The 88,816-nt window shown below is 70.3% G+C and carries 80 protein-coding genes, 1 pseudogene and 2 riboswitches; of the genes and pseudogenes, 53 read left to right on the top strand and 28 right to left on the bottom strand.

Annotation, left to right across the window (positions count from 1 at the left end; genetic code table 11):
- Positions 1-6: 6 nt before the first annotated feature.
- Complete coding sequence (locus RR1_RS02180) at positions 7-1,617, top strand: hypothetical protein (protein WP_010836772.1); 1,611 nt, start codon at positions 7-9, stop codon at positions 1,615-1,617.
- Positions 1,618-1,631: 14 nt separating this feature from the next.
- Here RR1_RS02180 and RR1_RS02175 read toward each other — a convergent pair whose 3' ends face one another.
- Positions 1,632-2,384, bottom strand: a complete 753-nt coding sequence (locus RR1_RS02175) for an amidohydrolase family protein (RefSeq protein ID WP_010836771.1) — start codon at positions 2,382-2,384, stop codon at positions 1,632-1,634.
- Between the two features lie 171 nt (positions 2,385-2,555).
- Between RR1_RS02175 and RR1_RS02170 the strand changes: the two genes are divergently transcribed.
- From RR1_RS02170 to cobU, 9 genes are all read left to right on the top strand, one after another.
- On the top strand, positions 2,556-3,413 hold the full coding sequence (locus RR1_RS02170) for a TauD/TfdA family dioxygenase (protein WP_010836770.1): 858 nt from the start codon (positions 2,556-2,558) through the stop codon (positions 3,411-3,413).
- Positions 3,410-4,246: an ABC transporter ATP-binding protein gene (locus RR1_RS02165; protein WP_010836769.1), complete on the top strand. Its 837-nt coding sequence runs from the start codon at positions 3,410-3,412 to the stop codon at positions 4,244-4,246. The genes RR1_RS02170 and RR1_RS02165 overlap by 4 nt, the downstream gene beginning before the upstream one ends.
- Complete coding sequence (locus RR1_RS02160; protein ID WP_010836768.1) at positions 4,243-5,016, top strand: ABC transporter permease; 774 nt, start codon at positions 4,243-4,245, stop codon at positions 5,014-5,016. Before RR1_RS02165 ends, RR1_RS02160 begins: the two co-directional genes overlap by 4 nt.
- The gene (locus RR1_RS02155) at positions 5,013-5,768 is read left to right on the top strand and encodes an ABC transporter permease (protein ID WP_010836767.1); all 756 of its coding nucleotides are present in this window, start codon (positions 5,013-5,015) and stop codon (positions 5,766-5,768) included. Before RR1_RS02160 ends, RR1_RS02155 begins: the two co-directional genes overlap by 4 nt.
- Positions 5,769-5,802: 34 nt before the next feature.
- Complete coding sequence (locus tag RR1_RS02150; RefSeq protein ID WP_010836766.1) at positions 5,803-6,840, top strand: ABC transporter substrate-binding protein; 1,038 nt, start codon at positions 5,803-5,805, stop codon at positions 6,838-6,840.
- Between the two features lie 53 nt (positions 6,841-6,893).
- A riboswitch (cobalamin riboswitch) is annotated at positions 6,894-7,020 on the top strand.
- A 90-nt stretch (positions 7,021-7,110) separates the two neighbouring features.
- Positions 7,111-8,070 (top strand): ABC transporter substrate-binding protein, encoded by a 960-nt coding sequence (locus tag RR1_RS02145; RefSeq protein WP_010836764.1) that lies wholly within the window; start codon positions 7,111-7,113, stop codon positions 8,068-8,070.
- 10 nt (positions 8,071-8,080) lie between these two features.
- On the top strand, positions 8,081-9,133 hold the full coding sequence (locus RR1_RS02140) for a FecCD family ABC transporter permease (RefSeq protein ID WP_010836763.1): 1,053 nt from the start codon (positions 8,081-8,083) through the stop codon (positions 9,131-9,133).
- The gene (locus tag RR1_RS02135) at positions 9,130-9,921 is read left to right on the top strand and encodes an ABC transporter ATP-binding protein (RefSeq protein ID WP_010836762.1); all 792 of its coding nucleotides are present in this window, start codon (positions 9,130-9,132) and stop codon (positions 9,919-9,921) included. Before RR1_RS02140 ends, RR1_RS02135 begins: the two co-directional genes overlap by 4 nt.
- Positions 9,918-11,285: a bifunctional adenosylcobinamide kinase/adenosylcobinamide-phosphate guanylyltransferase gene (gene cobU, locus RR1_RS02130; RefSeq protein WP_010836761.1), complete on the top strand. Its 1,368-nt coding sequence runs from the start codon at positions 9,918-9,920 to the stop codon at positions 11,283-11,285. Before RR1_RS02135 ends, cobU begins: the two co-directional genes overlap by 4 nt.
- Before the next feature lie 8 nt (positions 11,286-11,293).
- On the opposite strand, the gene RR1_RS02125 is transcribed toward cobU, so the two are convergent.
- The gene (locus RR1_RS02125; protein ID WP_010836760.1) at positions 11,294-12,703 is read right to left on the bottom strand and encodes an FAD-dependent oxidoreductase; all 1,410 of its coding nucleotides are present in this window, start codon (positions 12,701-12,703) and stop codon (positions 11,294-11,296) included.
- A gap of 213 nt (positions 12,704-12,916) precedes the next feature.
- Here RR1_RS02125 and RR1_RS02120 point away from each other — a divergent pair, with 213 nt between their 5' ends.
- From RR1_RS02120 to RR1_RS02110, 3 genes are all read left to right on the top strand, one after another.
- Positions 12,917-13,360: an Rv0361 family membrane protein gene (locus tag RR1_RS02120; protein WP_051111032.1), complete on the top strand. Its 444-nt coding sequence runs from the start codon at positions 12,917-12,919 to the stop codon at positions 13,358-13,360.
- A gap of 53 nt (positions 13,361-13,413) precedes the next feature.
- Positions 13,414-13,830 carry a rhodanese-like domain-containing protein gene (locus tag RR1_RS02115; RefSeq protein ID WP_010836757.1) on the top strand — a complete coding sequence of 139 codons (417 nt, stop codon included), beginning with the start codon at positions 13,414-13,416 and terminating at the stop codon, positions 13,828-13,830.
- A 106-nt stretch (positions 13,831-13,936) separates the two neighbouring features.
- Positions 13,937-15,157, top strand: coding sequence for an O-succinylhomoserine sulfhydrylase (locus tag RR1_RS02110; RefSeq protein ID WP_010836756.1), 1,221 nt, complete (start codon positions 13,937-13,939; stop codon positions 15,155-15,157).
- A gap of 9 nt (positions 15,158-15,166) precedes the next feature.
- On the opposite strand, the gene RR1_RS02105 is transcribed toward RR1_RS02110, so the two are convergent.
- Both RR1_RS02105 and RR1_RS02100 read right to left on the bottom strand, forming a co-directional pair.
- Positions 15,167-15,931 (bottom strand): HAD-IIA family hydrolase, encoded by a 765-nt coding sequence (locus tag RR1_RS02105; RefSeq protein WP_143153679.1) that lies wholly within the window; start codon positions 15,929-15,931, stop codon positions 15,167-15,169.
- Between the two features lie 112 nt (positions 15,932-16,043).
- On the bottom strand, positions 16,044-16,811 hold the full coding sequence (locus RR1_RS02100; RefSeq protein WP_010836754.1) for a sulfite exporter TauE/SafE family protein: 768 nt from the start codon (positions 16,809-16,811) through the stop codon (positions 16,044-16,046).
- Between the two features lie 296 nt (positions 16,812-17,107).
- Between RR1_RS02100 and RR1_RS02095 the strand changes: the two genes are divergently transcribed.
- The 15 genes from RR1_RS02095 (at position 17,108) to RR1_RS02025 (ending at position 35,253) form a co-directional block, all read left to right on the top strand.
- On the top strand, positions 17,108-18,184 hold the full coding sequence (locus RR1_RS02095; RefSeq protein WP_010836753.1) for an LLM class flavin-dependent oxidoreductase: 1,077 nt from the start codon (positions 17,108-17,110) through the stop codon (positions 18,182-18,184).
- Positions 18,185-18,307: 123 nt separating this feature from the next.
- On the top strand, positions 18,308-19,930 hold the full coding sequence (locus RR1_RS02090; protein WP_040772202.1) for an ABC transporter substrate-binding protein: 1,623 nt from the start codon (positions 18,308-18,310) through the stop codon (positions 19,928-19,930).
- Positions 19,931-19,933: 3 nt separating this feature from the next.
- Positions 19,934-20,914, top strand: coding sequence for an ABC transporter permease (locus RR1_RS02085; RefSeq protein WP_010836751.1), 981 nt, complete (start codon positions 19,934-19,936; stop codon positions 20,912-20,914).
- A gap of 109 nt (positions 20,915-21,023) precedes the next feature.
- Positions 21,024-21,785, top strand: coding sequence for an ABC transporter permease (locus tag RR1_RS02080; RefSeq protein ID WP_010836750.1), 762 nt, complete (start codon positions 21,024-21,026; stop codon positions 21,783-21,785).
- Entirely contained in the window at positions 21,782-23,377 is a 1,596-nt protein-coding gene (locus RR1_RS02075) for a dipeptide ABC transporter ATP-binding protein (RefSeq protein WP_010836749.1), read from the top strand. The genes RR1_RS02080 and RR1_RS02075 overlap by 4 nt, the downstream gene beginning before the upstream one ends.
- The gene (locus tag RR1_RS02070; protein WP_040772200.1) at positions 23,367-24,515 is read left to right on the top strand and encodes an LLM class flavin-dependent oxidoreductase; all 1,149 of its coding nucleotides are present in this window, start codon (positions 23,367-23,369) and stop codon (positions 24,513-24,515) included. Before RR1_RS02075 ends, RR1_RS02070 begins: the two co-directional genes overlap by 11 nt.
- Positions 24,512-25,870 (top strand): NtaA/DmoA family FMN-dependent monooxygenase, encoded by a 1,359-nt coding sequence (locus RR1_RS02065; RefSeq protein WP_010836747.1) that lies wholly within the window; start codon positions 24,512-24,514, stop codon positions 25,868-25,870. The genes RR1_RS02070 and RR1_RS02065 overlap by 4 nt, the downstream gene beginning before the upstream one ends.
- The gene (locus RR1_RS02060) at positions 25,867-26,694 is read left to right on the top strand and encodes a DUF1684 domain-containing protein (protein WP_010836746.1); all 828 of its coding nucleotides are present in this window, start codon (positions 25,867-25,869) and stop codon (positions 26,692-26,694) included. The genes RR1_RS02065 and RR1_RS02060 overlap by 4 nt, the downstream gene beginning before the upstream one ends.
- The gene (locus tag RR1_RS02055; RefSeq protein ID WP_010836745.1) at positions 26,691-27,833 is read left to right on the top strand and encodes an LLM class flavin-dependent oxidoreductase; all 1,143 of its coding nucleotides are present in this window, start codon (positions 26,691-26,693) and stop codon (positions 27,831-27,833) included. Before RR1_RS02060 ends, RR1_RS02055 begins: the two co-directional genes overlap by 4 nt.
- Before the next feature lie 491 nt (positions 27,834-28,324).
- Positions 28,325-29,329, top strand: a complete 1,005-nt coding sequence (fgd, locus tag RR1_RS02050; protein ID WP_040772224.1) for a glucose-6-phosphate dehydrogenase (coenzyme-F420) — start codon at positions 28,325-28,327, stop codon at positions 29,327-29,329.
- Positions 29,330-29,472: 143 nt separating this feature from the next.
- Complete coding sequence (locus tag RR1_RS02045; protein ID WP_010836742.1) at positions 29,473-30,660, top strand: LLM class flavin-dependent oxidoreductase; 1,188 nt, start codon at positions 29,473-29,475, stop codon at positions 30,658-30,660.
- Between the two features lie 14 nt (positions 30,661-30,674).
- Complete coding sequence (locus RR1_RS02040) at positions 30,675-31,148, top strand: MarR family winged helix-turn-helix transcriptional regulator (RefSeq protein ID WP_040772223.1); 474 nt, start codon at positions 30,675-30,677, stop codon at positions 31,146-31,148.
- The gene (locus RR1_RS02035; RefSeq protein WP_010836740.1) at positions 31,145-31,825 is read left to right on the top strand and encodes a CE1759 family FMN reductase; all 681 of its coding nucleotides are present in this window, start codon (positions 31,145-31,147) and stop codon (positions 31,823-31,825) included. The genes RR1_RS02040 and RR1_RS02035 overlap by 4 nt, the downstream gene beginning before the upstream one ends.
- A gap of 153 nt (positions 31,826-31,978) precedes the next feature.
- Complete coding sequence (pta, locus tag RR1_RS02030; RefSeq protein WP_010836739.1) at positions 31,979-34,063, top strand: phosphate acetyltransferase; 2,085 nt, start codon at positions 31,979-31,981, stop codon at positions 34,061-34,063.
- Positions 34,060-35,253 (top strand): acetate/propionate family kinase, encoded by a 1,194-nt coding sequence (locus RR1_RS02025; protein WP_010836738.1) that lies wholly within the window; start codon positions 34,060-34,062, stop codon positions 35,251-35,253. The genes pta and RR1_RS02025 overlap by 4 nt, the downstream gene beginning before the upstream one ends.
- A gap of 30 nt (positions 35,254-35,283) precedes the next feature.
- On the opposite strand, the pseudogene RR1_RS02020 reads toward RR1_RS02025, so the two are convergent.
- From RR1_RS02020 to RR1_RS02000, 5 genes and pseudogenes are all read right to left on the bottom strand, one after another.
- A pseudogene (locus RR1_RS02020) lies at positions 35,284-36,384 on the bottom strand (acyltransferase family protein); the annotation flags it as partial.
- Positions 36,381-38,249: a hypothetical protein gene (locus tag RR1_RS02015; protein ID WP_010836737.1), complete on the bottom strand. Its 1,869-nt coding sequence runs from the start codon at positions 38,247-38,249 to the stop codon at positions 36,381-36,383. The gene RR1_RS02015 and the pseudogene RR1_RS02020, both read right to left, overlap by 4 nt.
- Before the next feature lie 80 nt (positions 38,250-38,329).
- Positions 38,330-40,702 carry a serine/threonine-protein kinase gene (locus RR1_RS02010; protein ID WP_010836735.1) on the bottom strand — a complete coding sequence of 791 codons (2,373 nt, stop codon included), beginning with the start codon at positions 40,700-40,702 and terminating at the stop codon, positions 38,330-38,332.
- Positions 40,699-41,724, bottom strand: a complete 1,026-nt coding sequence (locus RR1_RS22750; RefSeq protein ID WP_010836734.1) for a glutamate ABC transporter substrate-binding protein — start codon at positions 41,722-41,724, stop codon at positions 40,699-40,701. Before RR1_RS22750 ends, RR1_RS02010 begins: the two co-directional genes overlap by 4 nt.
- On the bottom strand, positions 41,721-43,073 hold the full coding sequence (locus RR1_RS02000) for a GlnX family signal transduction membrane protein (protein ID WP_010836733.1): 1,353 nt from the start codon (positions 43,071-43,073) through the stop codon (positions 41,721-41,723). Before RR1_RS02000 ends, RR1_RS22750 begins: the two co-directional genes overlap by 4 nt.
- Before the next feature lie 193 nt (positions 43,074-43,266).
- Here RR1_RS02000 and RR1_RS01995 point away from each other — a divergent pair, with 193 nt between their 5' ends.
- Positions 43,267-43,932 (top strand): NUDIX hydrolase, encoded by a 666-nt coding sequence (locus tag RR1_RS01995; protein WP_010836732.1) that lies wholly within the window; start codon positions 43,267-43,269, stop codon positions 43,930-43,932.
- Positions 43,933-43,962: 30 nt separating this feature from the next.
- Here RR1_RS01995 and thiE read toward each other — a convergent pair whose 3' ends face one another.
- A complete protein-coding gene (gene thiE / locus RR1_RS01990; protein WP_010836731.1) occupies positions 43,963-44,655 on the bottom strand; it encodes a thiamine phosphate synthase in 693 nt (230 codons plus the stop codon).
- 26 nt (positions 44,656-44,681) lie between these two features.
- A riboswitch (TPP riboswitch) is annotated at positions 44,682-44,793 on the top strand.
- On the opposite strand from thiE, the gene thiO reads away from it, so the two are divergent.
- The 7 genes from thiO to RR1_RS01955 all read left to right on the top strand — a co-directional run bounded on the left by thiO (position 44,791) and on the right by RR1_RS01955 (position 51,386).
- Positions 44,791-45,870 (top strand): glycine oxidase ThiO, encoded by a 1,080-nt coding sequence (gene thiO / locus RR1_RS01985; protein WP_040772217.1) that lies wholly within the window; start codon positions 44,791-44,793, stop codon positions 45,868-45,870. Its footprint overlaps the riboswitch before it by 3 nt.
- Before the next feature lie 70 nt (positions 45,871-45,940).
- A complete protein-coding gene (thiS, locus tag RR1_RS01980; protein ID WP_010836729.1) occupies positions 45,941-46,165 on the top strand; it encodes a sulfur carrier protein ThiS in 225 nt (74 codons plus the stop codon).
- A gap of 1 nt (position 46,166) precedes the next feature.
- Positions 46,167-46,967, top strand: a complete 801-nt coding sequence (locus tag RR1_RS01975; protein ID WP_010836728.1) for a thiazole synthase — start codon at positions 46,167-46,169, stop codon at positions 46,965-46,967.
- A 166-nt stretch (positions 46,968-47,133) separates the two neighbouring features.
- Positions 47,134-48,072 (top strand): ABC transporter ATP-binding protein, encoded by a 939-nt coding sequence (locus tag RR1_RS01970; RefSeq protein WP_010836727.1) that lies wholly within the window; start codon positions 47,134-47,136, stop codon positions 48,070-48,072.
- The gene (locus RR1_RS01965; protein ID WP_010836726.1) at positions 48,072-48,866 is read left to right on the top strand and encodes an ABC transporter permease; all 795 of its coding nucleotides are present in this window, start codon (positions 48,072-48,074) and stop codon (positions 48,864-48,866) included. Before RR1_RS01970 ends, RR1_RS01965 begins: the two co-directional genes overlap by 1 nt.
- A gap of 135 nt (positions 48,867-49,001) precedes the next feature.
- Positions 49,002-50,477, top strand: coding sequence for a M20/M25/M40 family metallo-hydrolase (locus RR1_RS01960; RefSeq protein WP_010836725.1), 1,476 nt, complete (start codon positions 49,002-49,004; stop codon positions 50,475-50,477).
- Between the two features lie 69 nt (positions 50,478-50,546).
- Complete coding sequence (locus RR1_RS01955) at positions 50,547-51,386, top strand: adenylate/guanylate cyclase domain-containing protein (RefSeq protein ID WP_371836770.1); 840 nt, start codon at positions 50,547-50,549, stop codon at positions 51,384-51,386.
- 18 nt (positions 51,387-51,404) lie between these two features.
- Here the strand turns inward: RR1_RS01955 and thiD are convergent, their stop codons facing one another.
- A complete protein-coding gene (thiD, locus tag RR1_RS01950) occupies positions 51,405-52,247 on the bottom strand; it encodes a bifunctional hydroxymethylpyrimidine kinase/phosphomethylpyrimidine kinase (protein ID WP_010836723.1) in 843 nt (280 codons plus the stop codon).
- Positions 52,248-52,373: 126 nt separating this feature from the next.
- Here thiD and RR1_RS01945 point away from each other — a divergent pair, with 126 nt between their 5' ends.
- Entirely contained in the window at positions 52,374-52,766 is a 393-nt protein-coding gene (locus RR1_RS01945; RefSeq protein ID WP_071990690.1) for a GNAT family N-acetyltransferase, read from the top strand.
- A 7-nt stretch (positions 52,767-52,773) separates the two neighbouring features.
- Here the strand turns inward: RR1_RS01945 and RR1_RS01940 are convergent, their stop codons facing one another.
- Genes RR1_RS01940 through RR1_RS01930 form a run of 3 tightly spaced genes read right to left on the bottom strand, consistent with a single transcriptional unit; the run spans position 52,774 to position 55,165 of the window.
- Positions 52,774-53,574 (bottom strand): exodeoxyribonuclease III, encoded by an 801-nt coding sequence (locus RR1_RS01940; RefSeq protein ID WP_010836721.1) that lies wholly within the window; start codon positions 53,572-53,574, stop codon positions 52,774-52,776.
- Positions 53,575-53,616: 42 nt separating this feature from the next.
- A complete protein-coding gene (locus RR1_RS01935) occupies positions 53,617-54,612 on the bottom strand; it encodes an N-acetylglutamate synthase, CG3035 family (protein WP_238558920.1) in 996 nt (331 codons plus the stop codon).
- The gene (locus RR1_RS01930; RefSeq protein ID WP_010836719.1) at positions 54,578-55,165 is read right to left on the bottom strand and encodes a peptide deformylase; all 588 of its coding nucleotides are present in this window, start codon (positions 55,163-55,165) and stop codon (positions 54,578-54,580) included. Before RR1_RS01930 ends, RR1_RS01935 begins: the two co-directional genes overlap by 35 nt.
- Positions 55,166-55,303: 138 nt before the next feature.
- Between RR1_RS01930 and napA the strand changes: the two genes are divergently transcribed.
- The 4 genes from napA (at position 55,304) to RR1_RS01910 (ending at position 58,330) form a co-directional block, all read left to right on the top strand.
- A complete protein-coding gene (gene napA / locus RR1_RS01925; protein WP_010836718.1) occupies positions 55,304-55,627 on the top strand; it encodes a nucleoid-associated protein NapA in 324 nt (107 codons plus the stop codon).
- Between the two features lie 54 nt (positions 55,628-55,681).
- Positions 55,682-56,227: a LytR C-terminal domain-containing protein gene (locus RR1_RS01920; RefSeq protein ID WP_040772199.1), complete on the top strand. Its 546-nt coding sequence runs from the start codon at positions 55,682-55,684 to the stop codon at positions 56,225-56,227.
- 171 nt (positions 56,228-56,398) lie between these two features.
- The gene (gene sodC / locus RR1_RS01915; RefSeq protein WP_040772212.1) at positions 56,399-57,103 is read left to right on the top strand and encodes a superoxide dismutase[Cu-Zn]; all 705 of its coding nucleotides are present in this window, start codon (positions 56,399-56,401) and stop codon (positions 57,101-57,103) included.
- Between the two features lie 102 nt (positions 57,104-57,205).
- On the top strand, positions 57,206-58,330 hold the full coding sequence (locus tag RR1_RS01910; protein WP_010836715.1) for a glutamate--cysteine ligase: 1,125 nt from the start codon (positions 57,206-57,208) through the stop codon (positions 58,328-58,330).
- 4 nt (positions 58,331-58,334) lie between these two features.
- Here RR1_RS01910 and mnhG read toward each other — a convergent pair whose 3' ends face one another.
- From mnhG to RR1_RS01880, 6 genes are read right to left on the bottom strand one after another with little or no spacing between them, the layout of a single operon-like run.
- On the bottom strand, positions 58,335-58,682 hold the full coding sequence (mnhG, locus tag RR1_RS01905; RefSeq protein ID WP_040772211.1) for a monovalent cation/H(+) antiporter subunit G: 348 nt from the start codon (positions 58,680-58,682) through the stop codon (positions 58,335-58,337).
- Positions 58,683-58,691: 9 nt separating this feature from the next.
- Positions 58,692-58,949, bottom strand: a complete 258-nt coding sequence (locus RR1_RS01900; protein ID WP_010836713.1) for a monovalent cation/H+ antiporter complex subunit F — start codon at positions 58,947-58,949, stop codon at positions 58,692-58,694.
- The gene (locus RR1_RS01895) at positions 58,946-59,506 is read right to left on the bottom strand and encodes a Na+/H+ antiporter subunit E (RefSeq protein ID WP_010836712.1); all 561 of its coding nucleotides are present in this window, start codon (positions 59,504-59,506) and stop codon (positions 58,946-58,948) included. The genes RR1_RS01900 and RR1_RS01895 overlap by 4 nt, the downstream gene beginning before the upstream one ends.
- The gene (locus tag RR1_RS01890) at positions 59,503-61,143 is read right to left on the bottom strand and encodes a Na+/H+ antiporter subunit D (RefSeq protein ID WP_010836711.1); all 1,641 of its coding nucleotides are present in this window, start codon (positions 61,141-61,143) and stop codon (positions 59,503-59,505) included. Before RR1_RS01890 ends, RR1_RS01895 begins: the two co-directional genes overlap by 4 nt.
- Positions 61,140-61,814, bottom strand: a complete 675-nt coding sequence (locus RR1_RS01885) for a Na(+)/H(+) antiporter subunit C (protein ID WP_010836710.1) — start codon at positions 61,812-61,814, stop codon at positions 61,140-61,142. The genes RR1_RS01890 and RR1_RS01885 overlap by 4 nt, the downstream gene beginning before the upstream one ends.
- Positions 61,811-64,645 (bottom strand): Na+/H+ antiporter subunit A, encoded by a 2,835-nt coding sequence (locus RR1_RS01880; RefSeq protein ID WP_010836709.1) that lies wholly within the window; start codon positions 64,643-64,645, stop codon positions 61,811-61,813. Before RR1_RS01880 ends, RR1_RS01885 begins: the two co-directional genes overlap by 4 nt.
- Positions 64,646-64,934: 289 nt before the next feature.
- Between RR1_RS01880 and RR1_RS01875 the strand changes: the two genes are divergently transcribed.
- The gene (locus RR1_RS01875; RefSeq protein WP_010836708.1) at positions 64,935-65,360 is read left to right on the top strand and encodes an NUDIX hydrolase; all 426 of its coding nucleotides are present in this window, start codon (positions 64,935-64,937) and stop codon (positions 65,358-65,360) included.
- Here the strand turns inward: RR1_RS01875 and RR1_RS01870 are convergent.
- The 5 genes from RR1_RS01870 to RR1_RS01850 all read right to left on the bottom strand — a co-directional run bounded on the left by RR1_RS01870 (position 65,313) and on the right by RR1_RS01850 (position 71,326).
- A complete protein-coding gene (locus tag RR1_RS01870; RefSeq protein ID WP_010836707.1) occupies positions 65,313-66,749 on the bottom strand; it encodes a hypothetical protein in 1,437 nt (478 codons plus the stop codon). The genes RR1_RS01875 and RR1_RS01870 overlap by 48 nt on opposite strands.
- Before the next feature lie 65 nt (positions 66,750-66,814).
- The gene (locus tag RR1_RS01865; protein ID WP_010836706.1) at positions 66,815-69,040 is read right to left on the bottom strand and encodes an AAA family ATPase; all 2,226 of its coding nucleotides are present in this window, start codon (positions 69,038-69,040) and stop codon (positions 66,815-66,817) included.
- 22 nt (positions 69,041-69,062) lie between these two features.
- Positions 69,063-69,968, bottom strand: a complete 906-nt coding sequence (gene pssA, locus RR1_RS01860) for a CDP-diacylglycerol--serine O-phosphatidyltransferase (protein ID WP_010836705.1) — start codon at positions 69,966-69,968, stop codon at positions 69,063-69,065.
- Positions 69,965-70,678 (bottom strand): phosphatidylserine decarboxylase, encoded by a 714-nt coding sequence (locus tag RR1_RS01855; protein WP_010836704.1) that lies wholly within the window; start codon positions 70,676-70,678, stop codon positions 69,965-69,967. The genes pssA and RR1_RS01855 overlap by 4 nt, the downstream gene beginning before the upstream one ends.
- 177 nt (positions 70,679-70,855) lie before the next feature.
- Positions 70,856-71,326, bottom strand: coding sequence for an SRPBCC family protein (locus RR1_RS01850; RefSeq protein WP_010836703.1), 471 nt, complete (start codon positions 71,324-71,326; stop codon positions 70,856-70,858).
- Positions 71,327-71,890: 564 nt separating this feature from the next.
- Here RR1_RS01850 and ctaD point away from each other — a divergent pair.
- From ctaD to RR1_RS01825, 5 genes are all read left to right on the top strand, one after another.
- The gene (gene ctaD / locus RR1_RS01845; RefSeq protein WP_071990689.1) at positions 71,891-73,633 is read left to right on the top strand and encodes an aa3-type cytochrome oxidase subunit I; all 1,743 of its coding nucleotides are present in this window, start codon (positions 71,891-71,893) and stop codon (positions 73,631-73,633) included.
- A 28-nt stretch (positions 73,634-73,661) separates the two neighbouring features.
- On the top strand, positions 73,662-74,456 hold the full coding sequence (locus tag RR1_RS01840; protein WP_010836698.1) for an HAD-IIA family hydrolase: 795 nt from the start codon (positions 73,662-73,664) through the stop codon (positions 74,454-74,456).
- 138 nt (positions 74,457-74,594) lie between these two features.
- Entirely contained in the window at positions 74,595-75,116 is a 522-nt protein-coding gene (locus tag RR1_RS01835) for a DUF6764 family protein (RefSeq protein ID WP_010836697.1), read from the top strand.
- Positions 75,117-75,379: 263 nt separating this feature from the next.
- On the top strand, positions 75,380-77,005 hold the full coding sequence (gene groL, locus RR1_RS01830) for a chaperonin GroEL (RefSeq protein ID WP_010836696.1): 1,626 nt from the start codon (positions 75,380-75,382) through the stop codon (positions 77,003-77,005).
- 1,522 nt (positions 77,006-78,527) lie between these two features.
- Entirely contained in the window at positions 78,528-79,499 is a 972-nt protein-coding gene (locus RR1_RS01825) for an alpha/beta hydrolase (RefSeq protein ID WP_040772207.1), read from the top strand.
- 444 nt (positions 79,500-79,943) lie between these two features.
- Here the strand turns inward: RR1_RS01825 and RR1_RS01820 are convergent, their stop codons facing one another.
- Positions 79,944-80,162, bottom strand: a complete 219-nt coding sequence (locus tag RR1_RS01820) for a PspC domain-containing protein (RefSeq protein ID WP_040772206.1) — start codon at positions 80,160-80,162, stop codon at positions 79,944-79,946.
- A gap of 215 nt (positions 80,163-80,377) precedes the next feature.
- On the opposite strand from RR1_RS01820, the gene RR1_RS01815 reads away from it, so the two are divergent.
- Together RR1_RS01815 and RR1_RS01810 are read left to right on the top strand one after the other, a co-directional pair.
- Positions 80,378-81,367, top strand: coding sequence for an alpha/beta hydrolase (locus RR1_RS01815; protein ID WP_143153674.1), 990 nt, complete (start codon positions 80,378-80,380; stop codon positions 81,365-81,367).
- A 27-nt stretch (positions 81,368-81,394) separates the two neighbouring features.
- A complete protein-coding gene (locus tag RR1_RS01810) occupies positions 81,395-82,225 on the top strand; it encodes an alpha/beta hydrolase family protein (protein ID WP_010836686.1) in 831 nt (276 codons plus the stop codon).
- 10 nt (positions 82,226-82,235) lie between these two features.
- Here RR1_RS01810 and RR1_RS01805 read toward each other — a convergent pair whose 3' ends face one another.
- The gene (locus RR1_RS01805) at positions 82,236-84,260 is read right to left on the bottom strand and encodes a prolyl oligopeptidase family serine peptidase (RefSeq protein WP_040772198.1); all 2,025 of its coding nucleotides are present in this window, start codon (positions 84,258-84,260) and stop codon (positions 82,236-82,238) included.
- Positions 84,261-84,352: 92 nt separating this feature from the next.
- Between RR1_RS01805 and RR1_RS01800 the strand changes: the two genes are divergently transcribed.
- Both RR1_RS01800 and lpdA read left to right on the top strand, forming a co-directional pair.
- Complete coding sequence (locus RR1_RS01800) at positions 84,353-85,696, top strand: hypothetical protein (protein WP_010836684.1); 1,344 nt, start codon at positions 84,353-84,355, stop codon at positions 85,694-85,696.
- Between the two features lie 66 nt (positions 85,697-85,762).
- Complete coding sequence (gene lpdA, locus RR1_RS01795) at positions 85,763-87,166, top strand: dihydrolipoyl dehydrogenase (protein WP_010836683.1); 1,404 nt, start codon at positions 85,763-85,765, stop codon at positions 87,164-87,166.
- 138 nt (positions 87,167-87,304) lie between these two features.
- Here lpdA and RR1_RS01790 read toward each other — a convergent pair whose 3' ends face one another.
- Positions 87,305-87,562 carry a hypothetical protein gene (locus RR1_RS01790; protein ID WP_010836682.1) on the bottom strand — a complete coding sequence of 86 codons (258 nt, stop codon included), beginning with the start codon at positions 87,560-87,562 and terminating at the stop codon, positions 87,305-87,307.
- 136 nt (positions 87,563-87,698) lie between these two features.
- Here RR1_RS01790 and RR1_RS01785 point away from each other — a divergent pair, with 136 nt between their 5' ends.
- Both RR1_RS01785 and RR1_RS01780 read left to right on the top strand, forming a co-directional pair.
- Complete coding sequence (locus tag RR1_RS01785) at positions 87,699-88,268, top strand: DUF5709 domain-containing protein (RefSeq protein WP_010836681.1); 570 nt, start codon at positions 87,699-87,701, stop codon at positions 88,266-88,268.
- A gap of 266 nt (positions 88,269-88,534) precedes the next feature.
- The coding region (locus RR1_RS01780; protein WP_143153672.1) for an STAS domain-containing protein at positions 88,535-88,816 on the top strand (282 nt) is incomplete at its 3' end.

Genomic DNA, 88,816 nt, shown 5'->3' with positions numbered 1-88,816 from the left:
GTAAGGATGTCCACAGTGCAGTCGATAGAACTCACTGCCGCCCACTGGGTATACCTGGCCGGCGTCGTCGTCATCATCATCACGATGGTCATGCGCAAGAACATCGTCGTTCCTGCTGTCCTGGCAACGCTTTTCACCGCGTTCGCATTCTCCGGAAGCATCGTCACGGCGATCGCGTCCATCTTCAACGCGAGTCTGGTCGCGGCGGAGGAACTGTTCAACATCTTCCTCATCATCGCGCTGGTGACCGCCATGCTCGGCGGTCTCCGTCAGATGGGCGCGGACCGCCTCATGATCGCTCCGTTCCGGAAGGTGATGCGAAGTCCGACAAGCAGTTTCCTGGTGCTCGCAGCGGTCACCTACGTCATCTCGCTGTTCTTCTGGCCGACTCCGGCGGTCCCACTGGTCGGTGCTGTGCTGATTCCGGTCGCTATCCGGGCCGGTCTGTCACCGATGTCGGTGGGCATGGTCATCGCGATCGCAGGCCAGGGAATGGCGCTGTCGTCGGACTACGTGATGAAAGTGGCGCCGGGGATTTCGGCGAAGGCCGCCGGAATCGAGCCGGACGCGGTCGCGGACAAGGCATTGATCTTGTCTCTGATCGTCGGAGTGGTGGCCATCGTCATCACCTGGGTTTCCCAACGGCGCACCTGGCGAACTCCCTCGGCGGAACTGCTCACGGAGTGGGAGAACAAGGCGGACCGTCACGACACCGACGAACAGAACTCGACGCAGGGAACGGAACAGGTGAGGACAGTCGCTATCGTGTCCGAAACGACCGGAGGAGCCGGCCGGAGTGTGGGACGCTCCGGCAGCGGATCCGGCGAGGAGCCTCCGCTCACCGGCGGATCCTCGGGGACCGCGGTGATCGATCCGGCGCCGAGCGGAGGGGCCGGTTCCCCCGACGAACCCAACCGCAAAGCAGTCGTGTTCGCGTGTCTGGTTCCGCTCGTGTACGCGGCATTCATCGCCTACCTGGCGCTCGGCAAGCTCGGCGTCGTCCCGGTGCTCGAGGGCGGGGAGGCCGCGGCGATGGTCGGTGGCCTCGCTGCGCTGCTGCTCTTCGCGGTATGCGGTGTCGACGATTCCAGCCGATTCCTGGAGACGACTGCGGAGCATCTCGTCGACGGTCTGGTCTTCGCCTTCAAGGCCATGGGGATCGTGCTCCCGATCGCAGGGTTCTTCCTCATCGGCAGTTCCGACTTCGCCGGTGGCATCTTCGGACTCCCCGAGGATGCGACGGCCCCCGGTCTTCACTTCGATCTGGTGACCGCCGCAGAGGCCCATCTGCCGAACGTCTCGATCGTGACCACCTTCGGGCTCCTCGTGGTCGGCCTGGTGGCGGGGCTGGAAGGGTCCGGCTTCAGCGGCCTCCCGTTGACCGGTGCCCTCGCGGGTGCCCTCGCACCGGGCTCCGGCATGGACCCCGCGACCCTTGCTGCGATCGGTCAGATGGGCAACATCTGGTCCGGTGGCGGAACTCTCGTCGCCTGGTCCTCGCTCATCGCGGTGGCGGGTTTCGCGCGCGTGCCGGTATTGAGCCTGGCGAGGAAGTGTTTCGTTCCGGTGATCAGCGGGCTGGTGGTCGCGACCGTCTTCGCGACGTATCTCCTGTAGGGGCGGATCTCCCGTCAGCCGGCTGCCTTCGGGCAGCGGTACCACCCACGGGCGTTGTCTTCGAGGACGGCGTCGATGTCATCGGCGCCGATCGACTCGCGGACGATGTCGACGTCCGAATCCTCGAACACGCGGCGCGCTCGGCTGCCCGGCAGATCGGTACCGAACATCAGCGCGTGGGGATCCACCTCGTGGATGCGGCGCAGCACCTCGCCGACGTCGTCGATGGACGCTCGCCCGAATCCTGTGGCCTTGACGCGCGCGCCCCGCGCGACGAGATCGAGCAGATAGGGCAGGCCGCGCGTGGACATGCCGAGATGGTCGATGCTCACGGCCGGCAGCTTCGCGAACACCGGCTCGAGCGACAGCAGGAGCGTCGCATCGATGTAGAACTCGGCGTGCCACCCCGCGAGATCCCACGCGCGCAACGCCTGGCGGGTGAGCGCCTGCAGGTCGGTGTTCGTGCGCCGCAGGTTGAACCGGACGCCCCGCACGCCAGCCCGATCCAGCGCGAGGATGTCGTCGTCGCTCGCCTCGGGATGCAGTTGCGCGACGCCGACCCAGCCGGGGCCGAGTTCCGCGAGGGCCGCGGTGAGATGCTCCTGCCCGAGATTCTGGTACGACGCCGTCACCACGGCACCGCCCGTGACGTCCAGATGCGCGGTGCGCCTGCGGTAGTCCTCGATCGTGAACGGATCGGGGAGGTACCCGTGGTTCTCGACGATGGGATACCGCGGATCGATGATGTGGAGGTGGGCGTCGAACACACCCTCGATCCTGCCTCGAGGGCACCACCGCGCTGCACGGAACGGAGGGGGGCGGCGGTTCGCCGACGCCGTAACGCACTCGGTTCCAGGATTAACCCCGAGGAAATACGTGCTTCCTACTGTGGTTCGGGACCCGAAGAATCCCCGTCCGCGTCCCGAGGAGGCCGGATAGTGTTCTCGTCTCGAATCATCCGCGCGAGCATCGTTCCCGAGCACATCCCCGACGGCCCCGACCGCATCGAGAACGCGCGTCGAGTCCTCGCCCACGACGGCGCCGTCGTGGTGGGCGGCCTCCACGCCGAATCCGACGCGATCGGCTTCGCCACAGAGCTGTTGGGAGACAGGCTCGTCCGTGTCGGACGGCAGTTTCGCGCCGACATGACGACGTCGCGCCGTGAGGCCGGCCTCGTCGACGCCCAGCCGGTGGACAGCCGCGGCCGGAAACGGTCTTTCGGCTCGCCGGAGGAGCGCATGACGGCCCACAACGACGGCTTCGCGTTCGGTGATCACGCGCCGGACCACCTGTTCCTGTGGTGTTCCCGCCCGGCGATGCCGTCGGGCGGTGACTCCTTTCTGATCGACGCCGCGGCCTTGGTCGACCTGCTGCGCGACGAGCCGCGAGTCCCCGGACTCGCCGATTTCTGCTGGAACACGGCGATCGACCACTCCGAACCGAACTTCCCCCTCCCGGACCCGGCGCCCATCGCGCGCCGGACGCCGAGCGGCAGGGTCCAGGTGCGCTTCCACCCGTATCTCGCGTCGTGCCCCGGCGCGCCTCCCGGACACGAGACGATGATCGGGGTGTGGCGTGCGGCGGTCGACCACGTTCGCGACAACGGCCCGATGTTCCGCGCAGAAGCGGGGGAGATGCTCTGTATCGACAACTTTCGGGTCCTGCACGGACGGGACGGCTACACCGATCCCGACCGCGCGATGTCGTCGATCTGGGCATGGACCACCGACGCACTCGCGGTGCCACGAGAAGCACTCGACATCGTCGCACCCGATCTGGCGGCTCTGCACCGATGACGTCCACCGCGAACGCTCCGAGCGCCACGTCACGGTCGACGCCCGGAGTGGAGATCCGCGGCGTCGCCAAGTCCTTCCGGTCCGGACGCCGCGACCTGGTCGCCATCGACGGCCTGGACCTGACGATCGCCCCGGGCGAGTTCGTCGCGCTGCTGGGGCCGTCGGGCTGCGGCAAGTCGACGGTGCTGCGGATGCTCGCGGGGCTGGACGAGCCGACGAGCGGCCTCGTGACCGTCGACGGCGAGAGTCCGGGCGACCTCGTGGCGAGTCGTCGCCTCGGAATCGCGTTCCAGGAGCACGCGCTCATGCCGTGGGCGGGAGTGGCGGCCAACATCGCACTGCCGTTCCGGATCGCCGGACGACGTGTGGACGCCGAGCGCGTCGCGGAACTCGTCGAGCTCGTCGGGCTGACGGGCTTCGAGAAGGCGCGCCCGTCGCAGCTCTCCGGCGGTATGCGGCAACGAGTCTCGATCGCCCGCGCACTCGCATTGCATCCCGAACTGCTCCTGCTCGACGAGCCGTTCGGCGCGCTCGACGCCGTCACGCGCCGACGGATGAACGTCGAACTCGCTCGCGTGTGGTCCGAGGAACCGGCGACGACGGTCCTCGTCACCCACGACGTGGACGAGGCGGTGCTGCTCGCGGACCGTGTCGTCGTGCTCAGTGGCAGGCCGGGACGGGTCGTGCACGTCGAGGACGTCGCATGGCGACGGCCACGCGCTGCAGGTCTGACGCGCGAGCCGCGCTTCCACGAGGTCGTCGACCGACTCACCGCGCTGCTCGATTCACCTCACGCAGAACAGGACCCGACGCCGAGTGGCGCGACGCCGTGAGTACGCCGGTCCGGCCGGGATCACCGGTCGTGACGTCGCCGTTGCTCGCGGCGGCGGGACTCGGGTTGCTGTTCGTGCTGTTCGAGGGCATAGGGCAGACCGAGGTGTTCGGCAGGAACTGGCCTCCGCTCAGCGAGGTCGTCTCGTTCGTCGCGTCGAATCCGCCCGTGCAGGCGACGCTGCAACGTGCGCTCGTCGCGACGGGGACGTCGGCCGCGCAGGGTCTGCTGCTGGGCGCCGTCGTCGGAATCGGTGCTGCCGCACTGGGTGTGCTCGTCCGGTCGGCCGCGACGGGACTCGACCGGCTCGCGGCCGTGGTCCACGCGGTTCCGCTCATCGCCATCGCCCCGCTGCTCGTGACGACGGTGGGCCGTGCGGCGGCTCCGACCGTCACGGCGGCGATCGGCGCGGGGTTCGCGATCTTCGTCGCCGCGACCGCGGCGCTCGCGTCCGCTCCGGCCGCTCTCGGCGACGTGCACACCGTCCTCGGATCGTCACGGTGGTCGCGGCTGCGGATGCTCCAGCTTCCCCACGGCCTTCCGCTGATGCTCGACGGCGCGGCCGTCGCGGCGTCGGCCGCCGTGATCGGCGCGATCCTCGGTGAATGGTTCGGTGCACCACGAGGTCTCGGTGTCGTGCTGGTGAGTGCCATGAACAACTATCAGATTCCGCTGCTGTGGTCGGCGGCGATCGGCTGCGTCGTGCTGTCGCTCACCGCGTACGGCGTGCTGCGCGGTGTCGCGGCGCTGGTGCGCAGGAGAACGGCATGAACGCCGGCGGGCTCGCGGCCGAGGCGCTGCGCCGTTACTGGGTGTTCCCCGTGATTCTCGTCGCCTGGTGGGCGACGGTGTGGGTCAACGACTTCAATCAGATCGTCATGCCGTATCCGCAGGACGTCGTCGTCGCGATCGCACGCGACTGGGCGGCCTACGTCGACGCGCTCGTCCCGACCGTCGCCCTTGCGCTGGGCGGACTCGCGATCGGATCGCTGCTCGGCGGGCTCGGCGCGATCGCGGTGTGGTCGTCGCGGCTTCTGTCGGGGCTGCTCACGCCGATGGCGATGATCCTCAACTCGGTTCCCGTCGTCGCGATGATCCCGGTGCTCGCCCGCGTGCTGGGCTACGGCCAGGGGACGGTGCTCGCGATCACCGCGATCGTGTGCGTGCTGCCCGCGTTCGTCTTCGTCGGCGGCAGGCTGTCGGCGCCACCCGCCGCGCTCGGCGACGTCTTCTCCGCGCTCGGCGCGACGACACCGACGCGGCTGCGGCACCTGCTGATTCCGCACGCGATCCCCGGATTCATGGTTGCGCTGCGCGTGAGTGCTCCCACTGCGATACTCGCCGTACTCCTCGCCCAGTACCTCATGGGCGCAGGCGGACTCGGCACGATGTTCGCGACGTCGGTCACGTACAGCCGCAGCCAGGAGGCGTGGGGCGTCGCCGTCGTCGCGACGCTCGCGTCGATGATTCTGTTCTTCACGGCCCGCAGCGTCGCGGACCGCGTCACCGCACGCGTCGGTTGACCGCCGTTCGCGCTCGCTCCCTCCAGGAGGATGCATGTCCGCTGCTCGAACCCCGTTCAGCCGCAGAACCTTTCTGCGCGGCACCGCCGTCGGCGCACTCGGCCTCTCGGCCGCGGGCACGCTCTCGGCGTGCTCGGGCGCGGCGGCCGACGCCGACACGATCCGCATCGCGTTCGGCTGGATCCTCAACACCGAGTGGGCCGGCTTCTACGTCGCGGACGATCGCGGGTACTACGCCGACGAGGGACTGACCGTCGAGTTCCAGGGCGGCGGCCCCAACGCCCCCACCCCGATGCAGGCCGTCGCCGCCGGTTCCGCGGACCTCGGCGTCGCCGCCGACGCGGGGGACCTCTACACGTCGATCGCGAACGGCAACGACTTCGTCGCACTCGGAGCCCAGTTCCAGATCTCACCCGGCGGCATCGTGTCGTTGTCGGAGAACCCGATCACCACGCCCGAAGCGCTCGCGACCGCGCGCGTCCTCGGCCAGGAAGGCATCCAGCCGACCCTCGACTCGATCCTGCAACTCGCCGGACAGCCGGCGAACTACGAGTTCACCCCCGTCGGCTTCGATCCGAGCCCGCTCGTGGAGGGCCAGGGCGACTGCTACACGTGCTTCGTCACCAATCAGCCCATCACCCTCGAGATGCAGTTCGGGCTGACGGAAGGGAACGGCTACGAGGTGGCGACGTACGCCGACCTGGGCTCGCCGCAGTACTCGGGCGTCATGTTCACCCCGCGCAGCAGCCTCGACGCCGACCGCGACCGGTGGGTCAGGTTTCTGCGCGCGACGCTGCGCGGGTGGCGGGACACCATTGCCGATCCGGCGCTCGGCGCGAAGCTCGCCGTCGAGAAGTACGGCGTCGACCTCGGCCTCGAGGAGGCTCAGCAGATCCGGGAGAACGAACTTCAGGTCCCGCTCGTCGAGAACCCGAGCGGTCCGCTCTTCGCGATGGACCCGGCCGTGATGTCCGGGGAGATGTACCGGGCGCTCGAACTCGGTGGATACCCGAATCTCCCCGAGCCCGCGTCGTTCGTCGACACGAGCCTGCTCACCGAGGCCGGCGCCTGACACCGGGTGCCTGCGGGCGGTCGTCGCCGGGCGTTACGCTACGAGACGCCCGCGCCCGCGGGCACCGCGGCGGTTCGGTGAAGTCCGGTGGCGATTCCGGCACTGTCCCGCAACTGTGATGTCGCACCGCCGAGGGCGGCGCGAACGAGTCAGGTCATCCGTCGTCGCGGTCACGAAACGGTCCTCGGACGAAGGACGGTGGCGTGCACCGGCGTCGGGCGACCGCCGCCCGCACCGGCCCGTACTCGTCCTCCACACCCGGAGGATGGCATGTCGACACCTCGGTTCCGGCCGACACGTGCGCTCGGCGCACTGGCACTCGCGGCGGTCGTGGCCGTCGGGCTCGCCGCGTGCGGCGACGACGATTCCGCACCCGCCCCGGAGACCCCCGCCCAGGGCGACGACGCCTTCCCGGTGACGGTGGGTTCCGGTGACGGCGAGATCACCCTGGACGCGCGCCCGAACGCCGTCGTGTCGCTGTCTCCGACGGCGACCGAGATGCTGTTCGCCGTCGGTGCGGGCGATCAGGTGGTCGCCGTCGACGACCAGTCGACGTACCCGGGGGAGGCGCCGCGCACCGCGCTGTCCGGGTTCACGCCGAACGTCGAGGCGATCGTCGGCTACTCGCCCGATCTCGTGATCGTGAGCGACGACCCCGGCGATCTCGTCGCCGGCCTGGAGCGGGTGGGCGTCCCGACGCTCGTCCTTCCCGCCGCGGTGAACCTCGACGACGTGTACGGGCAGATCGAGCAGGTCGGCGCGGCCACCGGGCACGTCGGCGACGCCGCCGAGGTGGTGTCGCGGATGCAGGGCGAGATCGACGAGGTCGTCGCAGGGCTGCCCGAGCGTCCCGAGCCGCTCCGGTACTACCACGAACTCGATCCCACCTTCTTCTCGATCACCGACGACACCTTCGTCGGTTCGGTGTACTCGATGCTCGGACTCGAGTCGATCGCGACGGGTGGCGACGGATATCCGCAGCTCTCGGCCGAATACGTCGTCACCGCCGATCCCGACCTGATCTTCCTCGCCGACGCGAAGTGCTGTGGCGTCGACGCGGCCGCCGTCGCAGAGCGGCCCGGCTGGGGCGAGACCGCCGCGGTGCGGGAAGGTCACGTCCACCCGCTCGACGACGACGTCGCGAGCCGGTGGGGTCCGCGTGTCGCCGACCTCGTGCGGCAGGTCGGCGACGTCGTCGCGCAGATCCCCGTGACCGCACCGACCCGATAGCGCCGCACGGATGACGGACTCGAGGGCCGCCGCACCACGACTCACCACCGTGCGCCGCGGTGTCGTCGTCGCGGCGGCGGTCGGGGCGCTCGTGCTCGCCGTGACACTGGGCGTCCTCGTCGGCCCCGCGGGCATCTCCGTGCGCGCCGTCGTCCTCGAACTCGTCGGCGCGCTTCCCGGCGTCGACGTCTCGTCCGGCCTGACGCCCGGCCAGCAGGCCGTGCTGTGGGAGATCCGGATGCCGCGCGTCGCGCTCGGCCTGCTCGTCGGTGCGACCCTCGCGATCGCGGGCGCCGCGTATCAGGGCGTCTTCCGCAACCCGCTCGCCGATCCGTACCTGCTCGGGGTGTCGAGCGGCGCGGGGCTCGGCGCGACCCTCGCGATCGTCGCGGGCGGGACGATCGCGGGACTCGGGATCCCCCTCGCGGCGTTCGCGGGCGGCGTCGTCGCCGTCACCGCGACCTACCTGCTCGGGCGCACCGTCGGCGGTGCCCGCAGCGAGGTCGTCGTCATCCTCGCGGGCGTCGCGGTCGCGGCGTTCGCCAACGCCGGCCAGACCTTCGTGCAGCAGTTCCACGACGACTCGCTCCGGCAGGTGTACGCGTGGCTGCTGGGGCGCCTCGCGACGGACGGCTGGCACGACGTCGTCGTGGTGCTCCCGTACGTCGCGGTCTCGATCGCCGTGATCGCGCTGTTCCGCCGCACCCTCGACGTCATGGCCGTCGGTGATCTCGAGGCCGCGAGCCTCGGCATCCGTCCCGATCGGGTGCGGCTGATCCTCGTCGCCGCCGCGACGCTCGGAACGGCAGCGGTCGTGAGCGTCAGCGGGCTCATCGGATTCGTCGGCATCGTCGTGCCGCACACCGTCCGGCTGCTCGTCGGCCCGGGACACCGCCTGCTGCTGCCGCTCTCGATCGTCGTGGGCGGGGCGTTCCTCGTGCTCGCCGATCTCGTCGCGCGCGTCGCGATGTCGCCTGCCGAACTGCCCATCGGCGTCGTCACGGCGGCGATCGGCGCCCCGTTCTTCCTGTACGTGCTGCGCCGCGGCAGGGTGACGTCGTGACCGGCGACGCCGCGGTGTCCTGCCGCGATCTGTCCGTCGACCGCGGCGGCGTCCGCGTGGTGCACGGCGTGACCATGACGGCGGACGCCGGCGAGTGGCTGGCGCTCGTCGGGCCGAACGGTGCCGGAAAATCGACGCTACTGCACGCGCTCGCGGGGCTGCTGCCGGTCGCGTCGGGCGGCGCGTCCGTCGCGGGCGAGGACCCCGGCCGGGCCCGGCGCCGCGCGATGGCCCGGGCCGTCGCGCTCATGCCGCAGCGCCCCGTCGTGCCGACCGGAACGACGGTCGAGGAGTTCGTGAGCCTCGGCCGCACACCGCATCTCGGCAGATTCGCCGTCGAGGGCCCGGCGGATCGCGCCGTCGTCCACGACGTCCTGGACCGGCTCGACCTCGGCGCCTTCCGTCGCCGTACCGTCACGGAACTCTCGGGCGGGGAACTGCAGCGCGTCGTCCTCGCCCGTGCGCTCGCCCAGCGGCCGCGGGCACTGCTGCTCGACGAACCCACGAGCGCACTCGATCTCGGCCATGCGCAGCAGGTACTCGAGCTCGTCGACCGGCTGCGCGTCGACGACGGCATCACGATCGTCGCGGCGATGCACGATCTCACCTTCGCGTCGCAATACAGTGGCCGCATGGTGTTGCTCGACGAAGGACGGGTCGTCGCGGACGGAAAGCCGCGCGACGTGCTCGATGTGGATCGGATGGCGGACGTGTACGGCGCGCACGTCGAGATCGTCGACCGCGGCGACGGCATCGTCGGCATCCTCCCGGTACGGCGACCGCGATGAAGGTCCGGCTGCTCGGGACCGGCGCCGCCGACGGCTGGCCGAATCCGTTCTGCACGTGCAGATCCTGCCGCGACGCGCTCGCCGCGGGCATCGTGCGCGGCCAGACCGCCGCGCTCGTCGACGACACGCTCATGATCGACTGCGGCCCCGAGGCGCCTCGCGCCGCGCTGCATCAGGGCGTCTCGCTCGCCGGGGTCCGCCACATCCTCGTCACCCACGCGCATTCCGATCACCTGGGCGCGCAGGCGCTGCTCTTCCGGTCGTGGGCAGCCGATTCGGTGCCGCTCGACGTCGTGGGGCCGCCCGACGTCCTGCGGGCGTGCCGTCAGTGGGTCGGCCCGGACGATCCCGTCCGTTTCCTGCCGGCGGTCCCCGGCGAGGTGCTCGCCGTCGGCGGATACCGCGTGCGCGTGCTGCCCGCCGCGCACCGCGTGTTCCGTGACGGCGACGCAGTCCTCTACGACGTCCTCGGTCCCCAGGGCGACCGGATCCTGTGGGCGTGCGATACCGGGCCGCTGCCGCCCGTGTGGTTCGGCGGCGTCGCGGAGGCTGCGTTCGACGCCGTCTTCCTCGAGGAGACCTTCGGCGACGATCACGAACACGGCCCCGGCCATCACGATCTCGTGTCGTTCGACCGCACGTGCCGGTCGCTCCGCTCGGTCGGCGCCGCGGCCCCGCGGACGGACATCGTCGCGGTGCACCTCGGCCACCGCAATCCGCCCGAACGCGAGCTGACCGCGCGGCTCGCCGCGATGGGTGCACGCCCGGGCCGGGACGGGGAGGTCGTCGTCACGGGAGTCGCCGCCGAGCCCGCAGCGTCGCCGCATCGCACGCTCGTGCTGGGTGGCGTGCGCTCGGGCAAGTCGTCACACGCCGAGACGCTGTTCGCGGCCGACGCCGCCGTCACCTACGTCGCGACCGGCACCAGCCGCGAGGACGACGAGGAGTGGACGAAACGCGTTGCCGTGCACCGGGAACGACGTCCGAACGCGTGGCGGACCGTGGAGACCTCCGAGGTAGCGGCGGTGCTGCGCGACGCGAAGGGGCCGGTGCTCGTGGACTGTCTCGGGACGTGGCTGACAGCACGGCTCGATCACCACGGTGCGTGGGAGAGCGGTGACACCGCTGCTGTGGAGGCGGACGTCGACGACCTCGTGGCGGCGTGGCGGGACGCGACGGTGCCGGTCGTCGCGGTGAGCAACGAGGTGGGGGCGGGCGTCGTGCCCGCGACGGCGTCGGGACGCCTCTTCCGCGACCTGCTCGGCGTGCTCAACACGCGCATCGCCGCGGACTCGACCGACGTCACGCTGCTCGTCGCGGGGATCGCCGTACCACTCGTGGTGGCCGGCGAGCCCCGCGGCTGAGCCTGCGCTCAGGCCTTCTTGCCGGGCTCGCTCGCCTCGAACATCTCGGCGCGCTCGACGACCTTCACCCGCTCGCGGCCCTCCGGCTCGCCGAGTGCGCGCTCGTGGGCGTCGAGCCGGTACCAGCCCTCCCACGTCGTGTAGGGGGTGCCCTTGCCCTCGAGGAACTCGATGACGGCCTCTTCGCGCGGATCCTCGGCACCGGGCAGGTCCGGGCGATCCTCGAGGAGATTCGCGACGGTCTCGTTCGCGTCGCCCTTCGTGTGGCCGATCAGGCCGACGGGGCCACGCTTGATCCAGCCCGTGACGTACGTGCCGGGCATGAACCGTCCCTTGCCCTCGACGGTGTCGTCCGCGACGACGCGGCCGGCCTCGTTCGGGACGGTGCCCGCCTGTTCGTCGAACGGCAGCTTCGCGATGTTCTGCGACAGGTAGCCGACGGCGCGGTAGACGGCCTGCACGTCCCAGTCGTTGTACTTGCCCGTGCCACGGACGTTGCCGGTGCCGTCGAGTTCGGTGCGCTCGGTGCGCAGGCCGACGACCTTGCCGTCCTCGCCGAGGACCTCGTGCGGCGACTCGAAGAAGTGCAGGAACAGCTTGTGCGGGCGGCTGCCGACGTCACGAATCGCCCAGTCCTGCAGGGTGTTCGCGACCATGTCGACCTGCTTGGAGTTGCGGCGGGCGTCCTCGGACGCGGCGTCGTAGTCGATGTCCTCGGGGTCGACGATGACCTCGATGTTCGGCGAGTGGTCGAGCTCGCGCAGTTCGAGCGGCGTGAACTTGGCCTGCGCCGGGCCGCGGCGGCCGAAGACGTGGACCTCGAGCGCCTTGTTCTGCTTCAGGCCCTCGTAGACGTTCGCGGGAATCTCGGTGGGCAGCAGTTCGTCACCGGTCTTCGCGAGCACACGCGCGACGTCGAGCGCGACGTTGCCGACGCCGAGGACGGCGACCTTCTCGGCCTCGAGCGGCCACGTGCGCGGGACGTCGGGGTGGCCGTCGTACCAGGAGACGAAGTCGGCGGCACCGTAGCTGCCCTCGAGGTCGATGCCCGGGATCGAGAGCGCGCGGTCGGCGTTGGCGCCGGTCGAGAAGATCACGGCGTCGTAGAAGCGCTTCAGGTCGTCGAGCGTGATGTCGCTGCCGTAGTCGATGTTGCCGATGAGCCGCACCTGCGGCTTGTCGAGCACCTTGTGCAGCGCCGTGATGATGCCCTTGATGCGCGGGTGGTCGGGTGCCACGCCGTACCGGATGAGGCCGAACGGTGCGGGCATGCGCTCGAACAGGTCGATGCTGACGTCCACACCGGACTTCATGAGCGCGTCGGACGCGTAGATGCCGGCAGGACCCGCGCCCACGACGGCGACGCGCAGGGGACGGCTGTCGGTGGTGGACGTGTCCGAGGTGTTCTGGTCGGTCATCGGGAAGAGGTCACCTTCGTGCTCGGGGGGTCGGGCGGGCGCGGTACTGAGCCCAGCCTAACTCTCGGCCGGTTCGTCGCGACGCGCCTGCCCATCTTCCTCTCGTGGAGCCCGCGCGGCCAGCCCTCTCGCGCTTGAGGGGCCACAAGGGGGGATTGTGAGTGCCGAGCACTAAACTGCGTGGTGCATTCGGAGACACGGGAAAGGACGACGGTGGCCGATTCAGACCGCGCCGGGAACGATTCGGGCGGCGACGCCTCCGGCGGACGAGGCGGGCCGTCGGCGACGCCGTTCCTCGTCGCACTCACGATCGTCGTCGTCGGACTCGTCGCACTGTTCGTCGTCGACATGGTCCGCCCGCCGGGCGAGAACCTCACGGACGACGACATGATCGCCCGCGTCGCGAACGACTACGTGCAGGTCCACAACGCCGACGACACCGACGCCTTCGCGCGCATCACGTGCTCGGACTTCGACCTCGAGGCCGGGCCCGTGCAGGGCGACGGCGAGGCCGAACTGCACGGCGTCCGAGACATCGCGGTCGACGGCGACACGGCCACCGCCGTCGTCGACGTGTCGGTCGACGGTGCGTCCAGCGTCGCGTCCACCTGGAATTTCACGCGCGAGGGCGACGACCCGTGGCGCGTGTGCAATTGATCACACGTGAGTGCAAGGCTGGCGTTTCCGACAGGGAGTGAAAGGCTGGAACGGTGAGCTACGCAGGAGACATCACGCCGCAGCAGGCCTGGGAGCTGCTCGAGCAGTACCCCGACGCGACGCTCGTCGACGTTCGCACCGAGCCCGAGTGGGCGTACGTCGGCGTCCCGGACCTCACCGGACTCGGCAAGCGCACCCTCCTCGTGGAGTGGGTCCGCTACGGCGGTGCCCCGAATCCGTCGTTCACCGAACAGCTCGAGCGTGCCGACGTCACGGGTGGCGACGACGCGCCGGTGATCTTCCTGTGCCGCTCGGGTCACCGCTCGATCGGCGCGGCCGAGGCCGCCACCGCCGCGGGCATCGCGCCGTCGTACAACGTGCTCGACGGCTTCGAGGGTGGCCTCGACGAGCACGGTCACCGCGGCGCCCAGGGCTGGCGGGCCCTCGGTCTGCCGTGGCAGCAGTCGTGACGCGGCACCTGCCGTGACACGGCATCAGTCGTGACGCACCGGACCGGTGCGTGCGGAATCTCGTCGGATCGATCGTGAGTAGGCAGTCAAACGTGAGCAGGCAGCAGTGAGTGGGATCCCGCAGGGCGGCGCGTTCGAGAGCGCCCTGCCGGACGGTGTCGGGCAGGGCACGATCGGCGTCCGCGGCGGCGTCATGCGCTCGGGCTTCGAGGAGACCTCCGAGGCGATCTTCGTCAACAGCGGGTTCGTGTTCGAGAGCGCGGAGGCCGCCGAGGCGTCGTTCACCGGCGATCTCGACCACTTCGTGTACTCGCGCTACGGCAACCCCACCGTGAAGATGTTCGAGGAGCGGCTGCGGCTGATCGAAGGCGCCGAGGCCGCCTTCGCGACCGCCAGTGGAATGTCGGCGGTGTTCACCGCTCTCGGAGCGCTGCTGAAGGCCGGCGACCGGCTCGTCGCAGCGCGCAGCCTGTTCGGCTCGTGTTTCGTCGTGTGCAACGAGATCCTCCCGCGCTGGGGCATCGAGACCGTCTTCGTCGACGGCGAGGATCTGGAGCAGTGGGAGCAGGCGCTCTCGGTGCCCACTCGGGCCGTGTTCTTCGAGACGCCCTCCAACCCGATGCAGACGCTCGTCGACATCGAGAAGGTCTCGCAACTCGCGCACGCCGCGGGCGCGAAGGTCGTGCTCGACAACGTCTTCGCGACGCCGCTGCTGCAGCAGGGGCTCCCGCTCGGTGCCGACGTGATCGTGTACTCCGGCACCAAGCACATCGACGGGCAGGGACGCGTGCTCGGCGGCGCGATCCTCGGCCCGCAGGACTACATCGACGGCCCCGTGCAGACCCTCATGCGGCACACCGGCCCGGCGCTGAGCCCGTTCAACGCGTGGACGCTGCTCAAGGGCCTCGAGACGATGCCGCTGCGCGTGCGGCACTCCGTCGACTCCGCGCTGCGCATCGCGCGCATGCTCGAAGAGCATCCCGCGGTGAAGTGGGTGAAGTACCCGTTCCTCGAATCGCATCCGCAGCACGACCTCGCGACGGCGCAGATGCGCGGCGGCGGCACCGTCGTGACGTTCGAACTCGACGCCCCCGAAGGCGACTCGAAGAAGCGCGCGTTCGAGGTGCTCGACGCACTGCGGCTGGTGAACATCTCGAACAACCTCGGCGACGCCAAGTCCCTCGTCACGCACCCCGCGACGACGACGCACCGCGCGATGGGTCCCGACGGCCGCGCCGCCGTCGGCATCACCGACGGCGTCGTCCGGCTCTCGGTCGGGCTCGAGGACACCGAGGATCTGCTCGCCGACCTCGATCAGGCGCTCTGACCGGGCGGTTCAGCTGTCGAACGGGTCGGATGTCCGGCCGACGAGTGCCGCCACCGACTCCAGAACCAGTGTCGGGCGATAGGGGAACAGCTCGACCGACGCCGTCGTCGAGATGCCCGTGAGGACGAGGATCGTCTGCAGCCCCGCTTCGAGGCCGCACACGATGTCGGTGTCCATGCGGTCTCCGATCATCAGCGTGTGCTCGGAGTGCGCGCCGATCGCGCGCAGCGCCGACCGCATCATGAGCGCGTTCGGCTTGCCGACGTAGTACGGGTCGCGGCCCGTCGCCTTCGTGATGAGCGCGGCGACCGAGCCCGTCGCGGGCAGGATGCCGTCGGGCGACGGCCCCGTCGCGTCGGGATTGGTCGCGATGAACCGCGCGCCGCCCTCGATGAGCCGGATCGCCGTCGTGATGGCCTCGAACGAGTACGTGCGCGTCTCGCCGAGCACGACGTAGTCGGGGTCCTTCTCGGTGAGGACGTAGCCGATGTCGTGCAGGGCCGTCGTCAGCCCCGACTCGCCGACGACGTACGCGGTGCCCGCGGGACGCTGGCTCGCGAGGAACGTCGCCGTTGCGAGGGCGGACGTCCAGATCGACTCCTCGGGCACGTCGAGACCCGACTGCTTCAGGCGCGCCCGCAGGTCGCGGGGCGTGCGAATCGAGTTGTTCGTGAGGACGACGAACGGGGTCTCGGTGCGGCGGAGCTCGGCCAGGAAGTCGCTCGCGCCCGGAATCGGCTGGTCCTCGTGGACGAGGACACCGTCCATGTCCATGAGGTACGTCCACCCCGCGTGCGGGGCGCTGGGATGCATGCGGTCTGTCGCTGCGTCGGTGTCCACGCCGCCAGTATGGAAGGTGTCCGCGCCGCCGCGGGCGGTGTTGTGGCTACGCGAGCAGGTTCCACAATCCGATCAGGCCGACGACGACGATCACACCCCGCAGCGCGGCGGGGGACAGGCGGCGGCCGTAGCGGGCGCCGAGAACGCCGCCCACGAGCGAACCGATCGCGATGAGCCCGGCCGCGGCCCAGCTGATCCGGTCGAACGCGACGATCGTGTACGCGAGCGCCGCCACGACGTTGACGACGAGCGAGAGCAGGTTCTTCGCGGCGTTCATGCGCTGGATGTCCTCGGGAAGGATCGCGCCCATCACGCCGATGAGCAGGATGCCCTGCGCAGCGGTGAAGTAGCCGCCGTAGACACCGACCGCGAGCGTGCCGACGACGAGCAGCGTCAGGCGGGTCGTCGACAGGCCGTCCTCCGCCGCACCGCGGCTGCGCGCCCACGCCTGGATCCGGGGCTGGACCACGACGAGCACGAGGGCGATCACGAGCAGCACCGGCACGACCGACTGGAAGACCGTCTCGGGCAGGTGCAACAGCAGCCAGGCGCCGCCCATCGCGCCGATCAACGACGCGGGCAGCTGCCAGCGCAGCCGGTCCCACTGACCGCGTAGCTCGCGGCGGTATCCCCACGTGCCCGACACGCCGCCGGCGACGAGGCCGATCGCGTTCGACATCGTCGCGGTGACCGGGGGAAAGCCGAATGCCACGAGCGTCGGGAACGTGATGAGCGTCCCGCTGCCGACCAGCGTGTTGATCGCACCGGCCCCGAGCCCTGCCGCGGCGATCGCCACGATCTCCCACACCGTCACCGGATCTCCCTTTCGCTCATCGGTGGCACGTTACTGCGACCTGCGACGAGCGCCCACGGCGACGGGTGGGATCGGGTGCGGACGGAGCCGGAGTGGGGCGAGGCAGCAGCGGCGGGACGAGGGAGCGCGGTGGGGCAGTATGCACCGCTCGGGTCTCTCGGCCCAGTGTTCCGATCGTCGTGATGCGATCACCGAGAACAAAATCCATTGTTGCGCAACAGTATTGACTCGTCGTTCGGTGGGCGCTAATTTCTCGTGAGCAGACCGCGAACCGACGAGTCGAGGGGAGGGGCATCGTGAAGTTTCTGCTGATGAGCCTGATCCCGGATCAGGCCGACCCCGTGACGGGGGCGCGGCTCTCCCCGGCCGACCGGTTGCGGGAGGTCGTGGACACCGCGGTGACCGCCGAGGAGCTCGGCTACGACGGGTTCGCGGTCGGCGAGCGGCACGAACACCCGTTCCTGTCGTCGTCACCCCCGGTGGTCCTGAGCAACATCGCCGCACGTACCTCGACCATCGAGCTGTGGACGGCCGTCACGACGCTGAGCCTGCTCGACCCGGTGCGGGCGTTCGAGGACTACTCGACGCTCGACAATCTGTCGGGTGGGCGCCTGACGGTGATCGTCGGAAAGGGCAACGGCACCGCGCAGGCGGATCTCTTCCACGTGACCCCCGACGATCAGTGGGAGCGACTGCGCGAGGGCTACGAACTGTTCCGGCGGCTGTGGTCCTCGGACGAGGTGACGTGGGAGGGCCGGTTCCGGCCGCCGCTCGACCGCGCCGCCGCGCTGCCGCGGCCCCTGCAGGGTGAGCTCACGATCTGGCACGGCAGCGCCACGAGCCGATCGTCGGTGGAGTTCGCGGCACGCCACGGTGATCCGCTGTTCTCGGCCAATGTGACCCACCCGGTCGAGCCGTACGCCGCGTTGGTGCAGCACTACCGCGACGAGTGGGCACGCAACGGCCACGATCCCGGCGACGCGCGGGTGGGCGCCGGCACCGCCGGTTTCCACGTCGCGCCCCGCTCGCAGGACGCCGAGGCCGCGTGGCGTCCGGTCTTCGAGCAACGCCGCGCGTTCGCCCGCGCCACCGGCCTGCCCGTGGTGTTCGAGACGTTCGAGGACTTTCTCGCGCGCAGCTCGGCGCTCGTCGGCAGCCCCGAACAAATCACCGACAAGGTCGGGCGGTACCACTCCGCGCTCCGGCACCGGGTGGTGCATCTCGCCGCCGACCGGGACGGACTCGATCCGGCGCGGCATCGTCGCAGTCTCGAGCTCTTCCAGTCCGCCGTCGCCCCGGTGCTGCGCGCCGCGTATCCGGAGGCGTCGCCGGCGACGACTCCGGCGCCGCTCCCGCTCTGTCGGCCTGCCTGATCGCGCTCTGTCGGCCTGCCTGATCGCGCACTGTCGGCCTGCCCGTCGACCTCGGCTCGACCCCCACCGATCTTCCGACACGCAGCCGTGTCGTCGGTTCGTCTCTCACCGAAAGCGACTCACGTGACCGTCTCTCGTCCCGCTCGTCTCGCCCGACTCGCGGTGGCCGCCCTCACCGCATCGTCGCTCGCCGCGTGCGCCGGCGGTGGCTCGGCACAGGAGGTCACCGGCCCCGCCCAGCCCGGCGGCGTGCTGCGTTACGGCCTGTCGCAGGCGCCGACCTGCGCCGATCCCGCACAGGCGGGCAGCAACCAGACCATCTACGTGACGCGGCAGATCGTGGATTCGCTCACCGATCAGGATCCCGCGACCGGCGAACTCACACCGTGGCTCGCCCGCAGCTGGGAGGTCTCGCCCGACGCCACCTCGTTCACGTTCCGGCTGCACGAGGGCGCGTCCTTCAGCGACGGCACGCCGGTGACGGCGGACGCCGTCCGGGCGAGCTTCGACGCGATCGTGAACACCCTGGGCGGGGCGAAGGCGCCGCTCGGCGCGAGCTATCTCGCCGGGTACACGGGAACGGACGTGATCGACGGTCACACCGCGCGGGTGAGTTTCTCGGCTCCCAACGCGCAGTTCCTGCAGGCGTCCTCGACCTCGCAGCTCGGCATCCTCGCGCCGGCGACCTCCGGCCGCAGCGCCGAGGAGCGGTGCGCGGGCGACGCGATCGTCGGCTCGGGGCCGTTCGTGTACACCGACTACCAGCAGGACCGGTCCGCGACGCTCGCGAAGCGCGACGGCTACGCCTGGGGGTCCGAGGTCTTCGGGCACGACGGCGAGGCGTACCTCGACGGCATCGAGTTCACCGTCGTCCCCGAATCCGGCGTGCGTACCGGGTCGCTCGCATCGGATCAGCTCGATGCCGTGAGCGATGCGCTGCCACAGGACGCGCCGCAGATCGACGCCGCGGGGGGAAGAATCCTCACGACGTCGAATCCCGGTGTTCCCTTCGGATTCCAGCCGAACGTCACCGCTCCGGTCGTATCGGATCCCGCGGTGCGCACCGCTCTCGTCACCGCGATCGACCGGCAGGAACTCGTGGACACCGTCCTGGGCCCCGACTTCGTTCCGGCGACGGGCACTCTCGCCCACACGACTCCGGGGTACACGCCGCTCGGCGACGTGACCCACGATCCGGATCGAGCGCGCCGGGTGCTCGACGACGCCGGCTGGCGCGAAGGCCCCGACGGCATCCGCGAGAAGGACGGGCGTCCGCTGTCGTTCGGAGTGACGTTCAGCGCGGTGTTCGCCGGAAATCAGGCGATCCTCGAGCTGGTGCAGCAGCAGTTGCGCCAGGTCGGTGTCGATCTGCGGCTCGACCTCGTGTCGACCGCCGAACAGACGGCGCGGCAGGCGTCGCACGACTACGACACCACGTACTACAACAGCACGCGCGCCGACGGCGACATCCTGCGCGCGACGTTCGGCCTGGACGGCCGGAATCTCAATGCGCGCGGGCCGATCCCCGAGCTGGACGAGGTCCTGGCCGAGCAGCTCACCACCGTCGACGCGGGGCAGCGTGCCGAGGCTCTCGCGCGGGCTCAGCAACTCGTGCTCGACAACGGGCTGTGGGTCCCGACGGTCGAGTTGTCGCAGGCGATCGGCGTGAGCGCGGCCGTGCAGGACCTGCGATTCGAGGCGTCCGCGCGGTTGCAGTTCTTCGACGCATGGCTCGCGGAGCGCTGAGTCGTGCTCCGGTACACCGCCCTGCGCGTCGCCCAGGCCGTCGCGGTGCTGTGGGCCGCGTTCACCGTCTCGTTCGTCGTGCTGTTTCTGCTGCCGTCCGATCCGGTCACCATCGCGATCGACTCGTCGGCGGGCGCGACCCCGGTCGACGCCGCAGCAGTGGCCGAACTCCAGGCGCGATACGGGCTCGACCGCCCGGTGTGGGAACAGTACTGGACGTCGCTCACGCACGCGGTGCGCGGCGACTTCGGGTACTCGATCACGACCGGGCGCAGCGTGACGTCCGCGATCGCCGACGCACTGCCGAGCACCCTCGCACTCGCCGGTCTCGCACTGGCCCTCGCGTCGGGTGCGGGGGTCGCGCTCGCCTTCGCCGCGACGTACACGCGGTCGCCGCGGATCGCGGCGCTCCTGCGGGCGCTTCCGCCGCTCGGGGTGGCCGTGCCCACCTTCTGGGTCGGACTCGTTCTGCTGCAGCTCTTCTCCTTCGGTCTCCCGATCTTCCCGGCGTTCGGCGAACACGGGGTCGCGGCGCTCGTCCTGCCCGCGGTGACGCTCGCGCTCCCGACCGGGGCAGTGGTGGCCCAGGTGCTCGCGAGCAGTCTGACCGCGACGCTGCGGGAGCCGTTCGTCGACGCCACCCGCGCGAAGGGAGCGTCGCGATGGCGGGTGCACACTCGGCACGCGGTGCGGCTGTCCATCATTCCCGCGTTCACGATCTCGGGCGTGCTCGTCGGCAATCTGCTCGCCGGCTCGGTCGTCGTGGAGACGGTGTTCTCCCGCGCCGGCGTCGGCAGGCTCACGCAGACCTCCGTTCTGGCGCAGGACATCCCGGTGGTGCAGGGCATCGTCGTCCTCACCGCGCTCGTGTACGTCGTGGTCAATCTGCTCGTCGATCTGGTCTATCCGTGGCTCGATCCGCGCATCACGCTGCGCGGAGCGGCACCCGAGCGCGACGCCCCGAAGGAGAAGTCCGTTGTCTGACACCCTCGTTCGGGAAGCGGTCGCCGCCGCCCCGCCTGCTCCCGCTCGCCCGAGACGTGGCGGACTCGGCCGGCTCCGTGGGACACCGGGCACCGCTGCCGCGCTCCTCGTGCTGCTCGTGGCCGCCGGATTCGCACTCGCGCCGTCACTGTTCGCACCGGTCGACCCGCTCACGGGAGTACCTGCCGACAAGCTGCAGGGGCCGTCGGCCGCCCACTGGTTCGGTACCGACAACCTCGGCCGCGACGTCTACACCCGCGTCGTGCACGGAGCGGGCCTGTCGCTCACGGCGACTCTGCTCGCGGTCGGCATCGCACTGGTCGTGGGGTCGCTCGTCGGATTGCTCGCGGGATCGCTCGGCGGCGCCGTCGACGCCGCGCTCATGCGGGTCGTCGACGTGCTCCTCTCGATCCCGGCGCTGCTCCTCTCGCTCGCGCTGGTCACGGCGCTCGGATTCGGGACCGTCAACGTGGCGATCGCGGTGGGTGTCTCGCTCGTCGCGAACTTCGCGCGAGTGATGCGGTCCGAGGTGCTGCGCGTACGGCGGCTCCCGTACGTCGAAGCGGCGTTCGCGTCGGGCGTGCGTGCGCCCGCGGTCCTGGTGCGCCACGTCCTGCGCAACGCCTACCGGCCGGTCGCCGCCCTCGCCGCGGTCGAGTTCGGGATGGCCGTGCTCGCGGTGTCGTCGCTGAGTTTCCTCGGTTTCGGTGCCGTGCCACCCACTCCCGAATGGGGATCGCTCGTCTCGGAAGGCCGCAACTACCTCGCGACCGCCTGGTGGATGACGACCCTTCCCGGCCTGGTCATCGTGGCGGTCGTGCTCTCCGCGCACCGCCTCGGACGCACGATCGAGGGGACTCGGACGCGATGACGACGACAGCTCTGCTCACGGTCTCGGGGCTCCGGGTCCGCTACGGCGACACGGTTGCAGTGGACGGCGTCGATCTCACGGTCGGACGGGGAGAGGTGCTCGCGCTCGTGGGCGAGTCGGGCTCCGGGAAGTCCACGACCGCGCACGCGATCCTCGGACTTCTCGGGAGCAGCCGCATCGACGGTGGCGCAATCACGTTCGACGGGCTGCGCCTCGACACTCTCGGCGAGCGGGCGTTCGACGCGATCCGCGGAACCCGGATCGGCTTCGTCCCACAGGATCCGGCGACGTCGCTCGATCCGGTGATGCGCGTCGGCGATCAGGTCGCGGAGGTGCTGCGAATCCACCGGCTCGCCGGCCGGCGCGGCGCCCGGTCGTGGGCCGTCGAGTTGCTCGGCAGGGCCGGACTGGACGATCCGGTGCTGCGGGCCCGGCAGTATCCGCACGAGATGTCCGGCGGCCAGCGGCAGCGCGTGGCGATCGCGGTAGCACTCGCGGCGTCGCCGGACCTGCTGATCGCGGACGAACCGACGAGCGCTCTGGACGTGACGGTGCAGAAGCGCATCCTCGACGACCTCGACCGGCGGCGCGCCGAATCGGGGACCGCGGTGCTGCTCGTGACGCACGACCTCGGCGTCGCGGCCGATCGCGCCGATCGGATCGCGGTCATGCACCGCGGGCGGATCGTCGAGACGGGTACGCCCGCAGAGATCCTGGGCGCACCGGCCCACGCCTACACCGCCGACCTGGTCTCGGCGGCGCCGAGCCTGTCCTCGCACGCTCCACCCCGTGCGCCGGTCCCGGCGGATCGCCCGCTGCTGCTCGAACTGCGCGGCGTCGGACGCCGATTCCGGGTCGACCGCTCACGGAGTATCGATGCGGTGCGGTCGGTCTCGCTCGCCGTGCGCAAGGGCAGCACGACCGCGATCGTCGGAGAGTCCGGCTCGGGCAAGACCACCACGGCCCGGATCGCGGCCCGGCTCGAACGGCCGTCGCACGGGGTCGTGCTGTGGGAGGGCGAGGACATCACCGCGGTCCGAGGACGGACGCTTCGGGAGCTTCGCCGCCGGATCCAGGTCGTCCACCAGAACCCGTACGCATCGCTCGACCCCGCGTGGCGGATCGCCGACATCGTCGCGGAACCGCTGCGCGCCTTCGGGATCGGTGACCGCCCCCGCCGGGTCGCCGAACTCCTGGACCGGGTCGCCCTGCCGGAGTCGTACGGGCGTCGGCGGCCGGCGGAACTGTCGGGCGGCCAGCGGCAGCGCGTCGCGATCGCCCGTGCCCTCGCCCTCGCCCCCGACCTCGTGGTGCTCGACGAGCCCGTGTCGGCCCTGGACGTCTCGGTGCAGGCGCGGATCCTCGACCTGCTCGCCGAACTGCAGCGAGATCTCGACCTGACGTACGTGTTCATCTCGCACGACCTCGCCGTGGTCCGGCAGATCAGCGACGAGGTCGTCGTGATGCGTGAGGGCCGGGTCGTCGAAGAAGGGCCTGCCGCAAGGCTGTTCGACGATCCATGCGATCCCTACACCCGCGAGTTGCTCGCCGCCGTACCCGGACCTCGCCAGGAGGAACAGCATGCCCGTTGACCACAGGCTCGACCCCGTGCCACCGATCCATGCCGTCGAACTCGCCGAGACGGGCGTGCATCCCGCGGCGTGGCGGCGAGCGGACTCGCGTGCCGAGGAAGTCTTCACCGCGCGGTACTGGACCGACGCGATCACCGCCCTCGACGACGCCGGCGCCGACATCGCCTTTCTGCCCGACCCGTTCGTGCCCCCGGCACCCGTGCCGGGCAGTGCCTCCGGTGCGCTGGAAGCCGTGGCGATCGCGGCGCGGGTGAGCGCGCTCACGCGACGCATCGCACTCGTCCCCACCGCGACCGTCACCCACACCGAACCGTTCCACGTCTCCAAGGCGATCGCCACACTCGACTTCACGACGCTCGGCAGGGCGGGGTGGCAGGTCGACGTCTCACGCGGTGACGACGTCGCGTCACACGTCGGTCGGGGCCCCGCACGACCCGAGCAGTCGCTGTGGGCGGAGGCCGCAGACGCGATCGACGTGGTGACGCGGCTGTGGGACAGCTGGGAGGACGACGCCGAGATCCGTGACGTCGCGACGGGCCGGTTCGTCGACCGAGACAAGCTGCACTACGTCGACTTCGTCGGCGAGTACTTTTCGGTCAAGGGCCCGTCGATCACGCCGCGTCCGCCGCAGGGCCGCCCACCCGTCGTGATCGGCTCCGGCACAGCCGAATCCGTGAGAACGGCCGCCGCGCTCGCGGACGTCGTGCGGGTGAGCGCGCCGTCCGTCGTCGACACGGCGCGCGTGACGGCGGAGATCCACGATCGCGCCGCGTCGTTCGGCCGGGTGGTGCGGGTCCTCGTCGACGTCGAGACGATCGTCGCCCCGACGCGCCGGGAAGCGGAAACCGATCTCGACGCGCTCGAGAGCATCGCGCAGCGGACGTACGAGCCGTCGTCGCTGCTCTACGTGGGCGACGGTCCCGGCCTGGCGGCACTGACCGGCGAACTCGTCGCCGGCGCCGGTGTCGACGGCGTCACCTACCGGCCGCTCGCGCTCGCGTCGGGCGTGCGTCACCTCGCGCGCGACGTCCTCCCGCTCGTGCAGCCCGTACCCGTCCCCGGCGGCACGCTGCGCGAGCGCCTCGGCCTCGCCCGGCCCGTGAGCGTGTTCGCCGCAGCAGCGAAGGAGATTCGATGAGCGCGCCCCGCAAGCAGATCCATCTCGCCGCCCACTTCCCGGGTGTCAACAACACGACGGTGTGGAGTGATCCCCGGTCGAGGAGCCAGATCGACTTCTCGTCGTTCGTGCATCTCGCACGTACCGCCGAGCGCGGTCTGTTCGACTTCTTCTTCCTCGCGGAAGGGCTCCGCCTGCGCGAGCATCGCGGCCGGATCCACGATCTCGACGTCGTGGGCCGTCCCGACACCCTCACGGTGCTCGGCGCGCTCGCCGGCGTCACGCAGCGGCTCGGGCTGGCCGGAACGATCAACACGACCTTCAACGAGCCGTACGAGCTCGCACGCCAGTTCGCGTCGCTCGACCTCCTCTCGGACGGTCGCGCGGCCTGGAACATGGTGACCTCGCCGGACGCGTTCACGGGCGAGAACTTCCGGCGCGGAGGCTATCTCGATCGCGCCGACCGCTACGTGCGTGCCCGGGAGGTGATCGAGGGTGCTCGCGCGTTCTGGGACGCTTGGCCCGACGACGCGCTCGTCGTCGATCGTGAGCGCGGAGTGTTCGCCGCGCCCTCACGTGAGGTGACGCACCGGACCACGCAATTCGACATCGCGGGCCGGTCGCCGCTGCCGCGCAGCCCGCAGGGACACCCGGTGCTGCTGCAGGCCGGCGATTCCGGCGACGGCCGCGAATTCGGTGCCGCTCATGCCGACGCGATCTTCACGGTGCACGGCTCGATCGAGGCCGGCAAGGCGTTCTTCGCGGACGTGAAGGAACGGCTCGCGCGGTACGGCCGCGACCGCGATGCGCTCAAGGTGCTGCCCGCGGCGGCCGTCGTGCTCGGTGACAGTGCCGAGGACGCCGCCGAGCGGGCACGCGATATCCGGCTGCGGCAGGTCGGCCCGCACACCGCGATCGCGTTTCTCGAACAGGTCTGGGGACGCGACCTCGCCGAGTACGACCCCGATGGACCGCTGCCCGCCGTCGAACCCGTCGACAACCCCGACATCACCCGTGGCCGGGTGCGGCATGCGCAGGATCCGCGCCGGGTCGCCCAGGAGTGGCGTGAGCGTGCGGCGGCCGAGAAGCTGTCGATCCGCGAGCTCGTCATCGCCGTCACCAGCCGCGAACAGTTCGTCGGCACCGCCCGCCACGTCGCGCGCGAGATCGACCGCTACGTGCAGGAGGACGCGTGCGACGGCTTCATTCTCGTGCCACACCTGACGCCCGCGGGACTCGACGAGTTCGTCGACACCGTCGTCCCCGAACTCCAGGACCTCGGCAGCTTCCGCACCGAATACACCGGGACGACGCTGCGGGAGCACCTTGGCCTGCCCCGGCCACACGACACGACACGAGGAGCGCGAGCATCATGACCACTGCCGAGAGCACCACCGACCCTCGTGCGGAGGGGATCCGATCCCGCTGGCAGCGGTGGCGCGTCGACCGCGAGGCCGCCCTGCTCGCGCCCGACGGGCCGCTCGCGTTCACGGCGCTGCAGTGGATCACCGACGGATGGGCGGTGTTCGACGGCGTGCCCGGGACGTGGCGCGTGGACGGCACCGGCGAGAGCGCGGCCGTCCTGCTCGACGCGCGCGCCGCCGACGGGCTCGAGTTCGAGGGCGAGACCGTCGATGGGACGCTGGCCCTCGCTGCGCACGAGGGTGGGCCCGGCCTGCGCGTTCGCGACGGCGAGCGGCTGCTCGAGGTGATCCGCCGCAGCGGCCGCTTCGCGGTCCGCGTGCTCGATCCCGACTCGCGGGGCCGGATCGAGTTCGACGGGGTTCCGGTGTTCGAGCCGAGCGACCGGTGGATCGTTCCCGCGTGCTTCCATCCCTTCGACGACGTCCGCACCGTCGTCACGGGAGCCGTGATCGACGGCCTCGAGCACCACCACCGGGCGGTCGGCGTCCTCCGGTTCGCCGTGCACGGCGACGATCACACGCTCGTCGCCTTCGCCGGTCCGGAGCGGACCCTGCGGGTGTTGTTCACCGACCGCACGAGCGGCGTCACGACCTATCCGTCGGCCCGGCTGCTCGCTGTTCCCGCACCGGGTGACGACGGTACGACCGTCCTCGACTTCACTCGCGCGGCGAATCTGCCGTGTGCGTTCACGGCGTACGCGACGTGCCCGATCGCGCCGGCGGAGAACCGGCTTCCGTTCGCGGTCGAGGCCGGCGAGAAGGATCCGGCACGATGAGCCCGGTGCCGCTGTCGATTCTCGATCTCGCGCCGATCTCCGAGGGGGCGGACGCGCGGACCGCGCTCGCTCACACTCTCGATCTCGCGCGCCGCGCCGAGGCATGGGGATTCTCGCGATACTGGCTCGCCGAGCACCACTTCGCGGCCGTGGCGAGCTCGTCGCCCGCGGTCCTGATCGGCGCCGTCGCCGCCGCGACCCGCACGATCCGCGTCGGCTCGGCGGCGGTGCAGCTCGGCACGACCACTGCTGCGGCCGTCACCGAGGCGTTCGGAACACTGGACGCGCTGTATCCGGGGCGAATCGACCTCGGCCTCGGGCGCTCGGGGCATCGGCGCGCCGAAGCGCTCGCGGCGGTGTCCGGTGAACGTGGGCCGGCGGTCGCGACGCGGACCGAGACCGAGATTCGGGAGGGAGTCGTGCTGCCGCCGCCGTTCGACGCGAGCCGCGTCCTGGCGTCGCCACTGCTCACCGCGGCTGCCGGGGTCCTGCAGCAGCCGGGCGCACGGTCGCCCGATTTCGCCGAACAGGTCGACGACATCCTCGCGTTGCTGCGAGGGACGTACCTGAGCCCGGACGGAGTCGCACTGCGCGCGGTTCCCGGCACGGCCGCGGACGTCCAGGTGTGGCTGTTCGGCAGCAGCGCCGGCGCGAGCGCACAGCTCGCGGGCAGGCTGGGGCTGCCGTTCGGGGCCAACTATCACGTCAGCCCGGCGACGACACTCGACGCAGTCGCTGCCTACCGAGCGGCCTTTCGGCCGGGCGTCCTACCGGAGCCGTACGTCGTGGTCTCGGCGGACGCGGTGGTGGCGGAGAGCGACGATCGCGCGGCCGAACTCGTCGCGACGTACCCGAACTGGACGCACTCCATCCGCAGCGGGAACGGTGCTGTGGCCTACCCCGATCCGGCGACGACCCCGCCGCTGACCGAGGAGGAGTACGCCCTCGTGCACGACCGGGTCGTCACTCAGTTCGCCGGTGCTCCGACGACGGTGGCGGATCGGCTCGACCGGCTGCGGGCACTCACCGGCGCGGACGAGTTGCTGGTCACGGGCATCACGCACGCTCACGCGGACCGGGTGCGCAGCTACGAGTTGCTGGCTGCGGAGTGGGGGCTGGCGGGGGCGGCCGCGGCGTGAGGTGACGGGCGTGGGGCCGGTGTCGATGGAACCGACATGTGTCGCGCATTACAGTTCGAGAGATGTTTCACAATCCGGCGTTACCGTTTCGCGATCCATACGTGTGTCGGGTATCAACATCTATCGGAGTGTGCGTCCGCACACCCGTTACACACTCGAGGGAGTAACGACATGCCTGATTTTTCCTTCATCGCCGAGGCCTTCACCGCACTCGCGAGCATCTTCGAGGGCCTGGGCTTCTTCCAGGGCCTGAGCTGATCTCCCGTAGCGGAGTGAGTGTTCGCGACTGAGCGAACACGCCGATCCGGCCACGATCGACGTCTGTCGATCGTGGCCGGATTCGTCTTTTCTGCACCGTTCGTGCCGGTGAGAGCCCTGCTGCGGTGATGGGACGACGCCCTGGACAGCGACGCGGAGACGACTAGTGTCGGGGCGCAGAGGTCGTCGAGACGAAGAGGTGGAGTGTGGCTGTCGAGCCGGGAACCGTGAAGCTGGGATCAGTGAAGCTGGGATACAAGGCATCTGCTGAGCAGTTCGGACCGCGTGAGCTGGTCGAGCTCGGCGTTCTCGCCGAAGCGCACGGTATGGACACCGCGACGGTGTCCGATCACTTCCAGCCCTGGCGTCACGAGGGCGGGCACGCGCCGTTCTCGCTCGCGTGGATGACCGCCGTCGGGGAGCGGACGGAGCGGATCACGCTCGGTACGTCGGTCCTGACGCCGACGTTCCGCTACAACCCCGCAGTGATCGCGCAGGCGTTCGCGACGATGGCGTGCCTGTACCCGAACCGGGTGTTCCTCGGCGTCGGGACGGGGGAGGCGCTCAACGAGATCGCGACGGGCTTCGAGGGCGAGTGGCCCGACTTCAAGGAGCGCTTCGCGCGGCTGCGCGAGTCGGTGCGGCTCATGCGCGAGCTGTGGCTCGGCGACCGCGTCGACTTCGAGGGCGACTACTACCACACCAAGGGAGCGTCGATCTACGACGTGCCCGACGGTGGCGTCCCCGTCTACATCGCCGCCGGCGGGCCCGTCGTCGCGCGGTACGCGGGCAGGGCCGGCGACGGCTTCATCTGCACGTCGGGCAAGGGCATGGAGCTCTACAACGACAAGTTGCTGCCCGCGGTCGCCGAGGGTGCGGGCAAGGCCGAGCGCGATCCCGGCGACGTCGACAAGATGATCGAGATCAAGATCAGCTACGACACCGACCCCGAACTCGCCCTCGAGAACACGCGGTTCTGGGCGCCGCTCTCGCTCACGCCCGAGCAGAAGCACTCCATCGACGACCCGATCGAGATGGAGAAGGCCGCCGACGAGCTGCCCATCGAGCAGGTCGCGAAGCGGTGGATCGTCGCGTCGGATCCCGACGATGCCGTCGCGCAGATCCAGCCGTACCTCGACGCGGGGCTGAACCATCTGGTCTTCCACGCTCCCGGCCACGACCAGAAGCGCTTCCTGGAGCTGTTCGAGCGCGACCTGGCGCCGCGGCTTCGCTCGTGAGCGAGTTTCCGGGGTAGGGGCGGGAACGTCGCGCACGAGCGCGTGCCGCCTCCCCTCGGAATACATGCAAACGCATGCGAGTTGTGACGGGGTGAGCGCTCGACGCAGTCGGGCGACGAGCCATTCGTCTGGAGGCGCAGCCCATGCAGTACGGAATCTTCTCGGTCAGCGACGTCACGCGCGATCCCGTGTCGGGTGAGACGCCGAGCGAGGCGGAACGCATCAAGGCGATCGCGACGATCGCCGAGAAGACCGAAGAAGTCGGGATGGACGTGTTCGCGATCGGCGAGCACCACAACCCGCCCTTCGTGTCGTCCGCGCCCACCACGCTGCTCGCGAACATCGCGGCACGCACGAAGAAGCTGATCGTCACGACGTCGACGACGCTGATCACCACGAACGACCCGGTGCGCATCGCCGAGGAGTACGCGATGCTCCAGCACCTCGCCGACGGCCGCATGGACCTCATGCTCGGCCGCGGCAACACCGCACCGGTGTATCCGTGGTTCGGCCAGGACATCCGGCAGGGCCTGCAGCTGGCGCTCGAGAACTACAACCTGCTGCACCGGCTCTGGCGCGAGGACGTCGTCGACTGGGAGGGCAACTTCCGCACACCCCTGCAGGGCTTCACGTCGACGCCGCGCCCGCTCGACGACGTGCCGCCGTTCGTGTGGCACGGATCGATCCGCAGCCCGGAGATCGCCGAGCAGGCCGCGTACTACGGCAACGGCTTCTTCGCGAACAACATCTTCTGGCCCAAGGAGCACTTCAAGCGGCTCATCGAGTTCTACCGGCAGCGTTACGAGCACCACGGTCACGGCACCAAGCAGGAGGCGATCGTCGGGCTCGGCGGGCAGGCGTACATCGCGAAGAACAGCCAGGACGCGATCCGCGAGTTCCGGCCCTACTTCGACAACTCGCCCGTGTACGGCGGCGGCCCCTCGCTCGAGGACTACCTGAAGATGACGCCGCTGTCCGTCGGCAGCCCGCAGGAGATCATCGACAAGACCCTCACCTTCCGTGAGACCTTCGGCGACTACCAGCGTCAGCTGTTCCTCATGGACCACTCGGGTCTGCCGCAGAAGGACGTCCTGCATCAGCTCGACCTGCTCGGCGACGAGGTGATCCCGGTGCTGCGCAAGGAGAACGCCGCGCGGCAGGCAACCGGAACGCCCGACGCCCCGACCCACGCGTCGCTCGTGAAGGCGAAGTACGGCGACGAGGCGCCGCGGCAGCCGAAGCCGAACGCGAACCGCGGCGACAACGTCACCGGCTCGTCGCCCTACCAGGACAGCGATCTGGATTCGCCCGTCGCGTACCCCTCGCTGTGACGGATCGTGACGCGGTGGCGGCGGGACGATCCCGCCGTCACCGCGCCGCACTCGCGAACGAGGCGTGGGAAGCGTTGCTGCACGCGCAGATCACGCTCATGCGCCGCTTCGCGGCCGACCCGATCTGGGACGAACTGTCGATGCGCGAGTACGACGTCCTCTACACGCTCGCGAAGGCAGGGACGGGGATGCGGCTCACCGACCTCAACCGCGCCGTCCTGCTGAGCCAGCCCGCACTCTCGCGGCTCGTCGACCGCATGGCGAGCAAGGGCCTCGTCGAGCGCGTCCCCGACCCGGGCGACCGCAGAGCCGTCACGATCCGCGCGACCGACGACGGGCTGGCGCGCCGCCGCCGCGTCGGCGCCCGGCACGCACTGAGCGTGAGCGCCGCGATGACCGATCGGCTCACCGACCAGCAGATGACCGAGCTGCTCACGCTGTGCGAGGAGCTCGCCCCCACTCACGAGAACAGGAGTGACCAGCCGTGACCGAGAGCCGCACCGTCGACCTCGTCGTCGTCAACGCCGGCACGTCCGATCCGTCGTCCAGCCGGATGCTCGGCGACCGGATCGCCCGCAAGACCGCCGAGTTCGTGACGTCGGGAGAGACGCAGGCGCGTGTCCACGTCGTCGAACTGCGGGCGCTCGCGAGCGAGATCGCGTCCGCGATCGTCTCCGGGATCCCCGGCGAGAAGCTGCAGGACGCGATCGACCTGCTCGCGCGCGCCGACGGCGTCGTGCTCACGACGCCCGTCTACAAGGCCGGGGTCAGCGGGCTGTTCAAGTCGTTCGTCGACGTCCTCGACAACGACCTGCTCATCGCGAAGCCCGTCGCCCTCGCCGCGACCGCGGGAACCGCGCGGCACGCGCTCGTCCCCGACGACCAGATGCGGCCGCTCATGGCGTACATGCGTGCGCTCGCCGTCCCGACCTCGGTGTTCGCGGCGCCGGAGGACTGGGGTGCGCCCGAACTCTCGGCGCGCATCGAGCGGGTCGCGGGTGAGCTCGCCGCGCTCGTGACGGCCGGCGTCCACGAGAGCATCCGCGAGCGGTCGTGGGGCAGCTATCAGCACACCTTCGGCAGCAACGCCGCCGCCCCCGACGGCGACGGAATCGACCTCGACACCGACATGATGAGGCTCGCTGCGGGTGGCGGGGCCACCTGACCCCCGTGTAACCCCACGCCTCAGTGGCGCACTGTCACATCGTGTGCGTTGCTTGCGTGCGCACGATGTGACAGTGCGCCGACAAGGCGGAGGGGTGCGGTAGGTCACGCATGGCGGCCGCGGCGGCGAACGGACCGGGGATAGGCTGCACACATGGGTGCTGCGGAACCGTCGAGTGTGTACATCGCGTCGCCGGAGGGGGACACCGGCAAGTCCACGATCGCGCTCGGCGTCCTCCAGATGCTGTGCGCGTCGGCCGCCCGCGTCGGGGTGTTCCGGCCGATCGCGCGCACGACGCACGAGAAGGACTACATCCTCGAACTGCTGCTCGAGCAGACGTCGGCCGACATCTCGTACGACCAGGCGCTGGGCGTCACCTACGAGGACGTGCACGAGGATCCGGAGAACGCGCTCGGCACGATCGTCGCGCGCTATCACGAGGTTGCGGCGCAGTGCGACGCCGTCGTGATCGTCGGCAGCGACTACACCGACGTCGCCAGCCCCAGCGAGCTCGGCTACAACGCCCGCATCGCCGTGAACCTCGGCGCCTCTGTGCTGCTCGCGGTCAGCGGCGTCGAACGCAGCCCCGACGAGATCGCTCAGCTCGCTCAGCTGTGCCAGACCGAGCTCGAATCGCAGCACGCGCACCTGCTCGCCGTCGTCGCCAATCGCTGCGATCCCGACCGGCTCGACGACATCACCCGCGCACTGGAGACGACGAACGTCCCCGCGTGGAGCCTGCCCGAGGTGCCGCTGCTCGTCGCCCCGACGATGCTCGAACTGCAGCACGCGACGAACGCCGAGCTCTACAGCGGCGACCCCGACCTCCTCGGCCGTGAAGCGCTGTCGGTGATGGTCGGCGGCATGACGGCCGAGCACATCCTCGAACGGCTCACCGACGGCATCGTCGTCGTCGCGCCGGGCGACCGCTCGGACGTCCTGCTCACCCTCGTCAACGCGCACGACGCCGCGGGGTTCCCGTCGCTCGCCGGCATCGTCATGAACGGCGGGATCGAGCCGCACCCGCAGATGGCGCGCCTGATCGAAGCGCTCAACCCGCGGCTGCCGATTCTCGCGACCGAGCTCGGCACGTACGAGACTGCCCGCGCCGCGGCCCAGACGCGTGGCAAGGTCGCCGTCGGATCGCAGCAGAAGATCGACACCGCGCTCTCGCTCATGGAGCAGCGCGTCGACGCCCAGACGCTCCTCGACCGGATGAAGGTCGCGACACCGTCCGTCGTCACGCCGCAGATGTTCGAGTACCAGCTGATCGATCGCGCGCGCGGGCAGCGCCGCCACATCGTGCTGCCCGAGGGTGACGACGACCGCATCCTGCGTGCGGCCGCCCGCGTCCTCGGCCGCGGCGTCGCCGATCTGACGCTGCTCGGCGACGAGACCGCCGTACGGGCGCGTGCCGCCGAGCTCGGCGTCGACATCGCCGCCGCGACCGTCCTCGATCCCGCGTCGAGCGACCACGCCGAGGAGTTCGCGCAGGAGTACACGCGGCTGCGTGAGCACCGGGGCATGACGATCGAGCGGGCCCGTGAGGTGATGACCGACATCTCGTACTTCGGGACGATGATGGTGCACACGGGCCTCGCGGACGGCATGGTCTCGGGTGCCGCGCACACGACGGCCCACACGATCCGGCCGTCGCTCGAGATCATCCGCACCGCGCCCGACGTGTCGACGGTGTCGAGCATCTTCCTCATGTGCCTCGCGGATCGTGTTCTCGCGTACGGCGATTGCGCGATCGTGCCCGATCCCACCGCGGAGCAGCTCGCGGACATCGCGATCTCGTCGTCGCAGACCGCAGCGCGCTTCGGCATCGATCCGCGGATCGCGATGCTCTCGTACTCGACCGGCGACTCGGGTACCGGCGCCGACGTCGACAAGGTGCGCGAGGGGACCGCGCTCGTCCGTGACCGGCGCCCGGATCTGCTCGTCGAGGGACCGATCCAGTACGACGCCGCGATCGAGCAGAGCGTCGCCGACAAGAAGATGCCGGGCTCGGCGGTCGCGGGCAAGGCGACGGTCTTCATCTTCCCGGACCTCAACACGGGCAACAACACCTACAAGGCGGTGCAGCGCAGCGCCGGCGCCGTCGCGGTCGGGCCCGTGCTGCAGGGCCTGAACAAGCCCGTCAACGACCTCTCGCGCGGCGCGCTCGTCCAGGACATCGTCAACACCGTCGCGATCACCGCGATCCAGGCGCAGAAGAAGGAGACGGACGCGTGAACGGCACTGTCCTCGTCATCAATTCGGGCTCGTCGTCGATCAAGTTCCAGCTCGTCGACCCCGAGCCGGGAGACGTGCTCGCGAAGGGGCTCGTCGAGCGCATCGGCGAGGACGAGGGACGGCTGTCGTGCACTGCCGGCGGTGAGACGCGCGAACGCACCGAGCGGATCGCCGATCACAGCGCGGGTTTCGCACTCGCGCTCGCCGAGCTCACCGACTCGGGTGTGCTCGACCCGGACACGCTCACGGCGATCGGTCACCGCGTGGTGCACGGCGGGGCCGTCTTCGGCGAGCCGGTGCTCATCGACGATCACGTCGTCTCCGAGATCCACCGGCTCTCCGCCCTCGCGCCGCTGCACAACCCGGCCAACGCCGTCGGTATCGAGATCCTGCGCTCGACACTTCCCGGCGTCCCGGAGGTCGCGGTCTTCGACACCGCCTTCTTCCACGATCTGCCCGCCGCCGCAGCGACATTCGCGATCGACCGTGACGTCGCCCGCGAGAATCGGGTCCGCCGTTACGGATTCCACGGGACGTCGCACCAGTACGTGAGCGAGCGCGTCGCCGACGTCCTCGGCCGTCCGCTCGGTGAACTGCGGCAGATCGTGTTCCACCTCGGCAACGGTGCGTCGGCCTCCGCGATCTCCGGTGGGAGAGCGCAGGACACGACGATGGGGATGACGCCGCTCGACGGCCTCGTCATGGGCACGCGCAGCGGCGACATCGACGCGGGCGTGCTCTTCCAGCTCCACCGGCAGGCCGGAATGAAGGTCGACGAGCTCGACGATCTGCTCAATCGCCGCTCGGGTCTCAAGGGACTCGCGGGCGTCAACGATTTCCGTGCGCTCACCGAGCTGATCGAGCAGGGCGACGCCGACGCGCAGCTCGCGTGGGACGTCTACGTGCACCGCGCGCGCAAGTACCTCGGGGCGTATCTCGTGCTACTCGGGGGAGTCGACGCGATCACGTTCACGGCGGGCGTCGGGGAGAACGTCCCCGCGCTGCGCGCCGCGATCCTGCAGGGACTCGAGCCGTTCGGCATCGTCGTCGACCCGGACCGGAACGCCTCGGGGAGCGGCGAGCGGCACATCGGTGCCGACGGCAGCGCGACCGCGCTCCTCGTGATCCCCACCGACGAGGAACTCGCCATCGCGCGCGCGGCGGCGACGCTCGTCCGCGGCTCCCGGTAGGAGCGGCCGCGTCACGCGGTGCAGCAGCCACGCGATCGGGATCGACGCGGCGACGGTGACCGTGAACAGCACCAGCGGGTTCCCGCCGAAGACGTGATACCCGAGGACGCTCATCGCGAGCTCGAGCACGACGAGGTGCACGAGGAAGATCTCGTACGAGATGGCGCCGAGCCATACGGCGGGCCGTGAACCGAGGACGCGGGCCACGATCGACGGGCGCTCGCCCACGACGAGCGCCGCGATCAGTGCGGTCGCGCTCGCGCCGTAGAGGAAGGTCTTCGTGATCGCGGCGCCCGCGTCGGACGGCACGATGGTCGCCTCGCCCGCGGCGGGCGTGCACGCGAGGACGAACGCGACGAGCCCGCCGCCGAGCAGCAGGTACGGATTCGGGGCCCGCACACCGGGTTCGCGGCGCACGTGCTCTGCCGCGACGGCGAGAGCGACACCGGCGAGGAACCATGCCGCGAAGGCGGGGAACCACATGCGCGCCGTCGGATCGAGCGGACCCCCGAAGGTGCTCGCGTCGTGCGTGAACACCACCCACAGCGGACTGACCAGCGTGAGCACCGACAGCGCCGCTGTCGCGAGGCCGGGCCGCCACCGCTGCCGGCACACGAGCGAGAACACGAGCCACACGACGGCGGGCAGCACGAGGTAGAACACGACCTCGACCGCGAGACTCCACATCTGGGTCAGGCCCTGATGGAAGTGCCCGAACTCGTACAGCTGCGTGAACGTCGTCGTCCGCACGAAGCCCTCGACGCTGCGCCCCGCGGGCTCGACGTCGCGCAGGGTGTAGATGCCGTACGCGGCGACGACGGTGATCCAGTACGCGGGCAGTACACGGCGTAGGCGGTGCGCGAAATAGCGTGCCGTCGAGGGCGAGTCGGTGCCGCGCGAGATCGCGGTGACCCACGGGCGGGTGAGCAGGAATCCCGACAGCACGAAGAAGATCGTCACGCCGACCTCGAGCCGCGCGAACAGCAGCCCGCTCGCGTCGTCGCCGTAGTTCCCCGTCCAGAACGCAACGTGGGTCGCGACGACGAGCAGCGCGGCGAACGCGCGGACACCCGTCCACGATGCGACGCGGTGTGAGGGTGCTGCCTGTGGTGCGGGTTCGGTCGCCGTCATCGCACCCGTTCGGTCGTGGGTGCGACGGTGCCGACCGGACCCGAGCCGACGCACAGCGCGAGACCCGGCGTCGTCGGCTCCACGTGCAGCGCGTCGCCGCCGCCGATCAGCCGCACGAACACCTGGTTCAGCCCCGCCTCGACGGGCACCGTGACGGTGTCGCCGGTGTCGAGCCGCACGTCGACGTCGCCCGCGGTCGAGGCGAAGTAGTTCAGCTGCGCCGTCCACTCCCAGTCGAGCAGCGGCCCGTCGAGCGGGATCGTCGTGTCGCCGGCGACGCCGTCGGGGGTGCGTTCGACGCGGAACCCGCACTCGGGAACCGGGCCCTGCGGAATGGTGCGGGTGTCGGAGACGACGGCCTCGACGAGCATTCCGTCGTCGTCGAGCTGGCGCAGTTGCGGCGTGGAGTCGGCGAACTCGGGCCGGTCGGGGAGCGGCCCGAAGACGTGGCTCGCCGAGTTGTACGGCGTCGCGACGGGGACGAGCACCCACAGCGACACGGGATGGTCGAGCAGCGGGACGTCGCGATGCTCGGCGAGCGAGACCCGCGCGTTCGCGAGATACGGGTTGGTGGGGTTGTTCTCCCAGCGGCCGACGAAGGTGATCGTCGACAGCACGCTCGAGACGGCGAACGCGACGACCGCGACCGTCGTGAGTGCGACGAGACCGCCCGATCGGGGCTCGCGCGGGCGTTCGGAACGGCGTGGTGCCCGCGCGATCAGCGCGGCGAGAACGACGAGCACGACGGCGGAATCGGCGAGATAGCGCAGCGTCTGCGCCAGCTCGTAGGCCGCGAGGTCCGAGCCACGGGTGAGCACCATCGCGAGCTCGGACGCGGCGACGTAGGCGGCGGCCGCGATCCACACCGGCGCGACGCGGCGCTTGTGGACGATCGACCCGATCACCGCCGCGGCGAGCACGACCCAGCCGCCGATCACGAGCGCCGTCGGCGGCGTCGCCCACGGCGGGCTCGGCGGCCACCGGTCCCACAGCCACGGCCCGCCGAGGAAGGTCGGCACGAGCCCCAGCGACGTCGCATGGTGCACGAACCCCGGCGCGTTGCCCAGGTGATCGCTCTCGACGCGCGAGTCCGTCACGGTGAGGTACACCAGCGCCCACACCGCGAGAACGACGGCGGTCGGGATCCACAGCGCCGCGCAGCGCCGCAGGGCCGTCCGGAACGCGCGTGCGACGCCGTCGACGTGATAGGCGAGCGCGACCGTCGCGAACGCCACGAACGGGACGAGCACCGACTTCTCGAAGAACGCGAGCGCGACGATCGTGACGACGACATCCGAGATCGCGTAGCGGCGGTCGCCGGTGCGCGCGAGCTTCATCGCGTCGGCCGCGACCCACGCGAGCGCGAACTGCAGCGGCAGCGAGTTGAGCGCGTTCGCCCACCACGCGAACGACGGCAGCGTGATGGGGCACAGCACGTAGAACACGAGCGGCGCGAGGAGCAGCGGACGCGGGCCCATCACGACCCACAGCAGGCGCACCACGGCCGCCGACGCCGCGAGTTGCCCCACGACGAGCATCACCGCCGGCAGCCACCACTGCAGCGGTGCGAGCGTCGTCGCCAGATCGGCCAGCAGGAACGCCGCGGGCATGAAGTGGCCGTCGTGGTCGTAGAGCAGGAAATCGGCCGAGAAAGTGGGGACGGTCGCCGACCGCCCGGTGAGGATCAGATCGTCCCAGTAGAAGCCGCCCGCCGCCGCGACCCAGACCCGCAGCGCCGTCGCGGCAAGGACGATCGCGGCCGCCGCGAGCGCGATGCGCCGGGCGAGCCGCGGGGGAGCATCGTCGGGGGTGCGCGCGGCCGGTGCGGCGTCGGGGTGTGCGCCGCCGGTGGTCCGCTGCGCCATTCTCGTCCTCTCGCCGGTCTCCGGTGCCCCGCTTCCGGGCACCTCGGGCCTGCCTCCGGGGCCTGCCCCGGAGAACCACGCTAGAGCATGCTCCGCGGGCGAACGCCATTGGCGAGGTCCACGAGCTGATAGCGGTGCACGCGGTCGTCGGTCAGGCGCGCGAGCGAACGCAGGCAGTTCTCGACACCCGAGCGCAGCCCGTTCTCGGTGAACGCGACACCCAGGATCGACCCGGGATGGGCGGGGCGGTTGCCCGTGAGGATCCAGTCGAGGGCGGTGCCGAGGACGACCGTCTCGAGCTGGAGCCGGCGGCGTTCCTGCATCGGCAGCACCGTGACACGTCGGGCCGCCTCCCGCAGCGACGGCTCGCCGATGTCCGCGATCCGCCGCCCCGACAGCAGTGTGACGATCGCCGTCATCCGGCCGATCGTGTAGAAGCGGGACGTCGTCGGGATGCGGTCGAGGGCGCGCACCGCCGCCGGAACATCGGGCCGGGCCGTCAGCGCCCGGGCATAGCCGAACGCCGCGCTGACGACGGTCTGGTCGGTGCGCCACACCGCGCCGTACGCGCGTTCGGCGAGTTCGCGCAGCGAGTCGGGATCGTCGCCCTTGCCGTGCTGGAGCGTCAGCTCGGCGGTCGCCGCGAGCGCGAGTTTCGGGGCGAGTTCACCCGGCATCGCGCGGCGCACCGCCTCGAAACGCTCCGCGGCGGTCGGGAGATCGCCCTGGGCGAGCGACGCCGTCGCCGTGAACCAGTCGGTGCGCCAGTGCCGGCCGAGTTCGGCCTCGAGGCCCGCGAGCAGTTCGAGCGCCGCGCCGGGCTCGCCGAGGTCGATGTGTGCCTTCGCCTCGGCGACGGTGAGTTCGCGCGAGAGCAGCTCCGCCTCGCGGGCGTCGTGCGCACGTGCCGGATCGGCCTCGTCGGCGGCGTGTTCGAGCCCCTCCGCACGGACCTGCGCGATCGCGTCGAGCGTCTGCTGCGGCTCGCTGAGAATCGTCGCGGTGAGCAGCCGCGCGTTGGGGTCGGTCGGGTCGATGAGGGGAACCGGAAGCGCGCGGGTGACCTCGGCGACGTCGAGCCGGGTGTCGCGGCGGATGCCGTCGACGTACACGTCCGTGGGCGCGACGACGACGTCGGTCCCGAACGTCGTGCGCGAGCGGCTGAACACGGTCGACAGGCCGGGGTGCTCCTCGCCCGTCTGCTGCGCGAGGATCCCGCGCAGCACGCCGGTGAGCTGTTCGGCCATCTCGTCGATCGACGCGAACCGGTTCGCGGGGTTCTCGTCGATCGCGCGTTCGAGGAACAGCCGCAGCGACGGATGCTCGGCGAGCAGCGGCGCCGACTCGGGCAGGCCCGGCAGGTACTTGCCGTGCTTCATCGGCATCTTCAGGACGAGGACGGCGAGCGTCCGGCCCACGGTGTAGATGTCGGTCGCGGGGGTCGACCCGGTCCGCACGATCTCGGGTGCCTGATAGCCGGGCGTCCCGTAGAGATAGCCGTAGCTGCCGATCTGCGACACGGCCCCGAGATCGATCAGGACGATCGACTCGTCGGTGACCATGATGTTCTCGGGCTTGAGGTCGTTGTAGACGAGCCCCATCGAATGCAGATAGGACAGCGCCGGCACGACGCCCAGGACGTAGCCGATCGCCTGTTCCACGGGAATCCGGGCGGGCGGTGTGCACTGGCCGAGGACGTCGCGGAGCGACGTGCCGCCGACGTATTCCATGACGATGTACCCGATCGGCGCGCCGTCCTGGGTCGGGTGCTCGACGAAGTTGAAGATCTGGACGATCCCCGGATGTGTCACCTCCGCGAGGAACTCGCGTTCCGACATCGCGACGGCCTGCGCCTCGGCGTCACCCGAGTGGAGCAGGCCCTTGAGGACGACCCAGCGGTCGCTCACGTTGCGGTCGATGCCGAGATACACCCACCCCAGGCCGCCGTACGCGAGGCAGCCCATCACCTCGTACTGCCCGCCGACGAGGTCGCCGGGACGCAGCGCGGGCCGGAAGTCGAACGGTGTCCCGCAGTACGCGCACACGCCCGACTGCGGTCCCGGCCTGCCGCGCCCGACGGGCTTGCCGCACCGCCAGCACCAGCGCTTGTGCTCGGGGACCCGCGGATCCTTCATCACGGCGTCGGTGGGATCGGGCGGGGTGGGGACGGGCACGTCGACGAGCCCGCCCGCGAGATGCAGTTCGCGGCGTCCCCTGCTGCGGGGCCGCGACGACCGGCCGCTGCCCCGCGGACCCGACGGCGTGCGCGTCTCCGCGGCCTGGGTCGGGGCGAGCCCGGCAGCCTGGGTGGGGACGGACAGCTGGGGTCCGGCGGCGGCCTGGGTCGGGACGTAGGCGCCGGCCTGCGTCGACGCGAGTTCCGCCGAGCCCGTGCCCGCGGCGTCGTCCTCCTCGCTGCGGTTCTCGTCCGGCGTCTCGCGGTCGCGCGTCACGGCACGTCTCCGTAGACGGGCGTCGGCGGGCCGAACGCGGGACCGAGGATCCAGAGCCAGCGGTTGTACATCGACATCCACGTTCCGTCGGCGCGGATCCGCTCGAGCGTCGCGTTGACGAACCGGACCATGTCGTCGTCGCCCGGCGGAATCCCGACGCCGTACGGCTCGGCGCCGAGGCTGGGCCCGACCATCTTGAGGTACGGGTCCTGCGTGATCATCCCGCCCAGGATCGTGTCGTCGGTGCTCACGGCGTCGACCTGCTGCTGTTGCAGCAGCACGAGACAGTCCGACCACATCGGGACCGAGACGATCGTCGCCGTGGGGGCGATCGCGCCGATGCGCGTGAGCGAGGTCGTTCCGTCGACCACGCACACCCGGCGTCCGGCGAGATCGGCCGGGCCGGCGACCGTCGAGCCCTCGATGACGGCGATCCGCTGGTTCGCCTCGAAGTACTCCGTCGAGAAGCTCACGTGCTCGCGTCGTTCGCACGTGATCGACATCGTCTTGACGACGATGTCGACGTCGCCCGCTTCGAGCGCGCGCAGCCGGTCGGCGGATGTGAGCAGCCGGAACTCGACGCGCTCGGGGTCGCCGAACAGATCGCGCGCCACCTCGCGGGCGATGTCGGCGTCGAAGCCCTGCACGGTGCCGCTCGCGGGATCGCGGAAGCTCATGAGGTTGCTGCCGGTGTCGAGCCCGACGATCAGCCGCCCGCGGGCGCGGATCTCGCCGACCGTCGGGGTCGGCACCTGCGGTGGGTCGGTCAGCGGTGGCAGGCTCGCCGTGAGGTTCGCGCAGGACCGTTCGGGTGAGGGCGTCTGCGGTCCCGGGTGGACGGTCGCGCCCGGGGGCAGCGGCGGTTCGGCCTGCGACTGCACCGGGCCCGACGGTGGCGGTGAGCCCTCGACGTAGCCGCACCCGCTCACGAGGGCGAGCGCCGCGAGGGTCGCGGCCGCGAGCGAAGGCCGCGCGGAACGGCCGCGGATCGGGGCCGCCGAGCGGCCGCGCACGGAGATCACCGGTACTCCCGCAGCCGAGGCCAGATCCCGACGACGATGCCGGCCACGCCCACGGACGTGAGCACGATGGCGCCACCCGAGAGGGCCGTCAGGGCGTTCGAGGCCGATCCGATGCTGTCGCGGCCCGTCTGCCGCGCGGCTTCGATGGCGTCGCCCAGCGCGCTATCGAGCTGATCGAAGGTCGCCGACGAATCGGCGGGACCGGGACCCGTCGCGATGTCGACGGCGGGCTGGAACTGGCCCGTCGACAGTTGCTCTCGGATCCGGTGATGTGCGTCGAGCCACCCCGAGAACGCCGCCGACGCCCGGTCGACCTCCTCGATCGCGACCGTACGGGTGCCGTCCTCGCCGTACTCGGCGAGCAGCCGTCCGATGTCGGCGGTGAGCCGGTCGAAGTCGGCGTCGTACGCGTCCTCGCCGTCGCGGCGCACCAGCCCGAGCGTCTCGTCGGCGCGCGCCTGCTGCGCGGAGATGCGTGCCGCCGTCAGCTCGCTGAGCGGCCCGGCGCCCTGAGCGTGCGCGCGGGCGGCGGCCACCGCCGACAGCAGCCCCGCGCCCATGAGCCAGACCAGCAGCACCGCCGTCGCCACCGTCGTGACGACGAGCGCCGGGGTGAACCGCCTGCGCGTCCGCACCGCGAGGAACACCTGCGCCGCGACGAGCAGGAGAAGCGCGGCAGCGGGCACCGAGATCGCGAGCCACGGCGCGCTCGAGTACGACCGCTGGATCTGCGCGATCCGCTCCTGCTGGCGTTCGTGCAGTGCCTGCGCCGCCGGCAGGATCCGGGTCTGCATCTGCGCCGACGCCGACCCGAGATAGGACGTGCCCACGGGATTGCCGCTGCGATTGTTGGCGCGCGCAGTCTCGACGAGACCCGTGTAGACGGACAGGCCCTCCGAGACCGTCGCGAGCAGTTCGCGGCTCGTGGCGTCGCCCTCCGCGAGACCGCTCGACGCGAAGACGATCTCGCCCGAGGCGATCGCGATCGCGTTGGAGTAGTTCGCCCGCACGTCGGTGGGCTCGAGGCCACGCGCGAGGAAGGCCGTCGCGGCCGCGGCATCCGCGACGGACAGTGCGCTGTAGAGCCGCTGCGCCGAGTACGCGAGCGGTTCGGCGTCGGCGAGCAGCGAGTGCAGCGTGTCCTGGCGGCCCCCGACCTCCCGCATCGTGATCGCGCCGGCGGCCAGGACGACGAGCGCGAGTGCGACCGCGAGCGCCGTCAGCCGCGCGGGCGTCGATCCCGCGAAGATTCGTGCCTCGGCCCGGCGTGCACCGCTCGTGTCCCCGTCCGCGTCGGGCGTGCGCGACCGACCCCGCGGTTCGATCGACGGCGCTTCCCGCAGAACCACGTCCAGACCCTTCCGCTCGCGCGCTCTCGCTGCTCGGTCTCCCTCTGGGCAGCATATAAGCGGAGCCCCGGCGGGGGCGGTCACCCGGGCGCGTGGCGGCCCGGCGGTTCGATGCCCGGTGCCCGGACGCCGCGCGGGCGCGCGGGATGCGCGAGCCGCTAGGGTGCAGGCAACCACGGCGAGGGAGACGGCGATGCACGGGGACGGGGACGGCTGGGCATACGGCCCCGACGGCGTGCGGCACTGGGGCCGTTTCGGTGCTGCAGGCCTGCTCGTGCGGGCTCCGCTCGGCGATGCCGGGCCCGCCGTCCTGCTGCAGCATCGTGCGCAATGGAGCCATCAGGGCGGAACGTGGGGGCTCCCCGGCGGCGCCCGCGACTCCCACGAGAGCGCCACCGCGGCGGCGTTGCGCGAAGCGTTCGAGGAGGCGGGTCTCGACGAGACTCTCGTCCGCGTGCGCGCCGAACGCGTCACGACGGACATCCGCGACGTGTGGAGTTACACGACGGTCGTCGCGGACAGCGAGGCACTGCTGAAGACGGTCGCGAACCGCGAAAGCCTGGAGCTGCGCTGGGTCCCGGAGGCCGAGGTCGAGCTGCTGCCGCTGCACACGGGCTTCGCGGCGAGCTGGCCGTTGCTGCGCGCCGAGCCGGTCCGCGTGCTCGCCCCGCCGCCGCTGCCGCGTGCGGGGGCGCGCACCGTCGTGCTGCCGGGCGGCGGTTTCGGCTGGCTCACCGGGATCGAGGAACTCACGGGCGGGGAAGGCGAGGCCGCGGGCAGGGATCTCACGGCGGTCGTCGGTGGGGACGCGGGACGCTCGGCGCGAACCGTCACGCTTCCGCCCTCCGCGCTGGACTGACGGCGGGCCTGGCCGGACACGGCGGTTCGGTCAGCCGTGCAGCTTCTCGGCGATCCTCGCCGCCGCCGCGCGCGGATCGCGGGACTGCGTGATCGCCCGCACGACGACGACGCGGGTCGCACCGGCGTCGAGCACGTCGTCGAGACGATCCTCGTCGATACCGCCGATCGCGAACCAGGGGCGCGAGGGACCGGCCTCCGCGGTCGCCCGCACGAGGTCGATACCCGCGGCGGAGCGTCCGGGCTTGGTCGGCGTCGTCCACACGGGTCCGGTGCAGAAGTAGTCGACGCTCTCCTCGATCGCCGCGAGGCTCGCCTGCGCGCGATTGTGGGTCGAGCGCCCGATGACGACGTCCGGTCCCACGACGGTGCGGGCGTAGGGGACGGGGAGATCGTCCTGGCCCAGGTGGAGCACGTCGGCACCGGCCGCGAGCGCGAGATCGGCGCGATCGTTCACCGCGACGAGCGCACCGTGACGGCGCGCGGCCTCGGTGAGGATGCTGAGCGCGAGCAGTTCGTCCTTCGCCTCGAGCGGACCGAATCGCTTCTCGCCCTCCGAGCCCTTGTCGCGCAGCTGCACGATGTCGACGCCGCCGGCCAGCGCGGAGTCGACGAAACGCTCGAGGTCACCGGTGTCGCGGCGCGCGTCCGTGCACAGGTAGAGGCGCGCATCGGCGAGCCGGGCACGACGATCGTCGCTGCGACGGGGAGGGGAGGGTGTCACGGCGTAAAAGGTAGCCTCTGTGGTGGAACTACTGACACGGGAGTCCCCGGATCGCGGGGCTGAGAGGGGTTCGCGCCGAACCCGACCGTCGTACCCGAACCGGATCATGCCGGCGTGGGAAGTGAGGTGATCGTGATGCACTCGAACAGCGGAGCCACGGTGAGCGTGGTCGGCGGCGGTGTCATCGGTCTCGCGTGCGCGTGGCGCGCCGCGCAGGCCGGTTGGCACGTGACACTCCACGACCCCGCCGTCGGGTCGGGCGCCAGCCACGTCGCGGGTGGAATGCTCGCACCGCTCTCGGAGGGCTGGCCCGGCGAGGAGGCCGCGCTCGCGGTCGGCGCGGCGTCGCTCGACCGGTGGCCCGGATTCGGCGGCGAACTCGAACGCGCGAGCGGGCTCTCTCTCTTCACGACGACCGACTCGCTCACCGTGGCGCTCGACGCCGCCGACGCCGAGGACCTTCACACCATCGCCGAGTTCCTGGGGCGCGCCGGCCGGACGGCGCGCGTGCTCACCCGCCGCGAGGTGCGCGAGCACGAACCGATGCTCGCGCGCGGCATCCGGCTCGGGCTGCTCACCGACGGCGAATCCGCCGTCGACAATCGCGCACTCCTGACGGCCCTGCGCGGCGCCGCCGCCGACGCGGGCGTCGAGATCCGAGGCGAGCAGGTCGCCGACCTCGACGCACTCGAGAGCGACCGCGTCGTGCTCGCGGCCGGACACGCGAGCGCGCGGCTGTGGCCCGGCCTACAGGTGCGGCCCGTCAAGGGCGAGATCCTGCGACTGCGGGCGCGCCCCGGAGTCACACCCGCACCCACGCGCACGGTGCGCGGCGTCGTGCACGGAAGGCCCGCGTATCTCGTCCCGCGCGCCGACGGGATCGTCGTCGGTGCGACGCAACTCGAAGCGGGCGAGGACACGCAGGTCACCGTCGCGGGCGTCCGCGACCTCGTCGCCGACGCCGAGGCGCTCATGCCCGCGATCGGCGAGTACGAGTTCCACGAGGCGGCGGCAGGGCTCCGGCCGTGCTCGCCCGACAACATCCCCATCGTCGGCGCGGTGTCCGATCGCGTCGTCGTGGCGACGGGACACGGCCGCAACGGAATACTCATGACGCCGGTCACCGCCGACGCCGTCGTCGCCGCGCTCGCGGGCGACGAACTGCCCGAGATGGCGCCCGCGTCACCCACGCGGTTCGCCGTCCCGGCACGGTGAGGACGATGGACAGGACGACACCGGACACGATGTACGCGACCGGCCATCCCGTGACGAATCGGAGGACGACATGACCGACAGCCCCACCACGATCCCCGTCGGCGTCACCGTCAACGGGGAGGACCACGAGTTCGACACCGCGATCACGATTCTCGAACTGCTCGAACGGCTCTCGTTGCCGACCAAGGGCATCGCCGTCGCCGTCGACGGCGCGGTGCATCCGCGCACGCGCTGGGACCGGCCGATCGAACGCGGCTGGCAGATCGAGATTCTCACCGCAGTACAGGGAGGCTGACATGACGTCGTCACCGACACGCGAGACGGCCGACACCACCACATCCGCAGCAGCACAAGGCGATCCGCTCGTGATCGCGGGCCGCTCGTTCGACTCGCGGCTCGTCATGGGCACGGGCGGCGCCGCGAACCTCGCCGTCCTCGAGGATGCGCTCGTCGCGTCCGGAACAGAACTGACGACCGTCGCGATGCGGCGTGTCGACGCGGCCCGCGGCACCGGCGTCCTCGATCTGCTCAGGCGACTCGACATCGCGCTGCTGCCGAACACGGCGGGGTGCCGGGGCGCCGCCGAGGCAGTCCTGACCGCGCAACTCGCGCGCGAAGCGCTCGGCACGAACTGGGTCAAGCTCGAGGTGATCGCCGACGAGCGCACCCTGCTGCCCGACGCGATCGAACTCGTCGACGCCGCGGAGCGCCTCGTCGACGACGGCTTCGTCGTCCTGCCGTACACGACGGACGACCCGGTGCTCGCGCACCGGCTCGAGGAGATCGGGTGTGCCGCCGTCATGCCGCTCGGCTCGCCCATCGGGACCGGCCTCGGGATCGCGAACCCGCACAACATCGAGATGATCGTCGAGCGCGCGGGTGTCCCCGTGATCCTCGACGCCGGCATCGGCACGGCGAGCGACGCCGCGCTCGCGATGGAACTCGGCTGCGACGCCGTGCTGCTCGCGACCGCCGTCACGCGGGCCAAGAACCCGCCCGTGATGGCGTCCGCGATGCGGCACGCCGTGACGGCGGGACGACAGGCCGCGCAGGCGGGCCGCATCCCCAAGCGATTCTGGGCGCAAGCGTCGTCCTGACCACAGGGCAGACGTCCGCCCCCAGGGTCCTCGGGGTTTTCCACCGAGGTTCTCGGGGTTCTCCCCGATGCCGCTGCACGATTCGCGCTGCGTCGGCCCCCAGAACGACCCCGAATCATCCCGTGGCCCGATGTGCGAGCCCGTTCGATGCGGCAGACTCTCGATCATGATCGAAGTGAAGGGACTGACCAAGTCCTTCGGAGCGACGAAGGCGGTGGACGACCTCACGTTCACCGTGCAACCGGGGATCGTCACCGGCTTCCTCGGCCCGAACGGCGCCGGCAAGTCGACGACGATGCGCATGATTCTGGGGCTCGACCGCCCGACGAGCGGGGAGGCGCTCGTCGAGGGTGTGCCGTACCGGCAGCTGAAGCAGCCACTGCACACCGTGGGAGCCCTGCTCGACGCGAAGTGGGTGCATCCCAACCGCTCGGCCCGCGCACATCTGCAGTGGATGGCGGCGTCGAACGGCATCCCCAAGTCGCGCGTCGAGGAGGTGCTGCGGCTCGTCGGGCTCACCGAGGTCGCGGGCAAGAAGGCGGGCGGCTTCTCGCTCGGCATGTCGCAGCGGCTCGGACTCGCCGCCGCGCTGCTGGGTGACCCGAAGGTCCTGCTGTTCGACGAGCCCGTGAACGGACTCGATCCGGAGGGTATCCACTGGATCCGCAGGTTCATGCAGTCGCTCGCCGCCGAGGGCCGCACCGTCCTCGTGTCGAGCCACCTGCTGTCGGAGATGTCGCTCACGGCGCAGCGGCTCGTCGTGATCGGCCGGGGCAAGCTGATCGCCGACACCACCGTCGACGACTTCGTACAGCGTTCGTCCGAGGCGTCGGTCCGCGTGCGCGGTCCCGAACTCGCAGGGCTCCGCAGCGCGTTCGAGGCCGCCGGCCTGTCGGTGCGCGACGACGCCGGCGAGATTCCGGCACTGCTCGTCGCCGGGTCGACCACCGATGCGATCGGCGAGATCGCAGCGGGCAAGGGCCTCGTCCTCCACGAACTCGCCTCGCAGCGCGGCTCTCTCGAGGAGGCGTTCATGAAGATCACCGGCGAGGACGTGCAGTACCACGCCGCCGGCCTCGACGACGTGATGGGTGGTGCCCTCTGATGACGGTTCTCGCAGCGGAACGCATCAAGCTGACCTCGGTGTGCTCGCCGTGGTGGTGCACGGCGATCGTGGTGGTTCTGGGACTCGGGTTCGCCGGGCTCGTGGGGTTCAGCGCGAACTCGGGACTGCAGAGTTACAACGACATGGTCGCGCGTGGTGACCAGCCCACGTTCGAGCCGTATCTTCCCGCGTTGCCCGACACTCTGGGCGGTGTCTCGGGATTCGGTATCACGGTGCTCATGATCCTGGCGGCGCTGGCGGTGACGAGCGAATACCGGTTCGGGGTCGTTCGCACGACCTTCCAGGCGATTCCGAACCGCTCGTCGGTGCTCGTGGCGAAGGCCGGACTGCTCGGAGTGTTCTCCGCGGTCCTGACGATCGTACTCACCTTCGGCGCCTACGCGATCGCGAAGGCGACCGCCGGAGCGGATGCCGGGGCGAACCTGTCGCTCTCGACGGGCGCGGATTGGCGTGCCGTGTACGGCATTCCGATCTACGCACTGCTCGCCGTGATCCTCGCGGTAGGAGTGGGTGCACTGCTGCGTCAGACGGCCGGTGCGATCGCCCTGCTGTTGCTGTGGCCGCTGCTCATCGAGAGTCTGTTCAACTTGTTCGGCGAGACCGGCCGCGACATCATGCCGTTCCTCCCGTTCACGAACATCAACAACTTCCTCGGTGCGGGCGGCACAGTCGAGTTCCATTGGGGCCCTTGGGGTTCGCTGATCTACTTCGCGGTCTTCGTGTTCGTCGTGTTCGGCGCGGCACTGTTCGTCGTCGACCGCCGCGACGCCTGACCCCCACCCCCTCCCTTCTGCCGCAATGTCACAGTATGTGCGCTCGCTTCGGTTCCAGTGGTCGATGCACACGCTGTGACATTGCGGCATTCGCGTGGAGCGCGGACAAGTCGGCCGACTGGTACGGTCCTGCGCATGCCGACCACCCGCACAGCGCTGGCAGCGGTTTTCGCCGGAGCGCTCCTGTCCGTGTCGACGGCCGCGTGCTCCGAAGCCGAGTCGCAGCCCGAGGCCGCCGAGCAGCTCGATGCCGCCGAGTTCGCGTCGTCCGTCACCACTCCCGCGCTGACGGGTCACCTCGAAGAACTCGAGCGCATCGCCGCCGAGAACGACGGCAACCGCGCGGCCGGGACCTCGGGATACGACGCCTCCGTCGACTACGTCGCGGAACAGCTGCGGGGCGCGGGATTCGACGTCGAGACGCCCGAGTTCTCCTTCACCGACTTCACGGTCGCGGCCGAGTCGCTGCGCGCGCCGTCCGGCGACGTCCCCGTCGTCGCGTTGTCGTACTCGCCGTCGACGGGCCCCGACGGCATCACGGGCCGGCTCGTCGCCGCGCCGGACGACGAGACCCCCGGCTGCGAGGCAACCGACTACGACGGCCTCGACGTCGCGGGTGCGGTCGTCCTCGTGACGCGCGGTGTGTGCCCGTTCGCCGACAAGCAGTCGATCGCCGCCGAACGCGGCGCGGCCGCCGTGATCGTCGCGAACAACGCCCCCGAGCCGCTCACGGGCGGAACGCTCGGCGATCCCGCCGCGGCCCGCATCCCCACCGGCGGCATCGGGCAGGCCGAGGGGGCCGCGCTCGCCGCCGCGGTCGGCGAGGTGACGCTCGTGCTCGACACCACGACGGAGGAGCGCACGAGCCGCAACGTCATCGCCCAGACGGCGACCGGATCGACCGAGGACGTCGTGATGGTGGGCGCCCACCTCGACTCCGTCCCGGACGGCCCCGGCATCAACGACAACGGCACGGGCGTCGCGGCTGTCCTCGAATCGGCGAAGCAACTCGGCGCCGAGCCCGGCGTGACCAACGCCGTCCGGTTCGCGTTCTGGGGCGCGGAGGAACTGGGTCTCGTGGGATCCGACGAGTACGTGGCGGCGCTGAGCGAGGAGGAACTCGCCGACATCGCGCTCTACCTCAACTTCGACATGCTCGGTTCCGAGAACGCCGGCTACCTCACGTACGACGGCGACGACTCGGACGCACAGGGCGAGGGGCCCGGCCCGGCGGGGTCCGACGCGATCGAGCGCACCTTCGTGCGGTACCTGAGCGAGCAGGGCATCGAGGCCGCGGGCACCGACTTCGACGGCCGTTCCGACTACGGCGCCTTCATCGCGAAGGGGATCCCCTCGGGCGGCGTGTTCAGCGGCGCCGACGACGTCAAGACGCCGGAGCAGGCGGCGATGTGGGGCGGCGAGGCCGACGTGCCGTACGACCGGAACTACCACACCCCCGGCGACACGCTCGCCGCGCTGGACACCGAGGCGCTGGGGGTCAACGGCAGTGCCGTCGCGTACGGCGTCGCGGCCTACGCGCTGTCCGTCGAGGGTCCCGACGGCGTGCCGTCGGGCGAGGCGAGGACACAGGCGCGCGACGGCGGTGAGTGATCGCCTGCCGACGAGGTGCCCGTTCGTGTGACGCATCGTTAACTCAGCCTCGTGGCCGAGTCGGAAGCAATCGAGCCCGAGCACGCACCCGAGGACGAGCGGGAGGAACCGCCCACCTCGGTGCCCTCGCGGGTGCTCGCGCGGCTCGGTGACCTCGACCGCAATCCGCGTTTCGTCGGGGGCGTGCGACGGATGCGTCGCGCGTTGCCCGGTGATCCGGGCTTCGGGGACCCGCTCTCGACCGCGGGCCCCGGCAGCGCCCGCGCCGTCGCCCGCATCGCCGACCGGCTGACCTCCGATCGCGCCGGCGTCTCGAAGGAAGCGAGTCTCGGCGCACTGCAGGTGTGGCAGGCCGCGCTCGAACGCATCGGCCGAGGCCGGGGCACCGCAGAGGTCACGATCGTCTTCACCGATCTCGTCGCGTTCTCGACGTGGTCGCTCGACGCGGGTGACGCGTCGACCCTCCAGCTCCTGCGCGACGTCGCGCGCGCCGTCGAGCCGCCCATGCAGCAGCGCGGTGGGCAGATCGTCAAACGCATGGGCGACGGCCTCATGGCGGCCTTCGTCTCGCCCGATCGTGCCGTCGACGCCGTCTTCGACGCCCGCGACCGGCTCTCGCGTATCGAATGCGACGGCTATCGGCCGCACATGCGCGTCGGAATGCACACGGGGCTGCCGCGGCGGGTCGGCGACGACTGGCTCGGCGTCGACGTCACGATCGCCGCACGCATGATGGGGCTCGCGGGAAGCGGTGACGTCGTCGCGTCGTCGGCGACGCTCGACGGACTCGACGCCGACACGCTCGCGAATCTCTCCGTCCGGGCGCGGCCGTGGCGCCGTGGGCTGTTCGCGAGCGTCCCGCGCGGCGTGCCGTCGGATCTGGGAATCTGGCGGCTCACCCGTTCCTGATCGGTGCCGAACCCCTGATCAGGCCTGCAGCCGCCACAGCGGAGAGACGGGGCCGTGCCCGGCGCCGAGGTCGTAGGCGGCCTCGAGGCAGCGGGTGACCCACTCCTTCGCGAACTCGACGGCGTCCGGGACGGAGTAGCCGTGTGCGAGGGCACACGCGAGTGCCGCCGCGAGCGTGTCGCCGCCGCCGTGGTCGTTGCCCGTCGGGATGCGGGGAGTGTCGAACTCGAGGAACCGTTCGCCGTCGAACAGCAGGTCGGTGCTGCGCTCCGACGTCCGCAGATGCCCGCCCTTGACGATCGCCCACTGCGCGCCCATGTCGTGCAGTGCACCGGCAGCACGCCGCGCCGACGCGTCGTCGACGACCTCGATCCCGGTGATGAGCCGCACCTCGTCGAGGTTCGGCGTGACGATCGTGGCGAGCGGGACGAGCCGGGTGCGGACGGCGTCGAGCGCCTCCTCGTGGAGGAGCGGATCGCCGTGCATCGAGGCGCACACGGGATCGACGACGAGCGGGATCGCACCGCCCCGTCCGATTCCGAGTTCGGTGCACACGTCGACGACGGCGTCGATGATCGCGGTCGACGCGAGCATCCCGGTCTTGGCCGCCGCCACGCCGATGTCGCCGACGACCGAGCGCACCTGATCGGCGACCGTCTCGGGCGGGATCTCGTGAAAACCGGTGACGCCCACCGTGTTCTGCACCGTCACCGCGGCGACCGCGACGCACGCGTGGACGCCGCACATCGCCATCGTCCGGCTGTCGGCCTGGATTCCCGCACCGCCGCCCGAATCCGTCCCTGCGATCGTGAGCGCTCGGACAGGCGTGGTGCCGGGCGGGGCGAGAGGCAGCAGATTCACACAGGTGACACTACAGATTCACGTGTCGGGGCTTGCGTCGCGGCGACGTCCCGGGGACCGTGGACGGCGGGAGCACTGCTGCACCCGGGAACCTTCGAGAAGCACGAGCGAGGGGAAACTGGTTACATGAGTGGCGTGGATCACATTTTGCAGACGCGCGGCCCCGTACCGACGTCGCGCGAGACCCCCGGCGGGGTCGACGAGGCGGCGATCCGGAGCGCCTCCGTCGTCGACTCACCCGAACACGAGCGATTCGAGCTGTGGCTGGGCACCGAACTCGTCGGCATCCTCGGCTATCGCGACGGCTCCGAACATCACGGCGCGGTGCACGACGACGCCCCGATCGCGTTCATGCACACCGTCGTCCGCGAGGAGTACGGCCACCGCGGCCTCGCGTCGCTGCTGGTCGCGGGCGCGCTCGCGCACGCCCGCGATCACGGCTGGACGGTCGACCCCGTCTGCACGTATGTCCAGCGCTACCTGGACGCGCACCCGCAGGAGGCCGACGCCGCCTCGTGACCGCAGGTCAGGAGAGGTCGACGATCACCGGAGCGTGATCGCTCGCGCCCTTGCCCTTGCGCTCGTCACGGTCGATCGACGCGTCGGTGACGCGTTCCGCGAGCGCCGGCGACGCCAGCACGAAGTCGATCCGCATGCCCTGGCGCTTGGGGAAACGCAGCTGCGTGTAGTCCCAGTACGTGTAGACGCCGGGGCCCGGTGTGTACGGGCGGACGACGTCCGCGTACCCGGCGTCGACGATCGCGTCGAACGCGGCGCGCTCGGGCTGCGAGACGTGGGTCTTGCCCTCGAAGAACGAGGGATCCCACACGTCGTCGTCGGTGGGCGCGACGTTCCAGTCGCCGACGAGCGCGATCTGTGCGCTGGGGTCCGAGTCGAGCCACTTGCGGGCGTCCTCACGGAGCGTCGCGAGCCAGTCGAGCTTGTAGGTGTAGTGCGGATCGCTCAGTTCGCGCCCGTTGGGCACGTACAGGCTCCACACCCTGACGCCGCCGCACGTCGCAGCGATCGCACGCGCCTCCTGGACCGGAGCGACCTCCGGGTCCTTGTGGAAGCCGGGCTGGTTCTCGAACCCGATCTGGACGTCCTCGATCCCGACGCGCGACACGATCGCGACGCCGTTCCACTGGCTGATCCCGATATGGGCGGTGGTGTAGCCGATCTCCTCGAAACGCTCGTGCGGGAACTGATCGTCCCGGCACTTCGTCTCCTGCATCGCCAGGACGTCGACGTCGCTGCGCTGCAGCCAGTCGACGATGCGGTCGGTGCGGGCACGGACGGAGTTGACGTTCCAGGTAGCGATGCGCACGTGTCCAGCCTATCGGCCGTGGGTGACGCGAGCCGCGGGCGGTCAGCGGACGCGGCGGTGATAGCGGTAGCGGTGGTGCTCGGTGAACCCCATCGCGGAGTACATCGCACGTGCCGCCGCGTTGCCCTCGGTGACCTGCAGGTACGCGTGGGTGGCGCCGCGCTCGCGGCCCCAGCGCAGCGCCTCGCCGCACACGAGCGTGCCGACGCCGCGCCTGCGGTGCTCGGGCGCGACGGCGACCGACTGCAGGCCCACCCACACGCGGCCGTCCGGGGCCGTCGTCACCGCGGCTCGCGCGATCGCGAGCGGCGACGGTCCGTCGCCGATCCGCACGAACGCCAGTTCGCCGATGCGGGGCCCGCGGCCGAGTGTTGCGGTGAGCAGCGCCCGCAGATCGTCGTCGGCGCCACGGCGATCGAACAGCGAGAGCCAGCTCGCGTCGGGCTCGGGCAGGACAGTCGTGGTGTGCGACGTCGGGAGCGGCACGAGATCGAGGTCCGCCGCCAGCACGACGACGGGCTCCTCCTCGGGCTGCCAGCCGGGGGCGCCGGGGGAGAGGCGATCGGGGACGAGCAGGCGCAGCGGCAGGCCACGCTCGGCGTACCAGGCGTCCAGGCGCGCGAGGGTGTCGCCCGTGAGCGGGGCCAGCTCGCCCGGCATCCCGAGCGGTGTCGCGGAGTTCGCCCGGCCCGTGATGCCGCTGCCGTACCGCGCGAGCCAGCCGTCCACCCAGGTCGATTCGAGCCCCGGCCACGCCTGCGCTGCCGCGACCTCGAGCGCGCGGATCTCGGAGGTGCGAATCGGCCGCGGTCCGAGGGCACGGACCGCCACGACGGTGTCGCGGCCGATCTGCACGACGCGGCCGTCGGCCGAGCGCACCGCCACCGGATCGGTGCCCTCGAGCGTGCCGATCACGTCCGTGACCGGGTGGCTGTAGCCCGCGGGCAGCGAATAACGAACGACGACACGGGTTCCGAGCGCGGGAAGCTCCGGCACGACGGGATCAGTCGTCGTGGCCGAACGGATCGGGCTCGTCACCGGGGATCCAGCTCAGGCCCGGCGTGCCCCACCCGTGGCGCTTGATCGTCTTCTTCGCGGCACGCGCGTTGCGCCCCACGAGGACGTCGACGTAGAGGAAGCCATCGAGATGGCCCGTCTCGTGCTGGAGCATGCGGGCGAAGAAGTCGGTTCCCTCGACCTCGACGGGATCGCCGTGCTCGTCGGTCCCGGTGACCTTCGCCCAGTCGGCGCGGCCCGTCGGGAACTGCTCGCCCGGGACCGACAGGCAGCCCTCGACGTCGTCGTCCGGGTCGGGCATCGTCTCGGGGATCGCGGACGTCTCGAGGACCGGATTGACGACGCAGCCGCGGCGGCGGACCGCCTTGCCGTCGACGACGTCGGGGCAGTCGTACACGAACAGCCGCAGCGAGACGCCCACCTGGTTCGCCGCGAGCCCGACGCCGTTCGCGGCGTCCATCGTCTCGTACATGTCGCGCACGAGCTCGGCGTACTCCTCGGGGGACTGCGTGACCTTCTCGGTCGGGTGATGCAGCACGGGGTCGCCGACGATCCGGATGGGAAGGATGGCCATGGCGTAGACAATAGTGCGCCCCTCACGGCACGCCTGCTCTCGGTACCGCGCCGCCGGAGCTCGCCGTGATTGAATGGTCGTCGAAGCACAGCGGTGTAATTCGCAACGCTTCACCGGAGTTCCCAGTCGAGGAGTGAGATGGACGGCGCAACCGCGCGCAACGGCGCCAGCGATCAGCAGACCGACCTCCCCGCGAACGAGGCCGACGGCGGCCTGACCCGGCGCGAGCACGAGATCCTCGCGTTCGAGCGGCAGTGGTGGAAGTACGCGGGTTCCAAGGAAGACGCGATCAAAGAACTGTTCGACATGTCGGCGACGCGCTACTACCAGATCCTCAATGCGCTCGTGGACCGCCCCGAAGCGCTCGCAGCCGACCCCATGCTGGTCAAGCGACTGCGCCGGCTTCGGGCCAGCAGGCAGAAGGCACGTGCCGCACGCAGGCTCGGCTTCGAGGTCACCTGACGCGCGCCGCGCCGCCGAATGCAGCCGGCGCGGCCGACTCGATAGGGTCGTGACGTGAGCAGCCCCGAGCCTCGTTCCTCCGTACCGTTGCGCGCGCTCGCGATGGTGCTCATCGCCCTCGCCATCGCGTTCTTCGGAATCGGCATGGCGTCGCTGGGCGGATCGGGCGAGAGCCCGGAGCCCGCGGCCGAGCCCGCGACGACGACGAGCGCCCCGCCCGCCGCTGCCCCCGCGCCCGCCGCCCCGGCCCCGCCCGCGGGTGCCACGTCTCCGGCCGACGAGGCGCCGGAGCCGTCCGGGACCACCACCTCCGCCGCTCCGGCCGACGTCGGTCCGGTCGCGATCTACAACAACAGCTCGGTTGCGGGTCTCGCCGCCGAGACCGCGACCAGGGTCTCCTCGGCGGGCTGGACCGTCGGGACGACGGGGAACTGGTCGGCGGTCGCGCTCGCGCAGACGACCGTCTACTACCCGGACGAGCCCGGACAGCGCACCACGGCCGAGCAGATCGCCGCCGTGCTCGGTGCACGTACAGCACCGCGTATCGACGCTCTGCCCGGCCCGGCCGACGAGATCGTCGTGGTCGCGGTTCCGGGCTGACACGTGTGCCCGCCGTCTCGGCGGGGGTCCTTCGGACGAGTCGGGGGCGTGGATATGATCGGTGCGATCGCGACGCTCACCGGGGGATCGACCCGGCGGCGGCGCCGACGCCGGGCCGGTGACGGCCGGGCCGAGCAGAAGCACGTCCCGAACGAGCGAGGAGCCAACCCGATGTTCCCGAGCCCCACCAGCCGGAAGTCAGTGCGCTACATCACCCCGTTGGTGGCGTTGGCCGCGGTCGCACTGACCGGCTGCAGCAACAACGAGGAGGCGGCGTCCGAGCCGGGGACCACACCACCGGTGTGGACGGGCTCGGCCGCGCCGGAGGGTGGCGAACACGGCGGTCACGCCGGCACAGGCGCCGGTACCGGCGGTGCGAGCGGCGAGTCGCTCACCGCGACGCTCGAGGACCCGCAGGGCACCGAGATCGGCACCGTGACGTTCACCGACGCCGGCGAGTTCGTGCAGGTCTCGGCCGAGGTCGAGGGCCTCGAGGCCGGCTTCCACGGCTTCCACGTCCATCAGGTCGGTGTGTGCGAGGCGAATTCCGCGCCGCCGAACGGTGGCGCGCCCGGCAATTTCCTGTCCGCGGGCGGACATCTGCACTCCGAGGGCGACGAGGGACACCCGGCCGCGGGCGATCTCACGTCGATCCAGGTGCGCGAGGACGGCGTGGGCGAACTCGTCACCACGACGAGCGGTCTCACGCTCGACGACCTGCGCGCCGACGGCGGTCGCGCAGTGATCGTGCACGAGGGTGCCGACAACTTCGCGAACATCCCGACGCGCTACGCTCCCGGCGGACCGGACGAGGAGACCCTCTCGACGGGTGACGCGGGTGCGCGCGCTGCCTGCGGCGTCGTCGGCGCCTCCTGACGCACCACGACGCGGGCGTGGCTGCGCCCGCCCGGAACGTGATCGGCGCAGGGATGCCCCTCGTGGGCGTCCCTGCGCCGTTTCTGTGATTGGATTTCTCCCGTGGTGGTTCCCTTCCCCGGCTCGCCTCGTCCGACGCTCGGTGTCGAATGGGAGATCGCCCTCGTCGACCGCGAGACGCGCGATCTGTCGAACACCGCGGCCGAGGTCCTCCGCCGCGTGACGGACGCCGCGAACGGCGCCCGTCCGCGCGTCACCAAGGAATTGCTCGAGAACACCGTCGAGATGGTCACCGACGTCCACTCCACCGTCGGGGAGGCGATGGGCGATCTCGACGAGACACTCGGGTTGCTGCGCGGCGCCGCGAGCGGGCTCGGCGTCGACCTGTGCTGCGCCGGGACGCACCCGTTCGCGCAGTGGTCCTCGCAGCTCGTGACGCGCACCCCCGACTACGACGAACTCATCGAGCGCACCCAGTGGTGGGGCCGTCAGATGCTCATCTGGGGCGTCCACGTCCACGTGGGGGTGTCGTCGAGCGACCGCGTGTGGCCGATCGTGCGCGGCCTGCTCGTGCGGTATCCGCATCTGCTCGCGCTGTCGGCGTCGTCACCGATGTGGGCGGGCGTCGACACCGGGTACGCGAGCAACCGGGCGCTCATGTTCCAGCAGTTGCCGACGGCGGGCCTGCCCTACCAGTTCGCGAACTGGCGCGAGTACGAGGGCTTCATCGACGATCAGATGAAGACGGGCGTCATCTCGCGAATCCCCGGAATGCACTGGGACATCCGGCCCGCGCCGCGTTGGGGGACGGTCGAGGTGCGGGTGTTCGACGGCATCTCGTCGCGGTCCGAGCTCAGCGCGCTCGTCGCGCTGGTCCACTGCCTCGTCGTCGATCTCGATCGCAGGTTCGACGCGGGGGAGACGCTGCCGGTGCTCCAGCCGTGGCACGTCAAGGAGAACAAGTGGCGGGCCGCGCGGTACGGGCTCGACGCCGAGATCATTCTCGACTCGGACAGCAACGAGCGCCTCGTCACGGACGATCTCGACGATCTGCTCGAGATGCTCACGCCGACGGCACGGCGCCTCGGCTGCGAGGACGAACTCGCGGCCGTCGCCGACATCCCGCGGCGGGGTGCGTCGTATCAGCGGCAGCGACGGGTCGCCGCCGAGACCGGCGGTGATCTGAAGGCGGTTGTCGACGCGCTCGTCGCCGAGCTGTCGACCTGAGCCGTCAGTCCTCGCGCTGCACCTCGGTGTACTCGTCGACCGACATCTGATCGTGCAGTTCGGGATGCTCGCGGTGCACGACCCGCGACACGGTGTGCGCGATGACGGGCGCCGTGAAGCACGTGAACACCGCGACCAGCACGAGCATCCAGATGTCGACGTTGCCGCGTAGCTCGATGATGGCGCCGAGGATGATCAGCAGCAGGCCGACGACCTGCGGTTTGGTGGCGGCGTGCATCCGGCGCAGGGTGTCCGGCATCCGCGCGACGCCGATCGCGCCGGTCAGCGAGAACACCGCGCCCGTCAGGATGCACACGGCGGCGACGACGTGGAGGAGGTTGTCCCAGAACATCACGACCTCCTACTTGTCCTGGACGCGGAACCGGGCGATCGCGACCGATCCCACGAAGCTGATGAGGGCGAGCGCCACGATCGCGGGGGCGACCGTGGTGTTGCCCGAGAACGCGGCCCACAACGCGATCCCGCTGATGGAGACGCCGATGAGCGTGTCCATCGAGACGAGCCGGTCGAGGCTGTCGGGGCCGGCGATGAGCCGGAAGGTGGCGAAGAACGCCGCCGCCACGAGGCACACGCCGGCGATGACGAAGACGACGATCATGTGAGCTCCGTATCGGGGTCGGTCCGCGGGCTGTGCGGACTCTCCTTCCAGTCCTCGGGACGCTCGAACGCACGGATGAACCGCGATTCGATGGTCTCGATGGTCTGCCGGAAGGCGGCGATCTGTTCGTCGCTGCCACCGTCGAGGAGGTGGACGAAGCCGATCCGACGAGTGTGATCGAGTTCGACGACCATAGACCCGGGGATGTTGTTGAGGACGTCGACGAGCAGCGCGAGGCTCAGGTCCGATCGGACCCGGAACTCGTGCTCGACGAGCGCGGTCGGCGGCGGAGGCGAGGGGCGCAGCGCGAGCCACGCGACCTCGACACTCGACTTGATCATCTCGTAGGCGCACGTCAGGACGAGCCAGACGAACGACAACGGATGGAGCCGGCCCTCGACGGGAACCCTCGGCAGCGGCAACGCGAACGTGATGAATGCAGCGACGGCGAGTCCGGCGAGCATCGTCGGCAGGGTGATCGTGCCCCACAGCAGCACCCACACGAACACGAGCCACACGAGGGAGAACAGCCGGACGAGGAGTTCACGGTTCATCATCGGGGGGCCTCCTCACGGGACGGCTGCTCGGTGTCGACCGAACCGTCGTCGTCGCCGAGGACGGCGGTGATGTACACCGAACGGTCGCGGAGGTTCTCGGCCGCCCTGTCGCTGATGCGCACGAGCGGTCCCGCGAACACGGTGAGTGCCAGACCGACCACGACGAGGCCGACGGTCGGGGCGAGCATCGGTCCCGGCATGCGGCCGACGTCGGCGCGCTGATCGAACGCGATGGTGCGGCCCGACTGGTCGAGCAGCGCGGACGGCGAGACGTCGGCGAGGCCGCCCTCGGGCGCATCCGCCCGTGCCCGCCAGAACGCCTTGGACCACACGCGGGCCACGACGTACAGCGTGAGCAGGCTCGTCGCCGTACCGCCCGCGACAAGGATCCACGCCAGGACGCTGCCGTCGGCGGCGCCCGCCTGGAGCAGTGCGACCTTGCCGATGAAACCCGAGAACGGCGGAATACCACCGAGGTTGAGCGCCGGGATGAGGAACACGACTGCCAGTACGGGACTCGCCGCGGCGAGTCCGCCGAGTCTCCGTAGCGACGACGATCCCGCTTGCCGCTCGATGAGACCGACGACCAGGAACAGCGTCGTCTGCACGAGAATGTGGTGCGCGATGTAGTAGATCGAGCCCGACAGTCCCGTCACGGATCCCAGGCCTATGCCGAAGATCATGTATCCGATGTGACTGACCAGGGTGAACGAGAGTAATCGCTTGATGTCGTTCTGGGCTATCGCGCCGAAGATGCCGACGAGCATCGTGAGCAGGCCGGACACCAGCAGAACGTTGTCGAGCGCGCCCTGCGGGAAGATCAGCGAGTGCGTTCGCATGATCGCGTACACACCGACCTTCGTCAGCAGGCCTGCGAACACCGCCGTGACCGGGGCCGGCGCCGTGGGGTACGAGTCGGGCAACCACGCGGACAGCGGGAACACCGCCGCCTTGATGCCGAATCCGACGAGCAGTACCGCGAAGATCGCGTTGCGCGTCGCGGAATCCACCTCGTCCATCCGCAGCGCCATGTCGGCGAAGTTCAGCGTGCCCGTCGCGGCGTAGGCGAAGGCGATGCCCGCGAGGAAGATGATCGAGCTGACCATCGAAACCATGACGTACGAGACACCCGCACGCACACGATCGGCGCTGCCGCCGATCGTGAGGAGCACGAAGCTCGCGGCGAGCAGCACCTCGAAGCCGACGTAGAGGTTGAACAGGTCGCCCGCGAGGAACGCGTTGCACACGCCCGCGGTGAGCGCCAGGTACGTCGGAAGGAAGATCGAGACGGGCTGGTCGTCGTTGCCGTCGGAGATGCCCTGGCCGATCGCGTACATCATGACGGCGAGCAGGACGATCGAGGAGACGACCAGCATCAGCGCCGAGAGCCGGTCGACGACGAGCGTGATGCCGATCGGCGACTCCCAGCCCCCGACCTGCACCGCGGTGGTGCCGTCGCGGTCCGCGAGGAACAGCAGGACCGCCGAGATCGCGACCACGGAGACGAGCGCCGGGAGGGTGATCCATCGCTGTGCCCGAGGGCGGCGACCGAGGACGAGCGTGCACGCCGCGGCGAGCAGTGGAACGAGCACGGGCAGCGGTGTGAGCACCGCGATGAGCTGGGTGCTGTCGGTCATCGCTTGTCACCTCCGTCCTGGTCGCCCGTCTCGGGATCGGTCTTGTCGTCCGGATGCGCCGCGGGTTCGTGATCGGCCGGTCCGGGGTCGGGTGTCAGCTTCATGTCGCCGGCGTCGTATCGGTCGATCTCGTCCTCGTCGTCGTCGAATGTGCCTTCGTGCAGGTCCTCGTATCCTTCGAGATCCTCGAGGTGGAGGCTTTCGATCTGCTCGATCGGGATCGGGTTGCCATGCTTGTCGAACGCGTCCCCGGCGAAACGCGGCGCGCCGGTGACGGGGTCGTCGGAACGGTCCCGGTCGGGTGCGTCCGCCACCGAACGGCGCCGGATGACGCGGGTGTCCTCGGGATCGTCCTCGACGGTGTCCGCCGCGCTGAGCTTGTACGAGCGGTAGATCAGCGCGAGGACGAAGGCGGCGATGCCCATCGTGATGACGATCGCCGTGAGGACCATCGCCTGCGCGAGGGGATCGGCCATCTCGGCGTCGTCGTCGAAGAACACGATCGGTGGGCCGCCGGACGCCCCGCCCGCCGTGATGATGAGCAGGTTGATGCCGTTGCCGATGAGCAACAGGCCCAGCAGCATGCGCGTGACGCTGCGTTCGACGATGAGGTACACGCCGCACGAGACGAGCGCGGCGATCGTCGCCAGCATCGTGATGTTCGCGATCATCGGTTGTTCACCTCGATCTGTGCGTCCAGGCGGGCACCGAGACTGCGGAGTATGTCGAGCACCAGTCCCACGACGATCAGATACACGCCGAGGTCGAAGAACAGTGCGGTGACGAGCTTGATCTCACCGAAGATCGGCAGCACGAATTCGAACGTCGCCGACGAGAGTGCAGGGGCGCCGAGCAGGAGCGACACGACCGCCGTGCCCGCTGCGAAGATCAGTCCGGCGCCGAGGACCTTGCCGGCGTCGATGGGGACGGTCTCGCCGAGTTCGTAGCGGCCGCCCGCGAGGTACCGCAGTACCAGTGCGAGACCGGCAGTGAGACCACCCGCGAATCCCCCACCGGGTGCGTTGTGACCCGAGAAGAAGAAGTACACCGACATCACCATGATCGTCGGGAACATCAGGCGGGTGGTGACCTCGAGGATCAGCGAGCGATGCCGGGGATCCATGAGGGCGCCCGCGACGAGCCACGTCGTCTCGTTGTTCTCGCCGTTCTCCTCGCCACCGACGCGGCGGGCGTCCGCCGCACGGGGCGCGCTGCCGAATCGCCGGTTGCGGAACACGAGGCTCGCGACACCCGTCGCGGCCACGAGGAGCACCGAGATCTCGCCGAGCGTGTCCCACGCACGGATGTCGACCAACAGGACGTTGACGACGTTCTTGCCGTCGCCCAGGTAGTAGGAGGCGTCGGGGAGCAGGGTCGCGATGGGGACCGACGAGCGTCCGCCGATCGCGAAGGCACCCACGACGGTGACGGCGACGCCGACGCAGACGGCGAGGATCGCCCGCGGAACGTGGAGCCCGATTCCCTGCGTCTCGTCGATGTCGGCCGGAAGCTTGCGCAGCACCAGCACGAACACGACGATCGTGACCGTCTCGACCAGGAACTGCGTCAGTGCGAGGTCGGGTGCACCGTGCAGGGCGAAGATCACGCCGGTGCCGTACCCGGTCAGGCCCACGAGCAGGACCGCGGCGAGGCGGTTGCGCATGACCACCGCCCCGATCGAGGCGACGAGGATGATGACGCCGACGATCGCCTGCCACGGCGAGTCCCACAGCATCGTCCGCACCCCGGACGGCCCGCCGACCGCGAGCACGACGGTGGGCAGCAGCGCGAACGTCACGAGGATCGTCGCCTGCGTCAGCGGCAGCGAACCGCGCTGCGTCGCGCCCGTCAGGCGCATCGAGACGGAGTCCATGCCGCGCAGCGTGGCGTCGTAGATCCGGTCGGCGTTGAGCGGGAAGGTGCGCTCGAACCGGACCCGCGCGAACTGGCGGTGTGCGAGGTAGAGCGCGCAACCCGCGACGACGACGACGATCGTGAGGATCAGTGCCGTGTTCACGCCGTGCCACAGCGCGAGGTAGTAGTCGTCGGCGCCCGGGTTCGGGATCGTCGTCGAGAAAGGCGTGAGCAGCGTCTCGAACCAGGGCGCGAACAGCCCGGCGCCCAGGCCCGCGACCGCGAGCAGTGCGGGCGGGCCGAGGAACAGCGGGCCGACGGCGTGCATCTGCGCGACGTTCGTGCTGGGGGCGTCGACCTTCTTGCGGCCGAACGTGCCGACCATGAACCGCAGGCTGTAGGCGAACGTCAGGATCGAGCCCGCGACGACGACCACGACGAACGCCACCCCGGCACTCGGCGAGAAGGTCTCCGCGTGCAGGATCGCGTCGAACGCGCCCTCCTTGGACACGAAGCCGAGCAGCGGCGGCAGACCCGCCATGCTCGCCGCGGCGAGACCCGCGACGACGGCCAGCCACGGGACCTTGCGGCCCAGGTGCGCGAGCTTGCGCATGTCGCGGGTGCCGGTCGTGTGGTCGATGATGCCGACCACCATGAACAACGTCGCCTTGAACAGCGCGTGAGCGCACATGAGGGCGAGGCCGGCGAGCATCGCGTCGCGCGTGCCGATGCCGACGATCGCGATCATGAAGCCCAACTGGCTCACCGTGCCGAACGCGAGGACGAGCTTGAGGTCGAACGCCCGCATCGCACGCCAGCCGCCGAGGATCATCGTCGCGAGGCCGAACACGATCACGGTCGGATGCCACGGACCCGCCTCGGCGAATCCGGGCGCGAGCCGTGCGACGAGGTAGACGCCGGCCTTGACCATCGCCGCGGCGTGCAGGTATGCGCTGACCGGGGTGGGCGCCGCCATCGCGCCCGGGAGCCAGAAGTGCAGCGGCACCAGCGCGGACTTGGACAGCGCACCGATGAGCACGAGCACGAGTCCGACGCCCGCGAGCCATCCTCGCGGTGCCACCTCGACGAGCTCGGAGAGGTTGTAGGTGCCGCTGACCTGGCCGAGAACGATGAAGCCGACCAGCATCGCGAGGCCGCCGGCGGTCGTCACCAGCAGTGCCTGCGTCGCGGCGCGGCGACTGGACGCGCGCTCGGCGTAGTGGCCGACGAGCAGGAACGACAGGATCGTCGTCAGTTCCCAGAAGATGTAGAGCACCAGCATGTTGTCGCTGGTGACGAGGCCGAACATCGCGCCGGCGAAGGCGACGAGTTCGGCGGCGAACAGGCCGAGCCGAGTCTCGTCGTTGTCGAAATACCGTGCGCAGTACGCGAGTACGAGCGTGCCGATGCCGAGGACGAGCAGCGACATGATGCCCGACAGCGCGTCGAATCTCATGTCGATGTTCATCGACAGGCCGGGCACCCAGTCGAGGTTCAGATGCTGCTCGGTGCCCCAGTTGGAGACGACCCACAGGAGGCTGGTCGCGGGAACGAGGGCGAGCGCGTAGAAGGCGTTTCGGCCCACGAATCGCACCAGAAGGGGGGCCAGCAGGGCGGCCACCGTATGGGCGAGCAGAATCGCGAGCAAAGCAGGCACACTCCGTCGGGTCTCGGTGTCACGCTGACGCGTGGCGGGCGGAGGGACGTGTCGCACGGACGGCGCGACTCGAGGCCGTGCCGGTACCGATCGACGAGCCCGCTTCCGCCGCGGGTGCCCCCGCACCGAGTGCAGCGATTGGGACTCGCGTACATCTTAACCGCGGGATGCTGCGCGTTCTCGGGGCACGTGGCGTCCCGACCACGCTGTTCGATGGTGTACCACGCGCGCGGGCGCGCGCAGGGAAACGAGATCGCGCGTACCCGACTAGAGTTCGGCCGTGCCCACCGGAGCCGGGACGACGTCCCATGTGATTCGTACCTCAGCGCTCGCGTTCGTCCGCGACCGGCGGCTGTTGCAGGCCCGCTCGCACGGCAAGCCGGCCTTCTACATGGCGGGTGGCAAGATCGATCCCGGCGAGTCCGCCGAGGAGGCGCTCGTGCGGGAGATCCGCGAGGAACTGGACGCGGGCGTCGTCGCGCCGGTGCTGCTCGACGTCTTCGAGGCTCCCGCGTACGGGCACGCGCCCGGGACGTCCTTGCACATGACGTGCTTCACCGGCGACCTCGACCGGGAGCCGCTCCCGACGAGCGAGATCGCCGAGATCGCGTACTTCACGTTCGGCGAGTACGCGGCGCTCGCCGAACGCGCGCCCGGGTCACTTCTCGTCTTCGGGCGGCTCCACGCCCTCGGCGTCATCGACTGAACCCGTCGTGTCTCCGTCGCTCTCGACGACGCCGGAACGCAGGATCGCGAACGCGAAGTAGGCCGTCACGGCGAGCAGTGCCACACCGACGAGGTGATCCGAGACCGTCGTCGCGGCGGGAACGGTGTCGACGTCGAAGCCGTACTCGAAGCCCTCGGGCAGCGACGGGACGTCGAACAGCGACGTGGGGGAACGGGGCACCGACGCCGCGGTGACCAGCGTGAACGCGGCGAAGGGCAGCGAGAGACCGAAGGCCGCGACGGCGCCGCCGCCCGGCAGCGCGGCGACGAGTGCGGCCGTGCCGCCCAGCCCGACGACGAAGAGTCGCGCGAGCAGTGCGACCCCGTCCGATCCGAAATCGGGAGCGATCGCGGCGACGGCGGGAGCGAGTGCCGCGATCGCGAGTCCCCAGTGAGCGGCGAGTCCGCGCAGTGCGGCGACGGCGCCGAGGACGCAGCCCGCGACGCCCACCGTGAGCATCGCCCACGTCGGGACGGACACCAGCGGGGTCCGCAGATCGTGGAGGACACCCGCGGCCGCGGCCACGACGCCCGTCCCGGCGAGCAGGATCCGGCCGTCCGCGGACCCGACGAACCGGGCGGTCGCCGCCGTCACGGCGCACACGAGTACGAGCGAGACGATCACGGCCGTCCACAGCGACGACGTCGACGCGAACTCCCGGCTCTCGATCCACGCGCCGAGCACCCGATGCGTCACGGCGAGGGCCAGCGCGCCGAGCAGGCACGCCCGCAGCGTGAGCCGGGTCGGGTACTGCGTGCGGTCGGCGGCACGCGTCGCGAACGCCGCGGCCGTCGTCGCGACGGCGGCGACCGCGAGCAGCCACCAGGCCGGTTCGCCGAGCGCCGAGGTGCTCCTGCTGACGGGTTCGAGATACGCGACGGGTGACACCGGCGGCCGGATGGTGCTCGCGAGCAGGAAGGTCGCGAAGACCGCGAGGGCGAGTGCAACGCGGGTGCGGGCGGTCTTGCTTGCGCGGCTCCACACGCCCGCGACGGCGCAGCCGAGCAGCACGCCCGCGGCAGCCGTCTTGGCGAAGTGCAACGCGACGAGGCTGTCGATCGATCCGACGTCGGGGAGAGCCGAGCGGGTGGCGGCGAGGACTGCGATGCACGCGAGTGCGGCGATCCACGGCCGCCGCGCCGAGCCCGCGCGCTGGAGCGCACCGACCACGATGACGGCGAGCAGCGTTCCGACGACGAGCCCGGTCGGCTGACTGCTCAGCCACCGTTCCAGTTCGCGGTCGGAGGCATGGATCGCCCACCGGTCGGCGCGGGGGTTGCTCAGGACGAAGCCCGCGAGCACTCCCGACGCGACTGCGGCTGCTGCCGAGACGGCTCCCCGGACATCGATCCGGGCGCGTGAGATCACGGAGACACCGTACCGATTCGGGAGGGCATGCCGGGACGGCAGTCAGCGTCGCGACGCGGCGACGCTCATCGCCGCGCCGCGTACGCGCGTAGATGCTCGACCTGGTCGCGGTCGAGCGAGGGCCGTACGGCATCGCGTGCCGTCGCGACGTCGGCGGCGGTGACGTCGGCGGCGTCGATGCTCCGGCGCATCGCGGCGAGCGCCGATTCCCGCAGCAGCGCTGCGCAATCCGCCGCGGAGTAGCCGTCGAGATCGACGGCGAGCGCCGCGAGATCGACGTCGTCGCCGAGCGGGACGGTGCGCCCCGCGGTCCGCAGGATCGCCTCGCGGGCCTCGGCGTCGGGCGGCGGGACGAACACGAGCCGCTCGAGCCGGCCGGGCCGCAGCAGCGCCGGGTCGATGAGATCGGGACGGTTCGTGGCGCCGAGCACGACGACGTCGCGCATCGGCTCGACGCCGTCGAGTTCGGTGAGCAGCGCGGCGACGACGCGGTCGCCGACACCCGAGTCGCCGGTCTGCCCGCGGCGCGGGGCGAGGGCGTCGATCTCGTCGAGGAAGATCAGCGACGGCGCCGAGTTGCGGGCGCGTTCGAACAGTTCACGTACCGCCTTCTCGGACGAGCCGACCCACTTGTCCATCAGTTCGGCGCCCTTGACGGCATGCACGCTGAGCTGGCCCGAGCCCGCGAGAGCCCGGACGAGGAAGGTCTTGCCGCATCCGGGCGGGCCGTACAGCAGCACGCCGCGCGGCGGCTCGACGCCGAGCCGCGCGAACGAGTCGGGATGCTGCAGCGGCCACAGCACGGCCTCGGTGAGGGCCTGTTTGGTCTCGGTCATGTCGCCGACGTCGTCGAGCGAGATACTGCCGATCGCGAGTTCCTCGCTGCCCGAGCGCGACAGCGGCCGGATCACCTCGAGCGCGCCGGTCAGGTCCTGTTGCGTCAGTGCCGGTTCGGCGTCGCCGTCGTCGTCGCGGCTTCGGGATGCGGCCCGCAGTGCGGCCTCGCGGCACAGCGCGGCGAGGTCGGCCGCGACGAAGCCCGGGGTCCGCGCCGCGATCGCCCCGAGGTCGACGTCGGCGGTGGGGACCGATCCGAGCAGCGACTGCAGTAGGGCGCGGCGAGTCGCGGCGTCGGGCAGGGCGAGGGTGATCTCGCGGTCGCACAGCTCGGGCGCGCGGAGGCGGGAGTCGACGGCGCCCGGGTGCGCCGTCGTCGCGACGAGGGCGACGCCGCGGGTGTCGACGGCCTCGCGCAGCAGGTCGAGGACGATCGTCGACACCGGCTCGGGCGCCTGGGGGAGCAGCGCGTCGACGTCGGTGACGAGCAGCACGCCGCCGCGAGCCACCTCGGCGACGGCGGACCGGACGCGGTCGCTGCGTCCCGCCGCGTCGAGGGCGCCGACGGAGGGGCCGTCGAGTTCGACGACGTGGCGGTCCGCGAGCACCGAGCGGGCGAGCGTCGCCTTGCCGACGCCAGCGGGACCGGTGACCAGGACGCCGAGGCGGGGCGACGCGCCGAGCCGGTCGAGGAGTTCGGGTTCGTCGAGGGCGAGTGCGAGCCACTCGGTGAGCCGCGCGACCTGCGTTCCGACGCCCACGAGTTCGTTCACGGACGCGACGTCGCGTCGCCGGGCCGGTGGGCTCGCGGTGGCGGCCGTGGCCGTGGCAGGACCGCTCGGCGACGGCGCGTACGCGGCCGGGGCGTCCGTGGCAGGGGCCGGGACCGAGCGCGTGCCGTCGCCCCACGCGACGGCGGAGTTGGGTTGCACGCTCACCGGGCCGCTCGGGTCGGTGCCGGTGACGGTGAGCAGTTCGGTCGTCCACGCGACACCGAACGTGCGCGAGAGCGCGCGGCTGGTGTCCGCGGTGCTCGTGCCGGGGCCGAGATCGCGGGGCAGCAGCGAGACGGCGTCGCCGACCGTGAGGACCTTCCCGAGCAGCGACTTGCGCAGCGTCGGGCCGTCGATCGACCGCTCGGCGAGGGTGCCGCCGCGGACCGTGACGCGCCGCGCCTCGTGGACGACCGCCGCCGTCACGACGACGGACGAGTTCTCGCCGAGTCCGGTGTTCGAGAGCGTCACGTCGTCGAGCAGGATCGTGCCGGGCGCGATGGCGGTCCCGGCGAGCGCGGCGACCGTCGCGGTGGTGCGCGATCCGACGAGCGTGATCGCGTCCCACTCGCGGATGCCCAGTGCCGCGAACGCCTCGGGGTGCAGGCGCGCGATCCCGCGCCGGGAATCCGCGGCGGACAGGGTGAGGCGGACGGTCAGTGTCAGTTCGGCTGCGGCCACGACCTCGACGATACGGTGCGGGTCAGGTGTGATCGCGACCGCGCGATTCGGGGCGGCGCAGCCCGAGCCTGCGCGCCTCGGACGAGTGCCGGCGGCTCGGATCGCGGCGGATCGCCCGCCGCTCCCGAGCGGGGAAATCCCAGGTGTCGGGACGTGCGGCGACCCAGCGCTGCGAGCGGATCGCGAACGGGATGTGCACGAGGTACCCGCCGACGAGCACGAGCAGCAGGATGAACGGGTACGTCACGAGTGCCGCCGCGCCGACCGCGACGAGCACGAGCAGCCCGGCCGCCATGCGCGGCGGCACCGAGAGCCGCTTGAGTGCGAGCGTCGGGACGCGGCTGACGACGAGGACCGACGAGAACAGGATCCATGCCGCGACGAGCCCGTAGGACTCCCACCAGCCGTCTCCCCACTGCGCCGACGCGGCGAGCGGAGCGAGCGCCACGAGTGCGCCTGCAGGGGCGGGGACGCCCACGAAGTAGTCCTTCGAGTACGCGGGCATCTCTTCGTCGAGGAGCGTGTTGAAGCGGGCGAGTCGCAGCACGGTGCACACCGCGAACACGAGCGCGAGGATCCAGCCGTTGGCGTGGCCGTCGAGCAGCGTCACGTACAGCACGAGCGCGGGCGCGACGCCGAAGGAGATCGCGTCGGCGAGCGAATCGAGTTCGGCGCCGATCTTGCTCGTGGCGTCGAGCAGACGTGCGACGCGGCCGTCGAGCGAATCGAGGACGGCGGCGGCGCCCACGAAGCCGATCGCCGTTCCGATCTGCCCGTCGAGCGCGAACTTCACGGACGACAGGCCCGCGCACAGCGCGAGGATCGTGATGACGCTGGGCAGCAGCCGGACGGCGTTCTGAGGTCTGCGGCGCGGGACGGTGCCCGCCGCGCGGGACGGTCCGCGGCGAGAGGGCGAGTCGGCGTTCACGGCAGCCGGGCGAGGACGGTCTCGGCGCCGACGCTGCGCTGGCCCGGGAGGACGAGGATCTCGGAGCCCGCGGGGAGGTAGGTGTCGACGCGGGAGCCGAACCGGATGAGCCCGTACGTGTCGCCGAGCGTGATCGCGTCGCCGACGCGGGCGTCGCACACGATGCGGCGGGCGATGAGGCCGGCGATCTGCACGACGCCGACGTCCTGGCCGTCGGCGGTGTGGATGCGCATGCTGGTGCGTTCGTTGACCTCGCTCGCGTCGGCGAGGTCGGCCGACAGGAACTGCCCGTCGCGGTGGACGACCTCGGCGACGGTGCCCGCGACGGGGCTGCGCTGCACGTGGACGTCGAGCACGGACAGGAAGATGCTCACGCGGGGGAGCGGTTCGGTGCCGAGCGCGAGTTCGGGCGGCGGTGTCGCGGTGTCGACGAGCGCGACCTCGCCGTCGGCAGGGGCGACGACGACGCCGGGGAGGTTGGGGGGAACGCGGCTCGGGTTGCGGAAGAACGCGGCGCAGGCTCCGGCCGCGCCGAGGCCCGCGGTGCGGACCCACCGATTCCGGCGGCCGAGCGCCGCCACCGCGAGGGGGCCCACGACGAAGGGGATTCCGGCGCGATGCATCGGCGGAACGCTCTTGCGTACCAGCGAGACGATGTGGGCCGCGCTGGTCGGCTTCGCGGTTCCGGCGGGTACGGGCTTGCGGGCCACGGGCTCCTCAATCGGGTAGGCACGTGCCGCCCTGTCGGGCCGCGCCGTGTCGGTGGGTCGGGACGGGCTCCCAGAATAGGGCGTCGGCGGTGTTCGTGGCGGTTCAGCCCCGTGCGCTGCGCCACTGCCCGCCGCCCACGCGGGGTGCCCGCGCTCCCCGACCCGCGCGACGGCGGATCAGACGGTGGTCCGCGACTGCTCGGCGGCGGCCTTCACACGCGCGAGGGTGCTCTCGATGCCCTTGCGCAGTTCGTCCTCGAAGCCGTCGTTGCCACCGAGGACCCACTTCACGAGCAGCTGCGAGACCGCGCTCGTCCCGTTGGGTGCCTCGCGGCGCTCGGTGAGCCGCGATCCGGTCTCGGTCGGCTCGATCTCGTAGCGCCACACGGTGCGGTTCTCGGCGATCCGGAACGCGATGGTGCGGTTGGGGACGAACTCGACGACCTTCGCCGTCGTGGGCCACACGAGCAGGCCCTGGCGGTTGACGTTGACGGTGCGGGTGCCGTGTTCGACGACGCCGCCGAGGACGAACATCCTGCGGCACTGCGGGCTCCATTCGCCCATCCGCTTCAGATCGGCGACGACGGCCCAGACGTCCTGGGGCCGGGCGTCGATGTCGATGGACGCTTCGAGGGTGCTCGCTGCCACGGTGGGCTCCTTCTCGGTCTGACGGTTCTCGGTCGGCGGTTGGTGGTACCGCAGGTCACAACAACCGCGAGCATACGGCAGAACCGGTCGCCGTCGGTGACGCGGTTCACAGTCCGCTCGGCGTGGCATGGCCCGATATTCCGCACAGCGCCCGTACGAACGCGCACCATGGGAAGAGTGCGTCGGAGGAATCCGGCGAACACCCGAGCAGATGCAGCGGACTCGAGGAGTTGATCGACCGATGAACCTGCTGGCGAGAATGCGCTGGTCCCGCGGTGATTCCGTACCACTGCTGAAGTCCGCGCGCAGTGCAGGACGACGCAAGGCATGGTGTTCCGAGGAGTTCGAGAGACTCCTCACCCCGACGGAGATCGAACAGGTGCAGCGCGGCCGGATGTAGTCACAGCTGCAAGGGACGCTACGCCTGCCCTCGCCGTCCCGAAACAGGCGGGGAGATGGCCCCTTTCGGCGGGGACTTCGTCCCCTTCTCGACGCGTCGGCCCGGGGCGACGATTTTCAGCATGTGCGTCCCATGTGTTCTCTCCCAGACCGTGGTGGGTCGTCGTGGTTGATCTCGCTCCCGCCCCACACGACTCGCCCACACCCCCGTCGGCTCGCCCGCATCCCGAGCGCGTAGCGCCGAAGGGCAGCTTCATCGTCAAGATGCTCACGACGACGGACCACAAGGTCCTCGGCGTGATGTACATCGTCAGTGCGTTCGTGTTCTTCCTGATCGCGGGCCTGATGGCGTTGCTCATCCGAGCCGAGCTCGCGGCGCCCGGTCTGCAGTTCCTGTCGAACGAGCAGTACAACCAGCTGTTCACGATGCACGGCACGCTGATGCTGCTGCAGTTCGCGATGCCGGTGTTCTTCGGTTTCGCGAACTTCCTGCTCCCGCTGCAGATCGGGTCCCCGGACGTCGCCTTCCCGCGGCTGAACGCCATGAGCTACTGGCTGTTCTTCTTCGGGTCGGTGGCTGCTCTTCTCGGCTTCGTGACGCCGGGCGGTGCTGCCGACTTCGGCTGGACGGCGTACGTGCCGCTGAGCAACGAGCTGCATTCGCCGGGGCTCGGAGCGGACCTGTGGATCCTCGGTATCGCTGCCGGCGGTCTCGGCACGATCCTCGGTGCGGTGAACTTCGTGACGACGATCGTGTGCCTGCGCGCGCCCGGCATGACGATGTTCCGGATGCCGATCTTCACGTGGAATGTATTCGTGGCGTCGCTGCTGACGCTGCTCGTGTTCCCGCTGCTCGCGGCCGCGCTCATCGCGCTCTGGTACGACCGTCACCTCGGCGGGCACATATTCGATCCCGCTACCGGCGGGGTGATGTTGTGGCAGCACCTGTTCTGGTTCTTCGGTCACCCCGAGGTGTACATCATCGTGTTGCCGTTCTTCGGCATCGTGTCGGAGATCTTCCCGGTGTTCAGCCGTAAGCCGATCTTCGGGTACAGCGGTCTGGTGTACGCGACGCTCGGTATCGCGGCGCTCTCGATCGCGGTGTGGGCGCACCACATGTACGCGACCGGTGCGGTGCTGCTCCCGTACTTCTCGTTCATGACGTTCATGATCGGTGTTCCGACGGGCGTGAAGATCTTCAACTGGATCGGCACGATGTGGAAGGGCCAGTTGACGTTCGAGACGCCGATGCTCTTCTCGGTCGGCTTCCTCGCGATCTTCCTGTTCGGTGGTCTCTCGGGCATCATCCTGGCGAGCCCGCCGCTGGACTTCCACATCACGGACACGTATTTCGTTGTCGCCCACTTCCACTACGTGCTCACCGGTGCGGTGCTGTTCTCGACGTACGCGGCGGTGTACTTCTGGTTCCCCAAGATGACGGGCCGGATGATGGACGAGCGTCTCGGCAAGTGGCACTTCTGGCTCACCACGGTCGGTTTCAACCTGACGTTCCTCGTCCAGCACTGGCTGGGTAACGAGGGCATGCCGCGCCGGTACGCCGACTACCTGCCGACGGACGGATTCACGACGCTCAACATGATCTCGACGATCGGTGCGTTCGTGCTCGGGCTCTCGACGCTCCCGTTCCTGTGGAACGTGTTCAAGAGCTACCGCTACGGCAAGGTCGTCACGGTCGACGATCCGTGGGGTTACGGCAATTCGCTCGAATGGGCGACGTCCTGCCCGCCGCCGCGACACAACTTCACGTCGCTGCCGCGGATCCGGTCCGAGCGCCCCGCGTTCGAGCTGCACTACCCGCACATGGTCGACCGGCTGCGCGCGGAGGCGCACGTCGGGCCCGGCAGCAAGAAGAAACATCCCGAGGCGCTCGCCGCAGCGTCGAAGTAGGGGGCTGTCCCGGCGCTAGGATCGGCCCATGACCGGGCTGCTGGACGGAACCGCGCGTGGCGTGTTGTTCGACATCGACGGCGTGCTCGTGACGTCGTGGAATCCGATCGGCGGTGCCGCAGAGGCGGTGGAGGACGTCCGCGCGAGGGGGCTCGCGCGGGCGTTCCTCACCAACACGACCTCGAAGTCCACCGAGCAGATCGTGGAGCTGCTCGCCGGTGCGGGGATCGACGTCGAGGTCCGGGAGATCGTGACGGCGGCCCGGCTCACCGCGGAGTATCTGCGGACGACCTACCCGGGCCGGCGGGTGTGGATGCTCAATCACGGTGACATCGCCGAGGACTTCGCCGACATCGAGTTCGACGAGGCCGACCCCGAGGTGGTCGTGCTCGGCGGGGCCGGGTCGGAGTACACGCACGAGGCACTCAGTCGCGCGGTCGATCTGGTGCTCGGGGGTGTTCCCGCCGTCGCGATGCACCGCGGGCAGGTGTGGGCGGCGGCGGACGGCCTTCGCGTGGACGTCGGGACGTACCTTCCGGGCATCGAGGAGGTCACCGGTACCCGCATCGTGTCGGTCGGAAAGCCCGGTGTGTCCGCCTTTCTCGCGGCGACCGAACTCATGGGCACGATGCCCGAGCAGACGATCATGGTCGGCGACGACCTCACGAGCGACGTTCTGCGAGCCCAGCAGGTCGGGTTGACGGGGGTGCTCGTGAAGACGGGGAAGTTCCGCGACTCGGTGCTCTCGCTCTCGCCGGAGCGGCCCGATCATGTGCTCGAGTCGGTCGCGGATCTCCCCACGCTGCTCGACCGCCTCGCGTGAGGTTGTAGCTCGAAGCCCGGCCGTGGGCAACGGCTTTCGAGCGTGTCGTCCGTGGCGACGGGGGAGCTCCGGGAGGGTAGTCTGCGCGCAGCCCAGTCGGGGCGCCGCGACCTTCCGTACCGCTGTTGAGGAGCTTTCATGATGCGATCCCTGCCCGCCCGTTCCCGTTCGCTGCGCCGCTCGGCAGTGCGAGTCGCGGGTGCCGCGGCCGTCGTGCTCGGCACGGCGCTCGGGCTCTCGGCGGTCGGAGCGGGGGCGGCGTCGGCGCAGCCGGCGGTGTGCGTCTCGCCGCCGTCGGACAACGACATCCAGGTTCACGGCACGGCGAGCTGCGGCGCGAAGGCGTCGGACGGCGGCTGGGTGCAGTCGGGCGCGATCGATTCGGGAACGGCCGTGGGGGTCGCACAGGGGCCGGACGCGCAGACGCAGTCGTATGCGAGCGGCTACGGGACGGCCCTCGGCGCGTCCACGGGCGGGCAGGCGTGGGCGCTCGCGCTCGGCGGCGGCATCGCGCACTCGGGTGCGGCTCCCGGTGCGCTCACGATCGCGATCGCCGGCTGGGGGTCGGGCGCGACCGCCGACGTGAACGGGGTCGACTGCACCGGTGCGCTGTCGTTCGCCGCGAACCTGCAGACCGGGCAGGTCTGCGCCTTCCGCTGATCGGATTCGTCGCCACGGGCGGCCCGGGACCACCGCGGTCCGGGGCCGCCCGCGGTCGTCTCGGGGGTGCCCGGCGCGTTGCACTCGACCTGTCCGAGTGCTAAAAATGCAGTTGGCACTCGCTGTGTGCGAGTGCCAGGTCGGGACGGTGAGGCCAGGCACACAGAGCCCTCGGTCGTCCGTCGCGGGCACTGACCCCGGCCACAGGCGTACTGAGGCGGCTCACACGCTGCCTTACACCCCTACCGGAGGATCACTTCGCAATGGCCAAGATCATCGCGTTCGACGAAGAGGCACGCCGTGGCCTCGAGCGGGGACTCAACAGCCTCGCCGACGCAGTCAAGGTGACGTTGGGCCCCAAGGGCCGCAACGTCGTTCTCGAGAAGAAGTGGGGCGCCCCCACGATCACCAACGATGGTGTGTCCATCGCCAAGGAGATCGAGCTCGAGGACCCGTACGAGAAGATCGGCGCAGAGCTGGTCAAGGAAGTCGCCAAGAAGACGGACGACGTCGCGGGCGACGGCACCACCACCGCCACCGTTCTCGCTCAGGCACTCGTCCGCGAGGGCCTGCGCAACGTCGCTGCCGGCGCGAACCCGCTCGGCCTCAAGCGCGGCATCGAGAAGGCCACCGCGGCCGTCACCGAGAAGCTGCTGGAGTCGGCCAAGGAGATCGACACCAAGGAGCAGATCGCTGCGACCGCCGGCATCTCCGCCGGTGACGCCTCGATCGGCGAGCTCATCGCCGAGGCGATGGACAAGGTCGGCAAGGAAGGCGTCATCACGGTCGAGGAGGCGCAGACCTTCGGGCTGTCGCTGGAGCTCACCGAGGGCATGCGCTTCGACAAGGGCTACATCTCGGCGTACTTCGCCACCGACGCCGAGCGTCAGGAAGCCGTCCTCGAAGACCCGTACATCCTGCTCGTCTCGAGCAAGATCTCGACGGTCAAGGACCTCCTGCCGCTGCTCGAGAAGGTCATCCAGTCGGGCAAGCCGCTGCTGATCATCGCCGAGGACGTCGACGGCGAGGCACTGTCCACGCTGGTCGTCAACAAGATCCGTGGCACCTTCAAGTCCGTCGCCGTCAAGGCTCCGGGCTTCGGTGACCGCCGCAAGGCTCAGCTCGCCGACATCGCCATCCTCACCGGTGGCGAGGTCATCAGCGAAGAGGTCGGCCTCTCGCTCGAGACCGCCGGCATCGAGCTGCTCGGCCAGGCGCGCAAGGTCGTCGTCACGAAGGACGAGACCACGATCGTCGAGGGTGCGGGCGACTCGGAGGCCATCGCCGGCCGTGTCAACCAGATCCGCGCCGAGATCGAGAACAGCGACTCGGACTACGACCGCGAGAAGCTGCAGGAGCGGCTCGCGAAGCTCGCCGGCGGCGTCGCCGTCATCAAGGCGGGCGCGGCCACCGAGGTCGAGCTCAAGGAGCGCAAGCACCGCATCGAGGACGCCGTCCGCAATGCGAAGGCTGCCGTCGAAGAGGGCATCGTCGCCGGTGGTGGCGTCGCGCTGCTGCAGGCGAGCCCGGTCCTCGACGACCTGAAGCTCGACGGCGACGAGGCGACGGGCGCGAACATCGTGCGCGTCGCGCTGTCGGCTCCGCTCAAGCAGATCGCGTTCAACGCCGGCCTCGAGCCCGGCGTCGTCGCGGAGAAGGTCTCCAACCTGCCCGCCGGCAGCGGCCTCAACGCCGCTACCGGTGAGTACGAGGACCTCCTCGCTGCGGGCATCAACGACCCGGTGAAGGTCACCCGCTCGGCGCTGCAGAACGCGGCGTCCATCGCGGCCCTGTTCCTCACCACCGAGGCCGTCGTCGCAGACAAGCCGGAGAAGGCCGCCGCTCCCATGGGCGACCCGACCGGTGGCATGGGCGGCATGGACTTCTGATTCGTCGGAAGTTCTGCCACCAGGCACGGACAGACCGAGAGCCCGGCTCCACTTCGGTGGAGCCGGGCTCTCGGCGTATCCGAACGCTCGGCGAGGTCTTCGCAGCACGGCGATTCTCGCCACGAATTGCGCGATCTCTCATCGTCGACGCTGCGCGGTCCGCCGATTGTCCGGCGCACCGAGCGTGCATGGGGCGAGTCGATTCGACACTCGGTGTTTCACTGGATGCGTGGCAGTAGCCACATGGAAATACCCGTATCGATCAGTCGCGGAAAGAATCGAGAGCGGCGAAGCTGGCCCCAGCAGCCGACGGGAGTGTCATCGAATTCGATACCCCCAGCCGCCGTAGTCAGCCCGAGATGTCACGATTCCCCAGCTCATGTCCTCTCCTTGAATTCCGGTGGAATTGCATTTCTCCTCGTTCGGGACCTTCGGGAATCGAATCGCTCGAATGGGACTGTCGAATGCATGTAGGAGTCGAGAGGGATTTTCCCGGGCTGTGGTGATCCCCGTTGCTGGTGGTCGGCCTACCGTCCTCTTGTGCGCGCGCCTGGCATGCCAGCGTCGCCTTCCGTTGTGGCCGAGACCTACGACTGCGGCGGACTGTTTCAGTTCCAGCGCGTGGGAAATTCGGCAGCAGCGGCAGAACTGTCGACACAAGCATCACATTTTCCACCTCGTCCCCATCGGTGAACCGGTGTCGAGGAAGCTCAGGACGCGGCCGCGGGAATCGGTATTCGATCCGGATCTGCCTGCAGACCAGGTATTGCTCGCCGGGCCAGTAGCGGCCGCAGTCTGTTGTGGAGTGACGAGTCCGCCGCAGGTGAGCGCCAGGGTGGCGGCAGTGATGATCAGCGCGGCGCGGCGCGATCCGCCCGACCGTGCAGGGCGTCGGCCTCGTGTGGTCACGAACGCATAACAAACGATGGTGCAGTATGGCTTGTCGCACAACCGCCTCGTTAACGTGATCCACGTCATATCGGCGTATTCGCGTGCCACGTCGGCGGGCACGGGTCATCACAGGAGGATCACATGGGCTCGACCACCATCACAGAGATCGTCACCTTCGTCTTCGACATCTTGAGCCAGTTCGTCGTCTTCTTCAGCTGAGCGGCTCTTCAGCTCTTCCACTTCTGTAGCCCGGGTCGCTCCGACCCGGGCCCGTTGATCCGAAGGAGCCGTCATGGGAAGCCTTGCCGGCGGACTCGACTTCATCACCGAGTTCGTCATCCTCGTTCTGTCCGTCGCGCCGGCTGTCATCACCGGCTCGCTCTGACCAAAAAGGAACCACCGTCATGGGAAGTATCACCGCGGGTCTCGACGACCTCACCGGATGGGTCGAGCTGATCCTCCTGATCGTTCCGCAGCTGATCACCGGCTCGCTCTGAGTTCGCGCCGACGTGTCGCGGCCTCTCGCACGTCCGACACCACATATCGTGCGATGGATCACCCCACCGATCACCGGTTCCACCCGCCGCTCGGCGTCACGCGCGGTGCACGTCCAGACGAAGGAGACCACCCCGTGCGGTTCGGATTCGCTCGCAACACCGTCAGGGCGCTCGTCGTTCTCGTCGCCGCCGCGGTGCTCGCTCCCGCGGGTCCTGCATTCGCTCAGACCACCGACCGGCTCGTCGAGATCTCCGTGTACTCCGAGGCGATGGGGCGCGAGATTCCGCTGCGAGTGCTGCGGCCCGCCGACACCTCCGTGCCGAGGCCGACGCTCTACCTGCTCAACGGTGCGGGTGGTGGTGAGGACGCCGCGAACTGGTTCGACCGCACCGACATTCGCGAGTTCTTCGCCGACGAGAACGTCAACGTCGTGGTGCCGATGTCGGGCGCCTTCAACTACTACACCGACTGGATCGCGGACGATCCCGAGCTCGGCCGCCACAAGTGGACGACCTTCCTCACCAGTGAGCTACCGCCCCAGATCGACGCGCGCTTCGGCACGACGGGCGTGAACGCGCTCGCCGGCATCTCGATGGCGGGAACGTCCGTGCTCAGCCTCGCGCAGTCGGCGCCGGAGCTCTACCGGTCCGTCGGCGCGTACAGCGGCTGCGCCGAGACCAGTACTCCGCTGGGCCGTCTCGCGATCCAGCTCGTCGTCGAGGCGCGCGGCGGGGGCGACACCGAGAACATGTGGGGCTCACCCGAGGGCGGCGGCTGGGAGGCGCACGATCCCGTCGTGAACGCGGAGCGGTTGCGCGGCATCGACCTCTACGTCAGCAGCGGCTCCGGACTCCCGGGGCAGTACGACCGTCTCGACGCCCCCGGCATCGAGGGCGACGTCGAACTCTACGCGAACCAGATGCTCCTCGGGACGACGATCGAGGCAGCCACCAACGTGTGCACGCACCGGCTCGCGCACCGGCTCGGCGAACTCGGCATCCCGGCGACGTTCGACTTCCGTCCCACCGGGACTCACTCCTGGATGTACTGGCAGGAACAGCTGCATGCGTCGTGGCCGCTCCTCCGCGCCGCACTCACCCGCTGACCGATGCGGCCGACGGTGCGTCACACCGGCCGCCTGGTCGTGACCGCCGGCACTCCGAAAAACACCCTCTCACCTGCGCTTTTGTGATGCGTTACACGCGTTGTCGGTGATCTCCGCCACGTGGCCGAATCGTTGACCAGCGCGTTCATCTGCACGTCATTTCGTAGGTCACCTACCCGGCCGATTCCGCTGCTACCTTCTCGCACGTGACCACGAGTCACAGGTAAAACACCGAGGTAGGGAGTGGAAAATGGGTTCCATCGCGACTGTCACGACCATCGTCGAGGTCTTCAAGATCCTGCAGGAGATCGTGCCGATCATCGTGTCGGCCAGCTGACACGTCGGCGGGCCGCGGGCGCACCGGAGGGACCTTGGAGGGTTGGTGCACCCGCGGCCCCAGTGTTTCCACCACCACTACGGAGTGCAGACCGCACTCGCGAGAGATCATTCCTCCGGCATGATGACCCACGCGGCGACGTAGGCGAGAAGCCCGCCGCCCGTCGTGAGGAGCGTCGCGAGGACGACGAGAACGCGCACGAGATTGGCATCGATGCCGAAGTAGTGTGCGATTCCACCGCACACGCCGGAGATCTTTCGGTCCGTCCGCGAGCGCACGAACCGCTTGGAGGCGTTGCCGGGGTTCGGGGTCGTGTATTCGTTCATGTTTCCAGGATGACGCGTGGGTTCCGCCGCGGCATCGGTGATCACCCGGGCGCGATCCCTGATTTTTCGCGTCGTCCCTGGACATGCGACCATTCGTTTCGAGTCGGCCGGATCGGCGCTGATCACGGCCACGACGCCAGACCAGAGGTGAGTTCATGCATCAGTCCGAAGCCAATCGGTCCAAGCCCCATCGGTCCGAACTCTTCGTCAACTCCATGAGGTGGATCACGGCGGCCGCGCTCGCCGCGGGTACCGCGCTCGCGGTCGCTCCGGCCGCCACCGCCCAGCCGTCGACGGGAACGTCGTCGCTCGTCCGGACCGACGAGCGGGGCGAGCGTCAGCTCGACATCACCGTCTATTCCGCCGCGATGGATCGTGAGATCCCGTTGCGCGTCCTCACTCCCGCGGACACGTCGGAGCCGCGCCCCACGCTCTACCTGCTCAACGGTGCGGGCGGCGGAGAGGACGCCGCGACGTGGGATGCGCAGACCGACGTCGTCGAGTTCTTCGCCGACAAGAACGTCAACGTCGTCACACCGACGGCGGGCGCTTTCAGCTACTACTCCGACTGGGAGCAGGACGACCCGGTCCTCGGCCGCAACAAGTGGACGACCTTCCTCACCCAGGAACTGCCGCCCATCATCGACGAGACCTTCGGGACGACCGGCGTCAACTCGATCGCCGGAATCTCGATGGCCGGCTCCTCGGTGCTCTCGCTCGCGCAGGCGGCACCCGACCTGTACCGCAGCGTCGGGGCGTACTCGGGCTGCGCCCAGACCGCGACGCAGCCGGGCCGGATGTACGTCGACCTGGTCGTCGAGGGCCGCGGCGGCGCCGACTCGGAGAACATGTGGGGCCCCAAGGGCGGCCCCGGATGGATCGCCAACGATCCCACCGCGAACGCCGAGAAGCTGCGCGGCCTCGAGATCTACGTCAGCTCGGGCACCGGCATTCCCGGCCCGTACGATGCGCTGAGTGCACCCGGCATCGACGGTGACACCGACGAGTTCACGAGCCGGATGATCATGGGCACCGTGATCGAAGCGGCCGTCAACCAGTGCACGCACACTCTCGCCGGACGCCTGGGCGAGCTGGGCATCCCCGCGACCTTCGACTTCCAGCCGATCGGCACGCACTCGTGGCCGTACTGGCAGGACCAGCTTCACAAGTCGTGGCCGATCCTCGCGGGACCGCTCGGCGTCTAGAGCCTCTCTCGGGTGTAGTTTCCGGGCATGGAGACCGTGAGGGTCAGCATGCCGGACGGCACCGTCACTCCCGTGCGATTGTTCGACGGGGGTGACGGTGCGCCCGTCGTCGTGATCCTCCCGGGTCTCGGCGTCCCCGGCGGTTACTACGACCTGCTCGCGGAACGACTCGTCGCGCACGGATTCAACGCCGCTATCGGCGAACTGCGCGGGCAGGGCGACAGCCGCCCGCGGCCGGGGCCGTCGAGCCGGTTCGGCTATCACGAACTCGTCAGCGTCGACCTGCCGGCGATGTTCGAGACGGTGCGGCTGCGGTTTCCCGAGAGCACGCCGTACCTGCTGGGACACAGCATGGGCGGCCAACTCGGTGTCCTCTATGCGGCGCGGGTGCGGCGCAGACTGGCAGGGTTGATCCTCGTCGCCTCGGGTTCGCCCTACCATCGCGGTTTCGGGGGCGCCCGGTCCGCGGGGCTGCTCGTGGGCTCCGCCGCGATGTCGATGACGGCGAACGTCGCCGGGTTCTGGCCCGGTGACCGATTCGACGTCGGCGGTTTCGGGCGGCAGTCGAAGACGCTCATCGCCGACTGGGCTCGATTCGCGCGGACGGGCCGTATCGTGCCGGCCGGCGCCGACATCGACTACGAGGAGCGGATCTCTCGGCTCACGCTGCCGGTCCTGTCGGTCACCGTCGAGGGCGACGACATGGCCCCCGAGCGTTCGGTGCGGGCCATGCTCGCCAAGTTTCCGGATGCCGACGTCACACGCTGGCACGAGCCGGAACGGTTGGGGCACAACGGATGGATTCGCGGCTCGCGCGGCGTCGTCGACCGGGTGGCCGAGTGGCTGCACGACCGCTGAGCGATGCTCGCTACGTCAGCGTCTCCCACAGGAACGTGTAGGTGAGCGCCGCCTTGAACGCCGACTGCTTGTTGTCGGCTGCGCCGCCGTGCCCGCCCTCGATGTTCTCGTAGTACCAGACACTCTCGCGGCCCTGTTCCTCGAGCAGGGCCACCATCTTGCGAGCGTGCCCGGGATGGACGCGGTCGTCACGGGTGGACGACGTGAACAGCACCGGCGGATACGTCCGGTCGGGATCGGTGTTGTGGTACGGCGAGTACTCGCGCAGGAACGCCCAGTCTTCCGGGTCGTCGGGGTCGCCGTATTCGGCCATCCACGACGCACCGGCGAGAAGCCGGTGATAGCGCGACATGTCCAGCAGCGGAACGGAACACACGATCGCACCGAACAACTCGGGGTAGCGGGTGAGCATGACGCCCGTGAGCAGGCCGCCGTTGCTGCCGCCCTGGACGCCGAGGTTGCGCGGCGTCGTGATTCCCCTGGCGACGAGATCGCGTGCGACGGCGGCGAAGTCCTCGTACGCGAGGTGGCGTCCCTCCCTGATGGCCTGCGTGTGCCACGCCGGGCCGTACTCGCCGCCGCCACGGATGTTCGCGACGACGTACACGCCGCCGCGCTCGATCCAGCCGCGCCCGATCGTGCCGCTGTAGCCGGGCACGAGCGAGTTCTCGAAGCCGCCGTAGCCGTAGAGCAGCGTCGGTGCGTTCGGCGGCAGGGCCGTGCGCCGCACCACGAAGTACGGGATCGCGGTGCCGTCGTCGGACGTCGCGAAGAACTGCTCGACGCTCGTGTCGGTGGTGTCGAAGAAGCCCGGCGCGCGCTTGACGGCCTCGAGCGGCGCGCCCGGTTCGCCGTACAGCAACGTCGACGGCGTCGTGAAGCCGCTCGCGTTGACGAAGAAGGCGTTGCCGGAACGGGAATCGGCCGCCACGACGGAACTGCTCGTGAGCTCGGGGATGCCGTCGACCGGCTGCGACGTCCACGGCTCGCCGGCGGCCGCGGGCGTCAGCACGTGCATCGCGGTGCGAACGTCGGTGAGCGTCACCAGGATCAGGTGATCGCGCAGCCACACCGCCTGATCGAGCGAGGTGTGCGGGTCGGGCGTGAAGAGCGGAATCAGCGTGCGGTCGCCCGCCGTCCAGGCGTCGTAGTCGGCGGCGAGCAGCGAACCGGCCGGGTACGTCGCGCCGCCGATCTCCCAGTCGGTGCGCGGCCGGATCGTGAGCCACTGCCGGTGCACGCCCATCCCGGCGTCCTCGGGAACGTCGATCCGGACGAATTCGCCGTCGGGCAGCTTCTCGAACCGCTCCGAACGGTAGAAGTCGAGCGACCGCGAGACGAACGTGCGCTCGAAGCCCTCGGTGTCGTCGTAACCGGTGCCGACGGAGACGTCGGTCCGCTCGCCCTCGAAGACCGTCTCGGCGTCGGCGAGCGGAGTGCCGCGCCGCCACAGCTTGGACACGCGTGGGTAGCCGGAATCGGTGAGCGAACCGGGACCGAAGTCGGTCTCGACGTACACCGAATCGCGGTCGATCCACTCGATACCGCTCTTCGCCTCGTCGAGTTCGAAGGCATCGGCGCCCGTCACGAACTCCCGTGTCGCCATGTCGAATTCGCGCACGACGGCGGCATCCGCGCCACCGCGCGACAGCGAGAGCAGGGCGCGCGACTGGTCCGGACGCAGGACGGAGGCGCCCGCCCACACCCAGTTCTCGTCCTCGGCGGCGGCGAGTGCGTCGACGTCGAGCACGACGTCCCACTCGGGGGCCTCGGTGCGATACGACGCGAGAGTCGTGCGCCGCCAGAGCCCGCGGGGATGCTCGGCGTCGCGCCAGAAGTTGTAGAGCCACTCGCCGCGCATGCTCACGTACGGAATGCGGGCGTCGGTGTCGAGGACCTCGAGGATGCGGCTCTCGAGTTCGGCGAACTCCGGGGCGTCGGCGAACTCGGCGACGGCGCGGGCGCCGCGTTCGCGCACCCAGTCGAGCGCCGTCTCGGAGGTGACCTCTTCCAACCACAGATGCGGATCGCTCATGCGCCCCATTGTGGCACCGCGACGATTCGTCACCACGGCGCACCGCGACCATCTCGCGACGGCGTGGCGCGGGCCGACCGTACGCTGACCGGATGCGGCAGATCGGTGCGCGGGACGCGCAGGCACTGTGGGTGTCGCGGCGCATCCGCACCGATCAGTTCCAGCTGTACTGCTTCGACGGTGGCGACGCCGAGCAGGCTCGCGGCGAGATTCTGCTGCGCGCGGCCACGGTCCCCGAACTCGGGCGCGCGGTGTGCGAGGTCCCCGGCACTCTCGATCTGCCCTATCTCGTGCCGGGACCGCCGCCCGCCGAACGGGTGCTGATCCACGCCGCGCGGTCGTGGCGCGAGGTGCAGACCGCGCTCGCGGCGTCGACCGCGACGTCGCTGAGTGCCCGCGCGCCGTGGCGGGTCGAGGTGTATCCGGGTGTGACCGGGGCGCCCGGGTGCGACGGCCCCGCGCTCGTCGCGGTGTTCGTGATCGCGCACTTCGTCGCCGACGGCGTGCGCGCCGGCGAGATCGCGCGCACCCTGTTCGGCGACGGTGCGACCAGGGCGGAACGCATGCCGGTACGCAGGCCCGGCCCCGCTCGCATCGCGGTGCGCGCCGCCGGCCACGAGATCGCGCGGTCGTTGCGCAGGCGCAGCGCGACGACGCGCGCCACCGCGGCCCGCGCCGAACTCGACAGTGCGACCGAGGCGGGAGCGATCGCGCCGCCGCCCGCGGGCCGGGAGCTCACCCGTCTCGACGCCGACCCCGGCGATGCGCACGCGGTGCGCGTCCTCGTGCGAGACCGCGCGTCCCTCACCGGACCGGGCGTCTCGGTGACGGCGGGCGCGTGCACCGCGATCTCGCTGGCGATCGAGCGATATCTGACGGCGGCGGGCGACGACGTCCCGGCCTCGCTCGGCGCGGAGCTGCCCGTCGCGGCCCGTGTGCGGTCCGGCGCGAGCGCGAATCAGTACGCCAACGCCTCGGTGACGCTCGCACCCGGAGTGCGTGACCTCGCCGCGCGCGCCGCCGTGATCGCCGCCGACCTCGCGGCCCAGGCCGAGCGCATCCGTTACCGGATGATGCTGGACCTCGACGGGCCCTTCGACGCCGCATCGCCGCGCGTGCTCCACCGCGAGGTCGGCCGGTTCCCGCTCCACATCCGGCCGCCGTCCGTCTCGGGCAACACCGTCGTCTCGAGCGTCGCGCGCGGCGCCGCCGACCTCGTCCTCGGCGGCGGAACGGTGCGATTCACGTCCGGCTTCCCGGGACTGTCGCCCGCGATGGCCCTGACGCACGGCGTGCACGGCATCGGTGAGACCGTCGCGATCGGCGTCCATGCCGGGCTGCGCGCCGTCCCGGATCCGGACGGCTACACGGCCCTGCTGGGCGGTGCGCTGGACGAGGTCGCGCAGGCAGTGCGGGAGACGCGAACCCGCAGGTAGAGGTTACCTGCGGGTAACCGGACCATCCGCTGACGCGGGAAACGGGCCCGACTACCCTGGGGGCTTGTGACCTCACACTATGACGTCGTTGTCCTCGGAGCAGGCCCCGGTGGGTACGTCGCAGCCATCCGCGCGGCACAGCTGGGATTGAGCACCGCCATCGTCGAGAAGAAGTACTGGGGCGGTGTGTGTCTCAACGTGGGCTGCATCCCCTCCAAGGCACTTCTCCGGAACGCCGAACTCGCGCATCTCTTCACGAAAGAGGCGAAGACCTTCGGCATCTCGGGTGAAGCATCGTTCGACTTCGGTGCGGCGTTCGATCGCAGCCGCAAGGTCGCGGAGGGGCGCGTCAAGGGCGTGCACTTCCTGATGAAGAAGAACAAGATCACCGAGTACGACGGGCTCGGATCCTTCACCGGCTCCAACTCGCTGTCGGTCGATCTCACCAAGGGCGGAAGCGAGGAGATCACGTTCGACAACGTGATCATCGCGACCGGCTCCGTCACCAAGCTGCTGCCAGGCACGTCGCTGAGCGACAACGTCGTGACGTACGAAGAGCAGATCATGACGCGTGACCTGCCCGGCTCGATCGTCATCGTCGGTGCCGGCGCGATCGGCATGGAGTTCGCGTACGTGCTCCGCAACTACGGCGTCGACGTCACGATCGTCGAATACCTCGACCGCGCGCTCCCCAACGAGGACGTCGACGTGTCGAAGGAGATCACGAAGGCGTACAAGAAGCTCGGCGTCACCATCAAGACCGGTGCGGCCGTCCAGTCGATCAACGACGAGGGCGACAAGGTCAGCGTCTCGATCAAGGACAACAAGTCCGGTGAGGTCGAGACCGTCGTCGCCGACAAGGTCATGCAGTCGGTCGGCTTCGCGCCGCGCGTCGAGGGCTACGGCCTCGACAAGCTCGGTGTCGAACTCGACAACCGCGGCGCTATCGAGATCGACGAGTACATGCGCACGAACGTCCCGCACGTGTACGCGATCGGCGACGTCACCGCGAAGCTGCAGCTCGCGCACGTCGCGGAGGCGCAGGGCGTCGTCGCGGCCGAGACGATCGGCGGAGCCGAGACGCTGCCGCTCGGCGACTACCGCATGATGCCGCGCGCGACCTTCTGCCAGCCGCAGGTCGCGAGCTTCGGACTCACGCAGGAGCAGGCCGAGGACGAGGGCTACGACGTCGAGGTGGCGACGTTCCCGTTCACCGCGAACGGCAAGGCGCACGGCCTCGGCGACGCCACCGGCTTCGTCAAGCTCATCGCCGACAAGAAGTACGGCGAGCTGCTCGGCGGGCACCTCATCGGCCCCGATGTCTCGGAGCTGTTGCCGGAGCTCACCCTCGCGCAGAAGTGGGACCTCACGGTCAACGAGCTCGCGCGCAACGTCCACACGCACCCGACGCTGTCGGAGGCGCTGCAGGAAGCGATCCACGGCCTCGCGGGCCACATGATCAACTTCTGACACCTGCCCCGGCACACCCCCTCTCTCTGTGGCGCGATGTCACATTCTGTGCGTTCAGCGCACACGGTGTGACATTGCGCCACAGGGGTTTCGGGGTAGCGGGGTTTCGGGGTTCGGGAGGGTAGCGGTATCGGGGCGTCAGCCGCCGAGCGAATCGACGATCGATTCGAGGTTCGCGGCCTGGAACTCGAGGTCGGTGTCGCCCGCGTCGCGTCCCTTCGGCAGGCTCGCCGTGAGTTCGTCGCGCGTCACGATCACGAGATCGTCGTCGGACGGATTCGACGCGAGCGTCGGTGCACCGCCCACGAGGACGAGCGCGGCGTCCGGATCCTTCGAATCGAGCAGGTCGCGCAGGTGTCCCGCGGTCACCGTCGTGGGCACGCTCTTGCCGGCCATGGCTTCTCCCTCGGTCGCCGTCCTGGGTCCTCCGTCAGCCAATCACACCCGTCGCGGCCGGACGCCGGAATCGCAGCGCGCGGATCGGTCGCGCGGACGGCCCCCGTGCGGCGCCCTCCGGTGGCATCGTGGAGGCATGAGCCAGGACATGGACAGCACACCCGAGGGGTCGGACGGCGAGTACAACCTCGACCAGGACGATCAACTGCAGCCCGAGGACACTCTCGAGGATCTCGGTGTCGACGACGTGCTCGACCAGGGCTTCTCGCCGCCCGAGCGGCCGCTCGGGCTCGACAAGCACGGCCTCACCGATTACGAGCAGCGCACCGGGGAGAGTCTCGATGAGCGGCTCGACGAGGAAGTGCCCGACGTCGGCTTGAGTTCGGACTACCAGGACCCGCTGCGGGTGTCGGCGGCCGAGGACGGCGAGGTTCCCCGCGATGCCGACGACGAGCTCGGCGACGATCGGGGAGACGTCGCGGGCGATCGGGAGTTCGCCGAGGACTACGAAGTGGGCGACGCGCGATCCGGGAGACTCGTCGCCGAGGACGAGGGAGTGGCGCCGGACACCGAGGCGGATCTGGTCGCGGGAGACGTCGGAATCGACGGGGCCGCTGCGTCCGCGGAGGAGGCGGCCGTCCACACCGTCGACGACGAGGACGAGGACGCCCTCGGGACCGCACCGGGCGACGAGGACTATTCGTGACATTTCCGGCACACCCGTGACCGGGGCGTTTCCGCAGGCTCGGAGCGGATTTCGATTCTCTCGGCATTGTCGCGACACGCGTCGGGTGTCGTTGAAGATGGAACGAGTGCGTGCCACAATACCGGACCCTTGCTGGTAGGGACGTGGTGGGGTAGCGTCACCCGTGGTTGAGCAGACAGCCGGAGTCGGAAAAGCGGCGCGGCTGGTACGCAGGGCCGGGGGGACGAGCAGCTTTCCGTGTCATTGTCCACAGAGGTGGGAGTGCCATGACTGTTATCGCAACCAAGACCATCTCCGCTCCCTGCCCCCGTGTCGTCGCCGAGGGGTCACAGCTCGGCAACGCATCGAATCCGACGGCGTGTGGGGCGGCGTCGTTCCGCGCCACCGAGATCGGAGACTCGATCGTCGTCGTCACCGTGAGCGGCGAGGTCGACCTGAGTTCGGCGGACGGGCTCCGCGAGTTCACGCTGAGCCGGATCGACGATCGGCGCGACCTCGTCCTCGATCTCTCCGCCGTCGACTTCTGCGGCACCGCGACACTCGCTGTC

Origin of the sequence: Rhodococcus rhodnii NBRC 100604, assembly GCF_001894925.1 — a bacterium.
GTDB lineage: Bacteria > Actinomycetota > Actinomycetes > Mycobacteriales > Mycobacteriaceae > Rhodococcus_F > Rhodococcus_F rhodnii.
This window is presented reverse-complemented; position numbering and strand designations above follow the sequence as displayed.

Coding starts and splice junctions, on each gene's coding strand:
- RR1_RS02180 (WP_010836772.1), top strand. CDS start 7: ATGTCCACAGTGCAGTCGATAGAACTCACTGCCGCCCACTGGGTATAC.
- RR1_RS02165 (WP_010836769.1), top strand. CDS start 3,410: ATGACGTCCACCGCGAACGCTCCGAGCGCCACGTCACGGTCGACGCCC.
- RR1_RS02155 (WP_010836767.1), top strand. CDS start 5,013: ATGAACGCCGGCGGGCTCGCGGCCGAGGCGCTGCGCCGTTACTGGGTG.
- RR1_RS02150 (WP_010836766.1), top strand. CDS start 5,803: ATGTCCGCTGCTCGAACCCCGTTCAGCCGCAGAACCTTTCTGCGCGGC.
- RR1_RS02145 (WP_010836764.1), top strand. CDS start 7,111: ATGTCGACACCTCGGTTCCGGCCGACACGTGCGCTCGGCGCACTGGCA.
- RR1_RS02140 (WP_010836763.1), top strand. CDS start 8,081: ATGACGGACTCGAGGGCCGCCGCACCACGACTCACCACCGTGCGCCGC.
- cobU (WP_010836761.1), top strand. CDS start 9,918: ATGAAGGTCCGGCTGCTCGGGACCGGCGCCGCCGACGGCTGGCCGAAT.
- RR1_RS02125 (WP_010836760.1), bottom strand. CDS start 12,703: ATGACCGACCAGAACACCTCGGACACGTCCACCACCGACAGCCGTCCC.
- RR1_RS02105 (WP_143153679.1), bottom strand. CDS start 15,931: ATGGACATGGACGGTGTCCTCGTCCACGAGGACCAGCCGATTCCGGGC.
- RR1_RS02075 (WP_010836749.1), top strand. CDS start 21,782: ATGACGACGACAGCTCTGCTCACGGTCTCGGGGCTCCGGGTCCGCTAC.
- RR1_RS02070 (WP_040772200.1), top strand. CDS start 23,367: ATGCCCGTTGACCACAGGCTCGACCCCGTGCCACCGATCCATGCCGTC.
- RR1_RS02065 (WP_010836747.1), top strand. CDS start 24,512: ATGAGCGCGCCCCGCAAGCAGATCCATCTCGCCGCCCACTTCCCGGGT.
- RR1_RS02060 (WP_010836746.1), top strand. CDS start 25,867: ATGACCACTGCCGAGAGCACCACCGACCCTCGTGCGGAGGGGATCCGA.
- RR1_RS02055 (WP_010836745.1), top strand. CDS start 26,691: ATGAGCCCGGTGCCGCTGTCGATTCTCGATCTCGCGCCGATCTCCGAG.
- RR1_RS02045 (WP_010836742.1), top strand. CDS start 29,473: ATGCAGTACGGAATCTTCTCGGTCAGCGACGTCACGCGCGATCCCGTG.
- pta (WP_010836739.1), top strand. CDS start 31,979: ATGGGTGCTGCGGAACCGTCGAGTGTGTACATCGCGTCGCCGGAGGGG.
- RR1_RS02015 (WP_010836737.1), bottom strand. CDS start 38,249: ATGGCGCAGCGGACCACCGGCGGCGCACACCCCGACGCCGCACCGGCC.
- RR1_RS01995 (WP_010836732.1), top strand. CDS start 43,267: ATGCACGGGGACGGGGACGGCTGGGCATACGGCCCCGACGGCGTGCGG.
- thiO (WP_040772217.1), top strand. CDS start 44,791: ATGCACTCGAACAGCGGAGCCACGGTGAGCGTGGTCGGCGGCGGTGTC.
- thiS (WP_010836729.1), top strand. CDS start 45,941: ATGACCGACAGCCCCACCACGATCCCCGTCGGCGTCACCGTCAACGGG.
- RR1_RS01975 (WP_010836728.1), top strand. CDS start 46,167: ATGACGTCGTCACCGACACGCGAGACGGCCGACACCACCACATCCGCA.
- RR1_RS01970 (WP_010836727.1), top strand. CDS start 47,134: ATGATCGAAGTGAAGGGACTGACCAAGTCCTTCGGAGCGACGAAGGCG.
- RR1_RS01965 (WP_010836726.1), top strand. CDS start 48,072: ATGACGGTTCTCGCAGCGGAACGCATCAAGCTGACCTCGGTGTGCTCG.
- RR1_RS01960 (WP_010836725.1), top strand. CDS start 49,002: ATGCCGACCACCCGCACAGCGCTGGCAGCGGTTTTCGCCGGAGCGCTC.
- RR1_RS01945 (WP_071990690.1), top strand. CDS start 52,374: ATGAGTGGCGTGGATCACATTTTGCAGACGCGCGGCCCCGTACCGACG.
- RR1_RS01930 (WP_010836719.1), bottom strand. CDS start 55,165: ATGGCCATCCTTCCCATCCGGATCGTCGGCGACCCCGTGCTGCATCAC.
- napA (WP_010836718.1), top strand. CDS start 55,304: ATGGACGGCGCAACCGCGCGCAACGGCGCCAGCGATCAGCAGACCGAC.
- sodC (WP_040772212.1), top strand. CDS start 56,399: ATGTTCCCGAGCCCCACCAGCCGGAAGTCAGTGCGCTACATCACCCCG.
- mnhG (WP_040772211.1), bottom strand. CDS start 58,682: ATGTTCTGGGACAACCTCCTCCACGTCGTCGCCGCCGTGTGCATCCTG.
- RR1_RS01900 (WP_010836713.1), bottom strand. CDS start 58,949: ATGATCGTCGTCTTCGTCATCGCCGGCGTGTGCCTCGTGGCGGCGGCG.
- RR1_RS01895 (WP_010836712.1), bottom strand. CDS start 59,506: ATGATGAACCGTGAACTCCTCGTCCGGCTGTTCTCCCTCGTGTGGCTC.
- RR1_RS01890 (WP_010836711.1), bottom strand. CDS start 61,143: ATGACCGACAGCACCCAGCTCATCGCGGTGCTCACACCGCTGCCCGTG.
- RR1_RS01885 (WP_010836710.1), bottom strand. CDS start 61,814: ATGATCGCGAACATCACGATGCTGGCGACGATCGCCGCGCTCGTCTCG.
- RR1_RS01840 (WP_010836698.1), top strand. CDS start 73,662: ATGACCGGGCTGCTGGACGGAACCGCGCGTGGCGTGTTGTTCGACATC.
- RR1_RS01835 (WP_010836697.1), top strand. CDS start 74,595: ATGATGCGATCCCTGCCCGCCCGTTCCCGTTCGCTGCGCCGCTCGGCA.
- groL (WP_010836696.1), top strand. CDS start 75,380: ATGGCCAAGATCATCGCGTTCGACGAAGAGGCACGCCGTGGCCTCGAG.
- RR1_RS01820 (WP_040772206.1), bottom strand. CDS start 80,162: ATGAACGAATACACGACCCCGAACCCCGGCAACGCCTCCAAGCGGTTC.
- RR1_RS01815 (WP_143153674.1), top strand. CDS start 80,378: ATGAGGTGGATCACGGCGGCCGCGCTCGCCGCGGGTACCGCGCTCGCG.
- RR1_RS01810 (WP_010836686.1), top strand. CDS start 81,395: ATGGAGACCGTGAGGGTCAGCATGCCGGACGGCACCGTCACTCCCGTG.
- RR1_RS01805 (WP_040772198.1), bottom strand. CDS start 84,260: ATGAGCGATCCGCATCTGTGGTTGGAAGAGGTCACCTCCGAGACGGCG.
- RR1_RS01800 (WP_010836684.1), top strand. CDS start 84,353: ATGCGGCAGATCGGTGCGCGGGACGCGCAGGCACTGTGGGTGTCGCGG.
- RR1_RS01790 (WP_010836682.1), bottom strand. CDS start 87,562: ATGGCCGGCAAGAGCGTGCCCACGACGGTGACCGCGGGACACCTGCGC.
- RR1_RS01785 (WP_010836681.1), top strand. CDS start 87,699: ATGAGCCAGGACATGGACAGCACACCCGAGGGGTCGGACGGCGAGTAC.